Origin of the sequence: Paenibacillus lycopersici (genome assembly GCF_010119935.1) — a bacterium.
Lineage (GTDB): Bacteria > Bacillota > Bacilli > Paenibacillales > Paenibacillaceae > Paenibacillus_Z > Paenibacillus_Z lycopersici.
This window is the reverse complement of sequence record NZ_CP048209.1, coordinates 5,685,001-5,800,343: the sequence shown is the minus strand read 5'-3', so window position 1 is coordinate 5,800,343 and position 115,343 is coordinate 5,685,001. Positions and strand designations below refer to the sequence as shown.

Genomic DNA, 115,343 nt, shown 5'->3' with positions numbered 1-115,343 from the left:
GGTCGTCCGCAGACCTCGAAGACTGGAAATACGAAGGCTTATGCACGGAAGATCCTGTTACGACCGCGGCGTACGCGCCGGAAGTGCGCTATTGGAACGGCAAGTTCTACATGTATACATCGCCGGCCGGACAAGGGCATTACGCGCTCGTTGCCGACAGGCCGACGGGACCGTTCAAGGTCGCGACCGATAATTTCGGCCGCACCATAGACGGCACGACGTTCGTCGACGACGACGGGCAGTGGTACTTCTACTATGCCGGCCCCATGGGAATCCAGGCCGCGCCGATGACCGACCCGCTGACCGTCGCGCCGGAAGAAGCGCAGACGGGCGCCTACATGGGCGGTTGGACGGAAGGGCCGACCGTGTTCAAGCATCATGACCGCTATTATATGACCTACACGGGCAATCACGTGTTCAGCGCCGGATATCGCGTCGACGCGGCGGTCAGCGCTTCGCCGCTGCAGGGCTTCCGCAGCCAGCCGAACGATCCCGTCCTGCTGCGCGCGGAGGGAGCGACCGTCGGGCTCGGCCATAACTCCGTCGTCACGGGTCCGGATCTGGACACGCAATATATGGTGTATCACAATCTCGAAGGACACGGCGTCGTCGGTCCGCTGCGGCATATGAATCTCGACCGGATCGTCTGGGACGGGAATCTGCTGCAAGTGGCCGGCCCGACTTCGTCTAAGCAGGCGGCGCCGGCGCTGCCGGTGTTCGCCGACCGGTTCGACCGCAAGAAGCCGGGCCAAGCCTGGAAGAGCGTTGGCGGCGCGAAGTGGGCGATCGGCGATGGCCAAGGGCTGACCGCGGAAGGCGCGGGCGAGTCCGGCTTATCGATGCTCGTCTCGAAGGCGAAGACGGCGGACAGCTTCACGGCGGAATATCATGTCCGCCTGCTATCCGGCAAGCAAGGGAAGGCAGGCATCGTGTTCTCGTATGCCGATAAGAACAATTACGGAATAGCGACTTGGAGCGCGGCCGAAGGCAAGCTGGAAGCGCGTTACGTGAACGACGGCGCGGAAGTCATGCACGTCTCGGCGTCCGTGCCGGGCAATCTCGATCTCGGCCAGCTGCAGACGCTGCGCGTCGAGAAAGCCGGCAGCGCGCTGACCGTCTACGCGGAAGGCATGAAGCTGCTCGCGGCGGAGCTGCCGGCCGAAGCGGGCGCGGGGGCGATCGGTTACGCCGTCGAGGGCGCCGATGCGTCCTTCGGGTACGTCGCGTTCAGCGATGCCGTGGACGGCAGCGCGGCCGGATTGGCCTACGCGCCGCTTCCGGGACGCGTGAACGCGTTCCAGGATGAGGGCGGAGCGGCCCGTGCGAACGGGTTGACAAGCGATGGCGCCGGCGGGCTCGCGGCATCGAAGCTGGATGCGTCGCAGCCGTTGACCTATCGGGTCAACGCAGCCGAAGGCGGCGTCTACAGCTTCGACTTCCGCGTTGCCGCCGGCGAGCAGGGCGCCAGTCTCCGCTTGACCGAGGACGGCAAGCCGGTCGTCGGCGACTTGGCCGTCAAGCCGGTCGGCGGCGCCTGGCAGACCGTCTCGGCGCACGGCGTCAAGCTGGCGGCGGGGAATCACCGGCTCACGCTGGAGACCGTGCGCGGCACGCTTGACGCCGCCTGGTTCGCGGCCTCTCCGTACGCCCCGGTGACCGCCAAGACGGACGACTTCGGCGTCAAGTTCATTCCCGGATGGACGCGCTACGAAGGCGTCTGGTCGGCCAAGGACGGCCAGCTGCGCGTCACGTCGGACGAAGACGGCAAGATTCTGACCGGCGAGGACGGCTGGACCGATTATGCGGTCGAAGCCGATGCCACGGTGCCGGAAGACGGCGGGCAGACGGGCATTCTCGTCCGCGTCACCGAGCCGGCCAACGGCATGGAGCTGAACCAGAACCGCAGCGATTTCCTGCGCGGCTACTTCGCTTACGTCGACGGACAAGGCGTCCATCTGGCGAAGCACGATTACGGCACGACGCCGCTCGCGGACGCGAAGACGATTCTGCCGCAGCCGGGCGGGACGATTCGCCTGAAAGTCACTGCGGTCGGCAATACGATCGCCGTGTACGCCGGCTCCGGCGCGGAGCCGCTCATTCGCTACGCCGACGAGAGCGATTCGGCGTTCCTGCACGGCCGCGCCGGCTTGAAGTCGGTTGGCGGCGGCGCCCGGTTCGGCGCGTTCCGGATTGCGCCGGCTCCTTGACCGGCGAGGCGGGCGACGAAGCGCCTCCCATTTCGCATGTCATGTAAACGATGCTTAGACGATTTATTCCATAGTCTGCAGATCGCAGCACTTATTATACCAAAGGCAAGGTGACAACAATGACGCTAAGCATTTACCGCCCGGACTATCCGCGGCCGCAATTCGTCCGCCAAGATTGGCTTAATCTGAACGGCACGTGGGATTTCCGGTTCGACGATGCCGACGAAGGGGAAACGAAGCGCTGGTTTGAAGCGTTTCCCGGCGACCTGCGCATCGAGGTGCCGTTCGCGTACGAGACCAAGGCGAGCGGCATCGCGGACGAGACCGCCCACCCGTACGTCTGGTACCGGCGGACGTTCGAGGTGCCCGCGGAGCAGCGGGACAAGCGGGTACTGCTGCATTTCCAAGGGGTAGACTACCTGGCCAAAGTATGGGTGAACGGCGCCTATGCGGGCAGCCACGAGGGCGCGTACGCCGCATTTTCGTTCGATGTGACGTCCTTCTTGAAGCCCGGCGAAGCGAATGAAGTCGTCGTCAGAGCGGAAGACACCGAGAGCGGCACGCAGCCAAGAGGCAAGCAGCGCTGGCGCAAGGAGAATTTCGGCTGCTGGTACGTACAGACGACGGGCATCTGGCAGACCGTCTGGCTGGAATACGTCGATGCGAATCATGTGCGGAACGTGAAAATCACGCCGGACGCCGACGCCAACTCCGTTCGTTTCGATTACCGCGTGGCGATCGCGCCTTGCGCGGAGCCGCTGCGGCTGACGACCGCGATCAGCATGGAAGGCGTCCTGATCAAAGAGACGACGCAGCTGATCGACCGCTCGGCATTCTCCGCGACGGTGGATCTGATCAGCGAGAAACGGGAGTGGCGGATCGAATATTGGAGCCCGCAGAACCCGAAGCTGTACGAAGTTGAGTTTGTGCTTCGCCAAGGCGACCGGGTCGTCGACCGCGTGGGCTCGTACTTCGGACTGCGGAAGATTGCCATCGTGAACGGCAAAATCATGCTGAACTACGATCAGCTCTATCAGCGCTTGATTCTCGACCAGGGCTATTGGGCGGAGAGTCACCTGACGCCGCCGTCGGAAGAGGCGATCATTGCCGACATCGACGCGATCATGGCGATGGGCTACAACGGCGTGCGGAAGCACCAGAAGATCGAGGACGCGCGATTCCTGTATTGGTGCGACGTGAAGGGGCTGCTCGTCTGGTCGGAAGCGGCCGCCACGTACGAATTCAACGACGAGGCGCTCGACCGGTTCACCCGCGAGTGGCTGGAGATCGTGCAGCAGCAGTACAATCATCCAAGCATCGTGACATGGGTGCCGTTCAACGAATCATGGGGCATCGGCAACGTTTTCGCCGACAAGCGCCAGCAGCAGTTCACGGAAGCGATCTACCATCTGACCAAGGCGATCGATCCGATGCGTCCGGTCATCGTTAACGACGGCTGGGAGCACACCGTCTCCGACATCCTGACGCTGCACGATTACGAAGAAAGCGGCGAGAAGTTTCTTGCCCGCTACCGTAACCTGGATGGCATTACCGGCAACGAGCTGGCCTTCAACAACGGGCGGTTCGCGCTGGCGCAAGGCTACGCGTACCGCGGTCAGCCGATCATCATCAGCGAATTCGGCGGTATCGCCTTCCGCGACGAGAAGGGCTGGGGCTACGGCAACCAAGTGGCCGACGAGGAGGCGTTCGTCGCCCGTTTCCGCGGCATCACGCAAGCGATCAAGCACATAGACGGCATCTGCGGCTATTGCTATACGCAAGTGACTGACGTGCAGCAGGAGATCAACGGCCTGTTGACGGAAGACCGCCGGCCGAAGATTCCGCTCGAGACGATTCGGGCGATCAATTTGGCTTAACATGCAGGATGGCAGGCGGGTTTGGGAACTCGCCTGGACGGGGAGCGTGCTGAGCTTCGGGAAGCAGGGAGAGAGCCGGAGCAGCGAATTTAGCGGCGTATAGTTGATATGCGCTGCGTGCGTGTAGTGTCGAGCTTCGGGCAGCACGGAGCGAGAGCTTGAGCAGCGAATCCAGCGGCGTATAGTTGATATGCACTGCGTGCGTGGGAGTGTCGAGCTTCGCGAAGCAAGGAGCGAGCTGGAGCAGCGATTTTGCCGGCGCATAGGCAGTATGCGCTGCGCGCGTGGAGTGTCGAGCTTCGGGAAGCAGGGAGAGAGCTGGAACAGCGAATCCAGCGGCTCATAATCAGTATGCGCCGCGCCGCCGGTTTGGCCGGTCGAGCTTTGACCTGGCGAGGTGTTAACGAGCTTACCGGGCGAGGCTGGACATGCCGCCACGGACTTATTGACACTCCGGCGGACAGAGGATTCGTTATTTATGCGAAAACGGTACGTTTCGATAAGCGATCGGACACAGGATCCGCTATAATCCCTGGTAGGCGCCGAAAACCAGCCTGCCAGGCGAAATAGCGGATCTCCTGTCCGCTGACTTGACTTCGAGGCCTTGACGGACAGAACATACCGGTTATCGAGCCGGCCGAGCCGGCATCAAGCCGCTCGTTCAAGGAGCATCGTCCGGCCGAGCCGGCAGAGCTTCAAAATCGACGACTCGACGACTTGGTTCCGCCCTGGAAACACAAGAGAAGAAAGCCCGCTGTTATGCAAACTGTCCCATGCATATAGAAGCGCGGGCTTCAATGCAGCCGAAGAGTCTCCGCCAGCGGAGACTCTTTTTATTTTCCGCAGCCGCGCTAGGAGAATCGGTTGTACAGATATAACACGACAGCCGCGACGGCAATCAAGACGAGCATGCAGCCCGGGTTGCCGAAGTAGGCGCGGTCGAAGGCATCCCGATTGTCCGTTCCGCTGCAGGCGGGAGTACGGTTTTCATTGCTTTCATAGTCGCGTTTGCTCATCGTATCCGGCCTTTCGACTTCTATGACGCGTATTATAGCTGCCCGGCTCACAACCGGCAAGCCAGCCGCCAAGGAGAAGCTTGCCTTAGAAACTTGTAAAAAAAGTATTGCATACGCTTTCACGTTTAGCATATAATGAGTGCACAGGAAACCGAAAACGTTTCGGAAAATAAGGGAGGAGTTGTCGGTTGACCACCATAAAAGATCTTGCACAGTACGCCGGCGTCTCCGTAACGACCGTTTCCAGAGCACTGAACGGCTATTATGACGTGAAGGAAGAAACCCGCCGGAAGATTATCCAGGCCGCGAAGGAGCTGAATTACCGGCCCAACGTTCTCGCGCGCAGCCTGGTGACGAAGAAATCGCGGTCGATCGGCGTCATTCTGTCGGAGATCAACCGGGCCGGCGCCAAGGACGCGCTGGCGTTCGAAATCTTATGCGGCATTAACGACAGGGCGTCGGAGCTGAATTACGAAATCATGCTGTTCAGCACGAACCCGAAGAAGCAGATTACCAAGTCGTACGGCGACTTGTGCAAGGAACGGAACGTGGACGGCGCGATCATCTCGGGCCTGCGCGTGAACGATCCTTATTTGCAGGAAGTGACGAACGATACGAATTTTCCTTGCGTGCTGATTGACATTCCGGCGTCAGGCAGCAATCTCGGCCATGTGACGACCGATAACGTCGCCGGCGCGGAGAGAGCCGTCGCGCATTTGATCGAGCAGGGTCACCGCCATATCGCGATGATCAACGGACATAACGACGCCGCGGTGAGTCAGGAGCGGCTGGCGGGCTACCGCGCCGCGCTTGAGAAGCACGGCTTGCCATTCCGGCCGGAGCTCGTGCTGAACGGAGGCTTCTCCGAAGAAGGCGGCTGCGACGCGATGTACCGGATCATGCTGCATTATCCCGAAGTGACGGCCGTCTTCTCGGCAAGCGACCTGATGGTGCTCGGCGCGCTGCGCGCCGTGGAACGAAGCGGGCGCAAGGTGCCGGATACGTTCTCCATCGTAGGCTACGACGACATCGCGATCGCCTCCTATTGCTCGCCGAAGCTGACGACGGTGCGCCAGGATAAATACGAGATGGGCTATCAGGCGGCGCAGCTGCTGATCGACCTGCTCGAGGATAGAAACGTGAACCATAAGATCGTATTGCAGAATGAATTGATGATTCGCGAAAGCACGGCGCCCCTTGGATTGGCAGCGAGTAAGTAACAGCAAAGGCGCTTTTTTTTGGAGGATTTCCAAAACGTTTCCGGTACATGAAAACGCTTAAAAGGATCGAAAAAGAATAGTTAAGTTAACAAAGTATAAGCGGGATGAACGCTCTTTTTTTAGGCAGTAATCCGAAACGTTTCGGAATTGCAGACGGCGCTGGCGCCGGCAAGCCTGTTCAAATCCCGTTCCATTATTAAGGAGGCACGAACATGTTGCAAACGATCTCGAGCGGCACGAACGCGCCCGGTCTCGGACCGGTTTTGGAACCTTATCACGAATCGCGGGCATCGCGCGGACTATCCTGGCAGGATATGTTCATCTGCGCCGGCAACCGCACGTATCTGATCGGCAGCCAGAACGGAGGCTTCCCGGACTTCGGGCATCACGTGAAGCTCGAAATGGGCGGGCTGTGGCTCCATCCGATCAAGCTGCTCGACGGCTTCTGGCTGCATATCGCGGACCGCGAAGCCGGCGCCGCCATGAACGGTTCCACGGCGATGTGGCTGACGGAATCCGATTCGTTCCATAACTATCCGTTCTACAACGAGCACCGGTACGAGCTGAAAGCGCTTGAGCTCGAGGTGGTGCGGCGCCAGTTCTGCCCGGATGATGCCGAAGGGATGATCGTGACGTACGAGCTCCGCGATTTGAGCGGCCGGAGCCGGAGCCTGGACCTGAGCCTGCTGGCCCGCACCGATCTGAGTCCCGTCTGGTTCTCCGAGGGTAAGGGGATACAGGACGGCGCGGACGAAGGACGCATCGACGACGCAGCCGGATTGTTCCTCGCGAAGGATCGGCTGAATCCGTGGCATGTCGTCATCGGCGCAGACCGGACAAGCAGCAAAGGCGCGGTCCGAAGCGAGATGTTCGGTCCGCACTGGACGTCGGGCAAAGGCATCAGCGGCTCGCTGAGCTACGAGAACGTCGCGATCGAGGCCGGCGGCACGGAAACGATTCATTTCTTCATGGCGGGCTCGAACCGCTCCGAGGAAGAGGCGCTGCATACGTTCGCCCGGCTGCGGGATAACCGCGAAGCGCTGTGGGAAGCGAAGCGAGGCCGTTACGAAGCGATCGCAAGCCGGACGGTCGTGAACATTCCGGACAAGCATGTGCAGAAGGTATTCGATTGGGTGAAGTTCCACAACGACTGGTTCGTGCGCGAGGTGCCGGACGTCGGGCGCGGCATGGGTGCCGGCCATCCGGAATACCCGTGGTGGTTCGGCTGCGACAACAGCTACACGCTGCTTGGCCTGCTGCCCGTCGGCGGACTCGACATGGCGCAGGAGACGCTGTCGCTCATCCTGAAGGCATCGGAGGAAGCGAACGGGAACGGGCGCATCATTCACGAGCTGTCGACGAGCGGCATCGTCGCCAACCCGGGCAACACGCAGGAGACGGCCCATTTCATCCAATGCGTCTGGGAAGTGTTCCGGTGGACGGGAGACGACGCTTTCCTGAAGCGCGTCTATCCGGCGGTGAAGAAGGGGCTGGCCTGGCTGCTGGACGAGATGGATCCGGACGGCGACCTGCTGCCGGAGGGTTACGGCATTATCGAAATCGAGGGACTGAACGTCGAGCTGATCGATTCCGCGGTCTATACCTGGTCCGCGCTGCTCGCAGGAGCCCGGATGGCGGCCTTCTTCGGCGAAGCCGACGTACAGGCGCGTTACGAGGAGCTGGCGGTTCGCCTCGGCGACAAGATCAACGGCGATCTGTGGATCGACAAGGAAGGGCTCTACGCCGACGCCATGGCGCCGGCCGGCAAAATCATGAGCCGGATCGACGTCTACATCGAGCGGGCGCAGGAATTCGGCGCGCTGAACGCGGTCCGCGACCTGGAAGCGATCAAGGCCGAGCTGGACGGGCTCGATCCGGCGAGCGAACGGCCGTGGCTGTTCAAGAACTGGGTCATCAACACGCCGATGGAAACCGGCCTAGCGCCGCGCGGTCAAGCCGTCCGGGCGCTGGAGCGGATGGCGACGGACGAATTCACGGGCCCGTGGGGCACGTATCTGTCGGGCATGTACCGCGACCAGATGATGACGATCTCGACGGGCGTGCAGGCAGTCGCCGAAGCCCGGTACGATCGGATGGACGAGTCGCTGCGGTTCATTCAGCTTATCGCTTCCACGTTCAACAAGCGGCTGCCGGGCTCGATGTCGGAGATGTCGCCGGATTACGGCTGCTTCGTCCAGGCCTGGACGAACTACGGCATGACTTGGCCGCTCATGAGCTTCATGTTCGGCATTAAGCCCGACGCATACAGCAAGGCGCTGACGCTGCGGCCGCGATTCCCGCAAGGCTGGAACGAGATGTCGGCGAAGCGGGTCCAGCTCGGTCTCGGCGAGCGCGCCAATACGCTCGACCTGGAAGTCAATCTCTCCGCCGAAGCGGACATCTACCGCTTCGCGCTGGAGCAGCCGGGCTGGTCGGTGACCGTGGAGCTGCCGCGGCCCGCGGACGGCGCATGCATCGTCACGCTCGACGGCGAGCCGGTAACGGCGGAAGCGCGGGACGGCGCAATCGCCGTGACGATCGCAAGCGCGGGACGTCATGAGCTGCGGGTCAGCCGGACAAGCTAGTCGTTTCTTTAGAAAGGAGAGTTTCTGCATGAAGAACGCCGATACGCCGGCCGATCGCAAGGCCGGCAAGAAGCGGAATGTGTTTATCGTCGACATGAAGCGGAATTATTCATACTACCTCATGATGCTGCCGGCCGCGCTGCTCGTGTTCCTGTTCTCGTATTTGCCAATGAGGGGCATGGTCATCGCGTTCCAGGATTATAACGTCATGGACAGATACAGCAGTCCGTTCGTCGGCTGGGCGAACTTCAAGTTTTTCTTCACCAGCTCGTATGCATACCGCACGACGTTCAATACGATATTCATCAACTTGAACTATTTGGTCTGGACGACGATTCTCAGCGTGCTCTTCGCGATCATGCTGAACGAGATCCGCTCGAAGCTGGCGATGAAGTTCTATCAGAACCTGATGTTTCTGCCGTACTTCTTCTCCGCCGTCGTTATCGGCAAGCTCGTGACGACCATCGTCTTCTCGGACCAGAACGGGATCGCCAACCAGATTCTTCATCTCTTCGGGCATGATCCCATCGTCTGGTCGCAAGTCGCGGGACCGTGGGGCTGGATCATTATCGGCACGCATATTTGGAAGACGGTCGGCTATTCGTCCATCATCTATCTGGCGAGCATCGCCGGCATCGACGACCATCTGTACGAAGCCGCCGCGCTCGACGGGGCGAACCGCTGGCAGCAAATCCGGAAGATTACGCTGCCGATGCTGACGCCCGTGATCATCATCATGACGCTGCTCAACCTGGGCGGCATGCTCCGCGGCGATTTCGACACGATCTACTCGATCATCGGCGATAACGGCTTGCTGTTCCAGCATACGGACGTCATCGACACGTACATTTTCCGCGCAATCAAGCAGGCTGCCGATTTCGGGCCGACTGCCGCCGTAGGCCTGTATCAGTCCGTGGTCGGCTTCATCCTTGTATTCGGTTCCAATGCCTTGGTAAGGCGCTTCAACAAGGATAACTCGCTGTTCTAATCTGGCGGTAAGCGGAAAGGAAGGATTCCAGTGTTTAAACGTTCTCCCAGCGAACGAATCATGCAGCTTGTCATTCATTTCGTCCTGCTCGCGTTCGCATTGTGCTGCATCTATCCGTTCATTCTGACGTTTATCGTCTCCTTGAGCAGCGAGAAAAGCATTCTGTTCCATGGGTATCAACTGATTCCGGAACAGTTCTCGACGCAGGCGTACCGCATGGTATTCAAGGATCAGCACATCTACACCGGCTACGGCGTCTCCATTCTGGTCACGGTGGTCGGCACGCTGCTCTCTCTGTTCATCTGCGGCATGGCCGGCTACGCGATGTCCGTCAAGCGGGTCAGATACCGGAACGCGGTCGCCATGTTTTTCTACCTGCCGATGATCTTCAACGCGGGCACGCTGCCATGGTATCTGGTATGCACCCAGGTTCTGCATTTGCAGAACACCGTCTGGGCGCTGATCTTGCCGCTGCTCGTATCGCCGTTCAATGTGTTCCTAATGCGCAACTATTTCGCGACGGTCCCGTCCTCGTTGATCGAGTCCGCGGAAATCGACGGCTGCGGCGTCATGCGGACGTTCGTTCAGATCATCATCCCGCTGTCGAAGCCGATCATCGCCACCGTCACGCTGTTCATCGGCTTGTCGTATTGGAACGATTGGGCGAGCGCGCTGTGGTTCATCGACAATACGCATCTGTATCCGCTCCAATACATGCTCTACCGGATCAAATCCATCATGGATTTCATCAAGCAGAACGGGGCGATGGGCGCTACGGAAATGCCTGCGGAAACGTTCCAGGTGGCGACGCTGTTCGTGACGATCGGCCCGATCATCCTGCTCTATCCGTTCGTGCAGCGCTATTTCGTCAAAGGCATCATGGTAGGCGCGGTCAAAGGTTAGCATTCCTCTTGGCATTAATCTAATGCAAATTAGATTTTTGTATAGCATCACGCTTCATGCTTCATGTTTCATGCAAGGCGACCTTATTCTACGCATCGAACAAAGGGGAGAGATGGAAATGAAGAAATTTAAGAAAGCGTTTCTCGGCATGAGTCTCGTGGCGGTATCGGCGCTTGCGCTTGCAGGCTGCGGCTCCAATAACGGCAACGATTCGGCCGGAATGTCGAACAGCGGCAGCAACGGAGGCGGCAATGCGGCGACCTCGAATGCGAACGACAGCAAGCCTAGCGCCGATGTGGTGAAACTGACCGCGGTATTCCCGGGGCAGGAATCGGCGGCGGCGCCGAACGTGCTGAAAGCGATCAACGAGAAGCTGCAGGCGGACGGCCTGAACATCGCGGTCGACATCAAATACATCGACGACTACTGGAACAAGCTTGCGCTGAACATTGCCGGCGGCACGCAGTACGACCTGGCATGGGCGCACAGCAGCACGCTGTCCGACCTCGTCGCCAAGAAGGTGTACCAGCCGATCGACGATCAATTGAAGTCCGACGGTCCGGACCTGCTCGCGAATACGCCTGATTACGTACTGAAGGGCGGCGCGATCAACGGCAAGCAGTATGCGATCGCAAGAGCGATTCCGATGACCGGCTTCAATAACGTGTTCAACATCCGCGGCGATCTCCGCGAGAAATACGGCATTCCGAAGATCACGACGATCGATGGCCTGGAACAGTATTTCCAAGCCGTCGTGAAGAACGAGCCGAACATGCTCGCTTACGTCGATTCCAACACGCAGACGCTGCTTCCGATCATGGCCAACTACTACTTCCCGATCGGCGACGGCGGCATGTACCCGGTATACGTCGATCCGGCCGATCCGAACTACACGGTCAAATCGTTCCTGGACTCGCCGGAGTATGCGAGCGTCGTGAACAAGAAGAAGGAATGGAGAACGAAAGGCTATATCGCCGCGGACTCCTCGAAAGTCGACAATCCGGACGCAGGCTTCGACAACGGTCAAGTCGCGGCGGTAGGCGCGAACCTGTTCAGAGCCTCCGAGCGCGTGGACACGCTGGCGAAGAACGTGCCGGGCGCCAAAGTCGAAACGGTATATCTGGAGCCGTCGAAGCGCTACATCTTCTCCGCCGGCGACAATATGCTGGCCGTTCCAAGCACGAGCAAGCACGTGAAGGAAGCCGTCGAGCTGATGAACTGGATCAAGAAGGACCAAGCGAACTTCGACCTGTGGTCGTACGGCGTGGAAGGCACGAACTACAAGCTGACCGACGGCGCGGTCGACCTCAGCGGCATTGCCGATGCCGACAAGTACAACACGAACGTATGGATGTGGAACGACATTCGTCTGGCCCGCTTCTCCTCTAACTATGCGAAAGCGGACATCGACGAGTTGAAGAACTGGGACAAAAATTCGGAAGTCAGCCCGTTCGTCGGCTTCACGCTCGATACGAGCAAGATCAAATCCCAAATCAGCCAGATCCAAGCCGTCATGAACGAATACAGCGAGAACCTGGGTCTCGGCGTAACGGACATCAATACGATCAAAGGCGAGCTGATGAAGAAAATGAAAGCCGCCGGTCTGCAGGATGTCATCGACGAAACACAGAAGCAAATCAACGCTTACATCGCGGCGAAATAATCGGAGCGACGTATTCGCGGAACCGCAGAGACGAATGCCCTTAACGGGGCGTTCGTTCTGCGGTTTTTTGCGTGATTAGGCAGGGTCAGGAAGGGGAACGGATGGCGATGGTTGATTGCCTGTCCATAAGCCGGAAGAGATGGCTGATGGATGCCAATGGTTGACGGCCGGCGCAGAATGCCGGGAGAGGACGCGAGTAATTTTCCGGCGGAGGAGGATTCCGCGCGCGAAGGATGAATTGTTAATACGAGTACGCAGATGAAAGGTGAGTGTCATGCAAAAGACGAAAATCGGCATTATTGGATGCGGCATGATCAGCGGTATTTACCTGGAAAACTGTACGAAAACCTTCGGCATCCTGGAAGTGGCCGCCGTCGCGGATCTCGTGCCCGAGCTGGCCCGGAAGCGCGCGGAGGAATTCGGCATTCCGAAGGCTTGCACGCCGGAAGAGCTGCTGGCCGATCCCGAGATTGAAATCGTCGTGAACTTGACGGCGCCGCAGGCGCACGCGGAAGTGAACCTGCAGATCCTGCAGGCCGGCAAGCATGTCTATGCGGAGAAGCCATTCGCGCTCAACCGGGCGGACGCGGATCGCGTCCTGGCGCTGGCGAAGGAGAAGGGGCTGCGCATCGGCAGCGCGCCGGACACGTTCTTCGGCGCAGGCTTGCAGACGAGCCGGAAAATCATCGACGACGGCTGGATCGGCACGCCGTATGCGGCAAGCGGCTTGATTCTGATGGGCAACGCGACCGATTCGACGCGTCCGAACATCGACAGCTTCCTCCAGTTCGGCTGGGATCCGTTGTTCGATATGACGCCCTATTATTTAACCGCTTTCATCCACCTGCTCGGACCGGTCACAAGCGTCAGCGGATCGGCCGGCAACGTGCGCACCGAGCATAAGGTGACCAATCCGTTCTCGCCGCGATACGGGGATACCATACCGATCGGCGCGCCGCTGCACGTGTCGGCGATGCTCGAGTTCGAGAACGGCGCGACGGCCAGCCTGCAGGCGGCCAAAGAAAGCTTCGGCTATACGCCGCGCCTCGAAGTTTACGGGACGGAAGGCATCCTGCACGTACCGGATCCGAATATGTTCGACGGCGCGGTTACGATCGTGCAGCGGAACGGGAAGACGGCGTCGTTCCCGTATTCGCATGATTTCGCGGCGAACAGCCGGGGTGTCGGCATCGCCGACATGGCGTACGCGATCCGCTCGGGCCGGAAGCACCGCGCCAGCGGCGAGCTCGCCAGCCACGTGCTGGATATCCAGCTCGGCATTCTCGAATCGTCCAAGGAAGGCCGGCATATCCCGATCCAGGCGCAATGCGAGCAGCCGGCCCCGCTGCCGCTGGGCTTGAAGTACAACACGTTGGATTAAGGCGAATGCTGCGTTTTCCGACGGAGGTCGGGAAATGAAGCATTCGACCGGCTACGGTAGATAGGCTCGGTGAATGGTTTCTGTTCCCTGTCGAAGGACAGGGAATGAAGCATTCGCCTGTTACGGGAGCATGGGCTCGGCGTATGGTTTCTGTTCACTGTCGGAAGGCAGGGAATGAAGCATTCACCAGCGTCGGAAGCATAGGCTGGGCGTATGGTTTGCGTTCACTGTCGGAAGACAGGGAATGAAGCATTCGCCAGCGTCGGTAGCTTAGGCTTGGTGAATGGTTTGCGTAAGGCGATTGGTTTGCGGCTCCCGACGAAGGTCGGGAACTGCAGGATTCGCCAGCAATGGAAGCATAGGCTTGGCGATTGGTTTGTGTTCACTGCCGAAAGACAAGAGTACAGCATTCACCTGCTCACTGTCGGTGGACTGGGAATACAGCATTCAACTGTTACGAAAGCATAGACTCCCAAGAATTTTAACGAATCGTAAGCATCCTATTCGCCTCTATTGCTTTCCCGGAGAACAGTAACGAATCTGAGACGGCTTATTTTGGGGGAAATGCCCCTCAAGTGAAGCTGAAACGCTCAATAACGTCTCTAGGATTCGTTACGATTCAGAAAGTCGGCAATAGAAGTAAATAGCGTTAACTCGGTTCATTAGCGTCGGCGGTTTGCGGCCAGAAGCCGGCTTGTTTCATTAGCGTTGACGGTTTACGGCCAGAAGCCGGCTCGTTTCATTAGCGTCGACGGTTTACAGCTAGATGCCGACTTGTTTCAGTAGCGTTGACGGTTTACGGCCAGAAGCCGGCTCGTTTCATTAGCGTCGACGGTTTACAGCTAGATGCCGACTTGTTTCATCAGCGTCGGCGATTTGCGGCCAGAAGCCGGCTTGTTTCAGTAGCGTTGGCGGTTTGCGTCCAGAAGCCGGCTTGTTTCATTAGCGTCGACGGTTTACGACTAGAAGCCGGCTTGTTACATTAGCATCGACGGTTTACAGCCAGAAGCCGGCTTGTTTCAGTAGCGTTGGCGGTTTACGGCCAGAAGCCGGCTTGTTTCAGTAGCGTTGGCGGTTTGCGGCCAGAAGCCGGCTTGTTTCAGTAGCGTTGACGGTTTACGGCCAGAAGCCGGCTCGTTTCAGTAGCGTCGGCGGTTTACGGCCAGAAGCCGCGGCTTGTTTCATTAGCGTCGACGGTTTACGGCCAGAAGCCGGCTTGCTTCAGTAGCGTCGACGGTTTGCGGCCAGAAGCCGGCTTGTTTCAGTAGCGTTGACGGTTTACGGCCAGAAGCCGGCTTGTTTCAGTAGCGTCGACAGATTACGGCTAGAAGCCGGCTTGCGGTCTTCAACTGCGGGGGATGCAGCAGGCATTCGCCTGCACCAAGCGCATACGCTTGGTGCCCCTACAATGCCAAAGCCCCTACAATGCCAGCGCCCCACACAACCCCAAATTGAGAAAGGTGGAAGAACGAATGAAATTTCCGATTGCGCTTCAACCCTATACGATTCGCGAAGAACTGAAACAGGATTTCCTCGGCAGCTTTACGAAAGTAGCCGAAATCGGCTATCAGGCCGTCGAAGCGGGACCGCCGCCGGAGGGCGTGACGATCGAGGAGATGAAAGCCCATTTCGACCGGATCGGCCTGCAGGTAGTCGGCTGCCACGCAGGGCTGGAGCAGCTCGAGAACGACTTGGACAAGCTGGCCGAATTCCTGAAGCTGTTCGGCGCGCGCTATGTCGCGCTGTCCTACCGGTTCGATTCCCGCGAGGCCGTGCTGGAAGCGGCACGCGCGTTCAACGCCGTAGGCGCGGCCTGCCGCGAGCGGGGGCTCCAGTTCCTCTACCACAATCACGATTGGGAATTCCGGCAGTTCGACGGCGAGTCCGCGCTCGATATTCTGCTCGGCGCGACCGATCCCGAGCTGGTGAAGCTGGAGCTGGACGTCTACTGGGCGCAGAAGGGCGGCGTCGATCCGGCGGCGTACCTGCGCAAGCTGAAAGGCCGCTGCCCGCTGCTGCACGTGAAAGACATGGAGCCGGGCGACGAGCGGTTCTTCGCGGAGGTCGGAGAAGGCGTGCTCGATTTCGCGGCGATTCTCGCCGTCGCCGAGGAAATCGGCACCGAATGGCTCGTGGTCGAGCAGGATGCCTGCCGCCGTTCGCCGTTCGAAAGCATTGCGATCAGCTACAATAACTTGAGCAAGATGGGGGTCGTTGCCCAATGAGCAAGACGCTCAAGGTCGGCCTGATCGGATACGGCTTCGCGGGCAGCGTGTTCCATGCGCCGGTCATCACGTCGGTTCCGGGCCTTGCGCTGACCAAGGTCGTCGAACGCCGGAGCGACAAGTCCAAGGAACGGTATCCATGGGTGGAAGTCGTGAAGAGCGCGGAGGAGCTGTACGCGGACGAGACGATCGATCTCGTCGTGGTGACGACGCCGAGCACGGATCATTACGACTTCGTCAAGGACGCGCTCCTAGCCGGCAAGCATGTCGTCGTCGAGAAGCCGTTCACGCCGTCCTCCGCCGAGGCGGACGAGCTGATCGCGCTCGCGAAGAAGCAGGGCAAAGTGCTGACCGTCTTCCACAACCGCCGCTTCGACGGCGATTTCCTGACGATCTGCGAGCTGCTGCGCCAGGAGCTGCTCGGCGACGTAATGGAAGCCGAGTTCCACTGGGACGGCTTCGCGCCGGTGCTGAAATCGACCAACTGGCGCGAGGGCAGCGAGCCGGGCACGGGCGTCTGGTATGACCTGGGCGTCCATCTCCTGGATCAGGCGCTCAGGCTGTTCGGAGTCCCGGCGACGATTGCCGCCGATATACGGAAGCAGCGCGGCGGCGAGGCCCATGACTATTTCGACGTGACGCTCGGCTACGGCACCGGGCTGAAGGTGCGCCTGAAGTCGTCCAAGTTCGTCCGCGAATCGTTCCCGCGCTATGCCTTACACGGTGCGAAAGGCTCGTTCGTCAAGTACGGCATCGACCCGCAGGAAGCGGCGCTGATCGCGGGCGCGCAGCCGTCGGCCGTGCGCAATTGGGGCAAGGAGCCGAAGGAACTGTGGGGCAAGATCAACACCTCTCTCGGCGGACTGCGCGCGGAAGGCGTCATCGAGACGATTCCGGGCTCCTACGTGGATTATTACCGGAACGTCATGGAACATATCAACGGACAGGCGGAGCTGGAAGTGAAGCCGGAAGAAGCCAGACTGGCGATTCAATTGATCGAGCTGGCGCTGCAGAGCAGCAAGGAAGGCCGGGCGCTGCCGGTCACGTTCGCCGAAACGGCGCCGATCGCATAAGGGCAGCAGGCAAGCATAGCAGCAAGGAAGGCCGGGCGCTGCCGGTCACGTTCGCCGAAACGGCGCCGATCGCATAAGGGCAGCAGGCAAGCATAGCAGCCTAAAGCCATAGCAGCCTAAAGCCATAGCAGCATGAAGCCAAACCAACCTAAAGCCATAGCAACATAGGCATAGCAGCCTAGTCATAGCAACGTTGCCTTATCACCATAGCATCGCTAATCAGCAAAGGAGAGAATATCCATGTTTCCATTTCAAACCTCGCTCAACGCATCGACGCTGTTCCCGTTCAAGCTGAACGTATTGGAACAAGTGCGCATCGCCGCGGAAGCGGGCTATAACGGCATTGAATTATGGGTGAGCGAAATCGAGCAGTATTTGCAGCAGGGCGGTTCCACTGGCGAATTGCGCGCTAGCCTGGAGCAGTCGGGCGTCGTGCTCGCGAACGCGATCGCGTTCTTCAAGTGGTCGGATCGCGACGAGGCCGTGCGCGAGGCGGGCTTCGCGCAAGCCGAGCGCGAGATGCGCATGCTGGCGGAGATCGGCTGCGTCGCCGTGGCCGCGCCGCCGTTCGGCGACGTGGCGGACGTGCCGCTGGCCGAGATGGCGCAGCACTACGCGCGCCTGTCGGAGCTTGGCAAACGCATCGGGATCGACGTGTACCTGGAGTTCTGGGGACGCGCGAGCAACCTGTCGCGGATCGACCAAGCGCTCGTCGTGAAGCGCGAGAGCGGCGTCGCCGGAGCGAAGCTGCTGCTTGATCCGTTCCATATGTACACCGGCGGCAGCTCCCTGGAGGACTTGAAGCAGGTGGACGGCGGCAGCATCGGCATCTTCCACGTGAACGATTACCCGGCCGAGCCGGCGCAAGCGGTCATTACCGACGCGGACCGCGTCTTCCCGGGCGAAGGCGTCGCGCCGACGTCGGCAATCGCTCAGCAACTGTACGATTCGGGCTACCGCGGCTTCCTGTCGCTGGAGCTGTTCATCGCCGATTTCGGCGGCATGACGGCGGAAGAAGTCGCGGCGAAAGGGCTTGCCGACTTGAAGCGAGCCTACGACGTGCAGGCGGCCGGGTAACGGAAGCAAGCTTCATATTCCCGCGTGCTCAATCGGCGCCAGCCGCAAGCGAACCGCGGCGTCAACCGTAAATAAACCGCACTGCCAGCCGCAATTCGCTGTAATCGGAGGTCGATCCCGTCGGATCGGCCTCTTTGCGCTTCTCGATTATTCCATACGTATCGCTAATCCATACAATTTCTTCATGTTCTGAAAACATATCGTTAACAGGGCAAGCTTATCCTACCTATGGAAATTATAGGAGAGGATGTCTGTTCATGAATACGACGGAAGCGGGGCTGGCGGCGCGGCGGCGCGCGGTCGGCCGGACGCGGCAGGCCAAGCCGTTCCTTTCGACCGCTGGGAAAGACAATTTCACGGGGTACCTGTTCATGGCGCCGTCGCTCGCGCTGTTCGCGGTATTCCTGTTCTATCCGCTCTTGAAATCGCTGTACCTGAGTCTTTGCCTGACCGACCCGCGGGGCCGGGTGGCGGCGTTCGTCGGACTGGATAACTTCACGTCGCTGTTTCGCGCCGAGGCGTTCTGGAACAGCTTGCTGGTCACGATCAAATTCACCGCGTTCACTGTACCGCCCGGGTTGTTCGCGGCCTTGCTGCTCGCGGCATTGACGCATGGCAGCCTGCGCGGCATGCGGCTGTTCCGGTTCGTCTTCTCGCTGCCGACGGCGCTGTCCGTCAGCACGTCGTCCGTCATCTGGATGATGCTGTTCCATCCGACGACGGGCACCTTGAATTATTTTCTGACGCGCCTGGGACTGGATCCCGTGCAGTGGCTGACCGATCCGGCTTGGGCGCTGGTCTCGGTGTCGATCATGACCGTCTGGATGAATATCGGCTTCCAATATATCGTGCTGCTGAGCGGCTTGCAGGGCATCGCTGACGATATATTCGACAGCGCGCGCATCGACGGCTCCGGCCCGTTCCGTACGTTCTTCCAGATCATCATGCCGCTGCTGTCGCCGACGCTCTTCTTCTTGTCGGTCGTCTCGATCATGGGCGCGTTCCAGTCGTTCGGACAGATCAATATTTTGACCAAAGGCGGGCCTGCCGGCTCGACGGAAGTCTTCGTCTATTCGATCTACAAGGAAGCGTTCGTCAATTATCAATTCGGAACGGGCAGCGCGTACGCCCTGGTGCTGTTCGCCATCATCATGCTGCTGACATTCCTGCAGTTCCGATTCGCCGAGAGGAAGGTGCATTACCATTGACGACGAATCGGCTGGGGCCGTACGGCCGAACGATCGGCCGGATCGCGCTGTACGCGGCGCTTGCGGCAGCGGCGCTCGCCGTGCTGTATCCGCTCGCGTACACGGCGCTCGCCTCGTTCATGACGCCTGACGAATCGGCGCAATATCCGCCGAAAATGTTTCCGTCGCATCTCTACTTCGGCAGCTTCCGCGAGGTGCTCGAGCTCGTGCCGCTGCAGACGTTCCTGATGAACAGCTTCATTATATCGATTGCCATCATGGTCGGTCAGGGTGTTACAGCCGCGATGGCGGCATACGCTTTCGTCTACGTGCCGTTTCGCGGCAGGGCATTCTGGTTCGCGGTATTCGTGTCCACGATGATGATCCCGTGGGAAGTGACGGTCATTCCGAACTACCTGACGGTCAAATCATGGGGATGGCTCGATACCTACCAGGGCATGATCGTGCCGTTCGTCGCTTCCGGCTTCGGCGTATTCCTGCTGCGGCAATTCTTCCTTCAGCTGCCGCGGGAATTGTTCGAAGCGGCGCGCATCGACGGATGCGGGCATGTCCGCCATTGGGCGCTGATCGTGCTGCCGCTCTCCCGTCCCGCGCTCGCGTCGCTTGGGGTCTACGCGTTCCTGAACGCCTGGAACATGTACCTGTGGCCACTGCTCGTGACGAACTCCGACGCCAAGCGGACGGTCCAGATCGGCATCAGCATGCTGCAGTTTCAAGAAGTGACGGTATGGAATCTGGTATTGGCGGGCGTTATGCTCGTCCTGCTGCCGTCGCTGCTGCTGCTCGCCCTGGGACTGAAGCAGCTTGTCCGCGGCTTGACCGCGGGAGCGGTGAAAGGCTAAGGCGGCCATGCGGCCAGTTCATTTCCAAGCGGGGGAATCGTCTTCGGACGTGCATCCATATAGGAGGAAGCCGTCGCCGCAATCGGGGCGGCGGAGAAGTTCTTCCAACCGAAATCATATTATACAGTGGGAGTGAGAGAAGAGAATGACGAAGAAGGCTTGGAGGCAGCACGCGGGTTTGCCGCTGGCGCTGGCAGGATTGACGTTCATGCTGGCCGCTTGCGGCAGCGACGCGGCTAACGGAGGGAACGACGCGAACAAGCAGGCGGCGAACGCGGCTGCGACGAACGGCACGGCGCCGGCGAACGACGCGGCAGCGGGCACGGAAGCCGGGGCGGCGAACAACAAGGGAGCGGCCGCGAACACCGAACAAAGCAAGGAACCGGTCAAAGTAGTCTGGTGGCATTCGATGAGCGGCGAGCTGGGCAAAGCGGTCACGCAGCTCGTAGCCGATTTCAATGCGTCGCATCCCGACATCAAGGTCGAAGAGGCTTACCAAGGCACGTATGACGACAGCCTGAACAAGCTGAAAGCTTCCATGGATTCCAAGTCCGGGCCGACGCTCATCCAGGTATACGAGATCGGCTCCAAATTCATGATCGACTCCAAGGCCATCACGCCGGTGCAGGATTTCATCGATGCGGACAATTACGACATTTCCAGCCTGGAAGAAAACATCCTCGGCTACTATACGTTCAACGGCAAGCTGTATTCCATGCCGTTCAACACGTCTAACCCGATTCTGTATTACAACAAAGACATGTTCAAGGCGGCAGGCCTCGATCCCGAGAAGCCGCCGGCCACGTTCGAGGAAGTGAAGAACGACGCGAAAGCGTTGACGAAGGACGGCAAGACGGGCGCTTCGTTCGCCATCTACGGCTGGTTCATGGAGCAGCTGTTCGCCAACCAGGGCGCGGACTACCTCAACAACGGCAACGGCAGGTCCGACGCGGCTTCGGAGTCGCTGGTCAACAGCGATACGGGCGTGAAGACGCTGACGTGGTGGAAGGATCTCGTCGACAGCAAGGTGGCGCTGAACCTGGGACGCAAGACGGACGACACGAAGAAGGCGTTCCTGGCCGGTCAAATCGGCATGACGCTCGACTCGACGGCGGGACTGCGCGGTTACGTCGACGGCGCCAAGGGCAAGTTCGAAGTCGGCACGGCGTTCCTGCCGAAGCCGGACGGCGCGCAGGACGGCGGCGTGGTCGTCGGAGGCGCGAGCAACTGGATCATGAACAACAAGCCGGCCGAAGAGCAGAAGGCGGCATGGGAATTTATCAAGTACCTGGCACAGCCGGACATTCAAGCGAAGTGGCATATCAATACCGGCTACTTCCCGATCACGAAGAAAGCCTACGACGAGCAGATCGTCAAAGACAACATGGCGGCCTACCCGCAGTTCAAGACGGCCGTCGACCAGCTGCACGCGACGAAGCTGAGCACCGCCACGCAAGGCGCCGTCATGGGCGTCTTCCCCGAGGCGCGCCAGATCGTCGAGAGCGCGATCGAATCCGCGTTCGGCGGAACGGATCCGAAGAAGGCGCTGGACGGCGCGGCCAAGGACATCACGGCGAAGATCGATACGTACAACAAGACAACGACGAAATAATAACGATTATGCAAGTGCGACGAAGCAATCGCGATGAAGTCAAAAAAACCGGGAAACCCTTGCGGGCTCCCGGTTTTCTTATGGTTAGAGAGACGCTCGTGAGCTGCGCTGGCGGGAATGCGGACGCCGGACGATTCCGCTTGCCGGACCTGACCGTGCGTCATAACATGCATCCTAAGACTGGGCATGGATATCGTCCAGATGCGCAAACATCATTTTCAAGATATCGAGCGCCATCTGTCTCTCCTTCGGGGTTCGATCCGTCATGATTTGCCTGATCTGGTTCATGAATTGCTCGTCTTCGACCTGAATCGAGTCATGCAGCAAGTAATCGACCGTGACGCCTAGCTTGTTCGTCAATTTCACAAGGGTATCGAGCGTGAGCGATCGTTGTCCTCTCTCGATTTGACCGATATAGGCATCGGAGACGTCGATCTTCTCCGCCAGTTTTTCCTGGGTCAGATTTAATTTCTGCCGTTCCGCGCGCAGACGCTTGCCTAGCAAGACATAGTCCATCTGATAGCCCCCTTTCTTAATTAACAGTAGTTAATGTGAAGGCGTATGATAATGAACTATTTGTTTGAAATGTATTTACTGACAGTTAGTAAAAGGGTATAATTGTCATAAATGGATAGACGTTCGGCATGTGCTTAAGTTTGTCCTGAACGCCGGCTGCTTATGCTGGCGTGCCGGTCGAATATGCTGCCGGTTATCGAAGGACCGAACACAGAACATGCCGATAAGAAGGGGAGCCTTATGGGGAGAACGGTTTATTGTATCCGAATCGAGCCGGTCGACGGCGAAGTGGTCTGCAGGAATATCGATATCATCAACGAGGTTTTATATATGGGAGTAACGCCGAAGGGCTCGAAGCGATACAAAGCGGGCATTCCGATGTTCGTCACGAGGGACGGGACGTACCTGCAGCTGGACACCATCGAGAAGTACCAGCAGGTCCTCGAGCCGCATGGGTTCGATCTGCTCCATCCTTCTTGCCTGGTCAACGTCAATCTGATCGATCGCATCGAATTGAGCATGAACGGCAATGCCGCCTATTTCGTAGATGGAGGAGATATGTTCGTCCCTGTGTCGCGGAACAAAACGGCCGAATACAGGCATTTGATTTCCATAGGGCCGTAGAGTAGAAAAACACTAGGATCATATTCATTTTCTGTAGTAATTTGTCAATTTTTCCTGTACTATTTGATTTAACAGATGTTGTTAGAGAGGACGACTTTGTTTGGACGTAATCATCTATTTACTGCTTGATTGCTTAGATACAATGGCAATTGTCTTCTTGATGATGTCGGTTTTTCAATACCCGATTAAAGAGTATGGCAAAGAAATTTCTATTATTTGCGGATTGCTGGCTGCCATCTCTTATATCATTCGAGAAGTTATTCATTTTGCTGCCATCGATCCAGTAGTACATATCGTTCTGTTGATTATTTGCCTTCGCTACATTGTGAAAATCAAATGGCATCGATCCATTATCATTGCGGCGGTAGGCATTGCAGGCTATTTTGCCGTTCAAGCGATTGTTAGCGTGATTTTTAGTCATTTGGGCTGGCTCTCTTCAGTGGGGCTTTCCGAAACAAGCTCCAGTGAAGTGCGGCTCGTTCAACTATCATCCCAGTGCAGCGCTTTTTTCATAGCTGTCCTCATTCATAAATATGACTTGGGCAAAACAAAGTTCATTCGCCCGCCTCACGATTTCTACATCACTATTAAACTGAATGAAGAGCAGATTAGGATGTTCTCCGTTTCCGTGTTATCCCTTGTACTGTTGAGCATAACTTCGTACTCCTTCGTTTTTAGCTTCAGTGTAATTGCGTTTTCAGTGCTTGCGACTGTACTATGCCTTGCAATTACATATTTGACGTATAGGAGAGAGAAGATTGGGAGTCGTTCTTAAGACAGCCGGTGTCATAGCGGAGTGGATGAAGAAGAGCAACGATGAAATAACGAGCAGCGTCGAGCGTCTGACAGCCTTAGTAGCGATTCATCTTAATAATTACGGCGCTATTTCAACGGTTCTGCTTGTTGGAGCGTTTACCGGGAAGTTCATCCCGACATGCATTGGCTTGGTTTGCTTTATTTTGCTGCGGATTCATACCGGCGGTTTTCATTTCAAAAGCCTTGATCATTGTTTTATATTTTCGACATGCTTGCTGTCGTTCATACCGCATATTCATTTGAACGATGAAACCATAATCGTCTTGAATATCTTTTCCGCCGCTTTAATCTATCGGTATTCCGAGCGAAAGATTGCATTGCCCGTCATTGCCGTCCTGTTAAATTGCTTTGTTTTAATGCCGGTTATCGCGCTATCGTTCCTGGCGCAGTCCGGTACGCTAATTAAACGAAGGGGGTGAAAAACAATGAAGAATATGAAGCGGATGATCGCTAAACAGCTGTCGAAAATGGTTGAACCAAAAGCGAGCAAAACGGATAAAATCACTCCATTTAAATGGCTGGCTGGATCGGTAACAATTCCAAATGACAAGAAATAAGGAATGCAATCGAATGAAAGCATCCAGTTATTGCATTAACATCGATACGGTGAACGGTCAGATCGAATACCGGAATATTGATTTAGTAGAGGACATTCTCTATATGGAGGTAACGCCTCGCCACGGGGACTTGCCTCCAGGTATTCCGTTGTTCCATACGGCCTTCGGAAGGTACCTGCTGCTCTATAATTTGGATCATTATGTGAAGGCGCTCAGAGCGCAGGGGTTTGACCTGTTTACATCCTCGTTCTTAGTGAACACGAACAAAGTCGACCGTATCGTCGTTACTCCGCACGGGAACATCGCGTATTTCAAAGATGCGCCGGAACACGCCGTCTATATTTCGAAGAGCAAAACAAAAGAATATCGTCATTTAATAAAAAGAGACTAATTCTCCCGTCTTGCGGATGATTAGTCTCTATTACTTCCATAAATAACTAACCGTACCATTTCACGGGACGAGGTTCAATATAAACGGAGCATGTTGCATTGCTGTCTCCATAGACGTCATTCGACAAATTCCGGTAGTGCCGCATGTTACGATAACATAACCGCAACGCCTCGCGAAGAACAAGATAAAGTAGGGGAGCACATGCCAATAACGGTTTATGGCGTCAAAATAGAGCCGGTCAATGGTGAAGTGGTCTGCAGAGACATCGATATCTTAAACGAAGTGCTATACATGGGCGTCACGCCGAAAGGCTCGAAACGATACAAGCCGGGGATCCCGATGTTCGTTACCAGGGACGGCACGTATCTGCAGCTGGATAACATGGAGAAGTACCAACAGATGCTCCTGCCGTACGGGTTCGATTTGCTGCATCCCTCCTGTCTGGTCAATGTCAATTTGATCGATTGCATTCAATTGAGCATCAACGGCAACATCGCCCTGTTCAAAGGCGGAGGGGACATATCGGTTTCGGTATCGCGATCGAAAACGGCCGAGTACCGGCATTTGATCGCATCAGGGTCTTTGAATCCCTTAAAGGGCTTCTGAGGCCCTTTTTCGCATGGACTGGAATGGCCGGCTTGCCGGTCATTGTTTTTGATTTTATAACGCATTGATTTTGCCATAATGGGAGGAGTTCGGCGGGCGGTCTCGAAAAGGGTTCAGAGCACGATGAACACGAATGGCCATCACTATTCCATGGGAGGAATCGAAATATGCGGAATCCGGATCATTATTTGCAGCATCTCTATGACAGCGTGAAGCCTGCCGAAGGCTTCGAGGCGCGGACGCCGGAAGAATGGCAAGCATGGCGCGCCCGGCTGAAGGAACAGTTCGTGCGCCTGCTCGGCGTACCCGAAGGGCGGCAGGAGCTGGCGCCCGTACTGCTGGAGTCCGTCGATTGCGGCAGCTATACACGCGAACGCATCGCCATCTCGACCTTCGGGCCGCTGACGATGCCGGCGTACGTCCTGATTCCGAAGACGTACGACCGGGAGCGCGGCGCGGTCATTGCCATTCATGGCCACGGCTACGGCAGCCGCGACCTTGTCGGCTTGAATCCGGACGGCTCGGAGAAGACCGGGGACGATCCGGGGTACCAGCGGAATTTCGCGCTCGAGCTCGTTCGGCGCGGGCATCTGACGATCGTGCCCGAGCTGCTCGGCTTCGGCGACCGCAGGCTGGCGGAGGATGCGGAGAAAGGGGATTCCTGCTACCGGCTGTCCACGAACCTGCTCATGATGGGGCAGACGATGGCCGGCCACCGCGTGTTCGAGACGCTCCGCTGCGTGGATTATGTCCTCTCTCGCGGCGATGCGGCGCCGGATCGGATCGGCTGCATGGGCATTTCCGGCGGAGGCTTGGTTTCCGCGTTCGCCGCGGCCATCGACGAACGGCTTGCGGCAGCCGTTGTCAGCGGGTATGCCAATACGTTTCAAGCGAGTATTCTCTCCGTCCACCACTGCATCGACAATTTCATTCCCGGCCTGTCGCAGCTTGCGGAATTGCCGGATTTGCTCGGTCTGATCGCGCCGCGGCCGCTGCTGATTGAAGCGGGCACGGAGGATCCGATCTTCCCGGTGGCTGCGGCCGACGAGGCGCATGACAAGCTGCGCGCGATCTATCGCCAGTCGAATGCCGAAACGCTGCTCGCGTACGACCGCTTCGAAGGCGACCATCAAATTTCGGGCAAGCTGGCATTCGACTGGTTCGCCGGCATCTGGCCTACCCGCGAGGTACAGCATGAACGCGCTTAAGCTGCGGCCGTTCGTGCCGTCCGGCGCGGATTACGCGCTCGCGCAGCGGTTCTTCGAGGAGCTCGGCTTCGAGAAGCGTTACGCCGATGCGTCGCTCAGCGTGTTCAGGCTGGGCGAGCAGGAGTTCTACTTGCAGAATTATGACAATCAGGCGTTCCAGGAGCAGTATATGCTGGAGCTGGCCGTCGATGATCTGGACGGCTGGTGGGCGCGCATCGAAGCGATGGCGCGGAGCGAGGCGTACCCCATGAAGGCGAAGGAGCCGACGCTCTTCCCGTGGGGCAAACGCGAGGTGCATCTGATCGATCCGGCCGGGGTGTGCTGGCATCTGTCCGAAACGCCGTAAGTCAACCACATGCATGCGTAAGAGGTAGGAGAAATGGATAATCAATCATCAACGACGACGAAGCAAAAATCAGCGCTCCTCCTGCCCATCGTTTGCGGCGGACTGGCATTGGTCTTCGTGCTGGGCGCGGTATTGTTTCTGCTCGTCCGGCCGTTCGGCTCGAGCCAGCCGAAGGACGAGGAGCTGGACATGCCGCATGATTACGTCTACGGACAGGCCGAAGCCGCGAACGGGATGAAGCTGCACTACATGATCACGCGGCCGGACAACGTCCGTCCGGTGTCGATCCACGCCAACGTGGCGGCCGGGCCGTTCTACGGCGTGAACGGCGGGTTCTTCTACCAGGACGCGCTGCTCAGCATCGCGGAAGCGGACGGCCTGCCCGTCAATGCGGCGCCGGGCGTCTACGGATCGGGCGAACTGAACGCCAAGTACGCCCGGGGTACGCTCGTCTGGGACGGCGCCGCGAACCGGCTGAGCGTGCAGACCGTCAGCCGTTCGGCGGAGCTGCGCGTCACGGACCGCGCGCATTACTGGGCGCAGGGCGGCATCAGCATGAGCCTTGGCCGGGACGATGCGTGGCGGGGGCAGGCCGAAGCGGAGCAGGCGCCGAATATCGATGACGCCCGGCTTCGCACGGCGGCCGTCTACGATGCCGAGGGCAAGCTTTATTTGGTCGTGAGCACGACGAAGGGCACGCTGGCCGAATTCCGCGCCGCGATTATCGAGCGAATCGGAGCGGGCAAGCTCGCCGGCGGGGTTTTCCTCGACGGGGACGGCTCCTCGCAGCTGCGCAGCCGGGAAGTCCGCTTGGTGGGCGACGGCAGGCCGGTCGTGCAGATGCTGCGTCTATTGCAATAGCGGAAGCATCGGCGGGGCACGGCTGAATGAGACTGCCGCCGACTCCAGCCGTATAGGGGACAAGCGCAAAGCATGAGAAGATGGGGTTGGATCCCCGGTCGTATAAGAGGCAAAGCGGGCGAAATGAGAAGCGGCAGAAGCAATTGGCCGAAGCAATTGGCAGGACAAAACCAAAAATTGCAAATCGGAGGGATGCGGCATGGCGGCAATCACGAAGGAGCAGGTGGCGTTTTTTCGCCGGAACGGCTACGTCAAATTGGAAGGCATCGTGCCGAAAGCGAATTGCGACAAGGTGATCGAGGCGATCTGGGCCTGTCTCGGCAAGGACGGATCCGACCCGGACAACTGGTATGATCCGCCGCAGGGCGTGATGAACCGGGACGGCATGGTCGAGCTGTATCAGCACCCGTCGATGTGGGACAACCGGCAGCTGCCCGAGGTCTACGATGCGTTCAGCCAACTGCTGAACGAGCGCAAGCTGTGGGTGAGCATCGACCGCGTGAATATGAAGCTGCCGGCGAAGGCGGACAAGCAGCATCTGGACAACAGCTTCATCCATTGGGACACGGACACGAGCAGCCTCCCGTCTCCGATTCCGAAGGGACGCCACTTGCAGGGCGTGCTCTATTTGGCCGATACGGCCCCGAATCAGGGCGGATTTCAATGCGTGCCCTCGATCTACCGGGACCTGGAGCAGTATCTGGAGCGGCAGCCGAAGGATCGCAATCCGCGCGTGCCGGACTTGACGGGCTACGACGTCGAAGTCATTCCCGGGAAAGCCGGCGACCTGGTCATCTGGGACGTGCTGCTGGCGCACGGCAACGGGCATAACCGCAATACGCTGCCGCGTTACGCGCAATATATATCGATGTATCCGGAGCGGAGCGACGAGGAACGGGCGCGCCGCGTCAGACTGTGGCGGGAACGCAGAGGGCCGGAGAATCATCCCGCGTTTCCCGGCGATCCGCGCCGCTGGGAGCAGACGGCGTTCGCGAGCTCGCCCGAACTGACGCCGCTCGGCCGCAAGCTGCTCGGCCTGGATGCTTGGGACGAGGAATGAACGAAGCTCCGGCGCTTCGGAAGCAGGCTGCATGAGCGGGGGGAGCGAGGAGAAGCGATGAAGCGGGTCGATGTTGTGTCCGCCTTGATCCATGACGAGCAAGGCCATATCCTCATCGTACTCGACAAGAAAGGCGAATCCTCCTACTGGAGCCTTCCGGCCGGAGCGGTTGAAGCCGGCGATCCGCTGGACGCGACGCTTACAAACGGTTCAGTTTCCGGTACAGCAGCGGCGTCGTTTCCGTCAGTTTCTTGAACATGCGGTCAAAATGCCCCGCGCTCTCGAAGCCTGTCCGCTCGGCGACGGCGATGATTTTGAGATCCGTCTCGCGCAGCAGCTTCTGCGCCTCGCGGATACGGGTCAGGTTGACGTACTCGATCAGCGTGAACCCCGTCACCGCCTTGAAGGAGCGGCTCAAGTAGTACGGGCTGACGAAGAACCGCTTCGCGAGCTCGGGAAGGGTGAGCTTCGCGGCATAGTTGGCGCCGATGAACGCGGCGATCTCGGTAATTTTCTGATGCAGCGGATTCTGCTGTCCCGGCGATTCCGGGCGTTCGTCGACGGGGTGGCGCGCGGCGAACAGCAGCAGCTCCGCGAGCAGCAGGCGGAGGTACACCTCGCAGCCGGGCCGCTGCTGATCGGCCTCGGCGATCATTTTGCCGAGCAGCTGCTCCGCGAAGACGCGTTCCTGGGCGCTCAGCCTGAACACGCGCGCCTGCTGCGCGAAGGGCGCCAGCAGCAGCGGATCATGCAGCGGATGGCCGGTCCCGAGGAAGCCGTCGCTGAAATTAATGACGATGCGCTCATGCTCCGGGGAGCCGATTTCGGAAGAATTGTGCACGACGCCCTTGCTGACCAGGACGAGGTCGCCCGCCGTCAGCCGCACGGTCCGCCGATCGATGAAATGCACCCGCTCGCCCGACAGCAAATAATAGATTTCATAGGTATGATGAATATGGTTCATCCGCCCGAACGGCTTGGTCCGGTGCACCTGTTGAATGTAGAAGTCGCCGTCCTCGTCGCCGAACGTGAACGGCTCATCCGGTTTCAGCTTCATGCCGCGCCTCCGTCGTTCCTGTAGTCGGGGCCTGCGCCTGAAGGCGGCCGACCCGCTGGTTGAGCTCTATTTTAGCGCAAAATAAGCGAAGACGGAACGGATAAAGGCAAGAAAGGCCGCGAACCCGCGCAAATGTTGCTGTATGCTGGGAATGATCATTTCTGCCAAAGGATGGTGTCCGCTCTATTATGAAAGCGTTTATGGATGACGATTTTATGCTGAACAACGAGACGGCCAAGCAGCTGTACCGCGACTACGCGGCCGATATGCCCATCATCGACTACCACTGCCATCTGAGCCAGCAGGAAATCTACGAGAATCGCCGATTCGCCAATCTGACCGAGGTGTGGCTGTACGGCGATCATTACAAGTGGCGGGCCATGCGCGCGAACGGGGTCGAAGAGAAATACATTACCGGCGGGGAAGGCGTCACCGATTACGAGCGCTTCCTGGCCTATGCCCGCACGGTGCCGATGACGGTCGGCAACCCGCTGTACCACTGGTCGCATCTGGAGCTGCGGCGGCTGTTCGGCATCGAAGAGCTGATCAATGAGCGGAACGCGCCGGTCATCTGGGAGAAGGCGAACGCCAAGCTGCAAGGCAGCGGCTACGCCGTTCAGGACTTCATTCGCGGTTCCCGCGTCGAAGTGGTATGCACGACCGACGATCCCGCGGATTCGCTGGAGCACCACCGGCTGCTTGCGGAGCAAGAGGCGGAGCTGGGCTTCCGCGTGCTGCCTTCCTTCCGGCCGGACAAGGCGCTTGAGATCAACCGCCCCGCTTTCCTCGGCTACTTGGAGAAGCTCGGCGAGGCGGCGGGCCGCAAGCTGGCGAGCTACGACGATTTGCTGCATGCGCTGGAGTCGCGGGCGAAGTTCTTCCATGAAGTCGGCGGACGGGTGTCCGACCATGCGCTCGATTACGTGCCATGGGCGGAGACGACGCACGAGGAGGCGGCTCTCATCTATGAGAAAGCGCTGCTGGGCGAAGGCGTGACGCTGGAAGAGGAGAAGAAGTACAAGACGTATACGCTGCTGTTCCTGGGCCGGCTCTACGCGGAGCTGGGCTGGTCGATGCAGTACCACATCAACGCGCATCGCAGCAACAACGCCCGCCGGCTCGCGCAGCTCGGCGTGGATACCGGCTTCGATTCCATCGGCGACAGCCCGGTGGCCGTGCCGCTCGTCCGCCTGCTGGACCGGCTCGACGCGGACGACCAGCTCCCGCGCACGATCGTCTATTCGCTCAATCCGACGGACAACGACGTGCTGGCGGCGCTCATCGGCAGCTTCCAGGGCGGGGGCATTCCGGGCAAAATCCAGCTCGGCGCCGCGTGGTGGTTCAACGATACGAAGGACGGCATGCTGGCGCAGCTGAAATCGCTCGGCAATATGGGGCTGCTGCCCCGTTTCGTCGGCATGCTGACGGATTCCCGCAGCTTCCTGTCGTATACGCGCCACGAGTATTTCCGCCGCATCTTCTGCAGCCTGCTCGGCGAGTGGGTCGAGCAAGGCGAAACGCCGAACGATCCGGAGCTGCTGCGCGAGATCGTGCAGGGCGTCTGCTATAACAATGCGAAAGCGTATTTCAGATTCTAAAGGATAGCGGCAGAGAGAAGGCATGAAATCCCCTGCGGAGCGGCGCTCTGCAGGGGATTTCTCTCTTTCGGAGGCGGTTGGCTTGAGCGCGGCGGATGACCGGGGTGACTCAGGCTAGGCGTTGGGGCTGCGGGTATGTGGGCCTTGATGGAGCGGCCGGGGAGAGACGCGATTGCCATGATAGAGCGTAGACAAAAGAAGCGATGCCATGATGGAGCGGTGGAGAAGGGCTGCGACTGCCATGACGGAGCGGCCGGGAAAGGCTGCAATTGCCATGATGGAGCGGTAGAGAAGAGAAGCGATGCCATGACGGAAGGCCGAGAAGGGCTGCGACCCATCCGCCGAAACGCCGATTGACATTAGGGGAGCCGAGGGGTACTATGATATTAGATATTTAGATAATTCTCTAATTATCTAAAGGAGTGAATAAAGTGAATGAAGCGTTCAAAGCGTTGGCCGACCCGACGAGGCGGGAAATTTTGCGACTGCTGCGGGAACGGAATATGAGCGCGGGCGAGGTTGCGGACCATTTTCAAATCAGTAAGCCCAGCATCTCGCACCACCTCAATCTACTGAAGCAGGCAGGACTCGTTCTGGATGAGCGGCAGGGGCAAAATATGATTTATTCGCTCCATACGACGGTCGTGGAAGACGTCATCGGTTGGATGTTTCAAATTCTCGGCAAAGAAGGGAAGGCGCATAACGATGAAAAATAAACGCGAAGCGCTTTATCTCCTGCTCGCCTTATCGCCCGCGATCGGCGCATTGCTGCTCTATGACCGGCTGCCGGAGACGATGGCGACGCATTTCGGCGTGCACAATCAAGTGAACGGAACGATGAGCAAGAACGCCGCGATTCTCGTGCTGGCATTGCTCGGCTTGGTGCCGCTGCTGATGCGCATCCGGCGCAGTCTGGATCCGAAGAAGGCGAATTTCGCCAGCTTCACGGCAGCGTTCGAAATCAGCCGCTTCGGCGCGGCGCTGCTGCTTACGGCGGCGGGCTGGGCGATGATCGTTTTCAACCTGGGATACGACATCGACATCCGCAAAATCATCCTGATCGCCGTCGGGCTCTTGTTCGCTGTTATGGGTAATTACATGACGCAGGTTCGGCCGAATTACATGTTCGGCATCCGCACGCCATGGACGCTGGCGAACGAGGAAGTGTGGCGGAAGACGCATCGCATCGGCGGACCCGTGATGATGCTCGGCGGGGTCGTTGCGCTCGCTGCGGCGTTCTTCGAGGGCGACGCTTCGGTCGCGGTCTTCATCGGGGCGATCGTGCTCGCGTCGCTCATTCCGGTCGCATACTCCTATGTAGTATTCGCCCGTCTGAAGCGTTGACGGCGCGAACAAAGACCCTCCAAGCCGGGACTTGGAGGGTCTTTGACGTTGCGGTATGGGATGCGCGGTGTGCCCCGATTCCCGTACAGTTGGTGTCAGTCGCATGATGCGCGGTGTAGGCGCAGCTATTAGTGCAGCTCAGCGCAGTATAGTCAAGTACAAGTACAGTCAAGTAAAGGCAAGTACAAGTAGAAGTAAAGGCGAGTACAGGCAAGTACAGGCAAGTAAAGGCAAGTACAGGCGAGTAAAGGCAAGTACAGGCAAGTACAGGCAAGTACAGGCAAGTACAATCAAGCGGCTTCGTAGGCGGGCAAGATGCTCGGCGGCAGCCGGCGGCGTCTTGCTTCAGGCGGATGCGTGTTGTGCGGTTTAGCCGTTCAGCACGGCCGCCTTTTTGCCTTCCTCGAACTTGAAAACAATCCCGAAGATCACGACGCATACGATGGCCAGCACGGAGTTATACAGGAACATGCTGCGCATGCCGAACCATTCGCTGGCAACGCCGCCGGCCAAGCTGCCGATGATGCGGGCGACGCCCATGGTCAGCAGGCCGTTCAACGTCTGACCGCTGGCTTTGAGCTCGTTCGGCACTTCTTTGTTGATGACGTTGGCGAGCGTGACCGACAGGACGATGAAGATCAGGCCATGCAGCGCCTGCGCGGGCAGCATCCAAGCGGCGCTGTGGATCTGCGAGAACAGAAACCATCGGAGCGCCGCGGCCGTGCCTGCGCCGAGCAGAATATGCCAGGTTTGAACGCGTTGGAACAGCTTGTGCGACAGCAGCAGGAACGGCACTTCGCTCAAGGACGAGATGACCATCGACCAGCCCAGCCAAGCCGCGTCGCCGCCCATGTCTTTGAAGTACAGCGGGAAGAACGCGTAGTAGTAGCCCAGCGTGATCTGGAAGACGAAATTCGCGCCGATGTACAGCATCAGCTTGCGGTTGCGGAACAGCACCCAGACGGACATTTTGCTGCTACGGGCCTGGTGTCCTTCGATGGCGGGAAATCCCAGCACGAGCGCGAAGCTGACCGCGAGCAGGAGCGCGTAGATGATGAACAGCAGGTCGATGCGTTTCTCCGCGACGAGTCCGAAGACGATCGACATGATGGCGAAACCGACCGTTCCCCCGAGCCGAATGAGGCTGAAATTGCCCCGCCCGCGCTTGTCCAGCGCTTCCAGCGTCACCGCGTCGCTGATGGCGAAGATGGACGACTGGAAGAACGTGAAGATGCAGATCAATACGAGCAGGTAGACGAAAGCGTTGGAAACCGGGTAGAACATGACCGACAGTCCGCTGCAGGCGATCAAGACGAGCAAAATGCTGTTTTTCGTTTTGGCGCGGTCGCTGAACAGTCCCCAGACGGGCTGGGCCAGAATGGCGATCAGCGGGCCGAGGCCGAGCAGGGCGCCGATCTGCGATTGCGAAAAGCCGATGTGTTGAAAATAAAGCGGGATGAACGTGCCGTAAACGGCGTTTGCCATGTACAAAAAGACGTAGAAAAACAAGAAATATCCGAGTTTTACTTGCATGCGTACCTTCCTTCGCGCAACTCAACGTTGAATGTATTTATTAAGTAGTTCCTTGCTTGTCGGCAAAATCCTCCCTGCTGGCGATTGAAAAACGGTTCCCCCTGCCTCGCAGGAGGTTGGTGAATGAGATAGAAGGCCTGCCTGGGGGCTGGCCTCCTTGTTGGAGCTTGGCAATTTGGTGCGGGCGCAAGCGCGGGGACGAGGCCGGGCCGCCGAATTGGCGGGAATGCGGGGGTGGAGGCGGTATTGCGTTAGGGAGGTGGCCGTGGCGGCAGGATTTGGGGCGTGGAAGGGGCGTTTGACCCGGAAAAGCTGCCCGTAGGCAGAAATTCGGGTCCGAATACGGTGTCTGAACCGGAAAAGCTGCCCATGGGAAGGAATTCGGGCTCGAAAGCGGCACCTGGTCCGGAAAAGCTGCCATGGGAGCAGGAATTCAGGCTCGTAAGCGGCAGCTGCCCCGTAAAAGTTGCTGTTGCGGCAGGAATGTGGGCCCGGAGGCGGCATCTGGCCCGGAAAAGCTGCCATGGGAGCAGGAATTCAGGCTCGTAAGCGGCAGCTGCCCCGTAAAAGTTGCTGTTGCGGCAGGAATGTGGGCCCGGAGGCGGCATCTAGCCCGGAAAAGCTGCCATGGGAGCAGGAATTCAGGCGCGTAAGCGGCAGCTGCCCCGTAAAAGTTGCTGTTGCGGCAGGAATATGGGCCCGGAGGCGGCGTCTAGCCCGGAAAAGCTGCCATGGGAGCAGGAATTCAGGCGCGTAAGCGGCAGCTGACCCGTAAAATTTGCTGTTGCGGCAGGAATGTGGGCCCGGAGGCGGCATCTGGCCCGGGAAAGTTGCCTTGGGAGCAGGAATTCAGGCGCGTAAGCGGCAGCTGCCCCGTAAAAGTTGCTGTTGCGGCAGGAATGTGGGCCCGGAGGCGGCATCTAGCCCGGGAAAGCTGCCCGTAGGCAGAAATTCGGGTCCGAATACGGTGTCTGAACCGGAAAAGCTGCCAGTGGGAAGGAATTCGGGCTCGTAAGCAGCATCTGGCCCGGAAAAGCTGCCATGGGAGCAGGAATTCAGGCTCGTAAGCGGCAGCTGCCCCGTAAAAGTTGCTGTTGCGGCAGGAATGTGGGCCCGGAGGCGGCGTCTGGCCCGGAAAAGCTGCCCGTAGGCAGAAATTCGGGTCCGAATACGGTGTCTGAACCGGAAAAGCTGCCAGTGGGAAGGAATTCGGGCTCGAAAGCAGCATCTGGCCCGGAAAAGCTGCCATGGGAGCAGGAATTCAGGCGCGTAAGCGGCAGCTGCCCCGTAAAAGTTGCTGTTGCGGCAGGAATGTGGGCCCGGAGGCGGCATCTAGCCCGGAAAAGCTGCCATGGGAGCAGGAAATCAGGCGCGTAAGCGGCAGCTGCCCCGTAAAAGTTGCTGTTGCGGCAGGAATGTGGGCCCGGAGGCGGCATCTGGCCCGGAAAAGCTGCCATGGGAGCAGGAAATCAGGCGCGTAAGCGGCAGCTGCCCCGTAAAAGTTGCTGTTGCGGCAGGAATGTGGGCCCGGAGGCGGCATCTAGCCCGGAAAAGCTGCCATGGGAGCAGGAAATCAGGCTCGTAAGCGGCAGCTGCCCCGTAAAAGTTGCTGTTGCGGCAGGAATGTGGGCCCGGAGGCGGCGTCTGACTCGCAAAAAAGCTGCCTGTGGGCAGAAATTCGTGTCCGAAGACGGCGTCTGGCTCGTAAAAATTGCCGAGGCGGCAGGAATTCCGGTCCGAAAACGGCAACGAGCCCCGAAAAGCTGCCGTAAGGCAGGAATTCGGGGCCAGATACTGTATCGGACCTCAATAAAGCTGCTGCATGGGAGCATTTCGCTGCACGAAGAGGCGGAGGCCTCTTTTTACTTGCGGATGAGACGAGCCCACTCTTGCTTGATTTTGGTTTCGTCCAAGTCAATGCCGATCATGACGAAATACGGTGCGCCTTCGTACGCGCTGGGCGACCATTCGATCCGTTTGCCGGCAAGCTGGAATAGTAACGGTGCGCCGTCTTTGCCGAAAGGCATGTAGCCTTTGGCGCGCAGGCAGCCGTTGCCGCGCCCACTGACGAATGCCTCGAACTGGCGGCGGGTAATGTCGGCTTCCGGGTCGAGGTAGACAGCGGCCGTCCGGATGCGCGAGAACGAGCCCGGCGACGCGACCACGCTTGCGCTGGCGCCTGCATGGCTCGCCGTCCCGCTCGCCGAGCCCCCCGCGGAGCGAGCGAACCCGCCGCTCGGCGCCGCCGAAGCCGCTCGGCCGCCGTCCGTCCCGCTCGCCGCGCCCCCCGCGGAGCGAGCGAATCCGCCATTCGGCGCCGCCGAAGCCGCCCGGCCGCCGCTCGCCGTCCCGCTCGCCGAGCCCCCCGCGGAGCGAGCGAACCCGCCGCTCGGCGCCGCCGAAGCCGCTCGGCCGCCGTCCGTTCCGCTCGCCGAGCCCCCCGCGGAGCGAGCGAACCCGCCGCTCGGCGCCGCCGAAGCCGCTCGGCCGCCGCCGTCCGTCCCGCTCGCCGAGCCCCCCGCGGAGCGAGCGAACCCGCCGCTCGGCCCCGCCGAAGCCGCCTGGCTGCTGCTGCCGGCCGTCCCGGCATTCACGCGCACGCTCGGCGTGCCGGGAGCAGCGCCTGCCGCCGCGATTCGCGCGCCGCCAACGGCAGGCGCCCCGGCGGCCCCGCCGGCCGGTGCCGGACGAACGGCCGAGGCGGCGAGCCGCGTCCCGGAGACGGCGGGCTGCCGCCGGCCGGCCGATGCCGCGATGCCTTCCAGAATGAGCGAGGCATCGAACTCGCAGCGCACCGCGCTGACGAACAAGGCGGAGCCGTTGCGGTCCTCGATCAGCTTGCGTACTTTGTCGGCGGTGCGGTCGGAGATCAGATCGGCCTTGTTGGCGATGATGATATCGGCCACCTCGATTTGACGGCGAAGCGTCCGGATCAGCTCCCGGTCCGAGGAGAAAATGCTGTTATAATCAAGCGTATGTTCCGCGTCAATCACCGTCACGATGCGGTGCAGCGCGACTTTGCCGATGATGGACGGGTCGGTCATCGCCTCCACGATCTCCTCCGGATTCGCCACCCCGGTCAGCTCCATGACAATGACGTCCGGCTGCATCAGCGCAAGCCGTTCCAGACATTGGGCAAGCTCGCCTTTCTTGCTGCAGCAGAGGCAGCCTTCCGTAATGCGCTCCATCAGCTGATAGGCGGACTCGCTGCTGACCAGCGTCCCGTCGACGTCGACCGCGCCGATCTCGTTCATGAGCACGGACGCGCGCAAACCGCTCGACTTGGCCTGCTGCAGCAGCCTGAGCAGCAGGGTCGTTTTGCCGCTGCCGAGAAAACCGCTCAGGACAACTACAGGTATCGCTCGTTGCTCCATGTTGGCCATCTCCCCCCTCCAAGGTCCACATTCAAAGAACAATATGCGGCCGAGCGCGGATTTAACACCATTTCCGACGCGACTGTTAAAATCCGGCGGGGAACGGTATAATGGTGCCAGTTTATTTAAGAGAGAGGAAGAAGAGTATGACCATGCCAGGCGGAGAACCGACGAACGCAACGAACGCAGCCAATGCAACGAATGCAACGAACGAACCGCAAGCTTCGAGCTCGGCGTATGCGGCTAACCGGGAAGACCGCGCGGTCGCGGTGCACCTGCTGTCCGGATTTCTGGGAAGCGGCAAGACGACGCTGCTCAATCAGGTCGTCGATTACTATAAAGCGCAGGATATCAAAGTCGCCATCATTATGAACGAGCTTGGCGACGTCAACTTGGACGGGCAGTTCATCGAGGGCGACGTGCCGATGGCCGAAATGCTCGGCGGCTGCATCTGCTGCACGATCCGCAGCGATCTCGGCATCGAGCTGAAGGAGCTGATCGAGGAGCATCGGCCGGACGTCGTGCTGATCGAATCGACCGGCGCCGCGAATCCGATGGAAATCATCGACGCCGTAACGGAAGCCGCGCTGCTCATGCGCATCGACCTGCGCACGATCGCGACCGTCGTCGACGGACCGGAGCTGCTCGCGCGCAGCAAGCGCGGAGGCCGTACGTTCAAGCTGATGCAGGATCAGATCCGCTGCGCGACCGATTTGATCGTGAATAAGGCGGACAAGCTGGCGCCGGAGGAGCTCGTCGAGGTCCAGCAGCTCGCGCGGGAGCTGAACGCGTTCGCCCCGCTTACGGTGACGGTGCGCAGCGTCATCGATCTCGCGATCTTCGATCCGACTCACGCGGTGAAGCCGGGCGCGGCGCCTGCGGCCGCAGACGGATCGGCCCATGCCGAACGAGCGCATCCATCCGGCCGCGAATGCGGCCCCGGCTGCAATCACGGAGACCACGATCACGGTCATGGTCACGCCCACGAGCATCATGTTCATGACCATCATGCTCACGATCACGACCATGCTCACGACCACGGCGATGCCCACGACCATGGCGATGCTCACGATCACGACCATACTCACGATCACGCTCACCACGCGCATGAATCGCATGCGCATGTCATGACGCTGACGCACTATTTTGCCGGACCGATCGACAGCCACGACTTTGAAGAGCTGCTGAACGGACTGCCGCAGGACGTGTACCGCGCCAAGGGCATCGTCACGTTCTCGGACACGAACAGCCGGTTTCTGTTCCAGTTCGCCTACCGCGAGACGGAGTTTATCCGGATTACGCCGCAGGGCGAGGTGCATGACGTGGCGGTGTTCATCGGGGAGCATTTCAATAAGGAGGCGCTGCAGCAGAGGCTCGCGGAACTGGAGAAATAACGATTGGCGAATGTTGGATAAAATGTTCCGAGGGTGGACAAGCTACCACAGAATGGGTCGAAGCATGGCCCGCGAAGGGAGCTGATTGAGTTGAAAACACCATCATGGCGCAAGCAAATCGCTGCGCTTGGAACGGCAGCCGCGCTGCTGTTGACCGCATTGCCCGTCTACGCCCAGGCGGCGACGCCTTCTTCCGAACAGCTGCAGGCACAGCATGAGCAGGAGCGTGACCATTGGCGCTTCGGCGGCGGCCATGGCCATAAGAGCGAGGTGCGCAAAGCCCGCAAGCTGGAGCTGATGCAGGAAGCGGCACAGTATTTCGGCATTGCGACGGAAGGCAAATCCGCCGAGCAGCTGCACAAGGAGCTGAAGGCCGCCCGCGAGGCGAATCCCGCCAAGTGGGAGAAATTCAAAGCCGAGAAGAAAGCGCAGCGCCTGGCGCGCCTTCAGGAAACGGCGAAACGGCTTGGCATTGCGACGGAAGGCAAGTCCGCCAAACAGCTGCACGATGAAATTCGCGAGCTGTGCAAGAACCGCATGATCAAGCAGAAGGAATACAAGCCTTCGGCGGAAGCGAAGCCGCAATCCCGTTCCTGATACGAGGGATGTCCACATAACGGCAGTCCCGACAATAAGCAAGCTGAAGCAGAAGCGGCAGCGTGCGCGAGCGGTTCGACCGTTCGGTACGCTGCCGTTTTTTGGTTTTCCGCAGACGCAGACGCAGTCGCCCGGGCTGGCGCTTAGAATGAAGAAGGCCGTCCCGAAGTCTAGTTTCGGAACGGCCTTGGATACGGGCTGCGCCGCTTGCGGCGCGCGATTACTTGGATACCGATCGCAGCTCGCGGTGCCTGGAGATAACGAGATCCATCAGGTGGCGGAAAATAGCTGCCGCGTACTCCGGGTTCAAGCCTTGCTCTTGCGCGTACTGCGCGATTTTCTGAAACTGCTGCGCTTCCCTGGACGGATCTTGAGCGGGCAGGCCATGCTGGTCCTTGTAGATGCCGACCTCTTCCGTGCAGTTGAACCGCCGGGCCAACAGCGCAACCAGCTGCCGGTCGATATCGTCGATGTTCGTTCTCAGTTCAGTCAAATCAGCCATGTAATGCACTCCTCATCGAATTTCGCGCTTAGACGCTTCTACGTAATAAAGGATGATCCATTCAGATTACCACAAGACTACGCAGGCTGTAAACGGATGGGATTGCCAATTGGCGGGAAAAGAAAACAAAGCCGGCGGGCCGCTGTTCGCCAGACGACGGCCCGGCCGTGCTGTACCGTGACCGCTAGTGCGGCGCCGATACATGAACAATCGCAACGCTAGCGCAGGCTGTTCTCGCGGATCAGCACCGCGATGGCGTCTGCCGCCGAAGCGCCGCCGCCATGCTCGCGCATGCGGGCGCGGATGGCTTCGCGGTCGGCATACAGACGGCCAAGCGCCGCCAGGAACGCCTCGTCCGTCAATTCTTCCTCTTGAAGCACCTCGCAGAAGCCCGCTTTCCGGAACGATTCCGCATTCAGAATTTGATCGCCCCGGCTCGCGTTCCTGGATAACGGAACGAGCAGCATCGGCTTGCGCATCGCCAGAAATTCGAAGATCGAATTGGAGCCCGCGCGCGAAATGACGATTTCCGCACAAGCGACGAGATCGGGCAGCTCGTCGTGCACGTATTCGTATTGACGATAGCCTTTGACGCCGCTGCAGCTCTCGTCGAGCTCGCCTTTGCCGCACAGATGAATGATTTGGTACGTTTGCGTAAGCCGCGGCAGGTTGCGCCGAACGGCGCCGTTGATGCTCTTCGCTCCGAGGCTTCCGCCCATGATGAGCAGCACCGGCTTGCCCGGGAGCAGCTTGCTCCACTGCAAGCCTTGCAGGGCGTTGCCGCGCAGCAGCTCGCTGCGGACGACGGGGCCGATATGGACGGCCTTGCCGCCTTTGATGACGGACGCCGTCTCGCCGAACGTCACGCATACTTTGCGGGCGAACGGATTCGCGATCCGGTTCGCAAGGCCCGGCGTCAAATCCGATTCATGGATGATGACCGGCACGCGGTTCAGCCATGCGCCGAGCACGACGGGGACGGACACGAAGCCGCCTTTGGAGAAGACGACGTCGGGACGCAGCTTCCGAATGAGCCGGTAGGCTTGATAGACGCCTTTCACGACGCGGAACGGATCCTTCACGTTCTGCAGATCGACGTAACGGCGCAGCTTGCCCGTCGAGATGCCGTAATACGCGACATCGTCCAGCCTGCCGATGAGCTGTTTCTCGATGCCGTCGCTGGAGCCCATGTACATGGCGTTCCAGCCTTGGGACTGGAGGAGCGGGATGAGCGCGAGATTGACGCTGACATGTCCCGCGGATCCGCCGCCGGTGAACAGAATCCGGCGCGGTTTCTCGCCTTGCGGGCGAGGCGAGGCTGCATTTGGCATGATCGGTTCTCCTTGTTAAAATCGGTTCTATAAGCGTATCACAAAACGCCTTGCGAATGGGAGCGATGAACAATGTCCATATCGGAATCGGATGACATCATTCAACAATATGCGGAGCTGCGGCGGGCGCATGACGAAATCGTGCAGCCGGATGAATGGGAAGTCGTCCGTCTTTACCGGGATATGCTGAATGGCTGAAACGCGCGCAGCGCGGAGCGAATGGCCGCCCCGTTCGCGGCCGATGGCGAGCTGATCGGTTTCGACGGGAGCGAGGCTGCCGGCAGGCAGGGCATTCACGATCATGCCGTCCCGATCTTCGCGCATCACAAGACGCCGCGCTATGTCGCGATCGTCCAAGCCGTGAAGCTGCTTACGCCGGAAGCGGCGATACTGCGCGCTTATTCCGGGCTCGTGCCGGAGGGGGCGGCGGACATCGATCCGAAGCTGAACGCCCAGCACGCGCTGACAGCCGTGAAGCGGGAGGGCAAGTGGGCCATCGCGCTATTTCAGAACACGCCGGCGCAGTTTCATATGGATCCTGAGCGGGGAGCGTCGATGACGGAAGCGCTGCGCAAACTGCTGCAGACGCAGTAGCCGGTGCCGACAATCAGGCAATCAAGCAAGGCGCACCGCCCGGAATCGCTGGATTTCCGGGCGGTGCGCCTGTTGTCGTTCTCGTCATGCTCATCGTTCGCGTCAAGCTCGTCGTTCGCGCCATGCTCATAGCTCGCGCCATGCTCATAGCTCGCGCCATGCTCATCGTTCCCGCCAAAGCTCATGGCATCGGCATTTTCTTCAATCGAGCGTGAGCAGTCCCATGGCGGCTTTGGCATTCCGCAGCGTTGCGCTTGCGCTTGCTGCGGCTTTCTCCGCCCCGTTCCGCAGAATCGTCAGCAGCTCATCCGACGCGATAATCTCGCCAAACCGGCGCTGAATAGGCGTCAGCACCGCGATGACCGCATCGGCGATATCCTGCTTGAAGGGCCCGTAGCCGACGCCGCGATACCGCTGCTCGATAGCCGCTGCGCTCTCGCCCGCGACAACCGCGTAAATCTCGATCAGGTTGCTGATCTCCGGCTTCCGCTCCCAGTCGTACCGCACGATTCCTTCGGAGTCCGTCACGGCACGCCCGATTTTCTTGCGGATATCTTCCGGACTGTCCTCGAGCAGAATATAGCTGTTTCGGTTCGGGTTGCTCTTGCTCATCTTCTTGGCGGGATCGTCCAGGCCCATGATGCGCGAGCCGATAGACGGGATGATCGGTTCGGGAATCGCGAACGTCGTCCCGAAGCGGTTGTTGAACCGCTGCGCCAAGTCCCGGGTCAGCTCCAAATGCTGCTTCTGGTCGTCGCCGACGGGAACATGCGTCGCCTGATGCAGCAGGATATCCGCGGCCATGAGCACGGGATACGTGAACAGCGCCGAGCTGACCGTGTCCTTGCCATGCGATTTCTCCTTGAACTGCGTCATCCGTCCGAGCTCGCCGAAATGCGCCTGCGTCTCCAGCAGCCAGCCGAGCTCGGCATGGGCGGCGACATGGGACTGGATGAAGATCGTCGCCTGCTTGGGATCGATGCCCGCCGCGATGTAGTATGCGGCGATTTCCTTGGAGCGCCGATTCAGCAGCCTCGGGTCCTGCGGCACCGTTACGGCATGCAGATCCGGCACGAAGAAATAACAGTCGTATTCCTTCTGCATGGCCAGAAATTGATGCAGCGCGCCGCCGTAACCCCCGATATTCATTTCGCCGCTTGGTTTGATGCCCGATAGTACGCGTTTCATACAACAGCCTCCCCGAAATTCGAATGGTGGACCAATGAAAAAGGACACCCCATCCCCAAAAAGGGGACGAAGTGCCGGACTCCGCGGTGCCACCCGAATTCGGCCTGAGCAGGCCGCGCTCTAACATGTCACGACGACTAACATGCTTCCCCGAGGTAACGGAGGGAATGGCCGTCAACGCCTACTGCCGAAGTGAAGGCAACAAGAGCATGCCTGCACCCAGGTTCGGATTGAAGCGAACGGAGCCATTCCTGCAGCTCGACAGTACCGGACCTTTCACCGATCGCCGGCTCGCTTTGACTGTCGCAGCGGCAGTACTCTTTCCGTTCATTGCTTTGAACGTATTTTATTCTGGAAATGGTTAGCAACTACTATAGTACGGTATCGTCCGCGAGTCAAGGGGGATTCGGCCGGCAGCGCCGATTTACTTGACGGCGGCGGCGGTGCCTGCGCCGGCCGCAGGTCCGTCTTGCGCGGCATCCCCGTCTTGCGTGTCCTCCCGTTTCTGCAGCACTTCCTTCTTCAAGAACCAGCAGGCGGCGAAAGCGACGATGACGAACACGAACGAGATGGAGAAAATATGCCGGAACGCTTCCGAGAAGACCGTCTGCACGCGAATGAGCAGCTCGTGCGGCAGGCCTGCCGGAATGCCGCCGGTCGCGATGTTGCCGGCGGTGCCTTCAGGCAGCTGATCCGCCATGCCTTTGACGCCTAGGTTGATATTCCGCGCCAATAGGCTGCCGAACACGCTGAGTCCGATTGTCGCACCGAGCGACTGGAACAGCTGCACGGTGCCGAGCGCCGAGCCGCTGTCGGCTTTGTCGACGGATTCCTGCACGATAAGGTTGTCGCTGCCGAACAAGACGCCGATGCCGAGACCGAGAATGAAGAACGTCGCGATGACATAGAGGACGCTCGTGCCGACGCCGATTTGCGTCAGCAGGTAGAAACCGACGATCGGCAGCAGGAAGCAGACGATGAACAAGTTGCGGTACGGCACCTTGGTGATGAGGAAGCCGTTCACGATACTGGACGGAATCGCGCCGGCCATGAAGGCGAGCATCAGATAGCCGGATGCCGTGGGCGTCAGTCCCATGACGTTCTGGGCGAAGAACGGAAACGTCGCGATGCCGCCCATGATGCCGAGCATGAGAATAAAGACGATGCAGGACAGGACGACGACCGACCGGTGGCGGAACAGGCGCAGCGGAATGATCGGCTCCTTCGCCCGGCGTTCGATGAAGATGAACAGGCCGGCGAGCACCGCGGACAATGCCAGCATCCCGATAATGACGGGCGACGACCAGGACATGCCTTCGTTGTCGATGAGCACCGGGGTCAGCAGCAAGGACAGCAGGGCGGCGATGAGCGTGCCGGCGCCGGTCCAGTCGATCGCTTTCTTCTCGAGTCCGCGCGATTCGCGCATGCCGATCGCAAGCACGGAAGCGGCGAGCAGCCCGACCGGAATGTTAATCAGGAACACCCAATGCCAGTTGACGTGGCCGACCATGTAACCGCCGACCGTCGGGCCGAGCAATTGGGGCAAAATCATCAGCGGACCGAATAAGCTCTGGATCTTCGCCCGCTGCTCCAGCGGATACGTGTCTCCGATGATGACGAGCGCAAGCGGCATGAGCCCGCCAGCGCCGATGCCTTGAATGCCGCGTCCGACGAGCAGCATCGTCATGGAGTCGGCCAAGCCGCTTACGACGGAGCCGGCCATGAACAGCGCCATGCAGCTCAAGTACACGCGTTTGCGGCCGAACAGATCGGCGAGCTTGCCGAGAATCGGCATGAACATCGTGGCGGCGAGCATGTAGACGCCCGCGACCCAGCCGTAGAGCGATAGCCCGTGCAGCTCGCGGATAATGGTCGGCATGGCCGTCGATACGACCGTTTCGTCCAGCTCGGCGAAAATCAAGCCGAGCATCAGGCCCGCAAGCACGAGCCTTTTGTTCGTCGTGTTCGTTTGAATCATTGCGTAATCTCTCCCGTCTTTGGTAACTGTCCTGATTATAGGTCATCGCGCGAAGAAGGAAATCGTTCGCGGGACCGAGCCGGGCGACGTCCATAGGGCGGAGACGGATGGCAGGCTGCGGCCGGAGGCGCGGGCTTCCCGCGCCTCCGCGCAGCTTTGTCCATGCAGTTACCGTTCATGCGTTTCCTTCCGGGGCGCTGCTGCACTGCTGCTTGACAAGCGCGGCTGCGCCTTTATAGATGCGTGATGTTTAATGGCGGGAGAGCCGGAGAGCTATTGGAATAACGAACGTTCTCCTCCGGCCCCAGCTCCAGCACCGCCGCGATTCGTTCCTGCGGCCGGATCCCGAAAGTCCCGCGCTGTTCCTGATCGTCGATCCATGACGGGATCATGCGGCGCACATGCCATGGCTTGGACTTGGCCAGCAATTGAAAGTTCTGGATCAAGCAGCATACCGCCGCAAAATCCTCTTCCTGCTTATGGGGATCGGATTCCTCCTTGGCGACGATCAGAAGACGCGCTATCGAAGCATCATCGGATGAGGCGGGCCGCGTAGCAGCCGTTTCGCCGCCGGCCGCATAGATAAAGCGCCACGGTTCCCGCAGTCCGTCGTTCGGCGCCCAGGCGGCCTCGTTCAGCAGCTCCAGCAGGCTTGGCGATGAAATGCGCAGGCGATCCGAATGCGGTCCGCCGTTCCCGCCGAGCGCGGTCCAATTCTTGTCCGCCGGCGTTCTCTTCCGGGCTCTTGGCGCTTTCTCGAAGCGGCCGACGTGCAAAATACCGGCAAATCGTTCCCCTTCCCGCAAGCCGATTTCCTTATATAAGGACTCGCTTGCAATCAGGGGATCCGTGTACCACAGCATGCCCAGTCCGGATTCCCAGCCGAGCAGCTGAAAGCACTGCATGATGCTGCGGACGGCGGCATAATGCTCGTCGCTCTGCCGCCGGCTGTCGGCGGATGCGGCAATGAAGACCAAATGAACAGGCGTGGTTGTGACTTGTTTGGTGAGAAGATCAATCATTTTGGCGGGAAGGAGCTTCCCGAGCTTGCTCGCCGTTATCTTGGCAAACATGCTCTCGGCCAGTCTTTGGCGAGCTCCCGCCGTGCTGTAGTGCAAACAGCGCCAGTGCGGCGTTCCGTCGGCTTCGTACAAGCCTATCGCCTTGTTCAGCAAGGAAACGATCAATTCTTGCGCGATCGGCGTCGGTTTGAATTTCCGGATGGTTCTGCGTTCTCTTATCGTCGTGGAAACATTCACAGGATTCTTTCTCGGAATCGGAGCTGCAGGCGATGCTGAAATTCATGCAAACAATGATCGACCAGCAAGACAACATCGTGAAGGGAACGGAAGGGCTTAACGGGCTGGCCCGAGTGACGGTCCTCCGAATCGAACGGCGTTTCTCCAATCGATGAAGATCCTCACGAATGACGCTTCTCCGGTCGAGCGAAGTTCCTCAAGGTGAATGTCGCTTCTCCGGTCGGGCAATCCTCGGGTAACGCCTCCCCCATTTTTTACACTCCGTTTCAGCGCTAATATATCAATCGAGAGCCGCAGGTTTGCCTGTCCGATCGGCAGGCCAGGCGGACCAACGACAAAAGGCGCCGCCGGACTCCATTCCGGTGACGCGATTTTGCAGGTTGGCGACAGCTATTTCACCTTATGCTTCTCCGGGCCGGCGCCCGCTCAATTGCCCTGCAGATAGAGCAGCAGCGCTTTCTGCGCGTGCATCCGGTTCTCGGCCTGCTGGTAGATGATCGATCCGGCGGATTCGATCAGCTCTTCCTCGATCTCGAAACCGGGGTGAATGGGCATGTCATGCATAATGTATGGCGTGCTGCCGTTCAGCGCTTTGCGGTTCAGCTGATAAGGCAGCATCGTCTGCATCCGGAAATCCTTGACCGCCTCGTAGTCCGCATTGTGGAAATGCTCCATGTCGACCCAGGTGTCCGTGTAGACATAGTCGGACTGGGCGGCCGCTTCGGTTAACGAGTCCATTCTCGTCACGAGCCCGCTGCCGATGGCGCGGTCCATCAGAAGGCCGTCCCATGAAGCTTCGTTGACGATCGGCGTGACGAGCTGCAGGCGAATGCCGAGCGTGACGCAGCCGGCGATCAGGGAATTGGCGACATTGTTCAGGATGCCGACATAGGTGACCGTAATGCCTTCGAACGTGCCCGATACCTCGTAGATCGTCATCAGATCGGCCAGCGCCTGACACGGATGGTAGCGGTCGCAGCAGCCGTTGATGACCGGCACCGTCGCATACGCGGCAAGCTCCTGCAGATCGGCGTGCTTCTTCAACCGGGCCACGATGAAATCGCAGTTGCGCGACGCATAACGGGCTTCGTACCGGATGGGGGAGATGCTGAAATTGCTCGACTGCCAATCCATCGCTACTGTATAGCCGCCCATTTGGTTAATACCGGATTGGAAGCTCAGGTTCGTGCGGGTCGATGTTTTCTGAAATAGCAGCAGCGCGCCTTTCCGGTCGCAGGCGGTGGCGTAGCGTTCGGGATGCCGCTTGATATCAATGCCGGTCTGGATAATATGCATCAGATCATCGCGGTTCAATTCTTGCATCGATAGAAAATGGTTCAATTCGGGCACCTCGCAGTTATGAATAATTATTCATTTTATTGATATTAATATTCATAATAAACAATAGAAATGCTGGTGTCAATGACGTTACAATAAATAAATATGCAGAATTGCAGGGGGGGAATCCTTCATTCGGAAAGGCGTCGATGCGGCTGGCCGACGTCGGCCGAACAACCAAAATAAATGTCCATGGATGGTTAATTTTTCATTGACAATGAGAATCATTATCGACTAATATAGTCCTTGTAATCATAATTGATATTGATTCTCATTATCGTTCAGGGGGCTGGTATTGTGTTTTCGAAAGTTCTATCTCGCGGTGTATTGGCGGCAGCGGTGCTGCTGGCACCGGCGGCAAGTTTCAGTGCGGGCCATACGGCCGAGGCGGCAAGCTCGTCCGTGAAAGTAACGTTGGACGGGAAATCGCTCTCGCTCGACGCGGCGCCTACAATCGTCAACGGCCGCACGCTCGTTCCGTACAGCGGCATCGTAAGCGCGCTCGGCGGCAAAGCAAGCTGGGATGCGAAGAATAAAACCGTATCCGCTGTCCAAGGCAGCACCACCGTCAAGCTGACGGTCGGTTCCCGCACGGCTTACATAAACGGTTCCTCCAAGTCGCTCGAGGCCGCTCCGGTTCTCATCAGCGGCAAAACGTACGTGCCGCTGCGCCTCGTATCCGAAGCGTTCGGCAAATGGGTTTCTTACAGCTCCGCTTCGTCGACGGTTGCGATCAGCAGCACGTTGACCGTGAATACGAGCACGGGCCCGTTCACGCTTAAGAAGAAGCCGCAGCGCATCGTCACGCTGTCGTCGTCCGATACGGAAATCATCTACGCGCTCGGCAGTACCGTCGTCGGCCGTTCGACTGCGCTCGGCACCGTATATCCGCCGGCGGCGGCTTCCGTTCCGGAAGTCGGCAGCACGCACGGCATCGAGTTCGAGAAGCTGGCGGCGTTGAAACCCGATCTCGTCATCGCCAGCCCGTCGCTCAAGTCGCAGCAGGCGACGATCGAGAAGCTCGGCACGCAAGTGATGTTCAACTCGCATAATACGTTTACGGAAATTCAAGCTTCCATCCGGTTGTACGGCAAAGTGCTCGGCCAAGAAACGAAAGCCGAACAGCTGATCAAGCAAATGAATACTGACGTTTCCTCGCTTAAGAAGCCGGGCACGGCACCGAAGACGCTGATCGTCTACGGCGCGCCAGGCAGCTTCGTAGTCGCGCTGCCGTCGAGCTATCCGGGCAATTTCCTGGAGCTTGCGGGCGGCAAGAACGTTGCGTCCGGTTTCAAAGCATTGGCCGAAATGCCGCAATACGCGGATCTCAGCCTGGAACGGATCATCGCGGCCAACCCGGATTTGATTCTGTTTATTGCGCACGGCGACGCGGATGAAGTGAAAGCGAGCTTCAAGAAACAATTCGAGACGAATCCGGCTTGGAAGAGCTTGTCGGCCGTGAAGAACGACCGCTTCGAAGTGCTGCCTTCGGATTTGTTCGCCGCGAACCCGGGGCTGCGGGCGCCGCAGGCGGTTCAGGCCATCAACAAATTGCTGCTGCAGGTGAACTAATTCAATGTCTTCTACACTAGCAACGGGCAGGGAGCGCGCGCAGCAAGCCGCGCTCTCCCGCACGGCCCGCAGAAGCGCCGTGCTGATCATCAGCCTGGTACTGCTGCTGGCCGCCGCGCTCGTGGGTCTGATGTCCGGCGCCATCCCGATTCCGGCGCGGGAAGTTTGGACTTCGCTGCTGCACAACTCCGATTCGGAAGCGCGCCAGATCGTATGGAATTTGCGGCTTCCCCGCGTATTGACCGGCCTGCTGGCAGGCGTCTGTCTGGCTGTGGCCGGTGCGTTCCTGCAAGGCGTATTCCGTAATCCGCTTGCCGATCCCGGCATTATCGGCGTGTCGTCCGGCGGCGGTCTGGCCGCGGTCGTCATTATGATCCTGTTCCCGGAGCATATCGCGTATCTGCCGATTTCCGCGTTTCTGGGCGCTTTGGCGGCGGCGACCGTCGTCTACGTCCTGGCTTGGAAAGGCGGCGCTTCGCCGCTGCGGCTCGTGCTTGCCGGCGTTGCCGTCAACTCGCTGCTCGGCGCGGCGATGACCGCGCTCATGATTCTGAACAGCGAGAAAGTGCAGGCCGTTCTTCCTTGGATGTCGGGCAGCCTGAACGGACGAAGCTGGCCGCATTTCGATACGCTGCTTCCGTACACCGTCATCGGCATGATCGGGTCCGTATTTCTGATCAAGACGGCGAACCTGCTCGTGCTCGGCGACGATGCCGCCAAGCTTCTCGGCAGCCGCGTCGAAATCGGCAGGCTGCTCATTATTCTGCTCTCGACCTTCCTCGCCGGCGCGGCGATCAGCATCGTGGGCATGGTAGGCTTCGTCGGACTTGTCGTTCCGCACATCGTCAGGCTGCTTGTCGGCAACGATTACCGGATTTTCCTGCCGATCTCCGCGATCGGCGGCGGGGCGCTCGTCATTGCGGCGGACACGGCTGCGCGCAGCTGGTTCGACCCGATCGAGTTTCCCGTGGGCATTCTGCTCGCGCTGCTCGGCGCGCCGTTCTTTCTCTATTTGCTGCGAAGGGGGGCTAGACGATGACGACGAAGACGCCGGCGTTGGCGGCTTCCGGCCTGAAATACGGCTACGGACGCGAATCGGCCATCGTGAACGGATTCGACCTGAGCGTGGCGCCCGGCGAATGGCTGGGCATTGTCGGGCCGAACGGCTCGGGCAAGTCGACCGTGCTGCGCATGCTGGCCAGGCTCGTATCGCCGCAGGGCGGCAAGGTCGAGATGGACGGCAGGGACATGGCCGGGATGGATACGAAATCGATCGCCCGGCATATGACGATGCTGACGCAATCGCAGGAGCAGGTGCAGGACATCACGGTGCGCGAGCTTGTGCGCCGGGGACGCAATCCGCATTTGAAATGGTACGAGGAATGCAGGGGCAAGCACGAAGAGGTCGTCGATTGGGCGCTGCGGGTGACGAGCCTGCAGACGCTTCAGCACCGGCCGCTGCAGGAACTGTCCGGCGGCGAGCGGCAGCGGGCGTGGCTGGCGATGTGCATGGCGCAGACGCCGAAGCTGCTGCTGCTCGACGAGCCGACGACGTATCTCGATATCGCGCATCAGCTGGAATTGATGGAGCTGATCCAGCAGCTGAACCGCGAGCAGGGGATCACCGTCATCATGGTGCTGCACGACTTGAACCAGGCCGCCCGCTATTGCGACCGCATCGTGGCGATGAAGCAAGGCGCGATCGTGCGGGAAGGACGGCCTGCCGACCTGTTCAAGGCGGATTTCTTCCGCGAGGTGTTCGGCATCGAGGCGAAGATATACAATGACGACGGCGTGCCGGTCTATATGCCTTGCGGCATTGCAAGGCATGAGGCGAAGGCCGAGACGGCATAATAGTTGTCGAGAGCGAAGGAAGGAGCAAGCGGCATGATTATTGTAGAGAACCGTTTCGAGATTAGGGCGGGCGCGGCGGATGCGGTCGTGGATCGTTTCCGTTCGCCGAAGAGCGTGCACACCTTCCCGGGCTTCGTCCGCATGGAAGTGCTGCATGCCGTTCTTTCGGACGAAACGGAGGAAGTGCGGATCTGTACGGCTTGGGAGAGCGAGGAAGCGTTCAATGCGTGGACGAACAGCGACGCGTTCCGTCAGGCGCATACCCGCCGCGGCGAAGCGGCCGGCGGAGCTGCCCGCGCGGAAGAGCAATTCCCGCAGCAGGAGCAGCACGCGCAGGCCCATGCCGCGCCGGCGCAAGGTCACGGCGCCCAAGCAAGCGGGGCGGAACATGCTGCCCATGGCAGCAGTCAGGGCGGCCATGCATCCAGCGGCGCCCCGGCGAACAGCCCGGTCATCAGCAGCAAAGTCACGACGTACAACGTCGTCGTCTCGCATTTGCCGGCCGAGGCCGCCGCTGCGGAAGCCGGCACCTGAGAAGGGCCGTACTTCCGGAAATGAAGAACCCGGCCGGATGCTCCGGCATTCCGGCTGTTATCAGGACAAGCAAAGAACCCTCCGAATCGCGGACGACGCGAATCTGGAGGGTTTTTTGCTTGTAGCTTGCTACCTGGCTGCTGAAAAAGCTGCCGCTTGGGCAACTTTTTAAGCCAGAGACCGGCAATGCCGCCGAAAAAGTTGCCGCCGGGGCAACTTTTCAAGCCGGAGACCGGCAATTACGCCGAAAAAGCTGCCGCCGGGGCAACTTTTCAAGCCGGAGACCGGCAATTACGCCGAAAAAGTTGCCGGCGGGGCAACTTTTTAAGCCGGAGACCGGCAATGCCGCCGAAAAAGTTGCCGCTTGGGCAACTTTTCAAGCCGGAGACCGGCAATTACGCCGAAAAAGCTGCCGCTTGGGCAACTTTTCAAGCCGGAGACCGGCAATGCCGCCGAAAAAGCTGCCGCCGGGGCAACTTTTCAAGCCGGAGACCGGCAATGCCGCCGAAAAAGTTGCCGCCGGGGCAACTTTTCAAGCCGGAGACCGGCAATGCCGCCGAAAAAGTTGCCGTTTGGGCAACTTTTCAAGCCGGAGACCGGCAATTACGCCGAAAAAGCTGCCGCCGGGGCAACTTTTCAAGCCGGAGACCGGCAGTTATGCCGAAAAAGTTGCCGCTTGGGCAACTTTTTAAGCCAGAGACCGGCAATGCCGCCGAAAAAGTTGCCGCCGGGGCAACTTTTCAAGCCGGGGACCGGCAATTACGCTGAAAAAGCTGCCGCTTGGGCAACTTTTCAAGCCGGAGACCGGCAATGCCGCTGAAAAAGCTGCCGCTTGGGCAACTTTTCAAGCCGGAGACCGGCAGTTATGCCGAAAAAGTTGCCGCTTGGGCAACTTTTCAAGCAGAGGTCTTTACAAATTACCGCGAATACTCCTTGCAGCGCCTTAGCTTTGCCCTTGCAGCGCCTAGCTTTGCCCTTGCAGCGCCTAGCTTTGCCCTTGCAGCGCCTAGCTTTGCCCTTGCAACGCCTTTGCTGCGCCAAGCAGCGCCCCCTAGCTCCCCGCCTTCGCCCCTGCCTCTACGCCTCCGTAAGCGCCTCCAATTCCGCCTTCTGCCGGAGATGGTGGCGGAAATGCATGCCGATCAAGTCGAACCATTCCCGCGCGTTCAGCCAGCCGAAGCCGTCGTGGCGCACCTTCATGTTCGGATGAACGGCGGCGAGCCGCGGCTCCCATGCGCGCATGTCGCGATCGACCCTGTCGAGTCCGGCGAGCAGCTCATCCTTGCTCAAGGCGTTGCTCGGCGTGAATTCCGGCGTATCCGGCAGCTTGATGCGGATCGGCGGAAACCCACCGCGCCGGAACACGCCTTCGCCGGCTTCCGTTTTGCCGGAGGGCTGTTCTTCCGTCGCCTGCGCGCAGACGGCGACATGGCCCAGATATTCCAAGGCCACCTCGATCAAGTGGTCATGAAGCTGACCCAGCGACCAGCCGCCGGGCTTGGCGATGCGTACCAGCCTGTCCGGCGCATAGCGCTCCAGATCCGCGCGGAACGCTTCGATGAAATCGTACATCGTGAACGCCTCCTTTCTATATGGAAGATAAGGGCTAATTGTCTAGTGCCATCATAGCAGATCCAGCATGCCGAGCGGAACGGGCATATCGTCTTACCCTCATATCGTCTTACCCTCATATCGTCTCATCCATCCGCGATGATGCGGACCGCCGCGTTCTTTCACGACCGTTACATGAACTTCAAAATACCTTAACCCCAGCTACATATCGACAAGATAAGCTTGAACAAGAACGTTAAGAAGGGAGAGACAAGCATGGCATTAACATACGTCCATCAAGAAACGAAGCGCCGCGGACGCTTGACCCGGGAGCCGAACATCGACGAAACGGCGGTCGTACAGCACAGCCGCCTGGGCGAATGGACGGCCGTCGGCGCAAGAAGCCGCATCCTGGAAAGCACCATGGACGACTACGGCTACTGCGTGGACGAGGCGATCATCCATTACGCTCAAATCGGGAAGTTCTGCAATATCGCTTCGCATGTCTGCATCAATCCGGGCAATCATCCCATGTGGCGCGTCACCCTGCATCACGCGACTTATCGCCGGGTGTCCTACGGCTTCGCCGAGACGGACGACGCGGAGTTCTTCGACTGGCGGCGCTCGCATCCGGTAACGATCGGCCACGACGTCTGGATCGGACACGGGGCGACGATCATGCCCGGCGTCACGATCGGCAACGGCGCGGTCGTGGGGGCCGGCGCGGTCGTGACGAAGGACGTGCCGCCGTACTGCATCGTCGCGGGAGTACCGGCGAAGCCGATCCGCGAGCGTTTTCCGAAGGAGACGGCGGAGCGGCTCGAGCGCATCGCCTGGTGGGACTGGACGAGGGAGCAGCTGGAGGAACGTTTTGCCGACTTCTACGATTTGGATCGATTTATTGCCAAGTATGATGCGACCTAGGCCGATCGGACAGCGGGAACGAACGCCATCTGCTTGCGGCCGTTCATTGGCGGCCGGATACCTTCGGCACTCCGCGCAGCTTCTTGCGCGAAGTGCGAAGGCGCATGATGGCTGTCAGCCTCGGTCGCCGTTATGAACATAAATAAATGTGTATTTAATATTTCGATGACATTCTTCTGTTGTTGACAAGTTACGTTTAGGTCGGCCGAAATTTGAAGAGAAGAGGTGGTCAGTTGAGAACGGGACATTCTGTCGATGCGGATATACCGGTATATCAAACCATCGCCAATATCCTGCATGGTGAAATCGAGCAGCAGGTCTACCGTCCGGGCGATCGCATTCCATCGGAGCAGCAGCTGTGCCGACGCTTCAAAGTCAACCGCTACACGCTGCGGCAATCGCTTGATCTGCTGGTGCAAATCGGGTTGATTCGATCGCATCAAGGCAAAGGCTATTACGTCTGCGGGAAGCCGCTCGATATCGAATACACGATATCGCCGGTCACCCGAATTTCCGACCTCATCCGCAAGCTGGGGAGACGACCGGGCGCGGAGCTGATCCGTCAGGAGATCGTCGTCCCGCCTTCGGATGTCGCGGAAGTGTTGGCGCTGTCTCCGGGCCGGCAAGTCTATCGCCTGGAAATCTTGCGAACGGCAGACGATGTCCCCTTATCGTTCAATGTCACGTGGCTGCCCGCGGATATTTTCCCCGGCTTGCTGGAGCACACCGAACTGTTTCATTCGCTCTACGGGATCTTGCAGCAGGAGTACGGGATTCAGCTGACGCGAATCGGATCTACATTCCGCATCGCCTATCCCATGCTGCAGGAAGCGCAATTGTTGAACATCCAGCCGAGTACGAATCTGCTTCAGATCGACAGCGTCATGCGGGACGAAGCGAATCGGCGTCTCGAGTATACGTCGGCGAAGTATCGTGGAGATTTGTGCAAAATATCCATCAGTCTCGAATAAGCAGCGCATATGAGTGGAGGAGATTTTCTTGCTGAATATCCGTAAAAAAAGTCAAACGGCTCTCATGCTTCTATCTATTGCATCCATCGTGGCCTTGTCCGCGTGCGGCGAGAAAACGAATACGGCAGCAAGCAATGCCGGCGCTTCGGACAATGCGGGCAGTTCGAATGCCGCGGCGGCGGCGGACGATCACAAGGATTGGCCGAAAGAACTGAATTTCGGGTTCATTCCGAGCGAGACGGACGGCAAGCAGAACGACCCGAGGGCGACGCTCGCGAAGGATATGTCGGCAGCGCTCGGCATGAAAGTCAACCTGTACGAAGGCGAAGACTACACGGCTGTCGTCGAGGCCATGCGCACGAAGAAGATCGACGTCGCGCTCTTTGGACCGTTCGCCTACATCATCGCCCATGAGCGCAGCGGCGCCGAAGCCTTCGCGGCAAGCGCGAAGAGCGAGGATACCAAATTCTATCACAGCCTGATCGTCGTGCCTGCCGACTCCCCGGCGAAGACGCTCGCCGATCTGAAGGGCAAGACGATGCTGTTCGCCGATCCGGCTTCCACGTCCGGGCATTTGTTCCCGGAAATGATGTTCGGCAAACAGTTCAGCTTGAAAGGTCCGGATATCGACAAGTACTTCTCGAACGTTTCGTATTCCGGCGGTCATGACAAATCGATTATCGCGATTTCCAAAGGACAAGCCGACGCGGCCGGCGTCTGCGATACCTGCATTCAGAAGATCGTGGATAAAGGGTTGGTCAAGACGACCGATTATCGCGTCATCGGGACGTCCGATCCCATTCCGAGCTCCCCTTATGCTTATCGCAACGATCTTCCCGCCGATCTGGTAGATGCGATCAAGAACTTCATTCTGAATTACACCAACGATACCTATTTGCAGGGCAATCACATGTTCCCGATCGGCGACGGCGACTTCCAGGTCGTTCGGGATACGGCCGATACGCTGCAAATGAGCCCGGACCAATTATTGAAGTAAAGGGTTGAGATCATGGCTGCGATTCTGCAAATTGACAAGCTTAGCAAACAGTATGCCGACGGAACGGCGGCGCTCCACGACGTTACCTTCTCTCTTGAACCCGGCGAGTTCGTCGCCGTCATCGGACCGAGCGGCGCGGGGAAGAGCACCTTGCTTCGCTGCATCAATCGGCTAGTCGAGCCGACCGAGGGCAGCGTGCTGTTCGACGACATTCACTCCGACAAGGCTAACCGCCGCCAGGTGCAGCAGCTGCGACGCCAGGTAGGCATGATCTTCCAAGGCTACAATCTCGTTGAACGGGTCAGCGTGCTCCACAATGTACTGCACGGCCGGCTCGGTTATATGGATCCGATTCGCGGCGCGCTCGGTTTGTTCTCGAACCATGACAAACAGGAAGCGAAAGCGTTACTGGTACGCTTGGGGCTCGAGCAGCAAATCTACAAGCGGGCCGACGAATTAAGCGGCGGCCAGCAGCAGCGGGTCGGCATCGCGCGGGCGCTCTGCCAGAAGCCGAAGCTGATGCTCGCGGACGAACCGATCGCCAGTCTCGATCCGCTCACTTCCAAAGTGATTATGGATTATCTGTACCGTATCTGTCGTGAAGACGGCATCGCATGCATGGTCAATCTGCATCAGGTGGACGTGGCCAAATCCTATGCGACGCGAATCATCGGAATGCACAAAGGCAAGATCGTATTCAACGGCCGGCCGGACGAGCTGACGGACGAAGCGATCGCTCATATCTACGGCGGAAGTCCAGTGAAGGAGTAGATGGCAGTGGAGGCTCAATTGCAGAGGATTCGCCGGCAAAAGCGGGTGCAGACGTTGACGCTCGTCGCTCTCATCGTCGCGCTGGTCGTATGGTCGGCTGTGGAGACGCAGTTCAGCGTCATGTCCTTGTTCGGCGGATTTCGCGAGAGTATCAAGCTGGTCTTCGGCGATTTTCTGCCGCCGAAGCCCGAAGCCCTGTCGAGCTTGATCGAACCGGCGCTTGATACCATCTATATGAGTGTCGTCGGCATGGTGGTCGGATCGATCATCGCGGCCGTACTTTCTTTCTTCGCGGCATCGACGACGACGCCTCACCGTTCCCTGCTCATCGCCGCCCGCGGCCTTGCATCCGTGCTGCGCAATATTCCGGCGTTGATCTGGGCGTTGGTGCTCGCCTACGCATACGGCTTGGGTACGCTGGTCGGCACCTTGGCGCTTGTGATCTTCTCCGTCGGGACGTTGACGCGTTCCTTCGCGGAAGTGCTGGAAGAGATCGACCAAGGTCAGGTCGAAGCGGTCAGGGCGACCGGTGCGAACTACATCAAGGTGCTGAGTCAAGCGGTCATCCCGCAGTTCCTGCCGGGCTTCGTCGCATGGTCCATGTACAAGCTGGAAATTAACATTCGGGCATCCACGATCGTCGGCATGGTCGGCGGCGGGGGGCTGGGCTTTTACATTCAGAACGGTCTGAAGCTATTCCAATTCAAGAACGTCAGCATGGCGATCCTCGTGATGCTCGTCCTGATCCTCGTGACGGAGTTTTTCACGAATAAAATTAGGGAGAAAGTCATATGAACCCAGAATTGGCAACAGAATCAGCAAACGACGGTCGTTATGACCGGGAGATGAAGCTTCATGTCGTCGAACCGACCGGTCCAATGAAACCGAGGAGGGACCCCTGGCTTGTCGGCGCTGCCTGGTTCTTCCCTCTATTCTTCCTGTTCAGCCTCTGGCAGCTGAACTTCGATTACGGCCAATTGGCGCATGGAACCGGGGATATGTTCAAACTGATCGCCAAGATGTTCCCGCCGAATCCGGCGGATTGGCGGATCGTGCTCAGAGCCGCGCTGCAATCGCTGCAGGTGGCGCTGGTCGGCACGGCGATCGGGATTATCGTGGCTTTCGTCTTCGGCTTCCTTGCGGCGGTCAATTTGTTCCCGCGGCTCGGCATGGTCGTCAAGAACGCTGCCGCGCTGCTGCGGACGATTCCGACCTTGGTGTGGGCGCTAATCTTCATCGTCGCTGTCGGGATGGGACCCGTTCCCGGGATTATGGCGATCACGGTCCATGCCAGCAGCGGTCTGATCAAGATGTTCTCCCAGTCGATCGAAGAAGTGGACGAGGGCGTTCACGAGGCGCTGAAGGCGACGGGCGCAGGCAAGCTGCAGATCATTTTCCAAGGCTTCCTGCCTTGCGTAACGACGTACTTCATCTCGTGGAGCGTCTATCGGCTGGAGATCGATATCGGCGAATCGGCGATTCTGGGCGTAGTCGGCGCGGGCGGTATCGGCTATCAATTCTCCAACAACATGAGATCCTTCCTGCTGCCGGAGACGTGCTTCGTCGGACTGGTCCTGTTCGTCATGGTATTCTCGGTCGAGATGTTGAGCAATTGGTATAAGAATCGCATGAAACTGAAGTAGGAGGCAAGGCAGATGTTCAATTCAGCTCAAGTTACCAAAATCCTGATCGAGAGCGGCGGCGAGCTGCTGGCCCGGTTCGCGTCGGAGATCGAACGGCAGTATGAAGTGAAGGTGGTTCGCGCCCCCGAGAGAAGTCTGGTGATGTCGCAATCCCGCGATTCCGTCTCGCATCAGCCGTTCTATCTGGGCGAGATTCTCGTGACGGAATGCACGCTGGAGCTCAATCACGCGTATGGTTACGGCATCCTGATGGGGGAGCACGACGATAAGGCTTACCAGCTGGCAATTGTCGACGCGGCGCTTCGCAGCCAAGCGCCGGAGACGGCCGCGTGGGAGCGGCCGCTCCGGGAAGCCGAACAGGCGATCGCCGAACGCAGACGGACCGAGCAGCGCAGGGTGAGCCGGACCAAAGTGAACTTCGATACGATGGGAGAATACAATGAGCGCAATCGATAACCCTTTTTCCATTGTCCATGATACGCAGACGATCTACCGGCTGCTGCTTAATCTGATGTCTCGTCCGGGCGAGGTCGGCCAAGCCGTCTCTTCCGCGAGCAAGATCGGCGTGCTGCCGGGCGCGGGCGATATGGCGCTGGCTCTCGCGTTCACGCTGCTCGACAGCGAGGTCGGCTATTGCGTCGATATCGACAGCCTGCCCGAGCTGGCCGCGAATATCCGGCTGCGCACGCTGTCCCGTCCCGTGTCCGCCGAATCGGCCGACTATATCTTCGCTGACGGAGCCTGCGCTCCCGGCGAATGGGCGAGCAGGCTCCGCAAGGGAACGCTCAGCGAGCCGGAGACGGGAGCGACCGTCATTCTGCAGATCGATTCGCTGGAACCTGGCTTGGCCGTCGCACAGGCGGATGCTCTAACGCTGACGCTTGCAGGACCGGGCATCCGGGATGCTGCGCATCTGCAGGTTGGCGGCCTCGACCGCCGCTGGCTGACGGCGCGCGACGGCTGGAATGAAGAATACCCGACGGGCGTGGACATGATTCTCTTCACGGCAGGCGGCCAGTTAGCGGCGCTGCCGCGCACGACCCAAGTTAAAGGAGTGTAACGGCATGGCATATGTTGCGGTATCAGGCGGTAGAGAGGCGATCGAGAATGCCGTCGATCTGGTTCGTTATTATCGGCTCGGCCAATCGGAGGGCTCGATCTCCCTGGATCATATCGAGAAGCAGCTTCGTCTGCTGATCGACAAGCTGATGGGCGAAGGCGGCCTGTATGCGCCGGCTTACGCGGCGCTGGCATTGAAGCAGGCGGAGGGCGATCCCTTCGAAGCGGGATTCCTGCTGCGCGCGTTCCGTTCCACGCTGCAGCGCAATCATGTCTCGGAGATGATCGACACGAGTCAAATGCGGGTGATCCGCCGCATCTCTTCTTCATTTCGCGATATTCCGGGCGGTCAATTGCTCGGTCCGACGTACGATTATACGCATCGTCTGCTGAACTTTGCGCTTCGGCAAGAGGACGACGGCAGCGTGCGGGAGTTCATCCGGCATTTCCTCCATGAAGGCGAGGCCGTGGAAGCGGCCGAGGACGACGCGGCGGAGGAAATCCCGAGCGTTCTTCCGAAGGTAGCCGAATTGCTCCGCGAGCAAGGTCTGATGAAGAAGAAAACGGATGTGGCCGAACAGCCTCCTTACGATATAACGAGACAGAAGATCGTCTTCCCGATGCCGCGGTCGGCGCGTCTTCAGATGCTGGCGCGCGGCGAGACGGGCGCGATGACGGCGATCGCTTACAGCAGCATGCGCGGCTATGGGGCCGTGCACCCGAACATCGGCGAATTGAGAGTCGGCTATGTCGACGTGCACATCCGCCATCCGTATGCGCAGGAGGGAGAGGAAGCTTCGCTCTACATCGGCGAGCTGCTCGTCACGGAAGTCGAAGCGATCAACTCGTTCAAGACCGACCCCGAGACCGGAGAGATCCAGTTCGTCATGGGATATGGGCTGTGCTTCGGACAGAACGAAGTGAAAGGCATCGCGATGGCGATTCTGGAGCGCAGCTTGGAGATTCCCGGCACTGCGCCGGCGCAGGACGAGGAGTTCGTGCTGCTGCATATCGATAGCGTCGAATCGTCCGGCTTCGTCTCCCATTTGAAGCTGCCCCATTATATTACATTCTCGTCATCGCTGGATCGGATCCGACAAGTCCGCCGCCATTCGGCAGAGAAGAAAGAGCAGGAGGAACTGCTATGAGTTTGAACCTGGCGCAGCACTCGCATTATAACTTTGCTTTTCTCGATGAAGGCTCGAAGCGCGAGATTCGCCGCAAGACGCTGAAGGCCGTGGCGATTCCGGGCTATCAGGTGCCTTTCGCTTCCCGCGAGCTGCCGATCGGACGCGGCTGGGGCACGGGCGGCCTTCAATTGACGCTCTCCGTCATCGGTCCGTCCGATACCGTCAAGGTTATCGACCAAGGCAGCGACGACAGCGTCAACGCGGTAAGTATCCGCAAGCTGATCGAGGATACCAGCAGCATCGCGACCACGGAAGTTACGCAAGAAGCGACCGTCATTCAATCGCGGCACCGGATTCCGGAAGAGAAGCTGACGCGCGATCAGATCATGATTTTGCAAGTGCCGCAGCCGGAGCCGCTTCGTCAAGTCGAGCGGAGCGAGCGCGTCACGAAGCGCATGCATGCCGAGATGGATTACAGCCCGATGTGGCTGACGCTGTACGAGGGCGTCGTTCAGTATGGCGACATTACGCTCGGAGCGGATTATCCGGTGATGGTCAAGGACCGTCACATCATGAAGCCGACGCCGATCCCTCGTTGGGATAATCCGAAGATCCACATGGCGGACAATCTGACGCTGTTCGGGGCCGGCCGGGAGAAGAAGATCTACGCCGTGCCGCCGTATACGAGCGTTGAGTCGCTCCAATTCGAGGATTATCGCTTCAAGGTGGAATCGTTCCAGGGATTGAAATGCCGTTTCTGCGGCAGCGCCGACTCGTATTTGGATGAAATCACGGATGATCGCGGCCAGACACTACATCAATGCTCCGATACGGCTTATTGCCGGAAGCGGGCGGAAGGCGGGATGAGCTAGATGAACGTAAACGAGCCCAAACAAGGGAATGCTCTCTTGTCCGAGACGCCGCTGCTTCAGGTCGACAACTTGGTCAAACGGTTCGGCAAGGGCTGCTCCTATTGCCAGCAGATCGAGAACCTTCAAGGCGACGAAGAGAGCGATATCGAATCCGCGCGTCCGCAGAATCAATGTCCGGTATGCGGCAGCGTGCTCGGCTGCGCGGGAATCAGCTTCGAGCTGTACCCCGGCGAAATTCTCGGGGTCGTCGGCGAGAGCGGCTCCGGCAAGAGTACGATGGTACGCAGTTTGTATTTCGACGATGAAGTGACGTCCGGCAGCATGACGCTCGCCGGTTATCGGGACGGACAGGTCAATCTGTTCGAAGCGTCCTCGCAGCAGAAGCGCTATATCCGCAATCATCTGATGGGCATGGTGTATCAGAATCCGTATCTCGGTCTGCGCATGAATTTCTCCAGCAGCGGCAACATCGCGGAGAAGCTGTTCGCGGCCGGCAGCTTCCATGTCGGCAGCATTCGCGACAGAGCGAAGGAATTGCTGGAGCGCGTCGAGATTCCGCTGAAGCGGATGGACGAGCGTCCGAGCAATTTCAGCGGCGGCATGCAGCAGCGCGTGCAGATCTCCAAAGCGCTTGCGAATAATCCGCCCCTTCTGCTGCTTGATGAAGTGACGACGGGTCTTGATCTGTCGGTTCAGGCGAAAGTGCTTGATTTGATTCGCAGCATTCAGCAGGAGCTCGGCGTTTCCATGATCGTCGTCTCGCACGATCTCGGCGTCATCCGCATGCTGTCCGACCGCACGATGGTGCTGAAGCAAGGACGCGTGGTGGAGACCGGGCTGACCGATCAAATATTGGAGGACCCGCAGCATCCGTATACGCAGCTGCTGGTACACTCCCTGCTTTAATTCGGATCGCTGCCTTGAATTGCTATACAGAATCGCAAATGCGCAATCGCATAAATCTACGAGCAAAAGAGGGGATTCCCATTTTACAGGTTAGACAGCTGGGCAAGCAGTTTGATTTGCGAATCGCCCGTCCGATGGAAGTCACCCCCCTTCTGGATGTCTCGTTCGACATCGAGCAAGGCCGTTTCCTCGGTATCGCGGGCCCGAGCGGCGTCGGCAAATCGACCATTCTTAAGAGCATCTATCGGACATATACCCCTTCTTCCGGTTCGATCGTTTATCAATCCGAGCTGTTCGGCGAGATTGATCTGGCGGCGGCCTCCGAACGCACGATCACCCATCTGCGCAAGTACGAGATGGGCTACGTATCGCAGTTTCTCCGGGTCATTCCGCGGGTCAGCGCGACGGACGTTATCGCCGAGCGCTTGATGTCCACCGGCGTGGAGCGCGAAGAAGCCCGCATGGCCGCCCGGCAAATGCTGGAGCGGCTGAACATTGACAAGAAGCTGTGGGAAGGCTTCCCGGCAACGTTCAGCGGCGGCGAACAGCAGCGCATCAACCTGGGGCGCGCGTTCATCGTGCGTCCGCGGCTGATGATTCTGGATGAGCCGACCGCTTCGCTCGACCGTCGGACGACCGAAGCGGTGATCGAACTGCTCCAGGATATGAAGCGCCAAGGGACGACGATGATCGGCGTATTCCACGATTGGGAAGTGATGGAGCGGCTGTCGGATCATATTCTGGTGATGGACGGCAAAGGCTCCGGCCAGGTTCGAGACGTCTTGGCAGCGTCTGCATCGCGCAAGGCGGAAGGAGGAACCGTGCATGTCTAAGCATACGGTCATCAATGGCGCTCGCATCGTTACGCCTGATGGCGTCATCGAGAACGGCACGATTGTCATCAAGGGGAAGCTGATCACGGAGATCGGCACGACTCGCCGGATGGGCGACGTCACCATCGAAGCCGATGGCCGCCTGGTGATGCCGGGGATGATCGATACGCACAGCGACGCCATCGAGCACGAGATGTTCCCGCGTCCGACCAGCTATTTTCCGCTGGAGCGGTCCTTCTACGAATTGGAACGCAAGCTGGCCGGGCAGGGCGTTACGACCATCTATCATTCCTTCAGCATGTGGGGCGACGATCGCGGCGGTCAACGCAACGAAGCCCGCCGCAATGAAGCGGTCGCCTCGTATATTGCGCAAATCGCCCAGCTGCGCGAGGAGCGCCATATGATTCGCCACAATGTGCATTTGCGGTTCGAGATCACCAATCTATCCGGGCTTCCCTACGTGCGCGCGCTTCTGGAGCAAGGCGTCGTCGACGAGCTCTCGTTCATGGACCATACGCCCGGTCAAGGGCAGTATCGCGACTCCGACGTGCAATTGAAGTTTATTATGGAGAAACAGAAGAAGTCCCGGGAAGAAGTGCTCGCGATGCTGGAAGAGCGCAAGCAGATGCCCAAGGTCAGCGACGCCGAACTGAGGGAATTGGCTGCGCTCGCGCGCAGCAAGGGCATCGCGCTCGCCTCGCACGATGACGATACGATCGCGAAGCTGGATCAGGTGACGGGCTGGCAGGCGTTGATCAGCGAATTCCCGATCTCGCTGGATGTCGCGATCGAAGCGAAGAAGCGCGGTCTCTGCGTCGTTATGGGCGCGCCCAACGTGATGCTGGGACGCTCCCACAGCAATAATCTATCTGCGCTCGAAGCGATTCGCGAAGGCGTCGTCGATATTCTATGCTCCGATTATTACCCGCCGGCGATGATGCAGGCCGTATTCAATCTGCATCGCCAAGGCTATCCGCTGTCGGAGGTGGTCCGATTGGTCACGCTGGGCCCGGCGAAGGCGCTTGGCATCGATTCCTTCACGGGTTCGCTGGAAACGGGCAAAGAAGCGGACTTGTTGATGGTGAACGAACATAACGGCAAGCCGTTCATCGAGCGCGTGTGGGCCGGCGGCGAGATGATCTGCCAGATGACGTATCACCTGGGTTCCGCCGTGGCGGCGACGTAAGAAAGGGGGAGTCTGAGGTGAAGGGAAGAGGAATCGGAGTCAGCATCATGTCCGACGACGTGGTCGCAAAGCGCGATGTGTTAAAAGGAAAGCTGGATAAAGCCCTGGCGATTGGGTTCGATACGATAGAACTGCCGATTCATGGGATGCGCGTTCTGTTGAACGGCCGACTGAACGAGCCCCTCCTCGACAGCTACGTGCGTCTGTTGTCGCAGTACCCGCTCAAGTATACGATGCATGCCCCCTTCTCGATTAACTTGTTCGATCAGGCGGATGGGGAGCGGCACTTCGCGCTGCTCCTGCAGTCCATCCGCGTGTGCGGCGCCGTCGGGGCGGAGACGCTCGTCTATCACCCCGGCCGGTATGTGACGGAAGAAATGCTGACCTATCGGAATTTCTGGCCGCAGTATTCGGAAGCGGACAAGCAGCGGCTGCTCGAGCGGGAGCGGAATTGGATGAGGCAGGCCGGCGACGAGGCGAGGAAGATCGGACTCCGGATCGGCATGGAGAACATGCGGCCTTATTTGGATAACCCGGATTATTGCTATTCGACGGATCCGATCGCGCTGGCCGAGCAGGTGGAGCGGGTCGATCATCCAAGCATCGGCGTTACGCTGGACGTAGGTCACCTGCACTTGGCGATGCAGGACCTGCCCTATAGCGTGGAAGAAGCAGTGGAACGGCTCCGTCCGCATATCGTGCATCTGCATCTGCATGATAACTTCGGCAGACCGTCGTTCTCGCTCGAGAAGAATCAATTCGATATGTTGCCGGTTGGCCGCGGCGACATGCATATGCCGATCGGCTTCGGCGACGTGCCGATGGATCGGATCGCCCGCCAGCTGGGCTCCCAGATCGACGGCTATCTGATTCACGAGATACGCGGGATGTATGAAGACGAATGGCCGAGATTGCAGCAGTCGCTGCTGGCGGCGGCGCAGGGGATCGCGATATGAGCAGCGGAAGCAGCGGGAAATTCGCCGTCGATCTGCATTGTCACACGTGGAAGTCCGATAATGACCATTCGATCGAGGAGGTGCTGCGCCTCGCTCGCGAGCGAGGCGTGACCCATCTCGCGATTACCGACCACGATACGACCGCAGGCTTGGAAAAGGCTGTCCGTCTAGGTGAGGAACTGGGCATCGCGGTCATTCCGGGCATTGAAATATCGGCTTACGATTTCGAACGCAGGCGACGCGCTCATATCGTGGGATTGTTCGTCACGCCGGGGCATCTCGCGTTGAACGAACTATGCGAACCGACCGTACGCATGCGCGACGAGCTGTCTCGCCGGATGGTGGATCGGCTGATCTCGGCAGGCTATCGCATCTCCTGGCCGCAAGTACAGGCTTACGCCAGGGAAGGTACCGGCGTCTACAAGCAGCACATCATGCATGCGCTGCTTGACGAGGGGTACGCGGACGGCATTTACGGCCCCGTGTACGACAAGCTGTTCAAGCGGGCGGAGAACGGAGAACCCGGCATCGCGTATATGCCGATGACCTACGTCGACGCATTCGACGCCATTGCGGCCATTCGCCAAGCCGGCGGCGTCCCGATTCTTGCCCACCCCGGACAGATGGGCAACTTTGAAGCCGTGGAAGCGTGGGCGGAGGCAGGGCTGCAGGGCATCGAAGCCTATCATCCTTCGCACAGCGAGGCGCATACGGCGAGAGCGCTGGAGCTGGCGGAACGCTATGGACTGGCGGTATCCGGAGGGACGGACTTCCACGGGCGCTACGGCAATCCGCCGCATCATCTGCCGGGGGATTGCGGGATTGATCTTGATGGTTTGGAGCGGATTCGGAGCGTTCTTTAGTGGCTACATCGAATCCACGGCGGCCGAGAGGACTGGAACCGAATGATCGGTGGGGCCGTGCGAGAGGGCGCTTCAGAACACGGCATGCTGTCTCGGCAGCAGCGATATGACACGCAAGAAACCTCCGAATCGCGGACGACGCGAAGCGGAGGTTTCTTGTGTGTGCGCGACCGTATCGCGATTATATCTTGAAGTATTGTTCGAGGAGCACATTCCCTTCGTCCTCTCGCTCCAGTTCAAATACGTCGAACCGATTGTGCGCGTAGACCCTCTTCCAGAATCGTACGGCCGGCTCATTGCGCTTCAACTGGGCGCAGCAGTATCTGCCAGGATAGAGAGCCAGGAACGAGGAGGCAGCCGCGGTCCCGATTCCTTTACCCCGATATCTTCGCAAAATGAAAAACGAATTCAGCACATAATCCGCATGGTCTGGATTGGTGTACGGACCGCTCTGAATGAGAATGAATCCGATCATTACTCCGTCCGCTAGGATGAAGTAAGGGGTCAGCCCTTTTTTCTCGAAAAACAAGTCCAGCACATCGAAACGGTGCAAGCCGGCGGCATCGATTGTAATATCATCCGCAAATTCGGAAACACCTTATCTAAACTTGTCTCCTGTCCAAGCCGTAACTTGTCTGCATATTCGTCCAAGTCCCCTCATACAAATGGTACAAGTCAAGCGTAAACGGCTCTTGTCCCGTACGCGACCTGTGCGCGATATCCGCACCGGCTGCCGTACAACTCCGGATACGTTTAAAAATTGTGATGAGGGGTTGATCTCATGCGTCGTCGATTCAGTTTCATCGCTGCGATCTTGCTATGCCTCACGGCGGTGCTCGCAGGCTGCGGGACTAAGGACGCGGAATCGGTTGTGAAGGATTTGGACAAAACGCTCAGCAGTCTGGACAGCTACACGGGCAAAGGCGTCATGACGCTGTACACGGGCCAGCAGCCGCTGGAATACCAGGTCGAAGTATCGTACCAGAAGCCGCAATACTATCGCATCGCCCTCACGAACGCGAAGAAGGATATTACCCAGATCGTGCTCCGCAACGACGAAGGCGTGTTCGTGCTGACACCGCGCCTCAACAAAGTATTCCGCTTCCAAAGCGACTGGCCGGCGAACCAAGGTCAAGTGTACTTGTACCAAACGCTCGTCCAGAGCATTCTGCTCGACAACGCCCGCCAATTCGCGGTCGATAACGACGCGTACGTGTTCGACGTGATGGCGAATTATCAGAACGGCTCCCTGACCCGCCAGAAAATATGGCTGAACAAGTCCGACTACGCGCCAAGCAAAGTCGAGGTCAGCGACGCCAACAATTCGGTAATGGTTTCCGTCAAATTCGACTCCTTCAAGTTCGGCTCCAAGCTGGAGAAGAACGTATTCGATACGCAGAAGAACATGGGCACGCCGGCAGCGGGCGGCGATCAGGCGACGATGGCGAGCCCGGATAACGGCAGCAACGCATCCGCCTCGAACAATAGCGCGGCTAACGGCAGCAATGCCTCCGCGGCGGCGGACAACAACGGCAGCAACAGCAACAGCAACAGCAACAGCAGCAGCAACAGCAATGACAGCAGCAACGCGATGTCGCAGAACAATGCCGATCAGCCGGACAACGCGGCAACCGACGACAGCGCGAACAATGCCGACAACGCGGGCGGTTTCTCGGGCGACAACCCGGACAACAGCGCGAGCACGGACGAGAACGATAACGGCGGGAATGCGTCGGACAACGCGTCCGCGGACGAAGATTCGGACAGCGCGATGGCGCCTGCGAGCGGCACGTTCGCCGGCATGGATGCCACGTACTTGCCGGACGGCGTATCCGAGCAGGACAGCCAGAGCATCGTGTTCGGCGGCACTCCTGGCGTGATGATCCGATACTCCGGCACGTACGATTACACGCTGATCGAAACGCAGCCGAAGGATATGGCCGTATCCGCCACGAAAGGCGAGCTGATCGATCTCGGCTTCACGTACGGCCAGTTAAGCGGCGACGACGTCCAGAAGACGCTCACGTGGACGGACGGAGGCACGGTATTCCGCTTGACGAGCGCGAACCTGCCGGAGAACGAGATGATCAAGGTCGCGCAATCCGTGCAGGGCGAGATGTCCAAATAACGGCAAGGGCGCCGGGTTTCCAACACTTGCCCCCGTTGTTTAAGGCTTGCCTTCATTGACAGCGTTAAGCGTTAACGTATAACATAAAGGTTATGGGGTAACAAGGTGAAGCGGCCCGTACGGTCTGAATCGATCGTACGGCTCGTTTCGTTCCGGAGAATAGAAACGCCTGCCCATTCATCGCGGCGGGCGTTTTAATTTGGGAAATGAAGGTGGAGCAACATGAATTCGACGAACTATTACCGCCCGACGCGGGCTGAAATATCGTTGGATGCGCTGAAGCATAACTTGCAGGCTTTCCGCGCGGCAATACCGGAAGGGATGCTCCTCATGGCATCCGTCAAAGCGAATGCTTACGGCCACGGTGCCGTTGAAGTCGCCCGGGAAGCGGAACGCTGCGGCGTCGATTTCCTCGGCGTCGCTTTCCTGGATGAAGCGCTGCAATTGAGGCAGGCAGGATTGACCGCGAAGATCCTGGTGCTCGGCTATGTCCCACCGGAGGGACTGGCGATAGCGCGGGATCATAATATTGCGATCTCGTTATTCCGCGACGATATTATCGAAGCGGCCGCGGCTTTGCCGGACAACGGCCGCAAGCTGACGGCGCACGTCAAGATCGACACCGGCATGGGCCGTCTCGGCCGCTTGCCCGAGCAGGACGCGCTGCCGTTCATCAAGCGCGCGATGCAGGAGCCGAACCTCTTCGTAGAAGGCATGTTCACGCATTACGCGCGCGCCGACGAGGCTGACAAGAGCTATACGCGCTTGCAGCACGAGCGCTTCGCCGGCGTCGTCAAGCAGCTGGCGGCGGAAGGCCTGCATATCCCGGTCATCCATGCGGCGAACAGCGCCGCGGGCATCGACACGCCGGAGATGGGCGGCGGCATGCTGCGCCTCGGCATCAGCATGTACGGCTTGTATCCGTCGACAGAGGTCAACGACAAGCGGATCGGGCTGAAGCCGGTCATGACGCTCAAGACGGAAGTCGTCATGGTGAAGGAAGCGCCGCCGGGCTGGGGCGTCAGCTACGGCACCCGGTATTTCACGTCCGGGAAGGAGCGGATCGGCACGCTCCCGGTCGGCTATGCCGACGGTTACAGCCGCATGCTGACGGGCAAGGCGGAAGTATTGGTCCGCGGCCGCCGCGTGCCGGTGCTCGGCACGATCTGCATGGACCAATGCATGATCGCGCTGGACGAAGCCGCCGTCGGCGGGAGCCCGGTACAGAACGGCGAAGAAGTCGTGCTGATCGGCGCGCAGGGCGATGCGTTCATCTCGGCGGAGGAAATCGGCGACAAGCTCGGCACGCTCAATTACGAAGTAACCTGCATGGTCGCGACGCGTATACCGCGCGTATATACCAGGGGGACGGACATCGTGTCGACGGTCAACCCGCTGCTGACCGACGAGGTATAATTTTCTTCCGCAGATGTCGGCTGGAGATAAAGGATTTTATCGTCTGGCCTCGAATATTGTTAGTTAGCGTATAGGAATGGGGTCGCGTACGGAATCTATGGATGCAGCATACTTGATATACGGGTTGCATACATATGAGGGTGTATAATACGGACCAAACAATGACATACTGTTACTGTTTTTTGAAATATAAGCCTTTTTTACCTATTGGTAGGCTTATATTTCTCCGGGATGAAACGCGCCTTGCCGCTAAAGGATGGCAAGAGCCGTTTCACCTTGAAATATAAGAATTTATAAGGTTTCGACTTATAATTCATCTTATATTTCTTCGGAATGAAACGCGCCCTGCCGCCTAAGGATGGCAAGAGCCGTTTCACCTTGCTGGAAATGTTTTGGAGGTGCGAGTTCGGTGGCCAATTTGCAAAATACCAAAAGGATTATGATCAGTTTACCGGATCATTTGCTGGAGGAAGTCGACGGAATCGTCGCCAGAGAAAACTCGAACCGAAGCGAATTTATTCGTCAGGCTATGAAACTGTATTTGATTGAACGGAAGAAGCGTCAGATTCGGGATTCAATGCAGCGGGGCTATCTGGAGATGGCCAAGATTAACCTGGTAATGGCTTCGGAAGCTTTTCAAGCGGAGGAAGATGCCGGCGATACGCTCGGCCGACTCGTAAGCGGGGTGTAAGCTTGATCGTTAAACGCGGCGATGTGTTTTTTGCGGATTTGTCACCTGTCGTAGGTTCCGAACAGGGCGGCGTGCGTCCTGTTCTGGTCATTCAAAATGATATTGGCAACCGCTTCAGCCCGACGGTCATCGTGGCGGCCATTACGGCCCAGATTCAGAAGGCGAAGCTGCCGACGCATGTCGAGATCGATGCGGCGTCCCACGGGTTCGACCGGGATTCCGTGCTGCTTCTTGAGCAAATCCGGACGATAGATAAACAGCGGCTTACCGACAAAATCACGCATCTCGACGACGAAACGATGCGCAAAGTAGACGAAGCGCTGCAGATTAGCGTCGGTCTTATCGATTTCTAAATCCTTGACTTCATAAGCTTGACCCGGCTGCTGCACAAGCTGATATAGCCGCCATATGGCAGGCCGTGAACGCAATTCAAGCGTTCGCGGCCTGCCTTTTTGCATTGTTCGCCGGCTGCCGGGCATTCATGGAAGAAGGACCGGCGCATTCGGCGCTGCCGTCGTGAATGCTCCGATTCGCGCGTCCCATCCGTCTTCCGACGGAGCCGAAGTTCCATCTCACGCCGCTGTCTCGGCCTTCGTTCGAAGCGCATAATGAAGCCATACGAAACCTAAACGGAGGAATGAACGATGAGAGCAACGAGTCGGCCGGATCTGGAAATCGCGGGCATCGGCAGCGCGGCTGGGGGGCAGTATCACAGCGTTAAAATGGAAGGCGTGTGCAAGGTGGGCGATGCGATCGACTGCTTCGCCTTCAAGTCGAATGGATTAACGACGGTAAACGGCGGCATTATGGCGGAGGAGCAGCTTGAAGTCTCGGGCAAGCTTAGCTGTCACGGCGGCATGGTCGGAGGCAATGTGAAGCTTGAGGGCCAAGTGACCGTTAACGGACCGTTCGAGGCGGACCGCGCCGAGATGAACGGTTTGGTCAAAGTGAAAGGCGACGCCGATGCAAGCGACTTCAAGGTCCGGGGCGCGTTGTCCGTCGAGGGCTGGCTGACGGCCGGCCAGCTCGAAGTCAAGCTTGAAGGCCCGTTCCATGCGGAAGGCATCAAATCGCGGCATATCACGGTTCGGCATCACGGCAAAGGCGGATTGCGGCGCCTCATCGAATCGCTTCTTCCGGTCTGGCAGGTGCAGCTGAAAGCCCGGACGATCGAAGGCGACATCGTCGACGTCGAAGAGACGACGGCGGAGCTCGTACGCGGCCGGACGGTCGTCATCGGCCCGGGCAGCGATATCGACCGCGTGGAATACGTCGCGGATCTCGTCGTGCATCCGCAGGCGCAAGTCCGCTCGCGATTGCAAATCCAAGGATAACAAGGAAGAAGGGAGAGACGAACATGCATACCGCCATCAAGCGCAATATGAAGATTACCGGCACCGGCTCTACGAACGGAGGCAGCTTCGAGAACGTCCGCATTATGGGCGAGGCTGAAATCCTCGGTTCGCTCGACAGCGACTCCTTCCGCAGCATGGGGACGCTTAACGTTACGGGCACGCTGGAGGCAAGGCATTACCGGCAGGTCGGCGAGACCGTCATACGCGGCGACCTGATCGGCAACCAGCTCGACATCCTGGGCCAGCTCGACATAACGGGCGCCATTCGCGGCCGCGCGGTCAAACTGAGAGGCCAGCTCGACGTTCGCGGCGGCGATTGCGAGGCCTATCGTTTCGAGTCGCGGGGCGGATTCGCTATCCACGGACGGCTGAGCGCCGGCGAAGTCGACATTCGCACATGGGGACCTTGCCGGGCCAGAGAAATTGCCGGCGGCCGGGTCGTCGCCCGCCAGAGCAAATGGGGCGGACTGAAGCAGTTGTTCTCCGGCCAGGGCGCCATGACGCTGACGGCCGAGCTGATCGAGGGCGATTATGTTTACTTGGAGAACACGACGGCCGACATCGTGCGCGGCACCAATGTGACGATCGGTCCCGGCTGCAGCATCGGCCGCGTGGAATACAGCAAGCAGCTGCGACGGATCGGCGGATCGCAAGTGAACGAAGTCGTGAAGCGATAAGGATGCGATGTCCTGAAATGTCTAATTTTAGAATTTATTGTAGACAGTGCATATAATGTCTGCTATTATGATCTCAATCATATATGAGCAGATCACTAGCGACCGCTATGCGAAGAACGCAAGCTTGGGCAATATGCCCGGCTTGCGTTCTTTTTTGTTTATGGTCGATGCTTGCTGCGGAGGGATGGGATTATGAATCGCAAACGAAATGCGCTGATTTCGGTCATGGCCGCGTTGTTGTCGGGGCTGCTCGTATACGGCATTTACATGCTGCAGCTGCGGCAGGTCAAATTCCAGGAGACGGTCGACGTCGTCGCGCCCGTCAGATTCGTCGCGGCGGGGGAGCGGCTGACGAACGAGCTGCTGGGAGTGAAGCAAATCGCCAAGGCGTCCTATTCGGACGAGATGCTGCTTGCCGCAGACGGGCTGGAGGGCATGGAGGTCGTCGTTCCGCTCGGCGCGAACGAACCGCTGCTTCGCTGGAAGGTCGACAAATTCCGTCTGCTGCCGAGCAAGAGCCAGTCGACCTTCGGCATCCCGCGCGACTACGTGCTGTCCGTATCGAACGGCATCCGTGCGGGCGATAAGGTGATGGTGTACGCATCGGGCGATACCGTTGCCTCCGAGCGGTTGTTCGACGAAGCGGTCACGGTCGCTTCGGTGAAGACGGCCGGCAACATGGAGATCGACGATGCGAAGAATTCCAGCCTGATGTCGATGGCAAGCGGCGACAAGGAAGCGATGTACGCCTCCCGGCGCGATGCCATCGGCATGATCGACTACATCAATTTGAATTTGACGGAGGCGCAGTGGCTGCAGCTGGACGCCCTGTGCAAGGGCGGCAAGAGCAAAGTCGTCATTGCCTACTCGCCGGAATCGCTCGATGTCGGCAGTGCCGTCCCGGCGGGTGAAGTGCCATGACAAGGGAGTCGGCAGCTTGGCTGGATGCCGCATCGCCGCTCGTGGCCTTCGTTGGCACGACGCCGAATATCGGGACGTCGTCGGCCGCGTTCGCGGCGGCCTGCAGGATCGCGGAGGAGAGCGGAAGCAGTGTCGGGTTTCTGTGCCTCAACCTGAAGAGCGCGAAGACGCACCGCTATCTCGGCATCGACGAGCCGTCGGTGACGCTCGACTCGCTGCGGCCGGAGCTGGCAACGCAGGCGCTGCACCCCGAGAAGCTGCTTCGTTCCATGCATCGCTGCCGCAGGCATTCCGATCTGCATGTGCTGTTCGGCAATATGCTGCGCGATCAGGCGGAGTTCTTCGCGATGGAAGAGATCGGGCATTTGCTTGACGTCGCTGCGCAAGTCTTCGATGTTGTCGTGGCCGATGTCGGCGCCTATTGGGATAACGCCGCGACGCTGTGCGCGCTGCGCCGGGCTACCATGCGCATCGTCGTCACAACCAGCGCGCTGTCGCATTTCCAGGAGGACGGCCAGCGCTGGGTGAAGCAATTGGCCCCGCTTTACGGGATTCCCGCAGATTCGTTTCAAGGCCTTGTCATTCAGACGCCATGGGGAAAGGGAGGATTTCACGTGAGAGATATTTGCAATGAACTCGGCGTGCCGCTGCTCGGCGAGCATGCGTTAACGGAACCGATGCTCGCCCAGCTGGACAGCGGTACGCTGGAGGAATGGCTGGCGGATAACGAGCGGGGCAAGAAAGCGATGCTGGGACCCGCGAAGGCCATTTCGGAGGCCAGCGGCTTGAAGCGCAAGCGGAAGCTCGTCATGCAGCCCTGGTACAAGAAGCTGTTGACGCATCGGGGCGGGGTCGGCTCATGACGCAGGAGCAGAGACGGTTCTCGCCGGCGGCGTTCTCGTCGAAGCTGCGCGAAGCGGAAGAACGGACGGACGCGCCGGCGGCAGCGGTCGCCGCGGCCGAGCCGATGCGGGATTTCCGCCGGCTGGCGGAAGATATCCGGTCGTACTTGGCGCAGCCCAGGGGCGAGACGGAGGAAGAACGGCGGGAGTACAACGAGTGTCTGAACCGCGCGGTGCTGGGCTACGCCGACGACCGCGAGCGGGTGCTGGCGGTCATCGCGGACAGGCTGCTGCGCCAGCGGATTCATGAGCTGCCCGGCTACCGTCATCCGTATGCGACGCTTGCGGAAGCCTTGTTCGCGGAAGTCATCGGGATGAACGTGCTGGAGCTCGTGCTCCGGGAGCGGGACGGACTGGAGGAGATCCAGGTCGTCGGCACGGCGGTTTTCGAGGTCCGGGAGGGCATCGCCCGCCCTTCCGCTTATGCTTTCGCATCGCATCGCGAGGTGGAGCGGATTCAGCAGAACCTCGTGCTGTACAACAATGACCGCATCAATCCGCGCAAGCGCTGGGCGGAGGTGATGCTCCGCGACGGCACGCGGGTGACGATGACGGGCTTCGGCTTTACGGCGAAACCGACGCTGACGCTGCGGTTCTATACGGTTCGCCATTTCCGGCTAGCCCAGCTCTCCGAGCCGGAGTACGGCACGATCAGCGACAGGCTGCGTCTCATGCTGCTTGCCGTGCTGGAAGCGAAATTCAATCTCGTCATTATCGGCCCGACCAACTCGGGCAAGACGAATCTGATCAAGGCGCTGATCGGCGAGCTGCCCGACGAGGAACGGCTCGTGACGATCGAAGGCCGGCACGAGCTGATGCTGCAGCGGGACTTCCCGCGCAAGAACGTCATTGAATACGAGGTCGACGAAGAGGATCCGCTGCACCGTTCGGCTCAGGCGTTCAAGCTCGCGCTGCGGCAATCTCCGCAGCGGATCGTCCATGCGGAGATCCGGGACGAGGATGCGAATATATACGTGCGCGCCTGCACCCGCGGCCATGCCGGCAGCATGACGACGCTGCACGCGAATACGCTCGAGGACGTCCCGGAGGCGATTGCGGATATGTGCCTCTTGGACGGCAGGGTGCTCAATTCCGACCGGCTGACGAAACGGATCGCCGAGTACGTTACGCAAATCGGCATCGAAATGCGTTTGGTCGGCGGACGCCGCCGTCTGGTGCGGCTAGCCGAGATCGGCTGGGCGAAGGGGGAGACGGCAGTGCGGGATTGGGCTGTTTTCGATGAAGAAGCCGGCGAATGGCGATACCCCCATCTTCCGTCGGCCGAAGCGTTGAGCAGATTGAAGCTCGGGGCTCAGCCGCAGCAGGGATGGACGGCTGCTTGGCCGGAAATCGGCAAGAGCGCCGTCTCCGCCTCGGCCTTGCCTCGTCCGGCGCTCGTCGTTCAAGACAGGGGAGCGTGGATGGCGACATGACGATTCTCATGCTGCTTATCGTCGGCACGGCCTTGTTCTGTTCGTTGTTCGTCGCGGTGCGCAGCCTGCTTGACATCTGGTTCCAACGCCAGCAGATGGCCGGCAGACTGAGCTATCGGCGAGAGCGGCGCTTCGGGGAGCGGCTTGCCCGCTATTTGCAGCGCTACGACAAGGCCTACCGCCATTTGGACGAGCTGCTGGAGTCGCTGCAATCCGGCTTGCGGCCCGGCTCCATCGTCGTGCTCAGCCTGCTGCTGCTGCTCGCCGGCGCGGCATTCGGCATCCTGTTCTTCCGCAGCTTGAAGGGGCTGTTGTTCTTGGGCGGCGTGCTGGGGACGATGCCGTATTTGCTGCTCCGCACGATGCAGGTGCATCGGCAGATGAAGACGCGGATCGACTTCCTGCCGGCCATCGAGCTGTTCTATCAATGCAGCCTGGTCAGCGGCGGCAGGCAAATCCGTTCGGCGCTCCAGCGCACGGTGGAGGAGAAACGATTGCTGGGCCCGATGCAGGCCGTGTTCGAGCAGCTGTACCGGAACGTATCCGTTCGCGGGGACGATGAAGCGAGCCTGCGCATCTTCGCGGCGTCGCTCGGCCATGTGTGGGCGGATTATTTCGTTAATATCGTGCGCGCCGGATTGGCGGAAGGGCATCCGATCGCGGACAATTTGAAGGATCTCATCACGGATATGAGGAAAGCGCGTAGAGCCAATCAGCAGGAACGCAACAAGCTGCTCGAAATCCGGCTCGCGAATTTCACGCCGGTCTTCTTCCTGGCGCTGTTCATCGGCATCAACTTCCATTATAGTCCCGAGAATGCCTACCGGTATTACGTGCTGGATCCCGGCGGCCGGAATATGCTCTTGAACGCCGGCGTGATGATCTTCTTGTCGTTCGTCATGGGATTGTGGCTGTCGCGCAAAAAAATGTGAAGGGAGTTGACGCCCCATATGAGCAATGAACTGGGCAGCCTCCTTATGTGGGCCGCGCTCGCCGTCCAATACGCGCTCGGCGTCGTGCTCGTCTTCTTCTTGCTGAAGACCTTCACGTTCAGACGGCAGCGCTTCGCCCATCTGGCGTTATTGAAATGGCGGACGCATGCGGTGAGCGATCGCTGGTTACGAATAGCCGGACTGAACCGCGGCTCTCCGGCTTTCAAGGAGCGGGAACGCCTTCTGGCAGGCTGCGGCTTTACGGGGGACGCGGCGCAGTACATGCTGCTGCGCAGAGCGATTCTGGCGGGAACCCCGCTATGGGGCGCGGCGGCCTACGGGCTGTCGACGCTGCCTGTCGCGAGGCTGGCCGCCGTCGCGGCGCCGTTAGCGCTGGCCGTCATGCTGCTGCTCCTTATCTGGGATCAGCCTTGGCTGGAAGCGATGCGCAAGACGCGCGCCGAACGGATGACCAAGGAAATCTACATCGTCAGCAATCAGCTGCTCTATCTATCCGGCTCCTCGCTCCATCTTCATACGAAGCTGATGCGCTGTCTGCCGTTTACCCGCGCGATGCGAAGGGACCTGCAGACGCTGCTCGGCGAATGGTATCACGACGCCGAGGGGGCGCTCCGGAGGCTGAAGCTGCGGCTCGGCACGGAAGAGGGGCTGAGCTTCGTGGAGACGATCGACTCGCTTCGCCTTCATGAGAGCGAGCAGTATTACATGCTGCTGCGCGAACGGATTCAGGATTATAAAGAAAAACTGGAGCTGGCGAAGGAAAGCCGGAAGGAAACGACGTCGTATTTGCTGTTCGTCCTGGCGGGCATTCCGATTCTGTACACGTTTCAAATATTTATCTACCCCTGGGTCAGGGAAGGGCAGACGCTCTTTCAGTCGCTTAATTAAAGGAGGTGAACGCGGATGCGCAATATTCTGATCACGGTGATGATGCTCGTTGTCGTCGTTTTGCTCTTCAATGCCATCGTTTCCAAGGACGCGACCGGCACCAAAGCGCAGATCCAAACGCAAGGGGATAGCGCAAACACGAAGATCGGCGCCATGCTTTCGACAGCGCCTTGAACGGCGCGGCGCGCAAGAAGAAGGGGGCATTGACATGCGTTCGCTGCTGATGACGCTGCTGCTCATCGTCGTCGCTATTCTAATTTACGACCATGTAGCCGGCGGCGATAAGGGCATGAACCGGCAGCTGGAATTGTCCGGCCGGCATATGAGCGGCGGCATTCGGAGGATGAGTCCGTGAAGAGCCTGCTGGTGTTCGTGCTGTTGGCCGCGCTGATGTGCTGGTTCATGTTTTCGCCGATCTACAAGCATGTGCTCATCGTCCGCCAAGCCGTGCTGCAGCAAGAGGTCGATTATTTGCTGGAGGTCGGGGCGAGCGGCGAGTACGGCTACATCGACACCGCGATGCTGCAGCGGTCCAAGCAACGGCTTGCCGCTTACGGCCTGAATCCGGCGTCGGTTACGTTCGAGATCACGTCGGACAACGGCTCGAACGCGACGAATCCGGCGCGCCCGCTGCCGCGCGGCGCTCCGTTGACGGTAACGGCCAGCTACCCCGTCGAAGGGCTGTTCGATATCGACCGGCTGATCGGCGTGGCGCCGCCCTCGGCCAATACGCGATTGAAGGCAGCCGGTACGAAAATGAGCGAGTACGTCCCCTGAGCAGACGGTTGCTTGACGGCGGCGAGATTGACAGCGAGAACGAATGAGCGCCGATTCCTGCCAGAAGCAGTGCCGTAGAACGGCGATTTAGCGGCGGTTGTTGTGTTATTGCGCGGCTATTGGCAGCAATCGCGGGAAAGGATCGACTACGATGTATAAGCTACTGCTCGTCATGCTGATGGGGGTCATTTGGATGCTGCTGCATGCGCTTCAGACCGATGAGGAAATGGCCGTCGCGGCCTTGTTTCAAGGGAAGCACGCGGTGAACCGCGCCGCCCATGCCGCCGCGCAGCAGGTCGACGCCGCGGCGCTGGGCGACGGGCGGCTGCATATCGACGAGGCGGCCGCCCGCGGGCAGGCGGGCCGCTATTTGCAGCGGAACCTGCAGCTCGATGCGGAAGGAAATCCGTTGCCCGAAGCGTATTTGAGGGACAAGGTCGAAATCGTCGACTTCACCGTCATTAACGATGATCGGACGTTTCCCTATACATACCGGAACGATGCGTACGATTATGAAGTGACGCTTCGCAGGCCGGGCGTCGTGCTTATCGCCAAGATCGTCTATCCGCGCCTGTTCAACGTCATCGATCCGATCGAATGGACGATTAAGGGGACGGCCGAGCTGACGGCGGCTTAACGGGGAAGCGGCAGCGGAGCGGGTAAGGCGATATAACGAAAAGTCAGGCTGACGGACTATCGTTCCGCGCAGCCTGACTTCATTCGTTGAGGGAAACCTAGTGCTCCGAGGCGTCCGCATCGTTGGACAGCCGCGTGATTTCGAACAGCTTGAACAGCAGGCTGAGCAAGATCGCCGTTACCGTGGCGAGCGCCATGCCCGACAGCGAGAAATCGCCGATCGTGATTTTCGCGCCGCTCAAGCCGGTTACGAGCACGACCGTCGTTAAATACAGGTTCGTCGGCTTGCTGTAATCGATCTTCGATTCGACGAGCATGCGCAGGCCGGAAGCGGCAATGACGCCGAACAGCAGCAGCGAGACGCCGCCCATGACCGGCTCCGGAATGCCGGAGATGAGCGCCGAGAACTTGCCCAGGAACGACAGCACGATCGCGAACACGGCCGCGCCGCCGATGACGAACGTCGAGTAGACGCGGGTAATCGCGAGCACGCCGATGTTCTCGCCGTATGTCGTGTTCGGCGTCGAGCCGAGGAATCCGGACAGGATGGTGGACACCCCGTTGCCGAGCATCGAGCGATGCAGGCCGGGATCCTTGGACAAGTCCTTGCGTACGATATTCCCTGTCACGATCAAGTGGCCGATATGCTCCGCGACGACGACAAGCGAGGCGGGGACGATCGTCAGAATGGCCGCCCACTCGAAGGTCGGCGTCGTGAATGTCGGCGCAGCCAGCCAGCCGCTCTTCGCGACGTCCCCGAACGAAGTGGCGCCGAGCGCGTAGGCCAGCAGATACCCGCAGACGATGCCGACGAGGATGGGAATGATGCGCATGAAGCCGCGGAATAGCACGGAGCCGAGCACGGTAATCAGCAGCGTGACGATCGAGATCGTAATCGAAGTCGCATTCGGCGACCAGAGCTCTTCAGGCGGTGCGCTCGGGGCTTTGATCCAGCCCGCCATGCCCGCCGCGACGGGAATGAGCTCGAGTCCGATGACGGCGACGATCGCGCCCATGGCGGCCGGCGGGAACAGCACGTGAATCCAGCCGGTCCCGGCCGCATTAATAATGAGCGAGATGACGGTGAATACGACGCCGGCCGCGATGAAGCCGCCGAGCGCGGCCGCGTAGCCTTCCGCGTGTACGGCATTGTTGCCGATGACCGCGCCCGCAGGGGCGATAAAGGCGAAGCTGGATCCGAGATACGCGGGAATTTTGCCTTTCACGGTAAATAAGTACAGCAGCGTTCCGATGCCGTTCATCAGCAGGCAGATCGCCGGATCGACGCCGAGCAGGTTCGGGACGAGCACCGTCGAGCCGAACATGGCGAACAAATGCTGCAGGCTGAGCATGAGGCTCTGCGCGAGTGGCGGCCTGTCGAGCACGCCGATTTCTGGTTGTTTCATTGCGTATCCAATCCTCCATGATCATGTCGAAATAGTTCCGAAGCTCCAATCGATTCTACATAGACTATTGTAACTTGACAAGAGAAATCTCAATCCGGGTTTGAGATTCGCGTGGCCGGAAAGTTGTATGGCCGCCGAATCCCCGCTGCGGAGAGAGTAGCGGCCGGTCCGGTACGGCTGCACGAAGCCGCCTATCACTTCCTCAGACCGTCCGATCCGACCCGCCCGAAGCCGTCCATCACTTCCTCAGACCGTCCGATCCGACCCGCCCGAAGCCGTCCATCACTTCTTCAGCCGTCCGATCTGCCCGCCTGAAGCCGTCCATCACTTCCTCAGGCCGTCCGATCCGCCCCTTCCGAAGCCGATGCATCCGCCTTCCCTTTCCATCTAAGAAAGGCTATAGTTTGATTATGCTTTGCAAGCGACCTTTGAAGAAGCGAGGAGCGGGAAGACGTGAACGGCATGGAGATCGGCAAGGTGGAGCAGGAAGAAATCGAAGCGCGCGTGAAGCGGCTGCAGGCGCGGCTCGTGCAAGAAGGCGTCGACGCGTTTCTCGTGACGCAGCATGTGGACTTGTATTATTTCACGGGCTCGATGCAGGCGGGGTATGCGTTCATCCCGGCCGAGGGCGAGCCGGTGTTCTACGTAAGGCGAAGCATCGAGCGCGCGGGGCTGGAATCCGCGATCGCCGTGGAGGCGATGTCTTCCATGCGCGGGTTCCGCGCCCAGCTGGCGGCGGGGCATCCGTCCGTATTCGGCGGCGACCGGCCGGCCGGCAAGCCGATCGCGATCGCGACCGAAATGGACGTTCTGCCGGCCGCGGCCTTCGCGAAGCTGGCCGAGGTCATCGCAGGCGGGCAGACGGGCTGCGCGCTTGTCGACGGATCGGCGCTCGTCCGCGGCGTGCGCATGATCAAGTCGCCGTGGGAGATCGGACGGATCGAAGCGGCGGCAGCGGTGGCGGCGGAAGCCTTGACGGCCTCGCTTCCGATCGTGAAGGAAGGGCTGACGGAGCTTGAGCTGCTTGCCCGCATCGAGTACGAAATACGCATTCGCGGCCATATCGGCGTAATGCGGACGCGCAGCTACAATATGGAGATCATGACCGGCATGCTCGGCTCGGGATCCGCCGCGGCCATTCCGAGCGCCTTCGACGGTCCTGCCGGGGGGCTCGGCCTCGGACCTTCCGTCCCGCAGAGCGCGAGCCGCAAGCCGATTCGGCGCAATGAGCCGATTCTGATCGATATCGGCTGCTGCATCGACGGCTACGTCATCGACCAGACGCGGACGGCCGTCATCGGCAGCCTGCCCGACGAGCTGGCGGCGGCGTATGCCGTGGCGGAACGCATCATCCGGCATGCCGAGCGGCTGATGGCGCCCGGAACGGCATGCGACGCCATATACGCCGCGTCCCTGGCGGATGCCGCGGCAGCCGGCCTGGCGGACCATTTCATGGGCCACGGCATCAACCAGGTCAAGTTTCTCGGCCACGGCATCGGGCTGGAGGTCGACGAATGGCCCGTGCTGGCCCGGGGCTTCGGCAATCCGCTGGAGCCTGGCATGGTCATCGCGGTGGAGCCGAAGTTTACGTTCCCCGGCAGCGGCGTGGTCGGCATCGAGAACAGCTATCTCGTCACGGACGCCGGCTGCAGGCCGCTGACCCGATCGCCCGAAGGGCTTATCGTGCTTTAACGGCACGCGTCATTGAAGCTGTCCGCAGGGGCGCATGCCATGCATGCCGGCGGACAGCTTTTTCGTATTATCAGGTTAACCGGTCTTTTCGGGGTGGCCTTTTCTTAGGGTAGGTTTGTTCGATCGTCCGTTTCGATAACCCGCCTTGATTCAAACGAACGAATCATAGCTTTCATTTAACTCTGATTAATCTCCTTCGAGGAGCCGACAATATTCGGACGGCGCTATGCTACAATGAAACGTGATTATGCTGCATTTCGCCTGTAAGCCTTTACAAATACATAATAAGAGGTGCTTATGCGATGAAAATGACGTTCAGGTGGTTTGGGCAGAACGATCCCGTCACCTTGCAGAACATTCGTCAAATCCCCGGTATGCATGGGATTGTGACCGCCTTGTACGACGTGCCGGTCGGCGAAGCGTGGCCGGCGGCATCCATCGCGGCGCTGAAGGAAACGATCGAAGCGGCAGGGCTGCGGCTGGCCGTGATCGAGAGCGTGCCCGTCCACGAGGACATCAAGCTCGGACGGCCTTCGCGCGACCGATTGATCGAAAATTACAGTCAAACGATTCGCCGATTGGGCGAGGCCGGCGTACCGGTGATCTGCTATAATTTCATGCCGGTGTTCGACTGGACCCGTTCGCAATTGGCCTACGTGCTGCCGGACGGCTCGACGACGCTGACGTTCGAGGACGAGACGATTTCCCGCATGGACCCCGTGCTCGGCGACTTGTCGCTGCCCGGCTGGGACTCCAGCTACACGAAGGAAGAGATGGGCCAGCTGATCGACGCCTATGCGGATATAACGGACGAGAAGCTGTTCGAGAACCTTGCTTATTTCCTGGAGCGCGTCATTCCCGTTGCGGAAGAGGCCGGCGTCGTCATGGCGATCCACCCGGACGATCCGCCTTGGCCGATTTTCGGCTTGCCGCGCATCGTCAGCAATATGGAGCAGCTCCGCCGCCTGACGGAGCACGTCGACAGCCCGGCGAACGGCATTACCTTCTGTTCGGGCTCGCTCGGCGCGAACGCGGACAACGACCTGCTGGCGATCATCCGCCATTTCGGCTCGAAGGGCAAATTGCACTTCGCCCATACGCGCAATATTTTGCGCACGGGTCCTCGCTCCTTCCAGGAGTCGGCGCATCTCTCCTCGGCCGGTTCGATCGACATGACGGCGGTGCTCGGGGCGCTGCACGAAACCGGCTTCGAAGGCCCGCTTCGTCCCGACCACGGCCGGATGATCTGGGGCGAGCAGGGACGCCCGGGCTACGGACTGTTCGACAGGGCGCTCGGCGCGACGTATTTGAACGGCATCTGGGAAGCGATATCGAAGACAAGGAGCTGAGCATCACCGCATGTTGAAACTATCCGTATTTACCGTCGCGGCGCCGGACATGACGCCCGAAGAGCTTTGCGAAGCGGCTGCAGCCGCAGGCATCACGGGTCTTGAATGGCGCTGCAAGGACACGCCGGACGAGGTGCGGAAGGAACGGCCTTCCTTCTGGGGCAACAATCAATGCACGATCTCGCCGGATGCGGCCGAGGAAGAAATCAACCGTTTCCGCGGCGCCGCGGCCAGCCATAACCGGCAGGCGATCGCGGTCACGCCTTACTTAAACTGCGGCGACGTCGAAGGAACCGAGCAAGTCATGCGGCTCGCCAAACGTCTCGACGCCTCGATGGTTCGCGTCGGGGTACCGACCTATGACAGAAGCCGCCCGTACGGCGAGCTGTTCGTGCAGGCGACGAACTACTTAAGGGAAGTCGAGCGGCTCGCCCTCGATTTCGGCATCAAGGCGCTGGTCGAGACGCATCATGTGACGATCGCTCCGAGCGCGTCGCTGGCGCATCGGCTCGTTGCGCCGTTCAACCCGGACGCGATCGGCGTGCTGTACGACCCGGGCAACATGGTGCATGAGGGCTTCGAGAATTACCGGATGGGCATGGAGCTGCTGGGACCGTATCTGGCGCATGTGCATGTGAAGAACGCGGGCTGGCAGTCGTCGTCGCCGGGCGAGACGGCCGATCATTTGAAGCCGGTGGACTGGAAGAGCGGCTGGGCGCCGATCGCGAACGGCGTCGTGCCGTGGAAGCAGGTGCTGACGGATTTGAAGGCGGTCGGTTACGACGGCTGGTTCGGCGTAGAAGATTTCAGCGGGACGTTCGATACGCGGACGATGCTGCGGACGTATGCGCATCAAATGAAATTATGGATGGAGGAAATCCAATGAGCGAAGTAAGGTACGGCATTATCGGCATTGGCAACATGGGTTCGGGACATGCGGGAATTCTCACTTCCGGCAAAATCAAAGGCGCGGTCTTGACCGCGGTATGCGACGGCTTCGAGAGCAAGCGCGAATGGGCAAAAGAACATTTCGCCGGCAAAGTGGCCGTATTCGAGAACGCGTCCGACATGATCGATTCCGGCCTTGTCGACGCGATCATCGTGGCGACGCCGCATTATGATCATCCGGCGGAAGCGATCGGGGCCCTCGGGAAAGGCGTGCACGTGCTGATCGAGAAGCCCGCGGGCGTCTATGCGAAGCAGGTGCGGGAGATGAACGACGCGGCGGCGGCGAGCGGCAAGAAGTTCGGCATCGTCTACAACCAGCGCATGAACCCGCTCTATCAGAAGCTGCGCGAGCTGATCGCATCGGGCGAAATCGGCGACGTCCGCCGCATCAACTGGATCATCACGAACTGGTACCGGACGCAGGTGTATTACGATTCCGGCACGTGGCGGGCGACTTGGGGCGGCGAAGGCGGCGGCGTGCTGATCAACCAATGCCCGCATCAGCTGGACCTGTGGCAGTGGACGACAGGCATGATGCCGAAGCGCATGCGCGCGTTCTGCCAGTTCGGCAAGAACCGCGACATCGAAGTCGAGAACGACGTTACGGCGTACGCGGAATACGAGAACGGCGCGACGGCGGTCTTCATTACGTCCACCTCCGACGCGCCCGGCACGAACCGGCTCGAGGTGTCGGGCAGCCGCGGCAAAATCGTCATCGAAGACGACCGCATGACGCTCTACCGCCTCCGCGAGGACGAAGCGGCGTTCAACGCGCGCAACAAAGAACCGTTCGCTTCCCCGGAAGTATGGAAGATCGAGCTGCCGGCAGCGGGCCCGAGCCCGGAGCATGCAGGCATTCTCCAGAACTTCACCGACGCCGTGCTGCACGGCACGCCGCTTGTCGCGCCGGGGGAAGAGGGCATCTACGGCCTGACGCTCTCCAACGCGATGCATCTGTCCACGTGGCTGGACGACTGGGTCGACCTGCCGCTTGACGAAGCGCTGCACGAGGCGGAGCTGAACAAGCGGATCGCGACGTCCAAATTCAAACGGACGCAGCCGGCCGAGGTGAAGATCTGATGGCGGCGGTCAATCGCGGCGACGGCATGAACTACGCGCCCGTATCGATCGTGAAGCCGTCGCCGGTCTGCGGGCCGGGCGAATTCGTATTCGCGGCGATGGCACTGGATCACGGGCATATTTACGGCATGACGAACGGGCTGCTGGAAGCGGGCGCGACGCTGAAATGGGTGTACGACCCGGATCCGGCCAAAGTCGCGCAGTTCATCCAGGCGTACCCGCAGGCGCAGGCCGCGTCCTCGCCCGAGGTCATTCTGGAGGACGGCGAAGTCAAGCTCGTGGCGGCGGCGGCGATTCCGTCCGACCGGGGGCCGCTCGGCGTCCGGGTCATGCGGCACGGCAAAGATTACTTCACGGACAAGACGCCGTTCACCACGCTGGAGCAGCTGGCCGAAGCGCGCGCGGCCGCCGAGGCGACGAGGCGCAAATATATGGTCTATTACAGCGAGCGGCTGCACGTGGAGAGCGCCATCTATGCCGGCCGCCTCATCCAGGAAGGCGCCATCGGCCGCGTCGTGCAGGTCATCGGCACCGGCCCGCACCGGCTGAACAAGCCGTCTCGGCCGGACTGGTTTTTCCGCAAGGCGCAGTACGGCGGCATCCTGACGGATATCGGCAGCCATCAGATCGAGCAGTTTCTGTATTTCGCCGGCTGCAAGGACGCCGCGGTGGCGAGCAGCAAGGTAGCGAATTACAACAACCCGGACGTGCCGGAACTAGAGGACTTCGGGGATGCGACGCTGATCGGCGACAACGGGGCGACGAACTATTTCCGCGTCGATTGGCTGACGCCGAACGGGCTCGGCACATGGGGTGACGGCCGAACGATCATTCTCGGCACGGACGGCTACATCGAGCTGCGCAAGTACATCGATGTCGGGCGCGACCGCAGCGGGGATCACGTCTATCTGGTCAATCACGAGGGCGAGCATCATCTGTCCGTCGGCGGCCAAGTCGGCTTCCCGTTCTTCGGCGAGCTGATTCTCGACTGCCTGAACCGGACGGAGAACGCGATGACGCAGGCGCACGCGTTCAAGGCCGCGGAGCTGTGCATCGCGGCGCAAAATAAAGCGGTTCGGCTGTAGCCATCCGCTATGGGCTTGGAAGGGAGCGCATGATACAATGGGTTCAATAGCTCGCCCGGACACGGGCAACCATTTGGAGGGAGCCGAAATGTCGCTCACTATGCAATGGCAGCAGCCGATTGAACTCATGTACCGCAACGATTCGCCGATGCCGGGCGCGCAGTTCCATTCGCATGCGTTCTATGAAATGTATTATTTTCAGGAAGGCGAATGCAACTATTTGATCGGCGACAAGCTGATCACGCTGCAGCCGGGCGATCTGATTCTGATGCATGGCATGACGCTGCATTGTCCGAACCCGTCGCCGGAGAAGCCGTATGTCCGCACGATCATCCATATGGATCCTGCTTACGTGCACCGCATTCTTCAGCCCGATACGGCGGCGATGCTGCTGAAGCCGTTCGAGAATTTGCGCAATTTCCGCATCTCGCTCAGTCCCGGCGATCAGGCGGAGCTGGAGACCTTGCTGGGCGAGATGAACCGGCTGTACGTGCGCACGAACGAAGCGGGCGTCCGGGTCGCATACGATCGGTTCGTGATCCGCGTCATCGAGCTGCTGCATCTGATTCGGGACTGGTGCGTCGCGCCGGTCAACGAGCGGGAACACCGGTCGCTGAAGGAGCAGCATGTGCAGAGCGTCATTTCCTACCTCGAGGACCATTACGCCATGGAGATCACGCTTGACGACATCGCAAGCGCGCTCCATCTGACGAAACCGTACTTATCCAATCTGTTCAAAGACGTAACCGGCACGACCGTGTTCAAATATTTATACAATCGGCGCATTAATCAGGCCAAAATGATGTTTCGGCTGGAGCCGCGCCAATCGGTGTCCGACGTGTGCCGCGCCGTCGGTTTCCATCAGCTGCCGCATTTCAGCAGGCTGTTCAAGACGACCGTCGGCGAGAGCCCGGAATCGTACCGGCGGCGCATGCTGCAGCATTCGGCCGAAAGCGGGGCCTGACTTCTTTCGCCGCCCTTGGAGGCGACTGGCAACAATGAGTACGTTATTTGATTTAACGGGCCGCACGGCGGTCATTATCGGCGCGGGCAGCACGCTCGGCAGCGTGATGGCGGAGGCGCTGATCGGCCATGGCGCGCATGCGGCGCTCGTCGTCCGCGATCCGGAGAAGTCCGCGCCCAAGCTGGAGCCGCTGCTCGCTTCCGGCCGAGCGGCCGTATTCCGGGCGGACGCCGTATCCAAAGCCGACCTGCAGCGCGCGGCGGGCGAGATCAACGCCTGGTCGCCGAACGGCCGAAGCGATATAATGCTGCATGCGGCAGGTACGAACAGCGCGACTCCGTTCTTCGACATTACGGAAGAAGAATGGGACCGCATCATGGACGTGAACGCGAAGAGCGTTATGCTGGCCTGCCAGGTGTTCGGCCAATCGATGATCGACGCCGGCCATGGCGGCAGCATCATTACGATCAGCTCCGTTTCCGCGGGACCGCCGCTTTCGCGCGTGTTCACGTATTCGGCGTCGAAGCATGCGGTCAACAGCATGACGCAGTTTCTGGCCAGGGAATTCGCGCCGCACGGCATTCGCGTCAACGCGATCATCCCCGGCTTCTTCCCGGCGGAGCAGAACCGCGCGATCCTCTCGCCGGAGCGGGTGGAGAGCATCATGGGCCATACGCCGATGAAGCGGTTCGGCGATGCGAAGGAGCTGCAGGGCGCGGCCGTCTGGCTGGCGTCGGAAGCGGCTTCCGGTTACGTGACGGGCTCGCTGGTCCGCGTGGACGGCGGCTTCGGCGCCATGACGATTTGACGGCAGCCAATAACGCCAATATGCATGTCAGCGAACGGTTCGTTCCCGAATAACGGGGGCGGCCGTTTTTTTTGAGCGGAGCGTGAACAAAAGGGAATACCCCGTCGTCGTATAGGCGATACCGAAACTAATCGGTACCGGGCGAAACCGAATGAGTCCCACGACACCGAAAGGTTCCAAACGATTTTAAAAGATCCCCACGACACCGAAAGGAGCCTTCGCATGTCCAGCGCAGCGCCGACGGCGGAAGACGAACATCTGATTGCGCGTGCCGTACGCGGCGACGACGAAGCGCTCGCAAGCCTGCTTCGCAGTCACTACGGCATGCTTTACAAATACATGCTCAAAATTACGATGAACAAGGCCATGGCGGAAGATCTCGTGCAGGACACGATGCTGCGGGCGATCGAGCGGATCGGAAGCTTCCAGCGCAAGAGTAAATTTTCCACTTGGCTGATCGCCATCGCGACAAGGCGCTACATCGACGAGATGCGCAAGGAGAAGCGGCTGCGCCGATGGCAGACGGAGCAGCAGGCGCTGCAAGGGATCCGCTTCCAGGCGGCGCTGCGGCAGCAGGATTGGCCGGATGCGCTGGATGCGCTCGGCGGGCTGTCCTACGATATGCGCGTTCCGATCTTGCTGAAACATTACTACGGTTACGGCTACGAGGAGATCGCCGCCTGGATGGACATTCCCGTCGGAACGGTGAAGTCCAGGCTGCACAACGGGCTGATCAAACTGAAGAAGGAGTTGCAGAACGATGAAGCAACGCAAGGATGACGCCGAGCTCGAGCGAGCGTATCAAGAGCTGCTGGGCGAGCATGTGGAGGAATGGGATGCGTCGATTGAACCGCCTCCTATCGGGGATGAAGCTTTCGTGCGGCTGGTGCGGGACGGCAAGGCACAATCGCGCCGCCGCCGCAGGCTGGAGCGGTACGCGTTCTGGCTGGTGAGCGTGATCGTGCTTGGCGGTCTGCTGCTCGTCTGGCAGAGCAGTCTGGTGTGGTTCGCCGTTCTGCAGATGTGCGTGTTCGGCGCAGCCGGCGCGGCGTTAATTGCCGGCGCGTTCAAATTCGGCAAAGCAAGGAGGCAGCGCTTATGACCGGCCGGGAACTCATCATTGTCCTCGCCGCCATCGCCATCCTGCTGTGCCAGGCCAATTGGCTGTTCGCGGATGCGAAGAAGCACAGCCGTTACCCCTGGTTCTGGGGAATATGGGGGCTCATTCAATGTCCGATGCCGCTGCTGTTCTATCTGCTGATCGTCCGCTGGCCCAAGCACCGCAGGAACCAACGGGACGGGCAACTGCACTGATCCTCCCTTCGCTTCATGACGCAATCCGCGCACAGATCTCCTCGCGAAAGGAGTGCTGCCCCACGCCTGATGCCTGATGCCTGATGGCCGCTTGGGGCAGCGATGCCTTTCATCGAACACAACCACGTCATCCATCGAACACAACCACGTCATCCATCGAACACAACCGCGCCATCGAACAAAATCACGCCTTCCATCGAACAAATGTCCACCTCCATTCCCGCGCGGGCCGATTGCGCAACAAAATCCCTCCCCATCGCAGAACAACTGTCGGTTCTGCCCGATTCCTCCTTTCGGTACAATGAAAGCGCATACGAATGCGCATACGATTCCGAGAGGGAGGTTAGATATGAACGTTGACTTGAATACCGTACCGTTCAGCCGAAGGGGATCGTTCCTGGCGATCTCGATCCTGCCTGAGGCCCAAGATAGAGAGCAAGGCCTCTATATGCGCACCGTCCGCGGCGGCGACGATAAATTCGGAGAGGCCTTCCGGATCGATATGCTGGATGGGCACGGCCATGTCGTTCCGTTCGCGGCCGAGGCATCGCCCGATCGCGTTCGGCTGCAATCGGAGGGCGGCCTGACGGCGGAGATCTGCATCGCCGACAGCCGGACATTCCGCGTCCGGACGCATGGCTGCGGTATCCGCCTGACCTTCCGTACGGCGGCATACGATTATGCCTGCCAGGCGTCGCAAGGCAGCTGGGAAGTGAACAGCTTCACCCATGAATGCCGATTCATGCTGACGGCAATCGTCGGCGAGCTGCAGATGGAAGTGCCGTGGGATGCCATCAAGAGCGCTTATGTCATTGCCCAATTCTTGCCCGGGCAATCGTCAGGGAGCTCGGAATTCGCCATTGAAGAATTCCGCACCGTATGGGAGCCGAGAACGGCGTGGGAACCGTTCGACGAGATCATTCGGCAAGCGAGGGAAGAGTTCGGCCAATGGCTGAACAATAGCTTATCCATGCCGCAGCGCTGGGAAGACAGCCGTGCGCTTGCCGCGTATATTACATGGTCATGCCTCGTTCCGGCCGAGGGCTGCCTTACGCGTCCTGCGATGTATATGTCGAAGAACTGGATGACGAATATTTGGAGCTGGGACCACTGCTTCAATGCCATGGCGCTCGTCCGCCACGATCCGAAGCTGGCATGGGACCAATTCATGATTTTCTTCGACCGGCAGGATGCGAGCGGGCTTATTCCGGATTTTATCAATGACAAGTATGAGCTGTGGAATTGCAACAAGCCGCCGATTCACGGCTGGACGCTGGCTTGGATGATGGCCCGGACCGATTACATTCAAGAGGCGCAGCTTCGGGAGGCGTACGGACCGCTATCGCGATGGACCATGTGGTGGTTCCGTTACCGCGACGCGGACGGCGACGGCATTCCGCAGTACAACCATGGCAATGATTCCGGCTGGGATAACAGCACGGCGTTCAACAACGGCATACCGGTCGAGAGTCCCGATCTGGCAGCCTTCCTGATTCTGCAAGCGGAAGTATTGGCCGAGATCGCCGAGCGGCTTGGGTTGAAGGAAGAAGCGCTCGAATGGCTGGCGCTTGCTGCGGGCACACTGGAGAAGATGATCGCCCATTTCTGGCATGACGGCCAATTCATGGCTTGCCGCTCCGGCACGCACGAGGCATCCGAAGGGGACAGCCTGCTCTTGTTCGTTCCGATTCTGTTAGGCAAGCGTCTGCCGGAGTCCATCCGAACGGCGCTGTTGGCAGGGCTCAGAGACGAGAGCAGATTTCTGACGGCGAACGGCTGGGCGACGGAGAGCGTGAGCAGCCGATTCTATAATCCCGACGGCTATTGGCGGGGGCCGATCTGGGCACCGTCGACGATGCTGCTCGTCGAGGGCGTCGCCGCAGCGGGCGACCGCGAGCTGGCGGAGGAAGTATCGCGCCGGTTCTGCGCGATGCTGGACCGCGGCGGAATGGCGGAGAACTTCGACGCGATGACGGGACAGGGCTTGCGGGATCGGGCGTTTACCTGGACGTCGAGCGTATTTCTTATCCTGGGACATGAGTATACAACTTCATAAGCGTCAGCACTTCCACGTTGTCCGTTCCGAATTCGGCTTCGTGGAGGTGCTTTTGTCGTTTCGGGGATCCTACTTAAGGAATGTACGGGGTGCGCGCGACATTGTTCGGCAAAATGGTCCATGCTACAATACAATACCTATACTCTTGCAGCATACGGAGGGCGCTTACCGAGATGGACGTATTGCATAAGCTTTTCAACATTCGCCTTCTTCCCGGCTCTTACCGGAGCATTCGCACCAAGCTGCTCTTCTGCTTTCTCGTCGTGACCCTTATTCCGCTGCTCTCGCTGGGCGCCTTATCCTATTACCAATCCGCGAAGGTCATTAATTCCCAGTTCGGCAAATACGGCGAGAATGCCGTGGCGCAGCTGGAACAGCAGACAAGCTCCTATCTGAATCGAATGAACCAGACGACGGAGACGATCTATTCGTATTTGCTTGATCCCGCGCGCGCGGATTTGGGGGACCGGGCACCTGCAGCCTACTCCGACATCATGGATAAGAATGACTTCGAAGCCTTGTTGAAAGCGCTTAAAACCGATCGGACGACCGGCATCTACATCATTACCGATTCGGGCTATTATTACGGGGATAATAATCTGGACGTGTCCAAGCTCGGTAACATCCCCGCCTGGCAGGCGATGCGGGATTCCGAGGCAGGCAAGTACTGGCTCGGGTTCTACGCGCGGAATCACGGTATAGGGGATAATGCCGATAACGGAATACCCGTGCTCGGGCTGGCCGTTCCGATCAACAATCCCTACGGAGCGCTAAGAGGCAGCAAAATCCTCATCGAAGAGAATGCCGGTGAGCTGCTTCATATGTTTCAATTGTTCGAGCGCGATACGAAGGCCCATCTGCGAATCAACGCTCCCGACGGACGGGTGATCTACGAGACGGCAGCCGCTTTCTCCCCGCACGCGAGCGACGTTACCTGGACCAGGACGATCGGCTTGAACGGATGGAGCATCGAGGCCCGGCTGCCCGCTGCATCGTTCTATCGTTCTTCCAGCATCATAAGATCGAATACGTTTATCGTCGCCATTGCTTCCTGCGCGCTCGCCTTCGGGCTGGCCTACTTGTTCGCCTTCCGGTTCACGGCACGGATTCGCCGCCTTAAGGACGCGATGCAGAAGGTCAGCTTCGGCAAGCTGCATACGCGGACGCAGGTCGCGGCCAAGGATGAGCTGGGAAGCCTGGATATCAGCTTCAATAATATGGTTAGCGGCGTGCAGTCGCTGATCGGCGAGATCGAGCGGAGCGAGCGGTTGAAGCGGGAAGCGGAGCTCAAAGCGTTTCATTATCAAATCAATCCGCATTTATTGTTCAATACGCTGAACTCGATCCAATGGAAGGCGAGGCTGCAGGGCGCGGAGGATATCCGACAGATGCTGTACCATTTGACGATGGTGCTCGAAGGCAATTTGGATATTTCGCAGGAGCTGATCCCGCTCGGCAGAGAGCTGCGCATCATCGAGCATTTTCTGAACATCCAGGAAATTCGTTACGGACCCGTGTTCACGTATAAGCTGGAATGCGACGAGCAGCTGAAGCGCTTTCTGATTCCGCGTATGACGCTGCAGCCGCTGTTCGAGAATATTTTCTTCCATGGCTTCGAGGACGGCGAAGGCGAGATACGGTTATGGATTCGCGAAGCGGGCAATCATCTGCTGCTCACTCTGACCGATAACGGCGCAGGCATTCCGCCGGAACGATTGGCGCGCCTGCTCTCGCCGAACGCGGACAAGCCTGCGGGAAGGGGCGGGCTCGGCGTGCGCAATGCGGATCAGAAATTCAAGCTGCAATTCGGCCTGCAATTCGGTTTAACGGTGCAGTCGACGGAGGGCGCCGGGACTGCGATTACGATCGAATGGCCCAAGAAGGAGGAGAGCGGGCATGGAAACAACCAACCTGATTAAAGTGTTAATCGCGGACGACGAGAGCATCGTCCGCAAAGGACTGCGGTCGACCGTCCCTTGGGATAAGTACGGGATGGAGGTCGTCTCGGACGCTCCCAACGGCCGCAAAGCGTGGGAGGCCTTCCTTGCGCATCGGCCGCAGGTAGTGATCACGGACATCGTCATGCCTGAGATGAACGGGATAGAATTGTCGCGGAGAATCAAGGAGACGGCGCCCGATACGAAAATTATTTTGCTTAGCTGCCACCGGGACTTCGAGTACGCGCAGCAAGGCATACGTTTAGGCGCGTCGGGCTATCTGCTGAAGACGGCCTTCGAGGACGAAGAGCTGGAGGGCATGCTCGCGAAGTTTCAGAGCGAGCTCGCGGCGGCTTCGGAGCCGCCGTCTGCCAAGGATGGTGCAATCGATCAGGGTGAGCGTCTAAGTACGCTGCTGTACGCTTGGCTGAGCGGCCATCATGATAAATTCATCGACGAGCTGGAGAAGCGAACCGGCGCGGAATGGTCCTTCGGCGGAGAAGCCGTCTATCTCTATCTGATCAAGACGTCAGGCTGTGAATGCTCCTGGCAGGAGCTGCTGTCGGAAGCCGCCGATGACGCGCAGCAGCCCGTTGCGGGGGCAGTGATTCCATATGGGGACGAGCGCTGCTATTGCATCGTGCCGGAGTCGGGACTGAATGCGATGGAAAGCCTGCTCGTAGAGAACAAGAGCAGGTTCGCGAAGCTGCAATGGGCGAGAAGAGGACCGCTTGCGAGCGCAGAAGAACGGCTTGAAGCCTGGATGGCACTGCATAAAGAGGCCGAAATGGAGAAAGTCTACAATGTATCCGCGGCAGATTGGCCCGAGCCGATCTGGCGCGCCGTGAAGCTGCTCCACGATAACCCGGCTGCCGAATGGTCGGTCAGCGACGTGGCGAAGCAGGTCGGCCTCAGCCGAAGCCACTTCTCGATCCTGTTCAAGAAGGCGGTCGGGGACAGCTTCGTCGCCTTTCAATATAAACGGAAGCTCAAGCTGGCCTATGGATTATTGCGAGATACCCATCTGACCATGCAGGAAATCGCCGAGCGCACGGGGCTTGGCGACAGCAAATATTTCAGCAAATGGTTCAAGCGCTGCACGGGAGAAACGCCGAGCCACTACCGCGCCCAACAAAAAGACGGCGCGTCTCTAACAGATGGCCGCCGGACGTAAGCAATCGAACAAAAACACACTTATATTCGAATAGTTGTCCGTTTTGAACCGCTTTCATCTTCGATATGATGAAAGCGGTTCAATTATTATATACCTCATTGCTAAGGGGAGCTGCCGGAAATGAAAAAGAAAAGCACTATTATTGTTCTGACGACCATAATGGCGATGTCGATGCTTACGGCATGCGGCGGCAAGACGGACGGCTCGAACGGCGATATATCGCCATCCGCGAACGGCAATGGCTCGGCGGAGACGAAGACGCTTCGCTTCGCGACATGGGATACCGGAGATGCGCTCAAGATCGAGCAGGATATCGCGAAGAAGTTCGAAGCGGGCCACCCTGGAACGAAGATTCAGGTAGAAGCGTACGCCGACGGCTTCGACCAGAAGCTGGCGGCGGGCTTCGGCGCTACGAACCCGCCTGACGTGATGTACATGTGGGATTTCCCGACGTATCACCGGTCGCTAGAGCCGCTTAACAGCTACGCGGACGGAGATAAGGAGCTGAACAAGGACGACTTCTACAGCGGGCTGTTCAATTATGCGACCATCGACGGCAATCTGTACGGCATCCCGGCAGGCTTCACGACGCGCGTCGTGTACTACAACAAGAAGCTGTTCGATGCCGCGAACCTCCCTTATCCGAAGGACGGTTGGACGTGGGACGACTTCAAGGACATCGCCAAGAAGCTGACGGACCGGTCGAAGAAGCAGTACGGCTTCGGCGTTCGCGCCGAGAACGATACGTACGATCTGCAAGGGTTCGTATGGAGCAACGGCGGTTCTTATATTTCCGATGACGGCACGAAGATCGACGGCTATATGAACAGCAAGGAAACATCGGATGCGATTCAAATGTTCGGCGATATGCTGAAGGGCGGATCGGCGGTTCTGGCGGGCGGCAAAGGCCAGCAAAGCGGCGAGGACATCTTCAAGGGCGGCAAGATCGCAATGTGGGAGAGCGGTATCTGGCCACTCGAATCGTTCAAGACAGCAGGCGTCGATGTCGGTACGGTCGAGATGCCGGCCTTCCCGGGCAAGCCGGTGAAAGGCGTAGTCGCGGAATCGGCCTTGTCCATTGCGAAGGATTCGAAGCAGAAGCAGCTCGCATGGGCGTTTATCAAATACTACGTTTCCGATGAAGCCATCAAGATGCGCGTAGCCGATCTGCCCGTGCGCGTAAGCGTCGTTAACGAGCTGAAGAAGGACCAGGATCCGCTGTACAAGCCGTATTATTCGATGCTCGAGCGTTCCGACAATACGCCGGCATTCCTGCTTAATCCCAAGTGGAATGAAGTGAATCGGCAGCTATCGGCAGCGGTAGAAGCGGTCATGCACGGCAGCAACGCGCAGGACGCGCTGAACCAGGCGGTCCAAGACAGCGAGCGTTATCTGAAATAACATCACAGCTTCGGAAAGAAGGTTAGAAGATGGCTCAGACCTACCGGCACACACTGGGGAACAACGTGGCCAGCTTCAAGCCTAGAAGGAAACGCGGATGGGGTGGGGCTGCGCCCTACCTCTTCATTTTCCCTTGGATCTTCGGATTCCTCGTTTTCACGCTAGGCCCGTTGTTGTTCTCGCTTATTATCTCGTTTTTTGATTGGCCGATCGTCGGCCAGGTGCATTTCATCGGCCTGGGGAATTACGCGTCGATGTTCACGGACGATCCGCTGTTCTGGAAGTCGTTCGGCGTCACCATCAAGTTCGCGGCCTTGTTCGTTCCGCTCAATATTATCGTCGCGCTCGGACTTGCCGTTCTGCTCAACCAGGGCACGCGCGGCAATGCGATATTCCGTACCGCGTTCTATCTGCCCTCCGTCATTTCCGGCGTTGCGCTGGCGATGATCTGGTCATGGGTGTACAGCGGAGATTACGGCATTCTGAACTATATCCTGTCGATCTTCGGCGTTCAAGGGCCCGACTGGCTGAATGATACGAAGTGGTCGCTCGTTGCGATGGTCGTGGCCAGCCTGTGGGGACAAGGCTCCATGATGCTCGTCTTCCTCGCGGGACTCAAGGGCATACCGAAGGATCTCTACGAGTCGGCTTCGATGGACGGGGCGGGCACGGTCAGGAAATTCTTCAGCATCACGGTCCCGATGCTCAGTCCGACGATTCTGTTCAACCTGATTACGTCGATTATTGCGGCGTTCCAGCAGCTGACACTAGCGCTGCTGCTTACGGGCGGCGGGCCGATGAAGGCCACGTATTTCTACGCTATGTACATGTATGAGAACGCATTCAAATATTTCAAGATGGGCTATTCCGCAGCCAACGCATGGTTCATGTTCCTCATCGTGCTCGCGTTGACCTTCATCGTATTCAAGTCCTCCGAGGCTTGGGTGTTCTATGAAGGCGAGATGAAGCGGGGGCCGCAGAAGAAAACGAAGTCCGGCGGAAAGGGGAAATCGGCATGAAACGGACCGCGGTCTACGCGTTATTGATCTTCTTCTCGCTGCTGTTCGCCGCTCCGCTATTCTGGGCGGTGACCACGGCGCTGAAATCGCAATCGGAGCTGTACCTTTTTCCGCCCAAGTGGATTCCTTCGATATGGAAGTTCGGCAACTTCAAGGATGCCTGGACGATACAGCCCTTTAATCTGTTCTTGAAGAATACGCTCATCGTGACGGCGCTGTCGACGCTTGGCCAGCTCGTCTCTTGTACCCTTGTCGCATACGGGTTCGCGAGGTTCGAATTCAAGGGACGCAACGCGTTGTTCCTCATAGTCCTGGCGACGATGATGATTCCTTGGGAAGTGACGATGATTCCGCAGTATATGGAGTTCAACCAGCTGGGCTGGATCAATACGCTCAAGCCGCTGATCGTTCCATCGTGGTTCGGGTCGGCTTACTTCATCTTCCTGCTGAGGCAGTTCATTCTGACGCTGCCGCGCGAGCTGGATGAAGCGGCAACGATCGACGGCGCGAACAAGCTGGGCATTCTGGTCCGAATCATCGTGCCGCTCATGGGGCCTTCGCTCATTCTCGTCGCCGTGTTCCAGATCATGAGCTGCTGGAACGATTACCTGGGGCCGCTCATTTTCCTGAACGACCAGTCGAAGTACACGCTCACGCTCGGCTTGTCGCAGTTCAAGGGCATGTTCGGCGTCGATATGCAGTCCATCATGGCGATTACATGCCTCATTTCGATTCCGCCGCTCGCTGTCTTCTTCTTCGCGCAGCGCTATATCGTCGGCGGCATCGCAAGCACGGGGATTAAAGGATAGTTCGCTAGAGAGAGCAATGCGATACGGGAGGAGAAGCAAACATGCAAAATCAGAATGCAGAACGCGATTGGGATAATCTTGCGGTGCTGGAACGCAATCGCACGAAGAGCCGGTCTTATTTCATTCCGTACTCCGATCGTGCGGGCGCGTTAAGCTATGACAGGGGGAGCTCCCCATGGTTCAAATCGTTGAACGGCATGTGGAAGTTCCATTATGCCGCAGGACCGGAATGGGCGCCGGAGGGATTCTATGAAGAGCGCTTCGATTACTCCGGCTGGGACGATATTCAAGTTCCGAGCCATTGGCAGCTGAAAGGCTACGGACATCCGCATTATACCGATCTCTATTATCCGATCCCCGTCGATCCTCCGCATGTGCCGAACGATAATCCGACAGGCAGTTATATTCGGGAATTCGAACTGCCTCCGCACTGGGACGGCAGGCAGCTCGCGGTCAAGTTCGATGGCGTAGACAGCGCCTTCCATGTGTGGGTCAACGGCAAGTTCGTCGGTTACAGCCAAGGCAGCCGCCTGACGTCCGAGTTTGATTTGACTCCCTATGCGCAAGCCGGCCTCAACCGCATGGCCGTCCGCGTGTATCAGTGGTCGGACGGCACGTACCTGGAGGATCAGGATATGTGGTATTTGAGCGGCATATTCCGTGACGTGTATCTGATTTCGGAGCCGACGGCCATCCGTATTCACGACTACCGCATCGTGACGGAATTGGATGATCGCTATTGCGATGCAACGCTGGCCGTACAGGTAGCGCTATGCGGCGAGGACGTGCAAGGGGAGATCAGGCTGCATCTGCTGGATCAAGAAGGCGCGCTTGTCGCTTCCGCTGTCAAAGCAATCGCCGCCGATGCCGACGCCGCCGGTAAGGCCGCGGTCGATTTCGCGATTCCGGTCGCGAAGCCGGCGCTGTGGAGCGCTGAAGCGCCGGTCCTGTATCATCTGACGATCGCCGTAGTCGATAAGCATGGCCACCCGGCGGAGACGGTCGCCCAGCGCGTAGGCTTCCGCAAGATTGAAGTCAAGGGCGGGCAGTTCCTCGTTAACGGCACGGCGATCCTGCTGAAGGGCGTCAACCGCCATGACCATCACCCGGATTCGGGACGTGCCGTTACGCTGTCCACCATGATTCAAGACGTCATCATGATGAAGCGGCATAACATTAATGCCGTTCGCACGGCGCACTACCCTAATGATCCGCGATTCTACGATATTTGCGACGAGTACGGCTTATACGTCATGGAAGAGACGGATTTGGAGACGCATGGCTTCGAGCCGCTGGGCAATATTTCGCGTCTCAGCGACGATCCTGCTTGGCAGGAAGCGTACGTCGACCGGATCCGCCGCATGGTGGAACGCGATAAGAATCATCCTTCGGTCCTGTTCTGGTCGCTTGGCAACGAATCCGGCTTCGGCTGCAACTTTAAGGCGATGTCGGCATGGTGCAAGCAGGCCGATCCGACCCGTCTGATTCATTATGAAGAAGACCGGGAAGCGGAAGCGTGCGACGTTGTCAGCACGATGTATTCATCCGTGGAGAAGATGGCCGGCTTCGGGCAGCTGGCCGACCATCCGAAGCCGCATATATTGTGCGAGTTCGCCCATGCGATGGGGAACGGCCCCGGCGGGCTCAGAGCGTATTTCGATACGTTCGACGCTTATCGCCGATTGCAGGGCGGCTTCGTGTGGGAGTGGATTGACCACGGCATTCGCCGCAAGACAGCGGACGGCAAGGTAGACTATGCATACGGCGGAGACTATGGCGATGAACCGAACAATAGCAATTTCGTTATCGACGGCCTCGTTCGTCCGGATCGCACGCCGTCGCCGGGACTCATTGAATATAAGAAGATTATCGAGCCGGTCAGGGTCGAGCATATAGATCGCAATCGCATTCGCGTGACGAACCGTTATGATTTCCTGTCGCTTGATCACCTCCATGCCGATTGGAGCGTGACGGTAGAAGGGCGTACGGTTCAGAGCGGCGTATTGTCGCTGCCGCCAATCGGCCCGGGAGAGTGCGCAGTGCTGGACGTGCCCGTTCGGACGGATGCGCAGCCTGTTTCGCATGAAGCCAGCGCGGAGCGTTGGCTCAATATCGGCTTCTCTCTTGCCGCGGATTGCCGTTGGGGAGAGCGCGGCCATGAGATTGCTTGGGCGCAGTTCGCGCTTGAAGCTGCGGGGAACGAGCAGAGCGGGGATGAAGCCGCGCGGGCAGAAGCCGCTGCGCCTGCCCGCAGCTTGGCTTGCACGGAGGACGGGAGGCAGATCGTCCTCGCGAACGATTGGTTCCAGGCCGTATTCGATGCAAGGCAGCCAGGGATGCATTCGCTTCGGATCAACGGCCAAGAGCTGCTGCATGGAGGGCCGCGTCTTAATTTCTGGCGGGCGCCGATCGACAACGATATGTACGTGCTGCCCGAGTGGCGCAAGGCGCATCTCGATAAGCTATCGGAACGAATCGATGCATGCCGCTGGGACCGGGTGGATGAAGGAACCGTCCGGATTCATTGGACTTCGCGCATTGCGCCGCCGGTGCATGATTGGGGCTTTCGCTGCGAAACAACGTATACGGTGTCGGCCTCCGGGCTGATCGCGATCGATGTCCACGGGGTTCCGGCAGGCAAGACGCCTGCCATGCTGCCTAAGATAGGACTTCAATTGGAGCTCCCATCCGAGATGGATGCGGTTAGCTGGTATGGACGCGGACCGGGAGAGAATTATGCCGACAGCAAGGAAGCGGGACGGTTCGGCGTATATCGGAAGTCCGTGGAGGAACTGTTCACTTCCTATATCTATCCGCAGGAGAACGGCAACCGGTCCGACGTACGCTGGGTATCGATTGCCGACGGCAGCGGCATCGGACTGCTGGCTGCAGGCGCGCCAACGCTTGAATTCAGCGCGCGGCGATATACGGATGCGGATTTGGAAGCGGCCAAGCATGCGACCGATCTCGTACCGCGGGATTTCATCACGCTGAACTTGGATTACCGCCAGAATGGCCTTGGCAGCAACAGCTGCGGACCGGCTCAAGCGCCGGAAGCGGCCGTAACGTCGGAGGCATTCCGTTTCCGGATGCTGCTGCAGCCTTATCTGTCCGAGGATACAGCTCCGGAGCGGTTAAGCCATCGGATGAGAAGGGAAGCGGAAGAAAGGGATAGGAGATGACGAACTATCTAAGAGGTTTGCTGCGCCTGCCGGCTGGCGTTCGCCGCTTCTTGATGACCGAATCGTTATACGGCATCGGCATCGGCCTGTATTCGCTCGTGCTCAACCTGCATCTATTGGCCAAAGGATTGAAGGAAGACCAGATCGGTGCGCTGGTGTCCGTAGGGATACTGATCATGGGGATCTTGGCGATCCCCGTGTCCCTGCTGGCCAACCGGGTAGGCCGCAAGAAGCTGCTGGTTGCGGGGATTCTGTTCATTGCGGCGGGCAATATGGTGTATGCGCTCACAGGGAACATCGTATGCTTCTACTTGGCGCAAATTCTTGTGTCCATCGGACTGACGCTCGTCGAGACGACGGAAGTCCAGCTGCTCTTCCATTATTGCGCTTCAAGCAAGGACGAGCTGCGCGCATTCTCGCTCATGTTCGCGGTCTTCACCGCCTTCACGGGTGCGGGAACGTTAATCGCGGGCTATCTGCCCAGAGGAGCGGGGGATGGAGAAGGCTACCGGATTGCGCTGCTGCTGGCCGGGCTGGTATTCGTCATACATGGCATCGTCCGGGGGCTGGTATTGCCGAAGGAGCGCAATATGACGCCTAAGGCAACGGAGCGCCGGCATGCCGGGCGCACGCGGGACGGCCAGGCCCATTGGAAGCAGAGCCTGCCGAGCGCGCAATTGTGGGTATTCGCGGTGTTCATGGCGCTGCTCGGCGGCGCGCTCGCGATTACGGGGTCATTCTTGAACGTCATCGTCAAATATCGCTTAGACTGGCTGGATGGCAAGGTGTCCCTGCTGCTCGCCGTAGCGGGCGTCGTCCTCTTCGTCAGTTCCTTGCTGACCCCGTATCTGATGGAGCGGTTCGGGGCGCATCGCGCAAGCATTGCCGTATTTCTCGTCAATATCGCGATCTTCGCGGCGCTCTTCCCGGTCATGCCGGCATGGTTGTTTACGATGCTGTTTCTGATCCGGGGCGGCGGAGCGACGATGCTCTCCAACCTGCTGGACAGTCATTTAATGTCCGCGCTTCAAGAAACGGACAGAAACCTGTTCGCGGGCATGCGGTCCGTATTCCGCAGCGTAGGCTCTTCTGCCGCCACGTATGCGGCAGGACTGATATTGGCCGGCGCGGACTACCGGATGCCCTTCCTGTTAACGGCGGCGGTGCTGGCGGCAGGACTGCTCTACTATATGCGATGGGTGCGGCCGACGCTGGAATAATGGAATGTCGGCGCGCTGACGCGGCAGCGGAAAGCGCGGCTTTCGCCCTTCGCAAACGCCCTTCGCATATGCGCTGCGCTCTAGCGATTTTAGCCCTGCATCATTGGACTTCCTGTTTATTTTTTAGTAGGATAGATTCATAGAGTAACGGCTATTGGGTGACAGGAGCTGACAATATGTATAAATTGGGGCAACGCATCATCATCATGTCCGATCAGTTCGAACAAAACCTCCCGATCGGGGAGTATGGCTATATTATTGCGTACGACCGGAATGCCGACAACGCATTCGATTATGTGATCCGCGTGCCGAAGGCGAACCGGAATTTCTACGTGCCGGCAGCCGACGTCGAGCTTGAGGAAGTGCTGATCAAGCTGGAGGTCGACAAGCTGGAGCGGGAGGCGCTTATCGATTTCGCGCTCGCTACGCATAACGAAGAGCTGTTCCAGCGGATCATGAACGGGGATCGGGAACCGGATGAAGCGGATAACGAAGACAACGGCGAGCCGCAGTCGAAGGAAGACTTCATGCGCCAGGTTCGTTTGAAGGCGTGGATTTAACCGCTTCAATCCAAACGGCGGCAAAAGCTGATTTTCGCCGCTACGCATTACGCGCCAAGCGGCATGCAGCATGCTGCAATATTAGGCATCAAGCAAGAAGCCTCCTTCCCAAGCGGGAAGAAGGCTTCTTGCTTTTTTCGTTTATGAGGCTGCGCCGGCTGCACGCTATGTGCATCTTTGCGAGGAGAGCGCTGCGCTGCAGCCAGCGCGGTTATGCTTCGTTCATTGCTTAAGCAGAGGTCGTCGCGCTGGAATCCGAAGTCGTCCCCGAAGCTGCCCCGGATTTCGTTCCGCCGCCTTTGCCGGCGCCGTGTTTTAGCCTCGCGCCGTCTTGACCTGCTTGGGGCAGTTTGCCGTTGACGATTTTCTCGGCGATACCGGCTGCGTTGGCGATCGCTTTATCCGCTTGCTCCTGCGTCATTTTACCTGCCGCAACCGCTGTGTTCAGGCTGTCGACGATCGTTTGCTTCTGCGCGTCGATGAGCGTTTGCACGTCGACGCCTTTCTCCTTGGCTACGTCGGCCAGCGACTTGCCCGCCTTCAGCGCGGTTTGCAAGTCTTCTTCGCTCATGCCGAGCAGCTTGGCCGAGGCGGTCAGATCCGTCTTGCCGAAGCCGATGCCGAAGCCGCCATGTCCCATCATGCCGCCCCGGCCGCCCATGCCTTTGCCCCGGCCTTGCCCTAAGCTCGTTTGGCCATCCACCATTTTATCGAGATTGTCCGTGAACTGCTGCTTCTGTTCCGCTTGCCGCTTATCGAACGCGCTCGTCATCGCGGCTTTCAGCGCATCCCGGGACACGCCCTGCTCGTCCGCTATTTGCGCAAGCGTTTTGCCTGCGGCCAGCTTCTCCTTCACCGCCGCGGCATCCAGCTTCAACAGATCCAGCACCTCCTGGCCGATCGCGCCGCCGCGCACGCCTTCCTTATGCATTTTCGGGCCGTTGGCGTCCGCCTTCTGCGTCGCGGCCGCGCTGCTCGCAGCTCCCGAACCCGCGGTCGTCGAATCGGCAGCCGCATATGCGCTTAACGGTATCATGACGGCAAGCGCAGCCGCGATCGTCAACGATTTCATCGTTTTGTTCATCTTCATCTGAATTCCCTCCAATAGAGTTGTAGTGGGCGAAACCCGCTGGTTTCGTTTTCCAGTATGGGCAGCCAACCTTAAAGGAAGCTTAAATGGCTTTTAGCGTTTCATTAGCGCCGGATGAAATTTCGCTTCATATTCGTTTTATTTTTTTGTTTTACTTTTTTTGGGAGGATCTTTCGCAGGCGAACAGTTAAACCGATATATGAATTGATTATGCTTTCGTACATCAGAACAGGTAGCCTGCTTGTTTATCGCTTATTCATTACGAAACAACGGGAGGTAAGAAAAGAGATGCAGTTTAAAACGTTAAAATGGACGACCGCCATGCTGCTGGGATTAGCATCTGCCGCATCGTTTGCCGCCGAAGCCGGCGCCGAGGCGAAGACGTCCGCCGATTTCAGCGATTTGAAGGATTTGGACGCGGCTACGAAGGCCAAATTCGATGCGATGATCAGCGCTGGTATTTTCGAAGGCGTGTCGGATACCTCGTTCGGCTTGAAGGACGAGATGAACCGGGCCCAATTCGCCAAAGTGGCCGCGCTGATCATGGGCTTGGACGTGAATAGCAATTTGCTGTCTTCGAGCTTCAAGGACGTCAGCGCAGACGATGCCGCAAACGGCTATGCGCTCCCGTATATCGAAGCGCTCAAAAATGCCGGGATTACGGACGGTTACGGGAACGGCATATATGATCCTGCCGGCAAGGTGACGAAGGAGCAGCTGGCGGCGTTCCTTGTTCGCATTCTGGGTAAAGACGCCGATGCCAAGTCCTTGCCGGGCGCGAATGACAAGAGCGTGTCCGATTGGGCGCAAGGCTATGTTGCGGAGGCGCTTCGATTGAAGCTGCTATCCGGCGGGGCGGAAGGCGCGTTCGGCGGGCAGTCTAACGCCACGCGCGATTTATTGCTCACGGGCGCCTTCCAGACGGCGCAGACGAGAGAGCAATCCTCGCCGCTTCAAGTGACGGGCGCCGATTTTGCCAAGGACAATAAGCTGGAACTGACTGTATCGCAGGAGCTCGATCCCAAGTCGATTGACTTGGCGAACGTGAAAATCAACGGCGTCGCGCTGGACCCGAAGCTGGACAGCTTCGTGCTGTCCGACGATAAGAAGACGATTATCATTACGCTCCACGAAGGCTTCACGATGGATTCGTCCAAGAAACCGACGATCGATATCGCGGGGTTGAAGACGATTTTCGGCAATGAAGTGAAGAACGACGAGACGAAGCCCTTTCCGGTTACCGTAACGGCAGCGCCATCGGCACCAACGACGCCGGCGCCAACGACACCATCAGTCCCATCGACGCCGACAACGCCTTCGACGCCGACGGACCCAACGACGGCGACGGACCCAACGACGCCGACGGACCCAACGACGCCGACGGACCCAACGACGCCGACGGACCCAACGACGCCGACGGACCCGGCAACGCCGACAGACCCAACGACGCCGACGGACCCGACAACGCCGATGGACCCAACGACACCGACTGATCCAACGACGCCGACAGACCCAACGACGCCGACGGACCCGACAACGCCGACGGACCCGACGACGCCGACGGACCCAACAACGCCGACGGACCCAACGACGCCGACGGAGCCGACGACGCCGACGGACCCGACAACGCCGACGGACCCGACGACGCCTGTCGTGACTGGGCCGACGTTGACGATCGATACGGATTATGTCTTCGCGTATGCCGATGGCGTCTCGTTCTCCATAACGTCCGACATTACGGATCCTTCGGATAGGATCTACTATGTTGTTCTGGCGGGGGACGATCAAAGCGTGGAGGCTTCGCAGCTTGTTCCTCCCGTTACGATCCCGAATCTCGTGCAGTCGGGCTTGTCCACTTACACCGCCGGAACACCGAATTTATATTACATCGATCGATTGGAAGCCGGTACGAAATACACCGTTTATATGATCGCTCGCTCGAATGGCGCGAACTCGGATGTTGCAAGCCTCACGTTTACGACCGCGAGCGAGAATATTCCTGGCGGTCCGATCGTGGAACCAGGTCCTTTTCCGATCATCCCGTAATTCACGCGTCTCTGATCCGAATCGAGACTATACTGCGTTTGGTCCGTGCCTGCCGGGTTTGCCCGGCAGGTTTTCACGTTTGCTCTCCATGGGGCCGACGCGTACCGAATTGCGCCCAGGAGAAATTCGTTTCGAACGCAATGAACGATTTCGGCTTTTCGGCGCGCTTCCCGGGGGCAAACCGTCGCAATTCCATTGAGTTTGTTTCCGGCCTTGCGTTATAATAGGTAGAATGTGTGCAGTTGTATGCATGATGGATGGAAAGGACGGGACATGAGACGATGAGCATCACGATCAAAGATGTTGAGCATGTGGCCAATCTGGCCCGGCTGGAGCTTTCCGAGCAAGAGAAAGAACAATTCGCCGGCCAGCTGAACGCGATCTTGAAATACGCCGAGAAGCTGAACGAGCTGAATACCGATGACGTGGAGCCGACCAGCCACGTGCTGCCGGTGTATAACGTCATGCGGGAAGACGTCATTCGCGAGTCCGTATCGAACGAGACCGCGCTGCGCAATGCGCCCGACGATGAAGACGGCCAGTTCAAAGTACCGGCCGTGCTGGAATAAATTCGCTTGCAAGGACATGAAGGGAGGAACGGCTGTTGGCACTTTTCGATTTACGCCTGCAGGAAGTACATAATCAGTTAAGGAAGAAAGAACTGTCGGTCGCCGATTTGGTGGACGCTTCGTTCTCGCGCATCGCCGCGACGGACGCTTCCATTCAATCGTTCTTGACCTTGAACGAAGAAGGCGCGCGCGCCGCGGCCGCGGAACTGGACAAGGCGCTGGCGGACGGCGGAGAGCAGGGCATCCTGTTCGGCCTGCCCGCGGGCATCAAGGACAATATCGTTACCGAGGGCCTGCTGACGACATGCGCAAGCCAGTTTCTGCGCAACTACGATCCGATCTATGACGCAACGGCGACGAAGAAGCTGAAGGCGGCGCAAGCGGTTACGATCGGCAAGCTGAACATGGACGAGTTCGCCATGGGCGGATCCAACGAGAATTCCAGCTTCCGCCCGACGCGCAATCCGTGGAACACGGACTATGTTCCGGGCGGCTCGAGCGGCGGTTCCGCAGCTTCCGTCGCGGCGGGACAAGTCTATTTCGCGCTCGGCTCCGACACCGGCGGCTCGATCCGCCAGCCGGCCGCCTACTGCGGCATCGTCGGCTTGAAGCCGACGTACGGCCTCGTATCGCGTTTCGGCCTCGTGGCGTTCGCTTCGTCGCTCGACCAGATCGGCCCGCTGACGAAGAACGTCGAGGACTCGGCCTACGTGCTGCAAGCGATCGCGGGCTACGACCCGAATGACTCGACGTCCGCGAACGTGGAAATTCCCGACTACGTCAGCGCGCTCTCCGGCGACGTGAAAGGACTCCGCATCGGCGTGCCGAAGGAATACTTGGGCCAAGGCATCGATCCGCAGGTGAAAGAAGCGGTGCTCGCCGCGCTCAAGCAGTTCGAGAGCCTCGGCGCGACGTGGGAGGAAGTGTCCCTGCCGCATACCGAATATGCGGTCGCGACGTACTACCTGCTCGCATCGTCCGAAGCGTCCTCCAACCTCGCCCGTTTCGACGGCGTCCGCTACGGCGTGCGCGCCGAGAACCCGGACAACCTGCTCGACCTGTACCGCAAGTCGCGCAGCCAAGGCTTCGGCCAGGAAGTGAAGCGCCGCATCATGCTCGGCACGTACGCGCTCAGCTCCGGCTACTATGACGCCTATTACTTGAAGGCGCAGAAGGTGCGCACGCTGATCAAGCAAGATTTCGACAACGTGTTCCAGAACTTCGATCTCATCATCGGGCCGACGGCGCCGACGACGGCTTTCCGCATCGGCGAGCAGGTCGGCGACCCGCTGACGATGTATCTGAACGATATTTGCACGATTCCGGTCAGCTTGGCGGGCGTGCCTGCGATCAGCGTGCCATGCGGCTTCGCGAACGGCCTGCCGGTCGGGCTGCAAATCATCGGCAAAGCGTTCGACGAGCGTACGGTGCTCCGCGCCGCGCACGCATACGAGCAGCATACCGAGCATCACAAACAACGTCCGCAGCTGTAGCGGGCGGCTAGGAAGCAGGAGGCGAAACCATGTTTGAACCGAACAAATACGAAACGGTCGTCGGCCTGGAGGTCCACGTCGAGCTGCACACGAAGAGCAAAATCTTCTGCGGCTGCTCCACCTCCTTCGGCGCGCCGCCTAACTCCCATACATGTCCGGTCTGTCTCGGACACCCGGGCGTGCTGCCCGTCCTGAACCGGCAGGCGCTCGAATTCGCGATGAAAGCCGCCATGGCGCTTAACTGCCGGATCGCGGACATCAGCAAGTTCGACCGGAAGAACTATTTCTATCCCGATTCGCCGAAGGCGTATCAAATTTCCCAATTCGACAAGCCGGTCGGCGAGCACGGCTGGATCGACATCGAAGTGAACGGCCAGACCAAACGCATCGGCATCACGCGCCTCCATCTGGAGGAGGATGCGGGCAAGCTGACCCACATCGACGGCGGATTCGGTTCCTTGGTCGACTTCAACCGCGTGGGCACGCCGCTGGTCGAGATCGTATCGGAGCCGGATATCCGCACGCCCGAGGAAGCGAAGGCGTACCTCGAGAAGCTCAAGGCGATCATGCTCTACTGCGAAGTATCGGACGTGAAGATGGAAGAAGGCTCGCTCCGCTGCGACGCCAACATCAGTATCCGTCCATACGGCCAGGAGGAATTCGGCACGCGCGCGGAGCTCAAGAACATGAACTCCTTCCGCGGCGTTCAGCGCGGTCTGGAGTACGAAGAGATGCGCCAGGCCGACGTCCTCGACAGCGGCGGCAAAGTCGTGCAGGAAACGCGCCGCTGGGACGAGACGCAGGGCAAGACGTTCACGATGCGCAGCAAGGAAGAAGCGCATGATTATCGCTACTTCCCGGACCCGGACCTCGTGCAGATCCATATCGACGATGAGTGGAAGGCCCGCGTCCGCGCGTCCATCCCGGAGCTGCCGGATGCCCGCAAAGCCCGGTATACGGCTGAATTCGGACTCCCTTCCTACGATGCCGAAGTCATTACGTCGTCCAAGAAGCTGGCGGATTTCTTCGAGGAGAGCCTGCAGTACACGAAGGATGCCAAAGCGGTGTCCAACTGGATCATGGGCGACCTGCTGGGATACCTGAACGCGGGCGGACTGGAATTGGAAGACATCAAGCTGACGGGCCAAGGTCTCGGCGAAATGATCGGCCTGATGGAGAAGGGCACGATCAGCAGCAAGATCGCGAAGACCGTCTTCAAGGAGATGCTGGAGACGGGCAAGCGTCCGCAGCAGATCGTCGAAGAGCAAGGACTCGTTCAAATCAGCGACGAAGGCGCCATCGCCGAAGTCGTAGACCGGATCGTAAGCGCGAACCCGCAGTCGGTCGAGGATTTCAAGGCCGGCAAAGAGAAAGCGATCGGCTTCCTCGTCGGTCAAGTCATGAAAGAAACGAAGGGCAAAGCGAATCCGGCGCTCGTCAACAAGCTGCTGCTCGCACGCCTCAATCAATAATAATGCAGCGATTTGCACGCGCAGCGATGCGCGGCATAGCGAAGAGGCATGTCCGCCAAGCGCGGACATGCCTCTTTGCCGCATCCGGTATATGGTACAATACGGATAAGGACCGATAACCGAACGGAGGGTGCACATGCGCGAACCATCTAGAGAGACGTCAAGCTTCATCACCTATCTGGCGCCCTTGATCGCTTTCCTTATCCCCGGCGGCGGGCATGTGCTGCTCGGGTATACCTTGCCGGGGCTGCTGCTCCTGCTCGGAACGCTGACCGACATCGCAGCCATGATCCGTTTGGCCGACGAAAGCGGCGGTCAATTCGCGTTGTTCATCATTTTCCTCGGGTTAGGCGTGCCGTGCTTTTGGTTCTACAGCGTCTTCGGCACGCTCCAGCTGGCATCCAGGCTTCGCCGGGAAAGGCGCCGGGCGGACGAAGAGCGGCAAGGGGCCGTGAGCGCCAAGCTCATCCTGCAAGGGATTGCGGCTATCGGTTTGAGCTGCGTTCTGCTGATCCTCGTACAGACGTCGATCGACTTCTCCGCGCTGATCGAGCCGTTCGGAACGTATGCGCCCGGATCGCTGCTTCTCCTGCTTGCGGTTCTGTTGGTGTTAAGGGGGACGAATTCCATGCTCAAAATCGGCCGGTACACGGTGGCGGCCGTTCTCGTCGCAGTAGGCGGACTGCTGCTGTGGGATCAGCTCAAGGGCCGCAACGATATGGGGCTCATCGGACAGTGGTGGCCGGCGGCCTTCGTGCTGCTTGGCGTCGAAATCGTGATTGCCAGCATCGCCTATCGCAAGACCGCGAGGCGGCCGTCCTTTGACATCGGAGGCGCGTTTCTGGCGGTCGTCGTTGCGATTACGGCGTTTGCCGTCACCCAATATGCCGCCATGCCGTTTCGCTGGCTGGACGAATTCAAGGTCAATTTGACCGGCACGAGCGGGTTTGGCGAAGAGAAGGGCTTCCGGTACGACAAGGCGACGATCCATCAGCCGCTGCTTCCGGAGACAACCGCGATTGCCATCGATAATACGAACGGGAACGTGACGGTCAAGAAAGGCGAGGTCGACGACGTCGTCGTGGAGACGGTCATGTGGGTAGACACGGCCAATCGCGCCGAAGCGGACGCAGCGGCCGAGAAATCGACGGTCGAAGTGAACGGCGGGGCCACGCTCGCAATCAAAGCGAAAGGCCATCCGTACGGTACTAACGGAGAACGGGAGCCGCGTATGAATATGATAGTCACCATTCCGGCCGGCTCGTCGTTTGCCATGGAAGCCCAGCCTGAGGGTTCTAGCGACGATGCTTCTGCATCCGCGGAAACCGATGGCAGCATCCCGGCCTCGAACGGTGCAGACATCGGCGACGGCAGCGCCAATGCAGCCAATAGCAGCGCCGATACAGCCAGCGGCAATGCCGATACAGCCACTGGCAGTACGAACATCAACGGCACCAACAACGCCGCAACTTCCGCATCGAATACTGCGTCTAATACGCCAGAGCCCCCCAAGACCGAGCTTCGCATCGACACGGTCAACGGTTCCGTCGACACGGCGGATCTCACGCTTGCCGGCGGGTTGACCATTAAGGTGACATCAGGCGAAATAACCGTCCATCATATGCGCGGGCCGGTGGACGCAGAGACGAAGAATGGCAGCATTACTGCGATGATGCTGGAAGGCAATGTGACATTGGATACCTACAACGGGGACATCAAAGCGGCAGACATTACCGGGGCGTTCGACGGCTCGACCATCAGCGGCAGTATCGATCTGCAGCGCGTAACGGGCGATGTGGACACGGACACGAAGAACGGCCAGATCGGCATCCAAGAAGCACAAAGCGCCGTGCGGGCCGACACGCTGAACGGCGATATCCGCATTGCGAGCGCCATCGTCGGCGGCGACTGGGACATTAACAGCTCCATCGGCGAGATCCATGTGCAGATTCCCGAATCCGGCAATTATTCCGTCAACGGATCCGTGACGTTCGGCGACGTAACGAGCGATTTGCCGCTCGCGATCAACAAGAAGACGATCCGCGGAACCGTCGGATCGGGCGCATTCCGCATCAACATCGACGCCAACAGCAGCATCGCGGTAAATCATTACAAGTCATAAAATGATTCCCGCTTTCATTGACAAATTGAAAACGATCCACGTACAATGGTTCTAAACTATTGCAGAAAGGACGTGTAGGGCATGGGTGCGACCGTGGAACAAGCTTTGGAGCAGTTGAAAAGTACCGGCGTCCGTATGACCCCGCAGCGTCACGCTATCTTAAGTTTTCTCATGCATTCCATGACTCATCCGACTGCGGACGAAATTTACAAGTCGCTCTCGCCGTCATTTCCAAGCATGAGCGTGGCGACCATATACAACAACCTGCGGCTTTTCGTCGAAGCGGGTCTTGTTCGGGAATTGACCTACGGGGACGATTCCAGCAGATTCGATGCCGATCTCTCTGAGCATTATCATGCGATTTGCCGGACCTGCGGCACGATCGTCGACTTCGATTATCCGCCATTGACGGATGTCGAGGAAGCGGCCTCCAGGGAAACCGGATTCAAGGTGGAAGGTCATCGCATGGAAATTTACGGACAGTGTGCCAGCTGCGCCTCGCCGCAACGAGCAAACTGAACAAGTCCGATAACGGCCGGGAATCGAACGAACGCGCTAGGGTTGAGCAAGCTCGACATCAGGCGCGTTTTTTATTTTGGGCAAATGAGGGACATCCCCGTTTGCTGCAGCCGCTTGAAGACGATCGGCGGCCGTCTGCCGGTATCGGCGCAGGCTGCCGAATGCCGCGGTCTTGCATGTTTTTCCGTTTCCGGGAATAGCATTTCTATAGGAAAGGAGCGTTTTACATCGTGGAAACGGTTCGATTTCGGCCGAAGCGCCAGCGCGGGGGAGGGTTGAAATGGCTCGTGATCGCATGCGGGATCGCCACCATGCTCGCGGTCATTTGGATCGGTTGGGACAGAGTCGCCCCTAACAATACAGTCGTGAAGCCCGATTACGGCGCGGAGCATCCGCTGCTCTACCATGGACAAGTCATCCAGCAAGGCGCCTTGCTGGACGGAGAGCAGATTCGCCTTCCGATTTCGTTCGTGCAAGAGCAGCTGGGATTGAAAGAAGAAGTGTACTACGAAAGCAAGACAGGCTCGATCGTGCTCACGACGGCCGACAAGGTACTGCGCATGCAGACGAACGCATTGACCGCCAAGCTGAACGAGTCGCCTTATCAGCTGCGGATCGCCGCCGAAGTCGTGAATAAAGTCGCCTATATCCCGGTGCAGCCGTTGCAGGAGCTGTTCGGCCTGCAGGTACGATACAATGCGGATACCAATACGGTTTCCGTGCTATCCGCCGGCGATGCCGTCCAGCTGGGGGCGAAGCCGAAGGGCGAGCTGACGATCCGGCGCGGCCCGTCGATCAAGGAGCCGATTTACGAACGCGTCGCGGAGAAGCAGGAGGTCCGGGTTTGGAGCGAAGCGGACAAATGGTACCTGGTCCAAGCTCCGGACGGCATTGTAGGCTATGCGGACAAGTCCTCCGTCGTTCTGACCGGCATGGAGCGGGTGACGCCGCCGAAGGACGAGCCCGCCTACACGGCGTGGAAGGCGATCGGGTCCAAAATCAACTTGACCTGGGAAGCCGTGTACGCGAAAGCACCGAATCCGGATGCGATCGGGGACCTGACCGGCGTCAACGTCGTTTCGCCGACCTGGTTCGAGCTGACGGACGGAGACGGCGGCATCAAAGGCAAAGCCGACATGGCCTACGTCAATTGGGCGCATAAGAAGCAAATGCAGATTTGGGCGGTCTTCAGCAACAGCTTCGATCCGGATCTGACGACCAAGGCGCTTTCGAGCACCGCCTCCAGACTGAAGATGATCCAGCAGCTGGCGGCTTTTGCGCAAATGTACAAGCTCCAGGGCATCAACCTGGATTTCGAAAATATCTATACCGCGGATAAAGCGAATCTCGTCCAGTTTGTCCGCGAGCTGACGCCGTATATGCACGAGATGGGCGTCGTCGTATCGATCGACGTCACGCCGAAATCCAACAGCGAGATGTGGTCGCTGTTCCTTGACCGCGAGGAGCTCGGGAAGGTCGTCGATTATATGATGATCATGGCCTACGACGAGCACTGGGCATCCAGCCCGAATTCGGGATCCGTTGCCTCGCTGCCGTGGACGGAGCAGGCCGTGAAGAAGATTTTGACGGAAGACAAGGTTCCGCCCGGCAAAGTCGTGCTCGGCATGCCGCTGTACACGCGGCAGTGGACGGAGAAGAAGGGCGCGGACGGCAAAGTCGCCGTCTCGTCCAAGACGCTCGGCATGGAGTCGGTTCAGAAGATTATCAAGGAGCGCGGGCTGACGCCGGTGTACGACGAGAAATCCGGACAGCGGTACATCGAGTATACGCAGGACGGAGCTTTGCAGCGCATCTGGATCGAAGACTCGTTATCCGTGAAAGCCAGAATCGCATTGGTCAAGAAATATCAGCTTGCCGGGGCTGCGACGTGGCAGCGCCAATTTCAATCCGACGACATTTGGGGCATCATTCATCAGTCTCTAACCAAGCTTCCGTAATGAGGTATCGAGTGTCAACAAGAAAACGCCCTGCGTACGGGATTTCCCGCGCAGGGCGTTTGTCGTGGTGCATAAGTCAGGCATGCGGCTGAACGGTCTCTTGGGCCGGTTCCGTTTCGTCCAGATCGGTCGCTTGTTTCGGATCGAGCGTCATTTTCGTTTTGCAGTACATGCAGCGGTCGGTCTTGCCGAGCATTTTCGTATGGCGATTGCACTCCGGGCAGATAAGGATGGTCGCGCTGGTAGAGAGCATGCCGGCCCAGAAATAAACGCCCACGCTGAGCAGCATGGCGATCATGCCGATGACCATGAAGATGGCCGCGAACACTTTGCCGGCTTGTCCCCAGAAGACGATCCCGGCCGTACCCAATATCATTAGACCCATTCCGAACAGGGTGAACAGCAGCCCCCACAGCCGGAACTCATTGATTTTGCTTGATTTTCCGAACATAAATTCAATCCTTTCTGATACTTCCCAGTTGTTTCTGCTGCGCTAGGCAGGAAATCGGGCGGACATTGTCGAACAAGAAATTAACAACTGCGAAATAATTATAGCTAAATGTAAGCATGAAAGCTACGGGGGATCGACGTGGAACATATTAAATCTCAGATTAAAGCGATATACGAGCATCATGAAGGTCTGGTCAGCTTGGCGGCAATCGATAATCCTTTTCCGTACAATCCGCTGATCGACGGGCTGGACTTGCTTATTCTCGTCGTCA

At 59.1% G+C, this 115,343-nt stretch carries 111 protein-coding genes and 1 other annotated feature (2 of these 112 only partly in view); of the genes, 95 read left to right on the top strand and 16 right to left on the bottom strand.

Annotated features, from left to right (window positions below; all coding sequences use genetic code 11):
* Both GXP70_RS25520 and GXP70_RS25515 read left to right on the top strand, forming a co-directional pair.
* Positions 1-2,207, top strand: partial view of a family 43 glycosylhydrolase gene (locus GXP70_RS25520; protein WP_162359414.1) — the 3' portion only. Its footprint begins 247 nt before the window's first position; only the last 2,207 of its 2,454 coding nucleotides appear in the window; the start codon falls outside the window, past its left edge; the stop codon is at positions 2,205-2,207.
* 119 nt (positions 2,208-2,326) lie between these two features.
* Positions 2,327-4,084 (top strand): glycoside hydrolase family 2 protein, encoded by a 1,758-nt coding sequence (locus GXP70_RS25515; protein ID WP_162359413.1) that lies wholly within the window; start codon positions 2,327-2,329, stop codon positions 4,082-4,084.
* An 851-nt stretch (positions 4,085-4,935) separates the two neighbouring features.
* Here the strand turns inward: GXP70_RS25515 and GXP70_RS25510 are convergent.
* Positions 4,936-5,100: a hypothetical protein gene (locus tag GXP70_RS25510; protein ID WP_162359412.1), complete on the bottom strand. Its 165-nt coding sequence runs from the start codon at positions 5,098-5,100 to the stop codon at positions 4,936-4,938.
* A gap of 188 nt (positions 5,101-5,288) precedes the next feature.
* Between GXP70_RS25510 and GXP70_RS25505 the strand changes: the two genes are divergently transcribed.
* The 12 genes from GXP70_RS25505 (at position 5,289) to GXP70_RS25450 (ending at position 21,877) form a co-directional block, all read left to right on the top strand.
* Positions 5,289-6,320 carry a LacI family DNA-binding transcriptional regulator gene (locus tag GXP70_RS25505; protein ID WP_162359411.1) on the top strand — a complete coding sequence of 344 codons (1,032 nt, stop codon included), beginning with the start codon at positions 5,289-5,291 and terminating at the stop codon, positions 6,318-6,320.
* A 212-nt stretch (positions 6,321-6,532) separates the two neighbouring features.
* The gene (locus tag GXP70_RS25500; RefSeq protein WP_162359410.1) at positions 6,533-8,905 is read left to right on the top strand and encodes an alpha-L-rhamnosidase-related protein; all 2,373 of its coding nucleotides are present in this window, start codon (positions 6,533-6,535) and stop codon (positions 8,903-8,905) included.
* Positions 8,906-8,933: 28 nt separating this feature from the next.
* The gene (locus tag GXP70_RS25495) at positions 8,934-9,893 is read left to right on the top strand and encodes an ABC transporter permease (protein ID WP_162359409.1); all 960 of its coding nucleotides are present in this window, start codon (positions 8,934-8,936) and stop codon (positions 9,891-9,893) included.
* Positions 9,894-9,923: 30 nt separating this feature from the next.
* Positions 9,924-10,796: a carbohydrate ABC transporter permease gene (locus tag GXP70_RS25490; protein ID WP_162359408.1), complete on the top strand. Its 873-nt coding sequence runs from the start codon at positions 9,924-9,926 to the stop codon at positions 10,794-10,796.
* Positions 10,797-10,914: 118 nt separating this feature from the next.
* Positions 10,915-12,459, top strand: a complete 1,545-nt coding sequence (locus GXP70_RS25485) for an ABC transporter substrate-binding protein (RefSeq protein WP_162359407.1) — start codon at positions 10,915-10,917, stop codon at positions 12,457-12,459.
* A gap of 274 nt (positions 12,460-12,733) precedes the next feature.
* Entirely contained in the window at positions 12,734-13,840 is a 1,107-nt protein-coding gene (locus GXP70_RS25480; protein ID WP_162359406.1) for a Gfo/Idh/MocA family protein, read from the top strand.
* Positions 13,841-15,312: 1,472 nt separating this feature from the next.
* Complete coding sequence (locus GXP70_RS25475) at positions 15,313-16,065, top strand: sugar phosphate isomerase/epimerase family protein (RefSeq protein ID WP_162359405.1); 753 nt, start codon at positions 15,313-15,315, stop codon at positions 16,063-16,065.
* Complete coding sequence (locus GXP70_RS25470; RefSeq protein WP_162359404.1) at positions 16,062-17,138, top strand: oxidoreductase; 1,077 nt, start codon at positions 16,062-16,064, stop codon at positions 17,136-17,138. The genes GXP70_RS25475 and GXP70_RS25470 overlap by 4 nt, the downstream gene beginning before the upstream one ends.
* 240 nt (positions 17,139-17,378) lie before the next feature.
* Complete coding sequence (locus GXP70_RS25465; protein WP_162359403.1) at positions 17,379-18,215, top strand: sugar phosphate isomerase/epimerase family protein; 837 nt, start codon at positions 17,379-17,381, stop codon at positions 18,213-18,215.
* A 257-nt stretch (positions 18,216-18,472) separates the two neighbouring features.
* Entirely contained in the window at positions 18,473-19,423 is a 951-nt protein-coding gene (locus GXP70_RS25460; RefSeq protein ID WP_162359402.1) for a carbohydrate ABC transporter permease, read from the top strand.
* Positions 19,420-20,265, top strand: a complete 846-nt coding sequence (locus GXP70_RS25455; protein ID WP_404822291.1) for a carbohydrate ABC transporter permease — start codon at positions 19,420-19,422, stop codon at positions 20,263-20,265. Before GXP70_RS25460 ends, GXP70_RS25455 begins: the two co-directional genes overlap by 4 nt.
* Before the next feature lie 145 nt (positions 20,266-20,410).
* Positions 20,411-21,877 carry an ABC transporter substrate-binding protein gene (locus GXP70_RS25450; RefSeq protein WP_162359401.1) on the top strand — a complete coding sequence of 489 codons (1,467 nt, stop codon included), beginning with the start codon at positions 20,411-20,413 and terminating at the stop codon, positions 21,875-21,877.
* Between the two features lie 174 nt (positions 21,878-22,051).
* On the opposite strand, the gene GXP70_RS25445 is transcribed toward GXP70_RS25450, so the two are convergent.
* Positions 22,052-22,393, bottom strand: coding sequence for a helix-turn-helix domain-containing protein (locus tag GXP70_RS25445; RefSeq protein WP_162359400.1), 342 nt, complete (start codon positions 22,391-22,393; stop codon positions 22,052-22,054).
* A 240-nt stretch (positions 22,394-22,633) separates the two neighbouring features.
* On the opposite strand from GXP70_RS25445, the gene GXP70_RS25440 reads away from it, so the two are divergent.
* From GXP70_RS25440 to GXP70_RS30380, 11 genes are all read left to right on the top strand, one after another.
* On the top strand, positions 22,634-23,017 hold the full coding sequence (locus GXP70_RS25440; RefSeq protein WP_162359399.1) for a LytTR family DNA-binding domain-containing protein: 384 nt from the start codon (positions 22,634-22,636) through the stop codon (positions 23,015-23,017).
* Positions 23,018-23,117: 100 nt separating this feature from the next.
* A complete protein-coding gene (locus GXP70_RS25435) occupies positions 23,118-23,792 on the top strand; it encodes a hypothetical protein (RefSeq protein WP_162359398.1) in 675 nt (224 codons plus the stop codon).
* Complete coding sequence (locus GXP70_RS25430; RefSeq protein ID WP_162359397.1) at positions 23,776-24,252, top strand: accessory gene regulator B family protein; 477 nt, start codon at positions 23,776-23,778, stop codon at positions 24,250-24,252. Before GXP70_RS25435 ends, GXP70_RS25430 begins: the two co-directional genes overlap by 17 nt.
* Before the next feature lie 6 nt (positions 24,253-24,258).
* The gene (locus GXP70_RS30120) at positions 24,259-24,390 is read left to right on the top strand and encodes a hypothetical protein (RefSeq protein ID WP_263864047.1); all 132 of its coding nucleotides are present in this window, start codon (positions 24,259-24,261) and stop codon (positions 24,388-24,390) included.
* A gap of 13 nt (positions 24,391-24,403) precedes the next feature.
* On the top strand, positions 24,404-24,781 hold the full coding sequence (locus GXP70_RS25425) for a LytTR family transcriptional regulator DNA-binding domain-containing protein (protein ID WP_162359396.1): 378 nt from the start codon (positions 24,404-24,406) through the stop codon (positions 24,779-24,781).
* Between the two features lie 201 nt (positions 24,782-24,982).
* Positions 24,983-25,387 (top strand): LytTR family transcriptional regulator DNA-binding domain-containing protein, encoded by a 405-nt coding sequence (locus tag GXP70_RS25420; protein ID WP_162359395.1) that lies wholly within the window; start codon positions 24,983-24,985, stop codon positions 25,385-25,387.
* A gap of 167 nt (positions 25,388-25,554) precedes the next feature.
* Positions 25,555-26,595, top strand: a complete 1,041-nt coding sequence (locus tag GXP70_RS25415) for a dienelactone hydrolase family protein (RefSeq protein ID WP_162359394.1) — start codon at positions 25,555-25,557, stop codon at positions 26,593-26,595.
* Complete coding sequence (locus GXP70_RS25410) at positions 26,582-26,941, top strand: VOC family protein (protein ID WP_162359393.1); 360 nt, start codon at positions 26,582-26,584, stop codon at positions 26,939-26,941. The genes GXP70_RS25415 and GXP70_RS25410 overlap by 14 nt, the downstream gene beginning before the upstream one ends.
* A gap of 33 nt (positions 26,942-26,974) precedes the next feature.
* Positions 26,975-27,802, top strand: a complete 828-nt coding sequence (locus GXP70_RS25405; RefSeq protein ID WP_162359392.1) for a phosphodiester glycosidase family protein — start codon at positions 26,975-26,977, stop codon at positions 27,800-27,802.
* 199 nt (positions 27,803-28,001) lie between these two features.
* Positions 28,002-28,862, top strand: coding sequence for a phytanoyl-CoA dioxygenase family protein (locus tag GXP70_RS25400; RefSeq protein ID WP_162359391.1), 861 nt, complete (start codon positions 28,002-28,004; stop codon positions 28,860-28,862).
* A 57-nt stretch (positions 28,863-28,919) separates the two neighbouring features.
* Complete coding sequence (locus GXP70_RS30380) at positions 28,920-29,117, top strand: NUDIX hydrolase (RefSeq protein WP_404822290.1); 198 nt, start codon at positions 28,920-28,922, stop codon at positions 29,115-29,117.
* On the opposite strand, the gene GXP70_RS25395 is transcribed toward GXP70_RS30380, so the two are convergent.
* Positions 29,062-29,919, bottom strand: coding sequence for an AraC family transcriptional regulator (locus tag GXP70_RS25395; RefSeq protein WP_162359390.1), 858 nt, complete (start codon positions 29,917-29,919; stop codon positions 29,062-29,064). The two genes, GXP70_RS30380 and GXP70_RS25395, sit on opposite strands and share 56 nt — an antisense overlap.
* A 188-nt stretch (positions 29,920-30,107) precedes the next feature.
* Here GXP70_RS25395 and uxaC point away from each other — a divergent pair, with 188 nt between their 5' ends.
* The 3 genes from uxaC (at position 30,108) to GXP70_RS25380 (ending at position 32,861) form a co-directional block, all read left to right on the top strand.
* A complete protein-coding gene (uxaC, locus tag GXP70_RS25390) occupies positions 30,108-31,517 on the top strand; it encodes a glucuronate isomerase (RefSeq protein ID WP_162359389.1) in 1,410 nt (469 codons plus the stop codon).
* 431 nt (positions 31,518-31,948) lie between these two features.
* Positions 31,949-32,233: an autorepressor SdpR family transcription factor gene (locus tag GXP70_RS25385; protein ID WP_162359388.1), complete on the top strand. Its 285-nt coding sequence runs from the start codon at positions 31,949-31,951 to the stop codon at positions 32,231-32,233.
* Complete coding sequence (locus tag GXP70_RS25380; protein ID WP_162359387.1) at positions 32,223-32,861, top strand: SdpI family protein; 639 nt, start codon at positions 32,223-32,225, stop codon at positions 32,859-32,861. Before GXP70_RS25385 ends, GXP70_RS25380 begins: the two co-directional genes overlap by 11 nt.
* Positions 32,862-33,230: 369 nt before the next feature.
* Here GXP70_RS25380 and GXP70_RS25375 read toward each other — a convergent pair whose 3' ends face one another.
* Together GXP70_RS25375 and GXP70_RS25370 are read right to left on the bottom strand one after the other, a co-directional pair.
* Positions 33,231-34,394, bottom strand: a complete 1,164-nt coding sequence (locus GXP70_RS25375) for an MFS transporter (RefSeq protein WP_162359386.1) — start codon at positions 34,392-34,394, stop codon at positions 33,231-33,233.
* Between the two features lie 1,862 nt (positions 34,395-36,256).
* Positions 36,257-37,768 carry a CobW family GTP-binding protein gene (locus GXP70_RS25370; RefSeq protein ID WP_162359385.1) on the bottom strand — a complete coding sequence of 504 codons (1,512 nt, stop codon included), beginning with the start codon at positions 37,766-37,768 and terminating at the stop codon, positions 36,257-36,259.
* A gap of 146 nt (positions 37,769-37,914) precedes the next feature.
* Between GXP70_RS25370 and GXP70_RS25365 the strand changes: the two genes are divergently transcribed.
* The gene (locus tag GXP70_RS25365; protein WP_225442549.1) at positions 37,915-39,162 is read left to right on the top strand and encodes a CobW family GTP-binding protein; all 1,248 of its coding nucleotides are present in this window, start codon (positions 37,915-37,917) and stop codon (positions 39,160-39,162) included.
* Positions 39,163-39,252: 90 nt separating this feature from the next.
* Positions 39,253-39,759, top strand: a complete 507-nt coding sequence (locus tag GXP70_RS25360) for a hypothetical protein (RefSeq protein ID WP_162359383.1) — start codon at positions 39,253-39,255, stop codon at positions 39,757-39,759.
* A gap of 220 nt (positions 39,760-39,979) precedes the next feature.
* Here the strand turns inward: GXP70_RS25360 and GXP70_RS25355 are convergent, their stop codons facing one another.
* A complete protein-coding gene (locus GXP70_RS25355) occupies positions 39,980-40,261 on the bottom strand; it encodes a chorismate mutase (protein ID WP_162359382.1) in 282 nt (93 codons plus the stop codon).
* Between the two features lie 218 nt (positions 40,262-40,479).
* Positions 40,480-41,592, bottom strand: coding sequence for an undecaprenyldiphospho-muramoylpentapeptide beta-N-acetylglucosaminyltransferase (locus tag GXP70_RS25350; RefSeq protein ID WP_162359381.1), 1,113 nt, complete (start codon positions 41,590-41,592; stop codon positions 40,480-40,482).
* Between the two features lie 72 nt (positions 41,593-41,664).
* On the opposite strand from GXP70_RS25350, the gene GXP70_RS30115 reads away from it, so the two are divergent.
* Together GXP70_RS30115 and GXP70_RS25345 are read left to right on the top strand one after the other, a co-directional pair.
* Positions 41,665-41,790, top strand: coding sequence for a hypothetical protein (locus tag GXP70_RS30115; RefSeq protein ID WP_263864046.1), 126 nt, complete (start codon positions 41,665-41,667; stop codon positions 41,788-41,790).
* Positions 41,791-41,811: 21 nt separating this feature from the next.
* Positions 41,812-42,186, top strand: a complete 375-nt coding sequence (locus tag GXP70_RS25345) for an SgcJ/EcaC family oxidoreductase (protein WP_162359380.1) — start codon at positions 41,812-41,814, stop codon at positions 42,184-42,186.
* A 201-nt stretch (positions 42,187-42,387) separates the two neighbouring features.
* Here the strand turns inward: GXP70_RS25345 and trpS are convergent, their stop codons facing one another.
* From trpS to GXP70_RS25330, 3 genes are all read right to left on the bottom strand, one after another.
* Entirely contained in the window at positions 42,388-43,374 is a 987-nt protein-coding gene (trpS, locus tag GXP70_RS25340; RefSeq protein WP_162359379.1) for a tryptophan--tRNA ligase, read from the bottom strand.
* A gap of 59 nt (positions 43,375-43,433) precedes the next feature.
* Positions 43,434-43,714 (bottom strand) — a binding site (T-box leader).
* Between the two features lie 84 nt (positions 43,715-43,798).
* Positions 43,799-45,352 (bottom strand): MDR family MFS transporter, encoded by a 1,554-nt coding sequence (locus GXP70_RS25335; protein ID WP_162359378.1) that lies wholly within the window; start codon positions 45,350-45,352, stop codon positions 43,799-43,801.
* A gap of 233 nt (positions 45,353-45,585) precedes the next feature.
* Positions 45,586-46,611 carry a nitroreductase family protein gene (locus GXP70_RS25330; RefSeq protein ID WP_162359377.1) on the bottom strand — a complete coding sequence of 342 codons (1,026 nt, stop codon included), beginning with the start codon at positions 46,609-46,611 and terminating at the stop codon, positions 45,586-45,588.
* Between the two features lie 32 nt (positions 46,612-46,643).
* On the opposite strand from GXP70_RS25330, the gene GXP70_RS30110 reads away from it, so the two are divergent.
* Positions 46,644-46,766 carry a hypothetical protein gene (locus GXP70_RS30110; protein ID WP_263864045.1) on the top strand — a complete coding sequence of 41 codons (123 nt, stop codon included), beginning with the start codon at positions 46,644-46,646 and terminating at the stop codon, positions 46,764-46,766.
* A 271-nt stretch (positions 46,767-47,037) separates the two neighbouring features.
* On the opposite strand, the gene GXP70_RS25325 is transcribed toward GXP70_RS30110, so the two are convergent.
* Positions 47,038-47,952, bottom strand: a complete 915-nt coding sequence (locus GXP70_RS25325; RefSeq protein WP_162359376.1) for an ornithine carbamoyltransferase — start codon at positions 47,950-47,952, stop codon at positions 47,038-47,040.
* Between the two features lie 294 nt (positions 47,953-48,246).
* On the opposite strand from GXP70_RS25325, the gene GXP70_RS25320 reads away from it, so the two are divergent.
* From GXP70_RS25320 to GXP70_RS25300, 5 genes are all read left to right on the top strand, one after another.
* Entirely contained in the window at positions 48,247-49,521 is a 1,275-nt protein-coding gene (locus GXP70_RS25320) for an ABC transporter substrate-binding protein (protein WP_162359375.1), read from the top strand.
* A 4-nt stretch (positions 49,522-49,525) separates the two neighbouring features.
* Positions 49,526-50,560, top strand: coding sequence for a FecCD family ABC transporter permease (locus GXP70_RS25315; RefSeq protein WP_162359374.1), 1,035 nt, complete (start codon positions 49,526-49,528; stop codon positions 50,558-50,560).
* The gene (locus GXP70_RS25310) at positions 50,557-51,375 is read left to right on the top strand and encodes an ABC transporter ATP-binding protein (protein ID WP_162359373.1); all 819 of its coding nucleotides are present in this window, start codon (positions 50,557-50,559) and stop codon (positions 51,373-51,375) included. The genes GXP70_RS25315 and GXP70_RS25310 overlap by 4 nt, the downstream gene beginning before the upstream one ends.
* 33 nt (positions 51,376-51,408) lie before the next feature.
* The gene (locus tag GXP70_RS25305; RefSeq protein WP_162359372.1) at positions 51,409-51,909 is read left to right on the top strand and encodes an antibiotic biosynthesis monooxygenase; all 501 of its coding nucleotides are present in this window, start codon (positions 51,409-51,411) and stop codon (positions 51,907-51,909) included.
* Positions 51,910-52,095: 186 nt separating this feature from the next.
* A complete protein-coding gene (locus GXP70_RS25300) occupies positions 52,096-52,677 on the top strand; it encodes a hypothetical protein (RefSeq protein WP_162359371.1) in 582 nt (193 codons plus the stop codon).
* 309 nt (positions 52,678-52,986) lie between these two features.
* On the opposite strand, the gene GXP70_RS25295 is transcribed toward GXP70_RS25300, so the two are convergent.
* Positions 52,987-53,481: a DinB family protein gene (locus tag GXP70_RS25295; protein ID WP_162359370.1), complete on the bottom strand. Its 495-nt coding sequence runs from the start codon at positions 53,479-53,481 to the stop codon at positions 52,987-52,989.
* A 255-nt stretch (positions 53,482-53,736) separates the two neighbouring features.
* On the opposite strand from GXP70_RS25295, the gene GXP70_RS25290 reads away from it, so the two are divergent.
* The 15 genes from GXP70_RS25290 (at position 53,737) to GXP70_RS25220 (ending at position 66,571) form a co-directional block, all read left to right on the top strand.
* The gene (locus GXP70_RS25290) at positions 53,737-54,384 is read left to right on the top strand and encodes a DapH/DapD/GlmU-related protein (RefSeq protein ID WP_162359369.1); all 648 of its coding nucleotides are present in this window, start codon (positions 53,737-53,739) and stop codon (positions 54,382-54,384) included.
* A 233-nt stretch (positions 54,385-54,617) separates the two neighbouring features.
* On the top strand, positions 54,618-55,355 hold the full coding sequence (locus GXP70_RS25285) for a GntR family transcriptional regulator (RefSeq protein ID WP_162359368.1): 738 nt from the start codon (positions 54,618-54,620) through the stop codon (positions 55,353-55,355).
* Positions 55,356-55,383: 28 nt separating this feature from the next.
* Positions 55,384-56,352, top strand: a complete 969-nt coding sequence (locus GXP70_RS25280; protein WP_162359367.1) for a phosphate/phosphite/phosphonate ABC transporter substrate-binding protein — start codon at positions 55,384-55,386, stop codon at positions 56,350-56,352.
* A gap of 12 nt (positions 56,353-56,364) precedes the next feature.
* The gene (gene phnC / locus GXP70_RS25275) at positions 56,365-57,123 is read left to right on the top strand and encodes a phosphonate ABC transporter ATP-binding protein (RefSeq protein ID WP_162359366.1); all 759 of its coding nucleotides are present in this window, start codon (positions 56,365-56,367) and stop codon (positions 57,121-57,123) included.
* Between the two features lie 6 nt (positions 57,124-57,129).
* Positions 57,130-57,918, top strand: a complete 789-nt coding sequence (phnE, locus tag GXP70_RS25270; protein WP_404822289.1) for a phosphonate ABC transporter, permease protein PhnE — start codon at positions 57,130-57,132, stop codon at positions 57,916-57,918.
* On the top strand, positions 57,915-58,766 hold the full coding sequence (gene phnE / locus GXP70_RS25265) for a phosphonate ABC transporter, permease protein PhnE (protein ID WP_162359364.1): 852 nt from the start codon (positions 57,915-57,917) through the stop codon (positions 58,764-58,766). Before phnE (GXP70_RS25270) ends, phnE (GXP70_RS25265) begins: the two co-directional genes overlap by 4 nt.
* Positions 58,767-58,778: 12 nt before the next feature.
* Positions 58,779-59,222 (top strand): phosphonate C-P lyase system protein PhnG, encoded by a 444-nt coding sequence (phnG, locus tag GXP70_RS25260; RefSeq protein ID WP_162359363.1) that lies wholly within the window; start codon positions 58,779-58,781, stop codon positions 59,220-59,222.
* Complete coding sequence (phnH, locus tag GXP70_RS25255; RefSeq protein ID WP_162359362.1) at positions 59,206-59,826, top strand: phosphonate C-P lyase system protein PhnH; 621 nt, start codon at positions 59,206-59,208, stop codon at positions 59,824-59,826. Before phnG ends, phnH begins: the two co-directional genes overlap by 17 nt.
* A gap of 4 nt (positions 59,827-59,830) precedes the next feature.
* On the top strand, positions 59,831-60,973 hold the full coding sequence (locus GXP70_RS25250) for a carbon-phosphorus lyase complex subunit PhnI (RefSeq protein WP_162359361.1): 1,143 nt from the start codon (positions 59,831-59,833) through the stop codon (positions 60,971-60,973).
* Positions 60,970-61,827 (top strand): alpha-D-ribose 1-methylphosphonate 5-phosphate C-P-lyase PhnJ, encoded by an 858-nt coding sequence (locus GXP70_RS25245; RefSeq protein ID WP_162359360.1) that lies wholly within the window; start codon positions 60,970-60,972, stop codon positions 61,825-61,827. The genes GXP70_RS25250 and GXP70_RS25245 overlap by 4 nt, the downstream gene beginning before the upstream one ends.
* Positions 61,828-62,733: an ATP-binding cassette domain-containing protein gene (locus tag GXP70_RS25240; RefSeq protein ID WP_162359359.1), complete on the top strand. Its 906-nt coding sequence runs from the start codon at positions 61,828-61,830 to the stop codon at positions 62,731-62,733.
* Positions 62,734-62,771: 38 nt separating this feature from the next.
* Complete coding sequence (gene phnL / locus GXP70_RS25235; RefSeq protein ID WP_162359358.1) at positions 62,772-63,566, top strand: phosphonate C-P lyase system protein PhnL; 795 nt, start codon at positions 62,772-62,774, stop codon at positions 63,564-63,566.
* On the top strand, positions 63,559-64,752 hold the full coding sequence (locus tag GXP70_RS25230; protein WP_162359357.1) for an alpha-D-ribose 1-methylphosphonate 5-triphosphate diphosphatase: 1,194 nt from the start codon (positions 63,559-63,561) through the stop codon (positions 64,750-64,752). The genes phnL and GXP70_RS25230 overlap by 8 nt, the downstream gene beginning before the upstream one ends.
* 17 nt (positions 64,753-64,769) lie before the next feature.
* Positions 64,770-65,708, top strand: a complete 939-nt coding sequence (locus GXP70_RS25225) for a sugar phosphate isomerase/epimerase family protein (RefSeq protein ID WP_162359356.1) — start codon at positions 64,770-64,772, stop codon at positions 65,706-65,708.
* Positions 65,705-66,571 carry a PHP domain-containing protein gene (locus GXP70_RS25220; RefSeq protein ID WP_162359355.1) on the top strand — a complete coding sequence of 289 codons (867 nt, stop codon included), beginning with the start codon at positions 65,705-65,707 and terminating at the stop codon, positions 66,569-66,571. The genes GXP70_RS25225 and GXP70_RS25220 overlap by 4 nt, the downstream gene beginning before the upstream one ends.
* 181 nt (positions 66,572-66,752) lie before the next feature.
* Here the strand turns inward: GXP70_RS25220 and GXP70_RS30375 are convergent, their stop codons facing one another.
* Entirely contained in the window at positions 66,753-67,046 is a 294-nt protein-coding gene (locus GXP70_RS30375; protein ID WP_404822370.1) for a GNAT family N-acetyltransferase, read from the bottom strand.
* A gap of 306 nt (positions 67,047-67,352) precedes the next feature.
* Here GXP70_RS30375 and GXP70_RS25210 point away from each other — a divergent pair, with 306 nt between their 5' ends.
* From GXP70_RS25210 to GXP70_RS25145, 15 genes are all read left to right on the top strand, one after another.
* Positions 67,353-68,699, top strand: coding sequence for an outer membrane lipoprotein-sorting protein (locus GXP70_RS25210; RefSeq protein ID WP_162359353.1), 1,347 nt, complete (start codon positions 67,353-67,355; stop codon positions 68,697-68,699).
* Between the two features lie 222 nt (positions 68,700-68,921).
* The gene (gene alr, locus GXP70_RS25205; RefSeq protein WP_162359352.1) at positions 68,922-70,115 is read left to right on the top strand and encodes an alanine racemase; all 1,194 of its coding nucleotides are present in this window, start codon (positions 68,922-68,924) and stop codon (positions 70,113-70,115) included.
* Between the two features lie 409 nt (positions 70,116-70,524).
* Complete coding sequence (locus tag GXP70_RS25200) at positions 70,525-70,806, top strand: CopG family ribbon-helix-helix protein (protein ID WP_162359351.1); 282 nt, start codon at positions 70,525-70,527, stop codon at positions 70,804-70,806.
* A 2-nt stretch (positions 70,807-70,808) separates the two neighbouring features.
* A complete protein-coding gene (locus GXP70_RS25195; protein WP_125664969.1) occupies positions 70,809-71,159 on the top strand; it encodes a type II toxin-antitoxin system PemK/MazF family toxin in 351 nt (116 codons plus the stop codon).
* A gap of 291 nt (positions 71,160-71,450) precedes the next feature.
* Entirely contained in the window at positions 71,451-72,140 is a 690-nt protein-coding gene (locus GXP70_RS25190) for a polymer-forming cytoskeletal protein (protein WP_162359350.1), read from the top strand.
* A 23-nt stretch (positions 72,141-72,163) separates the two neighbouring features.
* On the top strand, positions 72,164-72,838 hold the full coding sequence (locus GXP70_RS25185; RefSeq protein ID WP_162359349.1) for a hypothetical protein: 675 nt from the start codon (positions 72,164-72,166) through the stop codon (positions 72,836-72,838).
* A gap of 192 nt (positions 72,839-73,030) precedes the next feature.
* Positions 73,031-73,759, top strand: coding sequence for a CpaB family protein (locus tag GXP70_RS25180; RefSeq protein ID WP_162359348.1), 729 nt, complete (start codon positions 73,031-73,033; stop codon positions 73,757-73,759).
* Positions 73,756-74,622 carry a CpaE/TadZ family protein gene (locus GXP70_RS25175; RefSeq protein ID WP_162359347.1) on the top strand — a complete coding sequence of 289 codons (867 nt, stop codon included), beginning with the start codon at positions 73,756-73,758 and terminating at the stop codon, positions 74,620-74,622. Before GXP70_RS25180 ends, GXP70_RS25175 begins: the two co-directional genes overlap by 4 nt.
* A complete protein-coding gene (locus GXP70_RS25170; RefSeq protein ID WP_162359346.1) occupies positions 74,619-76,094 on the top strand; it encodes an ATPase, T2SS/T4P/T4SS family in 1,476 nt (491 codons plus the stop codon). Before GXP70_RS25175 ends, GXP70_RS25170 begins: the two co-directional genes overlap by 4 nt.
* A complete protein-coding gene (locus GXP70_RS25165) occupies positions 76,091-77,026 on the top strand; it encodes a type II secretion system F family protein (protein ID WP_162359345.1) in 936 nt (311 codons plus the stop codon). Before GXP70_RS25170 ends, GXP70_RS25165 begins: the two co-directional genes overlap by 4 nt.
* 18 nt (positions 77,027-77,044) lie before the next feature.
* The gene (locus GXP70_RS25160; protein ID WP_162359344.1) at positions 77,045-77,935 is read left to right on the top strand and encodes a hypothetical protein; all 891 of its coding nucleotides are present in this window, start codon (positions 77,045-77,047) and stop codon (positions 77,933-77,935) included.
* Between the two features lie 15 nt (positions 77,936-77,950).
* Positions 77,951-78,109, top strand: coding sequence for a hypothetical protein (locus GXP70_RS29625; RefSeq protein ID WP_192043392.1), 159 nt, complete (start codon positions 77,951-77,953; stop codon positions 78,107-78,109).
* Between the two features lie 34 nt (positions 78,110-78,143).
* Positions 78,144-78,290, top strand: coding sequence for a hypothetical protein (locus tag GXP70_RS25155; RefSeq protein ID WP_162359343.1), 147 nt, complete (start codon positions 78,144-78,146; stop codon positions 78,288-78,290).
* A complete protein-coding gene (locus tag GXP70_RS25150; RefSeq protein WP_162359342.1) occupies positions 78,287-78,712 on the top strand; it encodes a hypothetical protein in 426 nt (141 codons plus the stop codon). Before GXP70_RS25155 ends, GXP70_RS25150 begins: the two co-directional genes overlap by 4 nt.
* A 151-nt stretch (positions 78,713-78,863) precedes the next feature.
* Positions 78,864-79,349 (top strand): hypothetical protein, encoded by a 486-nt coding sequence (locus tag GXP70_RS25145; protein WP_162359341.1) that lies wholly within the window; start codon positions 78,864-78,866, stop codon positions 79,347-79,349.
* A 97-nt stretch (positions 79,350-79,446) separates the two neighbouring features.
* On the opposite strand, the gene uraA is transcribed toward GXP70_RS25145, so the two are convergent.
* Complete coding sequence (gene uraA, locus GXP70_RS25140; protein WP_162359340.1) at positions 79,447-80,754, bottom strand: uracil permease; 1,308 nt, start codon at positions 80,752-80,754, stop codon at positions 79,447-79,449.
* Positions 80,755-81,216: 462 nt separating this feature from the next.
* On the opposite strand from uraA, the gene GXP70_RS25135 reads away from it, so the two are divergent.
* The 19 genes from GXP70_RS25135 (at position 81,217) to GXP70_RS25045 (ending at position 103,352) form a co-directional block, all read left to right on the top strand.
* Positions 81,217-82,446, top strand: a complete 1,230-nt coding sequence (locus GXP70_RS25135) for a M24 family metallopeptidase (protein WP_162360675.1) — start codon at positions 81,217-81,219, stop codon at positions 82,444-82,446.
* A gap of 302 nt (positions 82,447-82,748) precedes the next feature.
* On the top strand, positions 82,749-83,795 hold the full coding sequence (uxuA, locus tag GXP70_RS25130; protein ID WP_162359339.1) for a mannonate dehydratase: 1,047 nt from the start codon (positions 82,749-82,751) through the stop codon (positions 83,793-83,795).
* A gap of 13 nt (positions 83,796-83,808) precedes the next feature.
* Positions 83,809-84,681, top strand: coding sequence for a sugar phosphate isomerase/epimerase family protein (locus GXP70_RS25125; RefSeq protein ID WP_162360674.1), 873 nt, complete (start codon positions 83,809-83,811; stop codon positions 84,679-84,681).
* A complete protein-coding gene (locus tag GXP70_RS25120) occupies positions 84,678-85,823 on the top strand; it encodes a Gfo/Idh/MocA family protein (RefSeq protein WP_162359338.1) in 1,146 nt (381 codons plus the stop codon). Before GXP70_RS25125 ends, GXP70_RS25120 begins: the two co-directional genes overlap by 4 nt.
* Complete coding sequence (locus tag GXP70_RS25115; protein ID WP_162359337.1) at positions 85,823-86,908, top strand: Gfo/Idh/MocA family protein; 1,086 nt, start codon at positions 85,823-85,825, stop codon at positions 86,906-86,908. Before GXP70_RS25120 ends, GXP70_RS25115 begins: the two co-directional genes overlap by 1 nt.
* 88 nt (positions 86,909-86,996) lie before the next feature.
* Positions 86,997-87,872: an AraC family transcriptional regulator gene (locus tag GXP70_RS25110; protein ID WP_162359336.1), complete on the top strand. Its 876-nt coding sequence runs from the start codon at positions 86,997-86,999 to the stop codon at positions 87,870-87,872.
* A gap of 34 nt (positions 87,873-87,906) precedes the next feature.
* Complete coding sequence (locus GXP70_RS25105) at positions 87,907-88,680, top strand: SDR family oxidoreductase (RefSeq protein WP_162359335.1); 774 nt, start codon at positions 87,907-87,909, stop codon at positions 88,678-88,680.
* Positions 88,681-88,902: 222 nt separating this feature from the next.
* Entirely contained in the window at positions 88,903-89,460 is a 558-nt protein-coding gene (gene sigY, locus GXP70_RS25100; RefSeq protein ID WP_162359334.1) for an RNA polymerase sigma factor SigY, read from the top strand.
* Positions 89,441-89,782, top strand: a complete 342-nt coding sequence (locus GXP70_RS25095; protein WP_162359333.1) for a DUF5345 family protein — start codon at positions 89,441-89,443, stop codon at positions 89,780-89,782. Before sigY ends, GXP70_RS25095 begins: the two co-directional genes overlap by 20 nt.
* A complete protein-coding gene (locus GXP70_RS25090; protein ID WP_162359332.1) occupies positions 89,779-89,994 on the top strand; it encodes a transcriptional regulator in 216 nt (71 codons plus the stop codon). Before GXP70_RS25095 ends, GXP70_RS25090 begins: the two co-directional genes overlap by 4 nt.
* Positions 89,995-90,343: 349 nt before the next feature.
* Positions 90,344-92,050, top strand: coding sequence for an amylo-alpha-1,6-glucosidase (locus GXP70_RS25085; protein ID WP_162359331.1), 1,707 nt, complete (start codon positions 90,344-90,346; stop codon positions 92,048-92,050).
* Positions 92,051-92,223: 173 nt separating this feature from the next.
* Entirely contained in the window at positions 92,224-93,969 is a 1,746-nt protein-coding gene (locus GXP70_RS25080; protein ID WP_162359330.1) for a sensor histidine kinase, read from the top strand.
* The gene (locus tag GXP70_RS25075; protein WP_162359329.1) at positions 93,947-95,161 is read left to right on the top strand and encodes a response regulator transcription factor; all 1,215 of its coding nucleotides are present in this window, start codon (positions 93,947-93,949) and stop codon (positions 95,159-95,161) included. Before GXP70_RS25080 ends, GXP70_RS25075 begins: the two co-directional genes overlap by 23 nt.
* 120 nt (positions 95,162-95,281) lie before the next feature.
* Positions 95,282-96,562 (top strand): ABC transporter substrate-binding protein, encoded by a 1,281-nt coding sequence (locus tag GXP70_RS25070; protein WP_162359328.1) that lies wholly within the window; start codon positions 95,282-95,284, stop codon positions 96,560-96,562.
* A gap of 29 nt (positions 96,563-96,591) precedes the next feature.
* A complete protein-coding gene (locus GXP70_RS25065; RefSeq protein WP_162359327.1) occupies positions 96,592-97,581 on the top strand; it encodes a carbohydrate ABC transporter permease in 990 nt (329 codons plus the stop codon).
* Entirely contained in the window at positions 97,578-98,390 is an 813-nt protein-coding gene (locus GXP70_RS25060; RefSeq protein WP_162359326.1) for a carbohydrate ABC transporter permease, read from the top strand. The genes GXP70_RS25065 and GXP70_RS25060 overlap by 4 nt, the downstream gene beginning before the upstream one ends.
* 41 nt (positions 98,391-98,431) lie before the next feature.
* Positions 98,432-101,572: a glycoside hydrolase family 2 TIM barrel-domain containing protein gene (locus GXP70_RS25055; protein ID WP_162359325.1), complete on the top strand. Its 3,141-nt coding sequence runs from the start codon at positions 98,432-98,434 to the stop codon at positions 101,570-101,572.
* Positions 101,569-102,792 carry an MFS transporter gene (locus tag GXP70_RS25050; RefSeq protein WP_162359324.1) on the top strand — a complete coding sequence of 408 codons (1,224 nt, stop codon included), beginning with the start codon at positions 101,569-101,571 and terminating at the stop codon, positions 102,790-102,792. Before GXP70_RS25055 ends, GXP70_RS25050 begins: the two co-directional genes overlap by 4 nt.
* A 176-nt stretch (positions 102,793-102,968) precedes the next feature.
* Positions 102,969-103,352, top strand: a complete 384-nt coding sequence (locus GXP70_RS25045) for an ATPase (protein ID WP_162359323.1) — start codon at positions 102,969-102,971, stop codon at positions 103,350-103,352.
* Between the two features lie 229 nt (positions 103,353-103,581).
* On the opposite strand, the gene GXP70_RS25040 is transcribed toward GXP70_RS25045, so the two are convergent.
* Positions 103,582-104,442 (bottom strand): hypothetical protein, encoded by an 861-nt coding sequence (locus GXP70_RS25040; protein WP_162359322.1) that lies wholly within the window; start codon positions 104,440-104,442, stop codon positions 103,582-103,584.
* A 288-nt stretch (positions 104,443-104,730) separates the two neighbouring features.
* On the opposite strand from GXP70_RS25040, the gene GXP70_RS29940 reads away from it, so the two are divergent.
* The 7 genes from GXP70_RS29940 (at position 104,731) to GXP70_RS25000 (ending at position 114,621) form a co-directional block, all read left to right on the top strand.
* On the top strand, positions 104,731-106,488 hold the full coding sequence (locus tag GXP70_RS29940) for an S-layer homology domain-containing protein (protein ID WP_225442548.1): 1,758 nt from the start codon (positions 104,731-104,733) through the stop codon (positions 106,486-106,488).
* A gap of 281 nt (positions 106,489-106,769) precedes the next feature.
* On the top strand, positions 106,770-107,057 hold the full coding sequence (gene gatC, locus GXP70_RS25025; RefSeq protein WP_162359321.1) for an Asp-tRNA(Asn)/Glu-tRNA(Gln) amidotransferase subunit GatC: 288 nt from the start codon (positions 106,770-106,772) through the stop codon (positions 107,055-107,057).
* 35 nt (positions 107,058-107,092) lie between these two features.
* The gene (gene gatA / locus GXP70_RS25020) at positions 107,093-108,550 is read left to right on the top strand and encodes an Asp-tRNA(Asn)/Glu-tRNA(Gln) amidotransferase subunit GatA (protein WP_162359320.1); all 1,458 of its coding nucleotides are present in this window, start codon (positions 107,093-107,095) and stop codon (positions 108,548-108,550) included.
* 29 nt (positions 108,551-108,579) lie between these two features.
* Positions 108,580-110,022 (top strand): Asp-tRNA(Asn)/Glu-tRNA(Gln) amidotransferase subunit GatB, encoded by a 1,443-nt coding sequence (gatB, locus tag GXP70_RS25015; protein WP_162359319.1) that lies wholly within the window; start codon positions 108,580-108,582, stop codon positions 110,020-110,022.
* Positions 110,023-110,158: 136 nt separating this feature from the next.
* Positions 110,159-112,144: a DUF4097 family beta strand repeat-containing protein gene (locus tag GXP70_RS25010; RefSeq protein WP_162359318.1), complete on the top strand. Its 1,986-nt coding sequence runs from the start codon at positions 110,159-110,161 to the stop codon at positions 112,142-112,144.
* 81 nt (positions 112,145-112,225) lie between these two features.
* Positions 112,226-112,663 carry a Fur family transcriptional regulator gene (locus tag GXP70_RS25005; RefSeq protein ID WP_162359317.1) on the top strand — a complete coding sequence of 146 codons (438 nt, stop codon included), beginning with the start codon at positions 112,226-112,228 and terminating at the stop codon, positions 112,661-112,663.
* 230 nt (positions 112,664-112,893) lie between these two features.
* The gene (locus GXP70_RS25000) at positions 112,894-114,621 is read left to right on the top strand and encodes a glycosyl hydrolase family 18 protein (RefSeq protein ID WP_162359316.1); all 1,728 of its coding nucleotides are present in this window, start codon (positions 112,894-112,896) and stop codon (positions 114,619-114,621) included.
* Between the two features lie 76 nt (positions 114,622-114,697).
* Here the strand turns inward: GXP70_RS25000 and GXP70_RS24995 are convergent, their stop codons facing one another.
* Positions 114,698-115,072 carry a YgzB family protein gene (locus GXP70_RS24995; protein WP_162359315.1) on the bottom strand — a complete coding sequence of 125 codons (375 nt, stop codon included), beginning with the start codon at positions 115,070-115,072 and terminating at the stop codon, positions 114,698-114,700.
* Positions 115,073-115,210: 138 nt separating this feature from the next.
* On the opposite strand from GXP70_RS24995, the gene GXP70_RS24990 reads away from it, so the two are divergent.
* Positions 115,211-115,343, top strand: partial view of a nucleotidyltransferase-like protein gene (locus GXP70_RS24990; RefSeq protein ID WP_162359314.1) — the 5' portion only. The gene runs 734 nt beyond the window's last position; the window shows 133 of its 867 coding nt (coding positions 1-133); its start codon is at positions 115,211-115,213; its stop codon lies beyond the right edge, outside the window.

Bases quoted from the DNA above. Each gene is read 5' to 3' on its own strand.
- GXP70_RS25515 (WP_162359413.1), top strand. From the start codon at position 2,327: ATGACGCTAAGCATTTACCGCCCGGACTATCCGCGGCCGCAATTCGTC.
- GXP70_RS25510 (WP_162359412.1), bottom strand. From the start codon at position 5,100: ATGAGCAAACGCGACTATGAAAGCAATGAAAACCGTACTCCCGCCTGC.
- GXP70_RS25500 (WP_162359410.1), top strand. From the start codon at position 6,533: ATGTTGCAAACGATCTCGAGCGGCACGAACGCGCCCGGTCTCGGACCG.
- GXP70_RS25495 (WP_162359409.1), top strand. From the start codon at position 8,934: ATGAAGAACGCCGATACGCCGGCCGATCGCAAGGCCGGCAAGAAGCGG.
- GXP70_RS25485 (WP_162359407.1), top strand. From the start codon at position 10,915: ATGAAGAAATTTAAGAAAGCGTTTCTCGGCATGAGTCTCGTGGCGGTA.
- GXP70_RS25480 (WP_162359406.1), top strand. From the start codon at position 12,734: ATGCAAAAGACGAAAATCGGCATTATTGGATGCGGCATGATCAGCGGT.
- GXP70_RS25475 (WP_162359405.1), top strand. From the start codon at position 15,313: ATGAAATTTCCGATTGCGCTTCAACCCTATACGATTCGCGAAGAACTG.
- GXP70_RS25470 (WP_162359404.1), top strand. From the start codon at position 16,062: ATGAGCAAGACGCTCAAGGTCGGCCTGATCGGATACGGCTTCGCGGGC.
- GXP70_RS25465 (WP_162359403.1), top strand. From the start codon at position 17,379: ATGTTTCCATTTCAAACCTCGCTCAACGCATCGACGCTGTTCCCGTTC.
- GXP70_RS25460 (WP_162359402.1), top strand. From the start codon at position 18,473: ATGAATACGACGGAAGCGGGGCTGGCGGCGCGGCGGCGCGCGGTCGGC.
- GXP70_RS25450 (WP_162359401.1), top strand. From the start codon at position 20,411: ATGACGAAGAAGGCTTGGAGGCAGCACGCGGGTTTGCCGCTGGCGCTG.
- GXP70_RS25445 (WP_162359400.1), bottom strand. From the start codon at position 22,393: ATGGACTATGTCTTGCTAGGCAAGCGTCTGCGCGCGGAACGGCAGAAA.
- GXP70_RS25440 (WP_162359399.1), top strand. From the start codon at position 22,634: ATGGGGAGAACGGTTTATTGTATCCGAATCGAGCCGGTCGACGGCGAA.
- GXP70_RS30120 (WP_263864047.1), top strand. From the start codon at position 24,259: ATGAAGAATATGAAGCGGATGATCGCTAAACAGCTGTCGAAAATGGTT.
- GXP70_RS25425 (WP_162359396.1), top strand. From the start codon at position 24,404: ATGAAAGCATCCAGTTATTGCATTAACATCGATACGGTGAACGGTCAG.
- GXP70_RS25420 (WP_162359395.1), top strand. From the start codon at position 24,983: ATGCCAATAACGGTTTATGGCGTCAAAATAGAGCCGGTCAATGGTGAA.
- GXP70_RS25415 (WP_162359394.1), top strand. From the start codon at position 25,555: ATGCGGAATCCGGATCATTATTTGCAGCATCTCTATGACAGCGTGAAG.
- GXP70_RS25410 (WP_162359393.1), top strand. From the start codon at position 26,582: ATGAACGCGCTTAAGCTGCGGCCGTTCGTGCCGTCCGGCGCGGATTAC.
- GXP70_RS25405 (WP_162359392.1), top strand. From the start codon at position 26,975: ATGGATAATCAATCATCAACGACGACGAAGCAAAAATCAGCGCTCCTC.
- GXP70_RS25400 (WP_162359391.1), top strand. From the start codon at position 28,002: ATGGCGGCAATCACGAAGGAGCAGGTGGCGTTTTTTCGCCGGAACGGC.
- GXP70_RS30380 (WP_404822290.1), top strand. From the start codon at position 28,920: ATGAAGCGGGTCGATGTTGTGTCCGCCTTGATCCATGACGAGCAAGGC.
- GXP70_RS25395 (WP_162359390.1), bottom strand. From the start codon at position 29,919: ATGAAGCTGAAACCGGATGAGCCGTTCACGTTCGGCGACGAGGACGGC.
- uxaC (WP_162359389.1), top strand. From the start codon at position 30,108: ATGAAAGCGTTTATGGATGACGATTTTATGCTGAACAACGAGACGGCC.
- GXP70_RS25380 (WP_162359387.1), top strand. From the start codon at position 32,223: ATGAAAAATAAACGCGAAGCGCTTTATCTCCTGCTCGCCTTATCGCCC.
- GXP70_RS25375 (WP_162359386.1), bottom strand. From the start codon at position 34,394: ATGCAAGTAAAACTCGGATATTTCTTGTTTTTCTACGTCTTTTTGTAC.
- GXP70_RS25370 (WP_162359385.1), bottom strand. From the start codon at position 37,768: ATGGAGCAACGAGCGATACCTGTAGTTGTCCTGAGCGGTTTTCTCGGC.
- GXP70_RS25365 (WP_225442549.1), top strand. From the start codon at position 37,915: ATGACCATGCCAGGCGGAGAACCGACGAACGCAACGAACGCAGCCAAT.
- GXP70_RS25355 (WP_162359382.1), bottom strand. From the start codon at position 40,261: ATGGCTGATTTGACTGAACTGAGAACGAACATCGACGATATCGACCGG.
- GXP70_RS25350 (WP_162359381.1), bottom strand. From the start codon at position 41,592: ATGCCAAATGCAGCCTCGCCTCGCCCGCAAGGCGAGAAACCGCGCCGG.
- GXP70_RS30115 (WP_263864046.1), top strand. From the start codon at position 41,665: ATGTCCATATCGGAATCGGATGACATCATTCAACAATATGCGGAGCTG.
- GXP70_RS25345 (WP_162359380.1), top strand. From the start codon at position 41,812: ATGGCCGCCCCGTTCGCGGCCGATGGCGAGCTGATCGGTTTCGACGGG.
- trpS (WP_162359379.1), bottom strand. From the start codon at position 43,374: ATGAAACGCGTACTATCGGGCATCAAACCAAGCGGCGAAATGAATATC.
- GXP70_RS25335 (WP_162359378.1), bottom strand. From the start codon at position 45,352: ATGATTCAAACGAACACGACGAACAAAAGGCTCGTGCTTGCGGGCCTG.
- GXP70_RS30110 (WP_263864045.1), top strand. From the start codon at position 46,644: ATGCTGAAATTCATGCAAACAATGATCGACCAGCAAGACAACATCGTG.
- GXP70_RS25315 (WP_162359374.1), top strand. From the start codon at position 49,526: ATGTCTTCTACACTAGCAACGGGCAGGGAGCGCGCGCAGCAAGCCGCG.
- GXP70_RS25310 (WP_162359373.1), top strand. From the start codon at position 50,557: ATGACGACGAAGACGCCGGCGTTGGCGGCTTCCGGCCTGAAATACGGC.
- GXP70_RS25305 (WP_162359372.1), top strand. From the start codon at position 51,409: ATGATTATTGTAGAGAACCGTTTCGAGATTAGGGCGGGCGCGGCGGAT.
- GXP70_RS25300 (WP_162359371.1), top strand. From the start codon at position 52,096: ATGCCGCCGAAAAAGTTGCCGCCGGGGCAACTTTTCAAGCCGGAGACC.
- GXP70_RS25295 (WP_162359370.1), bottom strand. From the start codon at position 53,481: ATGTACGATTTCATCGAAGCGTTCCGCGCGGATCTGGAGCGCTATGCG.
- GXP70_RS25290 (WP_162359369.1), top strand. From the start codon at position 53,737: ATGGCATTAACATACGTCCATCAAGAAACGAAGCGCCGCGGACGCTTG.
- phnC (WP_162359366.1), top strand. From the start codon at position 56,365: ATGGCTGCGATTCTGCAAATTGACAAGCTTAGCAAACAGTATGCCGAC.
- phnE (WP_162359364.1), top strand. From the start codon at position 57,915: ATGAACCCAGAATTGGCAACAGAATCAGCAAACGACGGTCGTTATGAC.
- phnG (WP_162359363.1), top strand. From the start codon at position 58,779: ATGTTCAATTCAGCTCAAGTTACCAAAATCCTGATCGAGAGCGGCGGC.
- phnH (WP_162359362.1), top strand. From the start codon at position 59,206: ATGAGCGCAATCGATAACCCTTTTTCCATTGTCCATGATACGCAGACG.
- GXP70_RS25250 (WP_162359361.1), top strand. From the start codon at position 59,831: ATGGCATATGTTGCGGTATCAGGCGGTAGAGAGGCGATCGAGAATGCC.
- GXP70_RS25245 (WP_162359360.1), top strand. From the start codon at position 60,970: ATGAGTTTGAACCTGGCGCAGCACTCGCATTATAACTTTGCTTTTCTC.
- GXP70_RS25240 (WP_162359359.1), top strand. From the start codon at position 61,828: ATGAACGTAAACGAGCCCAAACAAGGGAATGCTCTCTTGTCCGAGACG.
- phnL (WP_162359358.1), top strand. From the start codon at position 62,772: ATGCGCAATCGCATAAATCTACGAGCAAAAGAGGGGATTCCCATTTTA.
- GXP70_RS25230 (WP_162359357.1), top strand. From the start codon at position 63,559: ATGTCTAAGCATACGGTCATCAATGGCGCTCGCATCGTTACGCCTGAT.
- GXP70_RS25220 (WP_162359355.1), top strand. From the start codon at position 65,705: ATGAGCAGCGGAAGCAGCGGGAAATTCGCCGTCGATCTGCATTGTCAC.
- GXP70_RS30375 (WP_404822370.1), bottom strand. From the start codon at position 67,046: ATGATCGGATTCATTCTCATTCAGAGCGGTCCGTACACCAATCCAGAC.
- GXP70_RS25210 (WP_162359353.1), top strand. From the start codon at position 67,353: ATGCGTCGTCGATTCAGTTTCATCGCTGCGATCTTGCTATGCCTCACG.
- alr (WP_162359352.1), top strand. From the start codon at position 68,922: ATGAATTCGACGAACTATTACCGCCCGACGCGGGCTGAAATATCGTTG.
- GXP70_RS25190 (WP_162359350.1), top strand. From the start codon at position 71,451: ATGAGAGCAACGAGTCGGCCGGATCTGGAAATCGCGGGCATCGGCAGC.
- GXP70_RS25185 (WP_162359349.1), top strand. From the start codon at position 72,164: ATGCATACCGCCATCAAGCGCAATATGAAGATTACCGGCACCGGCTCT.
- GXP70_RS25180 (WP_162359348.1), top strand. From the start codon at position 73,031: ATGAATCGCAAACGAAATGCGCTGATTTCGGTCATGGCCGCGTTGTTG.
- GXP70_RS25175 (WP_162359347.1), top strand. From the start codon at position 73,756: ATGACAAGGGAGTCGGCAGCTTGGCTGGATGCCGCATCGCCGCTCGTG.
- GXP70_RS25170 (WP_162359346.1), top strand. From the start codon at position 74,619: ATGACGCAGGAGCAGAGACGGTTCTCGCCGGCGGCGTTCTCGTCGAAG.
- GXP70_RS25165 (WP_162359345.1), top strand. From the start codon at position 76,091: ATGACGATTCTCATGCTGCTTATCGTCGGCACGGCCTTGTTCTGTTCG.
- GXP70_RS25160 (WP_162359344.1), top strand. From the start codon at position 77,045: ATGAGCAATGAACTGGGCAGCCTCCTTATGTGGGCCGCGCTCGCCGTC.
- GXP70_RS29625 (WP_192043392.1), top strand. From the start codon at position 77,951: ATGCGCAATATTCTGATCACGGTGATGATGCTCGTTGTCGTCGTTTTG.
- GXP70_RS25155 (WP_162359343.1), top strand. From the start codon at position 78,144: ATGCGTTCGCTGCTGATGACGCTGCTGCTCATCGTCGTCGCTATTCTA.
- GXP70_RS25145 (WP_162359341.1), top strand. From the start codon at position 78,864: ATGTATAAGCTACTGCTCGTCATGCTGATGGGGGTCATTTGGATGCTG.
- uraA (WP_162359340.1), bottom strand. From the start codon at position 80,754: ATGAAACAACCAGAAATCGGCGTGCTCGACAGGCCGCCACTCGCGCAG.
- GXP70_RS25135 (WP_162360675.1), top strand. From the start codon at position 81,217: ATGGAGATCGGCAAGGTGGAGCAGGAAGAAATCGAAGCGCGCGTGAAG.
- uxuA (WP_162359339.1), top strand. From the start codon at position 82,749: ATGAAAATGACGTTCAGGTGGTTTGGGCAGAACGATCCCGTCACCTTG.
- GXP70_RS25120 (WP_162359338.1), top strand. From the start codon at position 84,678: ATGAGCGAAGTAAGGTACGGCATTATCGGCATTGGCAACATGGGTTCG.
- GXP70_RS25115 (WP_162359337.1), top strand. From the start codon at position 85,823: ATGGCGGCGGTCAATCGCGGCGACGGCATGAACTACGCGCCCGTATCG.
- GXP70_RS25110 (WP_162359336.1), top strand. From the start codon at position 86,997: ATGTCGCTCACTATGCAATGGCAGCAGCCGATTGAACTCATGTACCGC.
- GXP70_RS25105 (WP_162359335.1), top strand. From the start codon at position 87,907: ATGAGTACGTTATTTGATTTAACGGGCCGCACGGCGGTCATTATCGGC.
- sigY (WP_162359334.1), top strand. From the start codon at position 88,903: ATGTCCAGCGCAGCGCCGACGGCGGAAGACGAACATCTGATTGCGCGT.
- GXP70_RS25095 (WP_162359333.1), top strand. From the start codon at position 89,441: ATGAAGCAACGCAAGGATGACGCCGAGCTCGAGCGAGCGTATCAAGAG.
- GXP70_RS25090 (WP_162359332.1), top strand. From the start codon at position 89,779: ATGACCGGCCGGGAACTCATCATTGTCCTCGCCGCCATCGCCATCCTG.
- GXP70_RS25085 (WP_162359331.1), top strand. From the start codon at position 90,344: ATGAACGTTGACTTGAATACCGTACCGTTCAGCCGAAGGGGATCGTTC.
- GXP70_RS25080 (WP_162359330.1), top strand. From the start codon at position 92,224: ATGGACGTATTGCATAAGCTTTTCAACATTCGCCTTCTTCCCGGCTCT.
- GXP70_RS25075 (WP_162359329.1), top strand. From the start codon at position 93,947: ATGGAAACAACCAACCTGATTAAAGTGTTAATCGCGGACGACGAGAGC.
- GXP70_RS25070 (WP_162359328.1), top strand. From the start codon at position 95,282: ATGAAAAAGAAAAGCACTATTATTGTTCTGACGACCATAATGGCGATG.
- GXP70_RS25065 (WP_162359327.1), top strand. From the start codon at position 96,592: ATGGCTCAGACCTACCGGCACACACTGGGGAACAACGTGGCCAGCTTC.
- GXP70_RS25060 (WP_162359326.1), top strand. From the start codon at position 97,578: ATGAAACGGACCGCGGTCTACGCGTTATTGATCTTCTTCTCGCTGCTG.
- GXP70_RS25055 (WP_162359325.1), top strand. From the start codon at position 98,432: ATGCAAAATCAGAATGCAGAACGCGATTGGGATAATCTTGCGGTGCTG.
- GXP70_RS25050 (WP_162359324.1), top strand. From the start codon at position 101,569: ATGACGAACTATCTAAGAGGTTTGCTGCGCCTGCCGGCTGGCGTTCGC.
- GXP70_RS25045 (WP_162359323.1), top strand. From the start codon at position 102,969: ATGTATAAATTGGGGCAACGCATCATCATCATGTCCGATCAGTTCGAA.
- GXP70_RS25040 (WP_162359322.1), bottom strand. From the start codon at position 104,442: ATGAAGATGAACAAAACGATGAAATCGTTGACGATCGCGGCTGCGCTT.
- GXP70_RS29940 (WP_225442548.1), top strand. From the start codon at position 104,731: ATGCAGTTTAAAACGTTAAAATGGACGACCGCCATGCTGCTGGGATTA.
- gatC (WP_162359321.1), top strand. From the start codon at position 106,770: ATGAGCATCACGATCAAAGATGTTGAGCATGTGGCCAATCTGGCCCGG.
- gatB (WP_162359319.1), top strand. From the start codon at position 108,580: ATGTTTGAACCGAACAAATACGAAACGGTCGTCGGCCTGGAGGTCCAC.
- GXP70_RS25010 (WP_162359318.1), top strand. From the start codon at position 110,159: ATGCGCGAACCATCTAGAGAGACGTCAAGCTTCATCACCTATCTGGCG.
- GXP70_RS25005 (WP_162359317.1), top strand. From the start codon at position 112,226: ATGGGTGCGACCGTGGAACAAGCTTTGGAGCAGTTGAAAAGTACCGGC.
- GXP70_RS24995 (WP_162359315.1), bottom strand. From the start codon at position 115,072: ATGTTCGGAAAATCAAGCAAAATCAATGAGTTCCGGCTGTGGGGGCTG.